Raw genomic sequence first — 115,343 nt, 5'->3', positions numbered from 1 at the left:
AATCGTGCCGGACTACTACTCGGTGAAGGAAGCGATCTTTCCCTTCGCCAAATTCCAGGGCGTCGATCCGATCCTGGGCCCGGAAATGCGTTCGACCGGCGAGGTCATGGGCGTCGGCCGCAGCTTCGGCGCGGCGTTCGCGCGCGCCCAGGAAGCCGCCGGGATCAAGGCGCCGCCGAAGGGCAAGGCCTTCATCTCCGTGCGCGATCCCGACAAGCAGCGCGTGCTGGCAGTGACGGACGAGCTGCTGCGCCGCGGCTACAGCCTCGTCGCCACCCGCGGCACCGCCGGCTGGCTGCAGTCGCAGGGCATCGCCTGCGAAATCGTCAACAAGGTCGCCGAGGGGCGTCCGCACATCGTCGATCGGATCAAGAACGGCGAGATCGTCTACATCGTCAATACCACCGAGGGCAAGCAGGCCATCGCGGATTCGTTCTCGATCCGCCGGGAAGCCCTGCAGCAGCGCGTGACCTACTCGACCACGATTGCGGGCGCGAAGGCCTTGCTGCATTCTCTCGATTTCCGCGACAGTGGCCCGGTGTGGGCGCTGCAGGAACTGCACAAGGAACTGGAAGCATGAGAGCTCCCCTGACCATGAAAGGCGCCCAGCGCCTGCGCGCCGAACTGGACCAGCTCAAGAGCGTGCAGCGGCCGGCGGTGATCAACGCCATCGCCGAGGCCCGCGCCCATGGCGACCTGAAGGAAAACGCCGAATACCACGCCGCGCGCGAGCAGCAGGGCTTCATCGAAGGGCGGATCAAGCAGCTCGAAGCCGAGCTGTCGCACGCCCAGGTCATCGACGTGTCCACGCTGAACGCCGGTTCGCGTGTGGTGTTCGGTGCGAACGTGACCCTCGCCGATGTCGAGAGCGACGAAGAGAAGCGCTACCAGATCGTGGGCGACCTCGAAGCCGACATCAAGCAGGGTCTGATCGCGATTTCCTCGCCGCTGGCGCGCGCGCTGATCGGCAAGCACGAAGGCGATGTGGTCGAGATCGATGCGCCTGCCGGCAAGCGCGAATACGAGCTGATCAAGGTCGCATACGAAGGCTGACCGGAGTCTGCCGCGGTGTCGCGTGCGCTGTTCCTGTTGCCGGCCTGGTCGACGTTCGGCCGGCAGTCGCTGATGGCCGAGGTCGCCAAGGCGTTCGGCCGCGCGGATCGCGTCGCCGATCGTGCGGTCGGCGGTGAGGCGCAACTGCGGCGCCATTTTTCCACGCTGCCCGCGCACTGGGCGCCGGCGGCGCTGACCCGCCAGGCCGATGCCGGCGACGCCGCGGGCGCGGCGTGGCTGCGCGCCGACCCCGCCCACGTACGGCCCGACATCAACGGCGCGCGCCTGCTCGGTCTCGGCGAACGGCTGTCGCTGTCGCAGGACGATGTCGATTCGCTGCTGCCGGCGCTGAAGCCGGTGTTCGGCGACAGCGGTTTCGCGCTCGATGCGCCGGTGCCCACACGCTGGTACCTGCGCCTGCCGCGCGAAGCGAAACTGCCGGCGTTCAGCGCGCCCGACGAGGCGCTCGGCGAGGATCTGTTCGAGCACCAGCCGGAGGGTCCGGAAGGCCGGCGCTGGCGCGCGCTGCTCAACGAGGTGCAGATCGTCCTGCACAACCATCCGTGGAACGCGCGCCGCGCCGAACGCGGTCTCGTGCCGATCAACGCGCTCTGGGTGTGGGGCGGCGGTGTGCTGCCGGATGCGGTGTCGAGCGCGGTGTCCTCCGCCGCCAGCGACGACGATCTCGTCCGCGCGCTCGCGACCGTCGCCGGTGTTGCGGCCACGCGCTTGCCGTCGGCGTTCGAAATCGGCGCGGACGCCGCGCTGTACGACCTGCGACGGACGCGCGATCTCGCCGCACTGCAACGTGACTGGCTGATGCCGGCGCTGCGCGCACTGTCGGACGGTACGTTGACCACGCTCGATATCGATGCGGCCGACGGCATGCGCCTGCGGCTCGCGCGCGGCCAGCGCTGGCGCTTCTGGCGCGGCGCCTGGGTGCCGCCGCAGCCGCCATCGGAACAAGGCGCATGAGCCGTTCCATCCGGCGTCGCGACATCGGCGCCGATGCACCCATGCTCGATGCACGCATGCCCGATGCGGACGTGCAGGCCGCCGACGGCGATTGGCCGGCGGAGGTGCCGCCACTGCTGCGCCGCATCTACGCCGCGCGCGGCGCCGCGACCCACGCGCTGGCGCAGCCGCGCCTCAACCGGCTGTTGCCGCCCGACGGGCTCGGCGCGGTCGATGCCGCCGCCGCGCTGCTGCAACAGGCGATGGCCACGGGTCGGCACATCGTCGTGGTCGGCGATTTCGATTGCGACGGCGCCACCGCCTGCGCGGTCGCGGTGCGCGGCCTGCGCATGCTCGGCGCGCAGCACGTGTCCTACGCGGTGCCGAACCGGATCGTGCACGGCTACGGGTTGTCGCCGGGGCTGGTCGACGATCTCGCCGCGCTCGCGCCCGATCTGCTGGTCACGGTCGATCACGGCATCGCCTGTCTGGCCGGGGTCGCGGCCGCGAAGGCGCGCGGCTGGCAGGTGCTGGTCACCGATCACCATCTGCCCGGCGAGCATCTGCCGCAGGCCGATGTCATCGTCGATCCGAATCTGCCCGGCGACGATTTCCCGTCGAAGGCGCTGGCCGGCGTCGGCGTGATGTTCTACGTGCTGCTGGCCTTGCGCAGACGATTGCGCGATGCGGGCTATTTTCCGGGCGAACCGCCGGACCTGTCGGTGCTGCTGGATCTGGTCGCGGTCGGCACCGTCGCCGATCTCGTCGCGCTCGACGCCAACAATCGCACCCTGGTCGCGGCCGGCCTGCGCCGCCTGCGCGCGGGTCGCGGCTGCGCGGGATTGCGCGCGCTGATCGAGGTATCGCGCCGTCAGCACGCCGCGCTCACCGCCGCGGACATCGGGTTCGCGCTGGCGCCGCGCATCAACGCCGCCGGTCGGCTGGAAGACATGGCGCTGGGCATCGAATGCCTGCTCTGCGACGATCCGCGACGCGCGCGCGAACTGGCGGAGATTCTCGACGGCATCAACGCCGAGCGTCGCGGCGTGCAGCAGCAGATGGTCGGCGATGCCGAGGATGCGATCGCGGCGCTGTCGTTCGAGGTCGACGGCGGACGCGCCACGATCTGCCTGTATCGCGAAGACTGGCACCCCGGCGTGGTCGGGCTGGTCGCCTCGAAGATCAAGGAGCGCGTGCATCGTCCGGCGATCGCGTTCGCGCCCAGCGATGCCGGCAGCGATCTGCTGCGCGGTTCCGCACGTTCGATCGCGGGTTTCCACATCCGCGACGCGCTGGCGATGGTGGATGCGCGCCATCCCGGGCTGATCGAGAAATTCGGTGGCCATGCGATGGCCGCGGGCCTCAGCCTGCGTCTCACCGCACTGCCGCGTTTCCAGGCCGCATTCGAACAGTGCGCGGCGGAGCTGCTGTCGCCCGAACTGCTGCAGGACGTGATTCTCAGCGATGGCGCGATCGCGCCCGGCGAGTGCGCCATCGGCACCGCGCTGGCGCTGCGCGACGGCGGGCCGTGGGGGCAGGGCTTTCCCGAGCCGGTGTTCGACGATGTGTTCGAGATCGTGAGCTGGAAGCCGGTGGGCGAACAGCATCTCAAACTCGAACTGTCCTGGCCGGGCGGCACGCGGCGCATCCCGGCGATCCATTTCGGCGGCTGGAACGGCGAGCCGCCGCCGCCGCGCGCGCGCATCGCCTACCGGCTGCAGCCCGACGATTGGCGCGGCGGCGATGCCGTGCAACTGGTGGTGGTGCATCGGGAATCCGTGGCCGGCTGAGTCCGGAACGTCGCGAGGGCGGTTAGCATGTCGCGAGTCTCGACCCCGTTCGTCCGCACGGTGCGTTGAGAAGACATCCTCCGCAGGGGCACCGCCATGTCACGCAGCTTCACCGGTTCCATCCTCCTGACGCTCGCCGCCGGCCTGATGCTCGGCCACGCCGCCGTCGCGCAGCGCGCACCGCGATCGATCGACCGCCCGCAACCCGAACCCGCGCTGATCGCGCCATCGCTGATCGTGTCGCCGGGTGCCGCCATTCCTGTCGGCCTGCGCTCGGCCTCGATCGACGTCGAAACCAACGGTGGGCTGGCGCGCAGCACCCTGCAACTGACCCTCTACAACCCGAACGACCGCTTGCTGGAAGGCACGCTGGAATTCCCGCTGCAGCCGGGCCAGCAGGTCAGCGCGTTCGCGCTGGATGTCGGCGGCGAACTGCGCGATGCGGTGCCGGTGCCGAAACAGAAGGCGCAGCAGGTGTTCGAGAGCATCGAGCGCCGCAATGTCGATCCGGGCCTGCTGGAACAGACCGCAGGCAATCATTTCCGGCTGCGCGTGTACCCGATCCCCGCTCGCGGCACCCGTGAGGTGCGGCTGGTGATCGACGAAGCGCTGCGCCGCGAGAACGGCGAGTGGCGGCTGGACGTGCCGGTGCAACTGCTGGCCACCGCCGATCGCCTCGCGCTGTCGATCCGTGCCCGCGGCCTGAGCGCGGCGCCGACGCAACTGGGCGGCTTCGCGACGCTGGACTTCGACCGCGTCCGCGGCGGCTATGCCGCGCGCTACGAATCCCTGCGCGAAACGCTGCCGGGTGCGCCGTCGCCGCGCAGACTGAAACCGCTGGGGCTGCAATTGCCCGCCGCGACCTCCGCGCAGGCCTATGTGCAGTTTTACGATGGCGATCGGTTCGCGCTCGTCGATGTGCCGCTGCCCGCGGCGCACGGGCGTCTTCGCACCGTGCCGTCGTCGGTCGGTCTGCTGTGGGACGCGTCCGGATCGGCGCGCAAACGCGATCGGCAGAGCGAGTTCGCGCTGCTCGACCGGTATTTCAAGGCGATGGGCGACGGCAGCGCGACGCTGCGCTTGCTGCGCGACGTGGGCGAGGATGGCGGTCGTTTCGAGATCCGCGGCGGCGACTGGAGCGCGCTGCGCAAGGCGCTGGAGACCACGATCTACGACGGCGCCAGCGATCTGGCCGACTGGACGCCGCAGGCCGGCATCGGCGAATACCTGCTGGTGAGCGATGGCCTGCGCAATTACGGCAGCGCCGCGTTCCCGACGCTGCGCGAAGGTCAGGCGCTGTATGCGCTGAGTTCGGCCGGTGCCGATGCCGACGCCACGCGCCTGTCCGCGTTGGCGACGGCGCGCGGCGGCCGGCTGGTGCAGTGGCAGGGCCGCGACGGCCTCGATGCCGCGACCGCGGCGCTGCTGCGCGATGCCACCCGTATCGTCGGACTGGAAGGCGAGGGCATCGAAGATCTGCAGCCGCAGGCTTGGGAGGTCGACGGTGGTTTGCTGCGCGTCGCCGGCCGCATGACCGAATCCACCTCCACCGTCCGCGTGCGTTTGCAGGAAGGCGGCAAGGCGCGAACCGTCGAAGTGCCGGTGTCCGCCGATGCGCCCGAGAGCGCACAGGTCGGGACGCTGTGGGCGAGCTGGCAGGTGGCCGCGCGTGCGTCCGAGCCGGAGCGGCATCGCGGTGCGATCACGCGCCTCGGCCAGCGCTTCGGCCTGGTCACGCCGGGCACGTCGCTGCTGGTGCTCGAAGCCGCCGCCGATTACGTGCGTTACGACATTCCCGCGCCGGCCGCGCTGCGCGCGGAAGTCGATGCGCTGCGGCGGACGCAACAGGCCGAGAAGACGCAGTCGCGCAGCCAGCGCCTGGAAGAAGTGGCGCTGCGCTTCGCCGAGCGCATCGAATGGTGGCAGCGCGATTTCCCGAAGGGCGCGCCGCCGAAGCCCGAAGCGCCAAAGGCCGGCGCGATGGCGGATGCGATGGCACCGGCCGGTGCGCCGCCGCCGCCGCCGGCGCCGGTCGCGGACATGGCCATGGCGCGGGAAGCGGTTGAGGCGGACGTCCTTGCGAGCAGCGCGCAGCGTGAGGAAGCCACCCGCGCCGCGCCCGCGCCCGCGCGTGCGCAGTTTCGCAGCCGTGCCGACGCCGCCGAGGAATCCGCGGCCGACGACGGTGCCGTGGGTGCGGGCGTGTCGATCCAACTGCAGGCCTGGGCCCCGGATTCGCCTTACGCCCGTCGCCTGCGCGATGCGAAGGCCGAGGATCTTTACGCCGTCTATCTCGACGAGCGCGACAGCTACGCCGACAGCACCGCGTTCTATCTCGACGTGGCCGATCTGCTGCTGAAGAAGGGCCGCCGCGCCGAAGCGCTGCGGGTGCTCTCGAATCTGGCCGAACTCGATCTGGAAAACCGCCACGTGCTGCGTGTGCTCGGCTACCGGCTGATGCAGGCGCAGGACTTCGCCCGCGCGGTCGACGTGTTCCGCGAGGTGCTGCGTCTTGCCGACGAAGAGCCGCAGAGCCATCGCGATCTTGGTCTGGCGCTCGCCGCGTCCGGACAGCGTCAGGAAGGCATCGAACGCCTGTACGAAGTCGCCGCGCGGCCGTGGGATGCGCGCTTCTCCGAAGTCGAACTGGTCGCGCTGAACGAAATGAACGCGATCATCGCCACCAGCCCGACGCCGCTCGACACCGCCTTCGTCGACCGCAGGCTGCTGAAGAACATGCCGCTGGACCTGCGCGTGGTGCTGTCCTGGGACAGCGACAACAGCGACATGGACCTGTGGGTGACCGATCCGAACGGCGAACGCTGCTACTACGGCAACCGGAATACCTACCAGGGCGGGCTGATCAGCGACGATTTCACCGGCGGCTACGGCCCCGAGGAATTCGTGCTGAAGAACGCCAAGCCGGGCAAGTACAAGGTCGAAGCCAACTTCTTCGGCGACCGCCAGCAGATCGTCACCGGCGCGACCACCCTCAACCTCGGTTTCAGCACGGGCTGGGGCACGAAACGCCACAAACAGGAATCCGTGACCCTGCGCCTGAATGGTCGCAGCGAGACGGTGTTCGTGGGCGAGTTCGAGGTGAAGTGAAGACTGCCCGGGAAATGTGTCGATGGTTATCGTCCTGGTGCGGGCTCCGGATCGTGGCGCTGGATCTGATCGGAGACCCGTAGGGCGGCGCACAGGAGGTGCGTCGTTTTTCGACGAGGCAGGGATGCCTCGTCGAAAAATCCCGGTCGCCATTCCGTCGGCAGATTTGAATTGGACCTGAGTGTTTCTTCGGTGACTTTCTTTGCGCCAAAGAAAGTCACTCGCGCCCCAGCGCGAAAAAGGTTCCAGGCCTTACCTGAAGACTCTCGGTCGCGGATGTGAAGTTGCCGTCCAGATTTCTTCTGCTGTTTCGATCAGCCGGAGCTTGGCTCGCTGGCGACCACTTCCCGGTCCGACAAACGATCAACGTTACCGCCATCCCGTTTCAATCCGAACAGCGGCCGCATCCACCGCACCCGCCGCACGATCTCGAACCCGAGAAAACACAGCCCGAACGTCGCCAGCACCAGCAGCGGCCCTTCGATCGCCGGCCGCAGGCCCAGCGGCTGCGCGTTGTGCGCCAGGATCACGATCACCGTCTGATGCAGGATGTAGACCGGGAACACGGCGTCGCGCAGGTAGCGCAGTGCGGGGCCGTCGCGGAAGGCGATGCCGCGGACGAGGCCGAGGATCGCGGCGATCGCGGTCCACTGGAACAGCGCCCAGACCGCGCGCTGCAGCATGCGCAGCGCGTCCGGCGGCGGGCGGTCGTCGCCGTAGCCGCTGCCGTAGAAGTACCAGACGATGAAGACGTACCCCGCGGCCGCGAGAGCGGCCGAGATCCAGCGCATGCGCTGCAGCGCGTCCCAGACGCCGGCGCGGGTCGCGACCAGCGCGCCGAGCAGGAAGATCGGCAGGTACTGCGCATGGTTGTACCAGTCGTCGACCAGGGCATGCGTCGACTCGAAGCGTTCGACCAGCAGGATCCGCGCGACCGCCAGCCACAGCACGGGCCAGAGCAGCACTCCGGGCCCCGACAACCGCCGTTCCAGCCAGTCGCCCATCGCCGCCATGGCCCGCGGCGCGAAGCGCAGCAGGGCCCAGATCGCGAGCGTATAGACCCAGAGGTAGGCCACGAACCACAGGTGGTTCCAGGTCGGCAGGTCCAGGCAGTCGCCATCGCGGCAGAACGTGCCATCGCCCTGCAGATAACGGCCCCAGAAAGCCAGGTAACCGTCGTGGTAGCCACCGGGCAGCTGCTCGACCACCTCGTAGTAGGCCTGCGGCGTCACCACCACCAGCATGCCGAAGATCAGCGGGACCAGCAGCCGCCAGGAGCGCTGGCCGACGAATCCGGCCGGTGTCCTGCGGAACAGGAAGGCGGTGGCGACCCCGGAGATCAGGAACAACAGCGACAGCCGCCAGGGCGCGCTCAGCAGCATGAGCGGTTCGAGGGTGTCGCCGGCGTACAGGCTTTTCACATGCCAGTCCCAGCTCACGTAGTACATGCCGGTGTGGTACAGCACCAGCAGGCAGAATGCGGCCACCCGCACCCAGTCCAGATCGTATCGGCGTCCCATCGTCGTCTCCATCCCGGAAGCGGGCGTCTCGGAAGTGGGCCCCAGTCTCGTCGCGGCCGATCCGCCCGCCAGCGCCAAGTGCCTGATCGCAGGAAAGAAGGGACGAGCCGTGACCGGGCAGGGATGGTCCGGGGACGGAATGCGCACCGGGCCGCCTAGAATGCGCGGATGTCCATCGCGCCCACGACCGCCCCCTCCGACGCCGCCGGCCTGGCCTGGCTGCGGCGTTGGCATCGTGCGATCGAGATCGGGTTCTGGATCGGGCTGACCGCGGTCAACGGCATCGCCAACAGCGTCACCGTGCTCATGGACATCCGCCGGGTGGGGCTGGACTTCGCGGACTGGGAGCCGGCGGTGTGGGAGTGGTCGAGCGGGATCGTGATCCTGCTGTTGATTCCCGGCGTCGCCTGGCTCACCCGGCGCTTCCCCCTGCATTGGGGTGTCCTGCGCCGCCATCTGGGCTGGCTGCTGCTGGGCAGCGTGGCCTTCTCGCTGCTGCACGTGGTCGGGATGGTCGCATTGCGCGAGCTGGCCTACGCCATGCAGGGCGGGAACTACGACTTCGGCCACTGGCCCAGCGAGCTGGTCTACGAATACCTGAAGGATGTCCGCGGCTACATCATGATCGTCTCGGTCATGGAGAGTTACCGCTTCATCGTCCGTCGCCTGCAGGGCGAGGCCAGCCTGCTTGGGCCACCGGACGAGGGCGAGCCGGTGGAATCGCTGGACCGTCCCGAACGCTTCCTGGTCCGCAAGCTGGGCCGCGAATTCCTGATCGCCGCCAACGACATCGAATGGCTGCAGGCCTCGGGGAATTACGTGAACCTGCGGGTCCGCGGCCACGACTACCCGCTGCGCAGCACCATCGCCGGGATCGAAGCCCGGCTGGACCCGGAGCGCTTCGTGCGGGTCCACCGCAGCTACATCGTCAATCTCGGCGGCGTCGCGTCGATCGAGCCGCTCGACAGCGGCGATGCCCGCATCCATCTGCGCGATGGCGCCGCGGTGCCCTGCAGCCGGACCTATCGCGACGCGCTGCGCGCCCGGGTCGGGGTGGCCTGAGGCGTTCCGGACCATCATCGCGCGACACCCTGCTAGAATCGCCGGTCTTTGCTGCAACCGCACATCACGCCATGATCGAACTCAACCCGATCCGCCAGCGCATCGCCGACCTCCGTGGTCGGCTCGATTCGCTGAGGGGGTATCTTTGACTACGACGCCAAGGTCGAGCGTCTGGAAGAAGTCAACCGCGAGCTGGAAAACCCCGATATCTGGAACGACTCCGAACGCGCGCAGGCCCTGGGCCGCGAGCGCTCGATGCTCGACAAGACCGTCAACGGCATCCGCGACCTGAAGGATGGCCTGGCCGGCGCCGAGGAACTCCTCGAACTGGTCGAGATGGAAGAGGACGACGACACCGCGCTCGCGATCCAGAACGACGTGGAGCGCTATGCCCGGGGCGTCGATCAGCTGGAGTTCCAGCGCATGTTCTCCGGCAAGATGGATTCGGCGAACGCCTACGTCGACATCCAGGCCGGCGCCGGCGGCACCGAGGCCCAGGACTGGGCGGAAATGCTGCTCCGCATGTATCTGCGCTGGGCCGAATCGCGCGGCTGGAAGACCGAGCTGATGGAAGCCAGCGCCGGCGACGTGGCCGGCATCAAGTCGGCGACGGTCCGGGTCGAGGGCGAATACGCCTACGGCTGGCTGAAGACCGAGATCGGCGTGCACCGGCTGGTGCGCAAGTCACCGTTCGATTCCGACAACCGCCGCCACACCTCGTTCACTTCGGTGTTCGTCTCGCCTGAAGTGGACGACGACATCGACATCGACATCAATCCCGCCGACCTCAGGACCGACGTGTACCGCTCGTCGGGCGCGGGCGGCCAGCACGTGAACAAGACCGAATCGGCGGTGCGTATCACCCACGTGCCCTCGGGGATCGTCGCTGCCTGCCAGAACGGCCGCAGCCAGCACCAGAACCGCGACACCGCGATGAAGATGCTGAAGGCGAAGCTGTATGAGATAGAGATCCAGAAGCGCAACGCCGAACGCGACGCCCTGGAAGCCACCAAGTCCGACATCGGCTGGGGCAGCCAGATCCGCAACTACGTGCTCGACCAGTCGCGGATCAAGGATCTGCGCACCGGCATCGAACGCAGCGACACCCAGAAGGTGCTCGATGGCGATCTCGACGAATTCGTCGAGGCCAGCCTGAAATCCGGCCTGGAGGCCGGCGCAAAACGCATCGACGCCGTCTGAATCCCTGCTCTTGTGGGAGCGGCGGGAGCCGCGACGGTCTGCGGATAGTCTTGCTGCGATCCGTCGCGGCTCCCGCCGCTCCCACAGGGGATATTCGATCTGTCCCGCTCCAATCCAGCCCCACACCGCGAAGACGACCATGACCGACGCCCAGACCCCGCCGCACGACGAGAACGCCCTGATCGCGGAGCGGCGCGCGAAACTCGCGGCGCTGCGCGCGCAGGGCACGGCCTATCCCAACGATTTCCGTCGCGAGGACTACGCCCGCGACCTCCAGGACGCCTACGAGGACGCCGACCGCTGGACCGGCGAAGCGCTGGAGGCCGAAGGCCGCCGGGTCGCGGTCGCCGGTCGGTTGATGGCCAAGCGGGTGATGGGCAAGGCCGCGTTCGCCCAGATCCAGGACATGAGCGGCGGCATCCAGCTGTTCCTGCAGTCGACCGCGCTGGGCGACGCCTATGATGCCTTCAAGCATTGGGACATCGGTGACATCGTCGGCGCCGAAGGCGCGCTGATGCGCACGAAGACCGGCGAGCTGTCGGTGAAGGTCGCCTCGCTGCGCCTGCTGACCAAGTCGCTGCGCCCGCTGCCGGACAAGTGGCATGGCCTGAGCGATGTCGAACAGCGCTACCGCCAGCGTTATGTCGACCTGATCGTCACCCCCGAGGCGCGCGAAGTCTTCCGCAAGCGTTCGATCATCGTTTCCGCGATCCGGCGCTGGCTCGACGACCGTCGTTTCCAGGAAGTGGAGACGCCGATGATGCATTACATCGCCGGCGGCGCCACCGCGCGGCCGTTCACGACCCATCACAACGCGCTCGATCTCGACCTGTATCTGCGCGTCGCGCCGGAGCTGTACCTGAAGCGCCTGGTCGTCGGCGGTTTCGAACGCGTGTACGAGATCAACCGCAACTTCCGCAACGAAGGCGTCAGCACCCGCCACAACCCCGAATTCACCATGCTCGAACTGTACGAGGCCTATGCCACGTACCACGAGGTGATGGATCTCACCGAAGGCCTGATCCGGCATGTCGCCAACGATACCCTCGGCATCGGCGAGGTCGAATGGGACGGCAACACCATCGGCCTGGACAAGCCGTTCCGTCGCTGGAAGCTGGAAGAGGCGGTGCGCGAACGCAATCCGGAGATCTCGGTCGCCGACTGCCGCGATCGCGAGGCGCTGGCCGCGCACTGCGCGCGCCTGAAGGTGCACGTGAAGCCGGGCTACGGCTGGGGCAAGCTGCTGCTGGAGATCTTCGAGAAGACGGTCGAAGCCGACCTGATCCAGCCGACCTTCATCACCCATTATCCGGTGGAGGTCTCGCCGCTGGCCCGCGAATCCGACAGCGAGCCGGGCATCACCGACCGCTTCGAGTTGTTCATCGGCGGCAAGGAAATGGCGAACGGATTCTCGGAGCTGAACGACTCGGAAGACCAGGCCGCCCGCTTCCGTGCTCAGGTCGAGGCGAAGGAGGGCGGCGACGACGAGGCCATGCATTACGACGCCGACTACATCCGCGCGCTGGAAGTCGGCCTGCCGCCGACCGGCGGCCTTGGCGTCGGCATCGATCGTTTGGTGATGCTGCTGACCGGGTCGACGTCGATCCGCGACGTGCTGCTCTTCCCCTATATGCGTCCCGAGCTTTGAGCACTGTCAGGACCGACAGGTCGGGCAGGGGCTCGCCATTCGGGGCCGCAGGGGCGACACTGTCCTGGCCCCGAGGTGCGCGGCGCGTTCTGCGCACCGCGTCTCCGACGGGTCATGCCGGGTGCGTCCGGATTGGCCTAGAATGGCTCCGGAGCAAGCGCATGCGAGACAAGGCACGGAAATTGCTTTAGATTCCGTGGCAGGAACGAATCCAATCCATACACCACGCACGCAAGGACGCACGGTATTCGCATGTGGGGCAACTCCGTGAAAATCGTCATCGTCGATGACCAGACATCCGCACGCACGATGCTGCGGCATATTCTCGAGGACATCAGTCCCGAGCTGGAGGTGTTCGACTTCGGCGACTCGGAAGAGGCGCTGCGCTGGTCCGAGAACAACCGCCCCGACCTGCTCCTGCTCGACTACCGCATGCCGGTCGTCGACGGTCTGGAGTTCGCGCGCCGCTTCCGCCGCTCGCTGAGCAACCGCGATGTCCCGATCGTGCTGGTCACCGTGGTCGGCGACGAACCCATCCGCCAGGCCGCGCTCGACGCCGGCGTCATCGATTTCCTGGTCAAGCCGGTCCGCCCGCGCGAGCTGCGCGCCCGCTGTCGCAACCTGCTGCAGCTCCGCCAGCAGTCCGAATCGATCAAGCAGCGCGCGCTGTCGCTGGAGCAGCGGCTGCTGTCGAGCATGCACGAGGTCGAGGAACGCGAGCGCGAGACCCTGTCGCGGCTCGCCCGCGCGATCGAGTATCGCGACATCGGCACCAGCGCCTACCTCGAACGCATGGCCCACATCGCCGGCCTGATCGCCGAAGGTCTGGGCATGTCCGAGGAAGAGGTGCGCCTGATCGAACTGGCGGCGCCGCTGCACGACATCGGCAAGATCGCGATCCCGGACGACGTGCTGCTCAAGCCCGGTCCGCTGGACGAACATCAGCTGAGCATCATGCGCCGTCACCCGCAGATCGGGCACGAACTGCTGAGCGGCAGCCAGAACCGTTTCATCCAGGCCGGCGCCGCGATCGCGCTGCGCCACCACGAGCGCTACGACGGCAGCGGTTATCCCGACGGTCTCAGCGGCGCGCATATCCCGATCGAGGCCCGCATCGTCGCCGTCGCCGACGTGTTCGACGCGCTGATCTCGCCGCGGCCCTACAAGGCGCCGTGGACCTTCGACAACGCCCTCGATTTCCTCCAGGAGCAGAGCGGCAAGCTGTTCGACCCGCAGTGCGTCCAGGCGCTGGTGCAGAACCGCGCTCGGTTGGAGGACATCTGCGAACGCTATTCCACCAGTTCGCAACGCCCGGGCTTCGAGTGACCCGGCTGCGCGCCCTGGCGGAACTGATGCATGCCCGGTTGCAGAATCGACCGGACAGCGAGCACGAGCAGGCCCTGATCCGCCTGGTGGCTCTTTCGGTGGTCCTCGTCTACATGGTCGCCCGTCGGGCGATCGGCATGGACAGCAGCGATCATTCGATCAACATCGTTTTCTTCCTGGTCGCCATCGGACTGGTGGTCGGTTCCGCCATCTTCGTCAGGATCGTGATGAATCCGGGCGTGTCGCACCGGCGCCGGCTGCTCGGCATCGTGTCCGACTACGGCCTGATGGGCGCGGCGATGACCGTGCTCAGCGAGCCGCTGGCGTGGGTGTACGTCCTGCTGATGTGGGTGACGGTCGGCAACGGTCTGCGCTTCGGCACCCTGTATCTGCGCGGCGGCGTATTGATGGCGATGTTCGCCTTCGGCAGCGTGATCCTGCTCAGCCCGTATTGGCAGCACAACCTCAGTTTTTCCATCGGCCTGCTGCTCGGGCTCGCCGCGATTCCGCTGTATCTCGCCGGATTGCTGCGCGCGCTGACCCGCGCGACCGAAGCGGCCAACAAGGCGAACGAAGCCAAGACCCGGTTCCTCGCGAACATGAGCCATGAGTTCCGGACCCCGCTGAACGGTCTGGCGGGCATGTCCGAACTGCTCGCGACCACCCGGCTGGATTCGGAGCAGCGGCAGTATCTGGGCACCATCCAGGCATCGACCCGGTCGCTGCTGTCGCTGGTGGAAGACGTTCTCGACATCTCGGCGATCGAGGCCGGCAAGCTCAAGCTGCACTCCGAGGATTTCCAGCTGTCGGAGATCATCGAGCACGTCGGCCTGATCGTCGGTCCGATGGCCCAGGGCAAGGGTCTGTCTTACCAGACCCGCGTCGGTGCCGACGTGCCCAAGTTCCTGCGCGGCGATGCTGCCCATCTGCGGCAGGTTCTGCTCAATCTTGCCAGCAACGCGGTCAAGTTCACCGATGCCGGTTACGTCAGGGTCGAGGTCGGACTCGTGCCCGAGGCCGAACCGAGCGAACTGCTGCGTCTGCGGTTCGTGGTCAGCGATTCCGGCGTCGGCATCCCGATGTCCGCCAAGACCAAGATCTTCGAAGCCTTCGAGCAGATCGACGCCAGTCTCTCGCGCCGTCATGGCGGCACCGGGCTGGGCACCACGATCGCCAAGGGATTGACCGAGGCGATGGGCGGGTCGATCGGATTCGAAAGCACCGAAGGCACCGGCACCCGGTTCTGGGTCGAACTGCCTTTCGAGAAAACCCAGATCGTTGCGGAATTCGTCGACGGCAGGGCCCTGTCGCCCGAGGCGACGGCCGGCACCGAGGCGACGGTCGACAACGTCATCGCCTTCAGCGACCCGTTCCTGCGGCATCGCGCCCGGGTGAAGACGCTGCGCATCCTGATCGCCGACGATCACGCGGCGAACCGGATGGTGCTGGAAAGCCTGCTCGGCAAGGCCGGGCATCGGGTCACGACCGTCGAGGACGGCGAGGCCGTGCTCGAACATCTCGCATGCGCCGACTTCGACGCCGTCGTGGTCGACCTGCACATGCCCGGCATCTCGGGCCTCGACATGCTGCATCAGTTGCGGGTCATGGAGTCCGGTTCGGCCAGGAAGACGCCGGTCATCGTGCTCAGCGCCGACGTCACGCCCGATTCCATTCGTCGTTGCGAAGAAGCCGGCGCCCGCGCGTTCATCGGAAAACCCGTGTCGGCGTCCCGCCTGCTGGACTGTCTGGCCGATATCGCCACCACCCAGAAAGGGGCGGGCGCGGCGATGGTTCAGACCGCGAAGATCGAAGCGCCTCTCACCGACATGATGTTCGACCCCTCGCTGCTGGACGAGTTGGTCTCGCTCGGCATGGGCAACGAGTTCATGGCCAAGTTCATCCGGCAATGTCTGCAGGATGCCGAAGGTTGCCTGTCCGAGCTGAACAAGGAAGGTTCGGCGGGTCGCTGGGACATGGTCCGCGAACAGGCGCACGCCCTCAAGGGCGTGGCCAGCAATCTCGGGCTCGTGAAGCTTCGGGACGCATGCGGCGAGATCATGCGCATTCCGGAATGGCAGTTGGTGAAAGAGTGGAACGGCCGTCTTTCCAGCGTCCGTGAATACGTCGCGGTCGGCCGTACCATTCTGGCCGCGCACGGTACGACGGACCGTGCGCGAGACAGCGGCCTCGACGGCATTTCCTGATCCGGTGAAGTGATCAGGCAGCCGCGTGGCGGGCGATCCGTTCCTGCGCCTTGACGATTCTTTCCATGGTCCGCAGCGATTTGTCGCCCAGCGCCAGTGCGGTGTCCACCCACACTTCCGTGATCCCCATCAGCTCGTCGTAACCGATCGGCTGCGCGATGTTGCGCACGGCGTTCAGCGCGAGGTGGGCGTGCGGGGTGCGCTGCTGTTTGCGGATCACTTCCTCGACCGCCGCTTCGCCTTCGCCCTTCGGAACCAGAACGTCGACGATGCCGAGCGCGTGCATCTCCTCGCTGCTGTAGATCCGGCCTTCGAGGATGATCTTTTCCGCGAGCTGCGGCGAGACGCGCTTGCACAGGAACGAGTAGGCGCCCATGCCCGGGAAGAGGCCGAACAGCACTTCCGGCAACCCCATGCCGACGCCTTCTTCGGCGACGATGGTGTGGCAGGCCAGGGCCAGTTCCAGACCGCCGCCGAGGGCATCACCCTGAAGCAGCGCGATGGTGCGGACATCGCCGCCCAGGCCGGTGTGAATGTGATAGACGCCATCAATGCAACGGCGGGCGTATTCGAGGAGCTTGTGGCGATTGTTCTCGCGGATCAGCTGCGCGAAGAGATTCAGGTCCCCGCCGAGGTTGAACGCTTCGGCGTCGGAGGCGATCACGACGTGGCGGAGTTCGCCGGGCTTGCGCTGACTTTCGCGCAGCGTGATCGAGGTGAGATACGCCCACATGTCTTCCATCAGGGCGGTGCGGAAGCAGGGCCGAACGCCCCACGGGGTATCGGCATGCATGTACATCCAGTGGGCATCGTTGCTCGGGGTGGTTTCGACGCGGATGGTGTTGAACAGAGAAGTGCGGATGAGCTTTTCGACGTTGGACATGGTGATTCCCCAGTTGGATGCGGCGTGCCGGCCGGGCGGTCCGGTACGCCGGACGATGTGAGATGAAGCCCGGTTGACGCCTGTATGCGCTGAAAATCGAGAACTTTCAAGTCGAACCAACCCGCAAAGAAAGACAGGTCCGCACGAACGACGGACGCTGTGATCGGCCCGTTTCGCGCCGAAATGCGAACTGGGTCGCTTTATTCGACCGGGCTCGATATCGGTGTCGACGGCATCGCGATCGCACCTGTCCGCGGCTCGGCCGCGCACTGCGGACGAGCGATGTTCTGCCGATGTTCGCCGGGCGTGGCGTTACCCGGAGAGGGAACGCGTTCCGTTTTCTGCAGGATCAATCGTTTGCAGTGCATCGGCGGATGCGGACCCGGATGCGGATCCGGATGCGTCCGACGGAATCCGCAGCGCGAGCGCGCGTGCGATGCCGTCCAAGGCTTCTCGATTTGCTCGCCTTCCGAACAGACCGAACGTACGTGCCAGCAATCGGAGGCCAAAACCGGCCATATCGCCCCGTTTCCGCGGAATGCAATGCAGATGCAGGTGCGGAATGTGCTGGTTTGCGGCGATGCCGTCGTTCAACAGCAGATTGCCTCCGCCGGCCGCATGCCCGCTGGTCTCCTGTGCACGCATGACAGCGTCGGCCAATGCGAACAGCCGCTGCTGCGCCGATGGTTCCAGTTCCGCGATCCTGCCGACATGCCGCTTCGGCACGATCAGCACGTGGCCGGTGCGGATCGGGTGAATGTCCATCACCGCCATCCAATGCGCATCGTCATGGACCACGCTCGAAGGCAGGTCGCCTGCGACGATGGCGCAGAAGATGCAGTCTGCAGCGGCCGTTTCGGTGCTCATCGCGCGTACTCCATTCCGTCTTCGATCGTTGCGTTGCGCTTCGCGCGCGGAACGCGCTCCGGCGGTCGCACGCGATCGGCCAGCGCCGGATAATCGATTTTGCCGTTGTTGTTGAGCGGAAGCGCGTCGACGCGATGGATCTCGGACGGCACCATGTACGCGGGCAGGCGCAGTTTCATCGCCGCCAGGGCGACGCGCGTATCGAGATCCGGGTCCACCACGAATGCCGCGATGCCGCTGGCGGCTTCGCCACTGCGAGCGGAGATCGCGACCACCGCCACCTCCACCGCACGATCCGCGCTCGAGCAGATTTCGCGCAGATGCGCTTCGACTTCCTGCAATTCGATGCGGTAGCCGCGCAGCTTGACCTGACGATCCGCACGGCCGCGGAAATGAGCGACGCCCGCGGAATCGATCGTGGCCAGGTCGCCGGTGCGATACCAGCGCGCAGAGACGAGGTCGTCGAAGCGCACGTCGACGAAACGCGCGGCGGTCTGGATCGGATCGCGCCAATATCCGAAGGCGAGCTGCGCGCCGCCGAGCCAGAGTTCGCCGACCTCGTCGGCGGCGCAACGCGTGCCGTCCTCGCGTACGACCGCGATGTCCATCGCCGGAAACGCTTCGCCGATCGGAATCACGGCGCGTTCGCGATCCTCTTCCTGGATGCGATATGCGGTGCATGCGATCGTGGCTTCGGTCGGACCGTAGAGATTCTCGCTGCGTGCGTTGGGCGCGGCCGCCATCCAGGCGGCCGCGAGCGGACCGGGCAGCGCTTCGCCGCAGAACAGCGCGAGCTTCACCGCGGTCAGCACGCCAGGGTTGAGCAGGCGATAACGCTGCAGCGTCGCGGCCATCGACGGCACCGAGAACCAGACCGTCAACCGGTGCTCGTTGACGAAATCCGTCGGCAGCAGCAATGCCGATCGCGGAACGGAATACAGGCAGGCGCCCACCGCCCAGGTCACGAACATGTCGTGCATGGAGAGATCGAAGGTCGGTTCGAAGAACTGCGAGCAGCGCTGGTGCTCGTCCAGTTCCGGATAGCGCGCAACGACGGCGTCGACATACGCGCGGAGCGCGGCGTGGCCGACGGCGACACCCTTGGGCGCGCCGGTGCTGCCCGAAGTGAACAGCAGATAGGCGATCCGCGCATCGTCCACGGCGAGCCCGGAACCCGCGTCGTCCGCATCGCCGACCGCCATCCTCTGTCGCGCTTCTGCGGCATCGGCCTTGGGCGATGCCGCAGCATCGAAATCTTCGGCATGGTCCGCGGATGCGCCCGCGGTCAGCACGACCAGCGGAAACCCGAGTCCCGCAATCAGGCCGGGGACGAGTGACAGGCCGTTTTCGTCGCAGATCAGCACCGAGGGCCGGGTGCGTTCGAGGATGCCGGCCATGCGCGCTTCGGGGAAACTCGTCCCCAGCGGAACATGGATCTTGCCCGCAAGCATGCACGCCAGTGGCGCGCAATACGCGGTCAGGCTGCGCTCGCCCAGGGTGGCGCACACGGCGCCGTCGACGGCGGCCAGCCGATCGGCGAGCCGCCGCGCATGCGATTCGAGCGCACGGTAGGAATACGTGCGCCCGTCGACCCACAGCGCAGGTCTGTCGGGAAAACGTCGGGCCGATTCCAGGAAGTATTCGACCGCGTTCGTGTCTTCCATGGCATCGCGTCCCGTCAGGCGGCCTTCTGTTGATCGGGGGCGAGATGCCGACGGATGAGATCCGCGACCCGCTGATCGTAATAGTGCGCGAAATGATCGCCATCCGCGTCCTGCTGCAGATGACCGTGGCGCAGGCCGTCGCAGAGCGCCCTGCCGATGTCCGGATGGGTGACGATGTCCTGGTCTCCGACGTAGACCAGCACCTGGTGGCTCACGTCGTGGGTCCAGGCGTCCGGCCGTTCGGCGAACAGCGTGCGCATCATGTTGGCGTAGCGGAACAACGATTCCGGCGTGCGGAAGGGCAGGCTGGTCATGTACAGCAGATAGGGGTCGGTGCTGGTCAGGATGTTGCTGAGCATCTTCTTGTCGCCGGCATCGGTGGACGCCGCACCGTAGATCAGTTCGCAGTACTTTTCCGCCATGCGATAGTTGCCCGCGATCTTGTCGAACAGCGAACGGATGCCGGATTCGAAACGGGTGACGCGGACGGTGTCGGACGGTCGGATCGACACGCCGGGATTCAGCAGCACGGCGGCCTGGACGCGATCCGGGAACGCGGCCATGGCGCGGAGCGCGACCTGGGCACCGCTGCTCCAGCCGACGACGCTCGCGGAGCCCAGACCCAACGCCTTCTGGATGTCGATCATGTCCTGCGCGTGCGCGATCGAGCCGCATGCGTCGGCGGTGAAGGGGTGCTCGATCGTCGGGACCCAGCGGCATTCCCAGGTGACGACGTGGAAATCGTCGCGCAGGCGCTGGGCGAGGGGCCACATGAATTCCGCGGGCATGCCGTAGGCGTTGGCCAGCATCAGCGGCGGCAGGGTGGGATTGCCGCAGGAGAACACATTGATGACGGCACCGTCGCGCGCGGTCACGGCCTGGGTGCGGAAACCGACGCCACCCGCTTCTTCCTGCTGCAATTCCAGCACGAACAACGTCAGATAGCGATCGACGTCGTTCCAGTCGAGCTGCGGCTGCGGCGGCGCGCTGCGTGCGAAATGCTTTTCCGCGTTGTAGTAACCGGCATAGAACTTCGTGCGTTTGTCGAACAGCTTCTGCAGCGGGCCGATGTCGTCGCCGCGGGTCGACACGAAGGCGAGACGATTGGCGCCGGTCTTGCTGTCGATCATCGCGATCAGCTTCGGCAGGCTGACGCCTTCGGGATTGCTCAGATGGAAGAAGCGCTGTTCGCCGAATCCCTGCAGGGACAGTCGCATCATGTCGTTGACGCATTCGTCGACCGGCGTCAGGTTGGCGGTCGCCCGTTCGTTGCCGAGCAGTTCCAGCGGATGCTTGAGCTTGGACAGCGTCTCGCGCAGTCGATGCACTTCCTTGGCCAGACCGTAAACGCCGAAGCGGGTCGTTCCGCTCTGGTGGCTCCTGCGCGGCCCCATCACGATCGTCGGACGCAGGATGCGGTAGCTCAGGCCGTGCGTTTCGCAGAAATCGATCACGCGGTTCTCCGCGAGATTCTTGCTCTCCTCGTAGGCGTTGTTGTATTCGCGCTCCGGCGAATGCCGGGTCTCTTCGATCAGGCCCTGCGCTTTGCCCACGCTGTATGCGGTCGAGATGTGCACGAACTCCGCAGGCTCGTCGCCCGCCGGGTCTGCGGACAATGTCCTGAACAGTTCGAGCATGTTGCCGGTGCCGCCGATGTTGTGTTCGAAGATCTCCTGGCGATGCCGATCCTCGAATTTCAGGCTCGCCGCGCAATGCCAGAACGCGCGCAGCCCGGCCTTGCGCAGGCGCGCCACCGTGTCCGCGTCCAGCCCGCAGTCGGCGCGGGTGATGTCGCCGGTCAGCACATGCAGCCTGCTGTCGAGCAGGGCCTTGGGCAGGCTCATGCCGTACGAGGCCGCGCACTCGGCCAGATGCGCGTAGAGCCGGGCACGGGCCTGGGTTTCCGAATCGCCACGGACGATGGCGTAGACGGCGCCCGGCGATTCGATCCTGCGCAGCAGGAAATGGCCACCGAGGAAGCCGGTCGCGCCGGTCAGCAGGATCGGATGGTGGCGCTCGACGGAAACGGGCGGATTCGGATCAGGGACTTCGGAACGCTGCACGGGGAACTCCTTGTAGGCGAGCGTGCGGCTGCCGACGATTCGCGGCAGACCGGACGTCGCGCGCCGGCATTGATCAGGATTGGGAGAGGAAGTTGTCGCGAACGCGGGCCAGCGTCGCCGTCCTGGAAATCAGGTCGGGGGTCACCGGGATTTCGCGATCGATCAGTTCTTCGATGATCAGGATGTACTCGACGAAGTTGATCGAGTCGATCAGCTTCTGTTCGAACAGATCGGTGTCGTCGTCGATGTGCGCGAGGTCCGGGTGTTTCTCCAGGACCCACTCGCGCAGGGTTTCGATGCCCGCCGTCTCGATGCTCATGACGGACTCCCGATCAGCGGGATGCCGATTCCGTTCATGAACTTCAGCGGCCTCGCCAGCACCGCCGAGACGTGATGCGCGCGTCTTGCGGGATGCGCGAGCAGGCTGCGCCGCAGCGCCACGCCGCCCTCGATGCCGCTGTCGCGGTACATCGCGGGTTGATACAGCGACTCGATCGAGATCCGCACGAAACGCTGCAGATGGGCGATGGCGGCTTCACGTTCGGACTCGCCGCTCGCGGCGAACGCGATGTCGCGGGTCTGCGCCAGCAGCGCGCGACCGAAGGTGATGTGTCTGGCCTCGTCGGCGTGATGGACCTGATGGATCAAGCGCACGAACGGCGAGACCCGGTCGTCGCCGCCGGCGACGACGTTGTAGTAACCGCCGATCTCCTCGAAGATGAAGATGCGCGCGAACAGCAGGAAAAATTCCATTTCCCTGCCGAAGCGTTCGTCGGCGATGCCGATCTTCTTGCTCGAATAGATCTTGCCGCCGTAGCGCCGGCAGAACTCGCCGAAGAACCAGAGATGTTTGTTCTCTTCGTCGATGAAGTGATGGATGTAGGTTTCGATGCCGGGCAGGTCGGGCGTGTACAACTGCGCGGAAAGCGCGCTGATCAGCTCGCGTTCGCCCTCGACGTTGAGGCTGAACGCGTTGATGCACTCCCATTTCGACAATCGTTTGAGCTGCTGTTCGGACAGCGCCTCCGCGTGCTCGGTGCCGTGGACGCTGAGCAGTTCCGGAGGCAGCCACCATTCGTCGTCGGGAATGGCGTCCACCCATTCGATCTGCGAGAAGCTGTTGACATGGCGTTCGCGCGACAGACGGATCAGTTGCTGGACGCGGGACGCGAAGACCGGATCGGTATCGATCCGCGTGAGCGATGGCGGCGATGCTGCAAGAGCGGCGTATGGTGGCATGTCCTGAGTCCTTTCCGCCATCGGAGAATCGATGGCGCCCTGTTCCTGGTGAGGCCGTCACTCCTGCTGTCGCATGGGCGGGGTTTCCTTCGATTTCCCCACGGATCGGCTTGGGCCGCAGAATACTTCAAACGTTTGATTGATCAAGCTGCGGTGCGGCATAGCCAATCAAGTGATTGATTTTCTCGGGAATATTGCATTCTGCACGATGACGTGCGGCTGCAGTCCGGTGCCGGGCGGATTCGAAACAGGGGGCGAAGCGCCGGAACGGCGGACACGGACACGGACACGCCGGCCACGAGACTCGGGCCGGGTAAGAAAGAGGGGTGCGCCGTCGGCGTGGGATCGACGGGCACTGCGTGCCGTTTCCCTCGGAAACGGCACGCAGTCCGTGGTGCGGTTACTGCGTCGCGGCGGCCTGATCCCGCAGTTCGCGGCGGAGGATCTTGCCCACGTTGGTCTTCGGCAGTTCGGTGCGGAATTCGACGAACTTCGGCTGCTTGTAGCCGGTGAGATTCTCGCGCGCGTGCGCACGGACCTGTTCGGCGGTGAGGTTGGGATCCTTCTTGACGATCACGACCTTGACCGCTTCGCCGGACTTGTCGTCGGGAACGCCGACGGCGGCGACTTCCAGCACCCCGGGCATCAGCGCAATGACATCCTCGACTTCGTTCGGATAGACGTTGAAGCCGGACACCAGGATCATGTCCTTCTTGCGGTCGACGATGTAGAAGAAGCCGTTGCCGTCCATCCGCGCCATGTCGCCTGTGTGCAGCCAGCCTTCCTCGTCGATGATCTTCGCGGTCTCGTCCGGCCGCTGCCAGTAGCCCTTCATCACCTGCGGTCCGCGGATGCACAGCTCGCCGATCTCGTCGACGCCGAGCTTGTTGTAGTTGTCATCCATCACGCAGGCGTCGGTGGAAGGAATCGGCAGGCCGATCGAGCCGTTGTATTCGGGCAGATCCAGCGGATTCATGCACGCGGCCGGCGAAGTTTCGGTCAGACCATAAGCCTCCACCAGCGTGCAGCCGGTGACCTGTTTCCAGCGCTCCGCGACCGCGCGCTGCACGGCCATGCCGCCGCCAAGCGTGAGGTGCAGATGGGAGAAGTCGATCTTGTCGAAGCCGGGCGTATTCAGCAGCCCGTTGAACAGCGTGTTCACGCCGGTGATGGCGGTGAACGGCACCTTGCTCAGCTCCTTGACGAAACCGGCCATGTCGCGCGGGTTGGTGATGAGATAGTTGTGCCCACCGAACTTCATGAACACCAGGCTGTTCGCGGTCAGCGCGAAGATGTGGTACAGCGGCAGCGCGGTGATGATGATCTCCTCGCCCATGCGCGCGTTGCGCCCGATCCACATCGAAGCCTGCTGCATGTTGGCCACGAGGTTCCGGTGGGTCAGCATCGCGCCCTTGGACACGCCGGTGGTGCCGCCGGTGTACTGCAGGAAGGCGATGTCTTCCGGAGCGATGTCGATCTCCGGCAGCGTGTGCATCTGGCCGAGAGTCAGGGCGTCGCGGAAGCGGATGGCGTTCGGAATGTCGTAATCCGGCACCATCTTCTTCACGTGTTTGAGGACGAAATTGACGATCATGCTCTTGGGGAAGGAGAGCATGTCGCCCAGGCCGGTGGTGATGACCTGCTTCACCGGCGTGTCGGCGATGACTTCCTGAACGGTCTTGCCGAAGTTGTCCATCACCAGGATCGCGCTCGCGCCCGAGTCGACCAGCTGGTGCTTGAGTTCGCGCGGGGTGTACATCGGATTGGTGTTCACCACTGTGAGGCCGGCGCGGAGCACACCGAAAATCGCGATCGGATATTGCAGACAGTTGGGCATCATGATCGCGACGCGATCGCCCTTCTTGAGTTTCAGCTCGCCGAGCAGGTAGGCCGCGAACTGCTTGCTGTAGCGGTCGACCTCATCGTAGGAGAGGGACTTGCCCATGTTCGAAAATGCGGTGCGATCGCGATACTTTTCCAGCGACGTCTGCAGTACGGACACGATCGAACGATATTCGTCGACATCGACTTCCTGCGGTACGGAAGCCGGATAACTCGCGATCCACGGGCGCTCTTGCATCATGTGTTCCCCTCCATCATCTTCGAGTGCGGCCGGTGTCCGGCCGTTCATTGTTGTCCCGTCGATTGGAGCATAGGCCCCCGGGGCCCGCAAGACGTTTCCGCGCCGATTTCGAGCGGGGATGCGGCGCCCTGCGGCATCCGCCGCGCCCGCAGGCACCGGCCCTCCGGGAGGCGGCGGTGCCCGCGATGGCGCCGATCGGCTGATCCGCTCGGCTCACTCGCGAATCGGCGATGTCGGACGGATGGGTCCGCGCGAATGGACTCAGGCCGAGGGGGCGGCCGCGAGTTGTCGCAGCACGTAGTGGAGAATGCCGCCGTGCCTGAAGTATTCGACTTCCTTGGGCGTGAGCAGCAGCACCCGCGCCTCGAATCGCGTTTCGCCGGCGGGCTTGCGGGCGACGATCGTCGCCGTCTTCGCGGCGCCATCGTCGAGACCGACGATATCGATGACTTCGGAACCATCGAGGCCGAGCGTCTGCGCGTTCTCGCCGTCGCGGAACTGCAGCGGCAGCACGCCCATGCCGACCAGATTGGAACGATGGATGCGTTCGAAGCTCTCGGCGATCACCGCCTTCACCCCGAGCAGGTTGGTGCCCTTGGCGGCCCAGTCGCGGCTGGAGCCGGTGCCGTATTCCTTGCCCGCCATCACCACCAGCGGCACGGCTTCGGCCTTGTAACGCATCGCCGCGTCGTAGATCGCGAGCTTTTCGCCTGAAGGCTGGTGCAGGGTGTTGCCGCCTTCCTCGCCGCCGAGCATGAGGTTCCTGATCCGGATGTTCGCGAACGTGCCGCGGACCATCACGTCGTCGTTGCCGCGGCGCGACCCGTAGCTGTTGAAGTCCGCGGGCTGCACGCCGCGCGACTGCAGGAAACGCCCGGCGGGCGAACTGGCCTTGATGTTGCCGGCAGGCGAAATGTGATCGGTGGTGATCGAATCGCCGAACAGACCGAGCACCCGCGCGCCGTGGATGTCGTCGATGGTGCCGACGCGCATGCTCATGCCTTCGAAATAGGGCGGGTGCTTGATGTAGGTCGACGCGTCGTCCCAGACGTAGGATTCGCCTTCCGGCGAGGCGATCGCGTTCCAGCGGCTGTCGCCCTTGAACACGTCGGCATAGTTCCGCGCGAACATCTCCGGCCCCACCGTCGCGGCGATCAGGTCGCCGATCTCCTTGTTGCTGGGCCACACGTCGCGCAGATAGACCGGACGACCATCGCGGCCGGTGCCGAGCGGATCGCGGGTGAGATCGATGTCGACCGTGCCGGCCAGCGCGTACGCCACGACCAGCGGCGGCGAGGCGAGGTAATTCATCTTCACCTCGGGATGCACGCGGCCTTCGAAGTTGCGGTTGCCGGACAGCACCGAGGCCACGACCAGATCGCCATCCGCGATGCCTTTCGAGACTTCGTCCGGCAGCGGGCCGGAGTTGCCGATGCAGGTGGTGCAGCCGTAGCCGACGACGTGGAAACCGAGCGCTTCCAGATCGTCGAGTACGCCGGCCTTCCTCAGATAATCGGTCACCACCAGCGAGCCCGGGCCGAGCGAGGTCTTGACCCACGGCATGGACTTCAGGCCCTTCGCCACGGCGTTGCGCGCCAGCAGGCCGGCGCCGAGCATCACCGCCGGGTTCGAGGTGTTGGTGCAGGAGGTGATCGCGGCGATCACCACCGAGCCGTCGGTCAGCTCGCAGTCCTGGTCGCGGATGCGGACCTTCGCCGCGGGCTTCGCCGCCAGATGCTCCGCCTGCGGCTGCGCGCCGCCTTCTTCGACGAATTCCGAAACCTGCGTCTTCTTCGCCGTGCGTTGCGCGGTCAGGCCGAGCAGGTTGGCATGGAAGTCGGCCTGGACGCCTTCCAGCAGCACGCGGTCCTGCGGACGTTTCGGGCCCGCGAGCGAAGGCCGTACGTCGCCGAGATCGAGTTCGAGCGTGGCGGAATAGGTCGCGGCCGGTGTGGTCGCGTCGTGCCATAGCCCCTGCGCCTTCGCATAGGTTTCGACCAGCGCGATCTGCGCCTCGCTGCGGCCGGAGAGCCGCAGATAAGTCAGCGATTCGGCGTCGATCGGGAAGATGCCGCAGGTCGCGCCGTACTCGGGCGCCATGTTGGCGATGGTGGCGCGGTCCGCGAGCGGCAGGTGCTGCAGGCCGTCGCCGAAGAATTCGACGAATTTGCCGACGACGCCGTGTTTGCGCAGCATCTGGGTCACGGTGAGCACCAGATCGGTCGCGGTGGCGCCTTCGGGCAGCCGGCCGGTAAGCCGGAAGCCGACCACCTGCGGAATCAGCATCGACGAGGGCTGGCCGAGCATCGCCGCTTCGGCCTCGATCCCGCCGACGCCCCAGCCGAGCACGCCGATGCCGTTGATCATGGTGGTGTGCGAATCGGTGCCGAACACGGTGTCCGGGAACGCATGGGATTCGCCGTCGATCTCGCGTTCCATCACCACCCGCGCCAGATGCTCCAGGTTCACCTGATGCACGATGCCGGTGTTGGGCGGCACCACCTTGAAGTTGTCGAACGCCTTCTGGCCCCAGCGCAGGAAGCCGTAGCGTTCGCGGTTGCGCGCGAATTCGATCTGGCCGTTGAGGTCCAGCGCCTCGGGCTTGCCGAAGACGTCGACCTGCACCGAATGGTCGATCACCAGTTCCGACGGAATCAGCGGATTGATCCGCTTCGCGTCGCCGCCCAGCTTCACGACCGCGTCGCGCATCGCCGCCAGATCGACCACGCAGGGTACGCCGGTGAAGTCCTGCAGCACCACGCGGGCGGGCATGAACGCGATCTCGGTGTCGGGTTCGCGGGTCGCGTCCCAGCGCGCCACCGCTTCGATGTGCTCGGGCAGCACGCTCACGCCGTCCTCGTGCCGCAGCAGATTCTCCAGCAGGATCTTCATCGAGTAGGGCAGGCGGGCAAGGCTGCCGAATCGGGCTTCGAGCCGCGGCAGGCTGAAGTAATGCAGGGAACGGCCGTCGACATCGAGGCGGCTGCGGGTGCCGAAGGTATCGCGCATGACTGGGCTCCGTTGGGGGATTCGGGGCGGATCTGTCGCCGATGCATGCCGCCGGGGCATGCCGGAGATCCGGCTGCGGGAACGACTGCAACATCATGCCCGCATCATGGGGCCGGATGATCGGCTTCCATGGAGTATGCATGGAAAAGTATGTATCATCTCGACATACCAGAACCGGGGCCCGCCCATGGAAGCGATCGTCGCCGAACGCGGCCAGATCACCCTGCCCAAAGCCGTCCGCGATGCGCTCGGCCTGACCAAGGGCAGTGTGCTGAAGGTCGAGCTGGAAGGCAGCCGGATCGTCCTGCGCAAGTCCGTGGACGACGCCATTTCCCGCGCCCGCGGCCGGTTCCGCCTCGACGGTTTCGAATCCAGCGACGCGGCGATCGAAGCCGTGCGCGGCCACGTCGCCGAAGCATCGGCAGGTGATGGCGAGAGCGACGCCGGCGCATGATCGCCATCGATTCTCCGGTCCTGATCGATCTTCTGGCCGACGGCCCGCATGCGGATGCCGCCGAAGCCTGTCTGCGCCAATGCCTCAGCGCCGGCCCGGTGGTGGTCTGCGACGTGGCCCTGGCCGAGGTCTGCGGCGCGCTCCGCGACGGCGCCGATGTGCTGGCCGTGCTGGAGGAGATGAGCATCCGCTACAGCCCGCTGGAGGCCAAATCGGCCCTGCGCGCCGGCGAGATGCAGCGACGCCATCGCCAGCGCGCCGGCCACGACCTGCGCGCGGCCCCCGATTTCCTGATCGGCGCCCATGCCCTACTACAGTGCAATGGACTGATCACCCGCGACGACCGATTCTTTCGCGACTACTTCAAGGGCCTCAAACTCATCGTTCCGACCGTGTCCGAACCGGTACGTTGAAGCCCATCGCCCCGCACCCCAATTCAACGCACGCCAGAGACCAGGAGTCACTCATGCTCGCCGCCTATCGCCAACATGCCGCCGAACGCGCCGCGCTCGGCATCCCGCCGCTGCCGCTCACCGCGCAGCAGACCGCCGATGTCATCGAACTGCTGAAGGCGCCGCCGGCCGGTGAGGAAAGCACGCTGGTCGATCTGATCGCGAACCGCGTGCCGGCCGGCGTCGACGACGCCGCGAAAGTGAAGGCGTCCTACCTGGCGGCCGTCGCCTTCGGCAACGAAGTCTGCCCGTTGATCTCCCGCGAGCGCGCCACCGAACTGCTCGGCACCATGCTCGGCGGCTACAACATCCACCCGTTGATCCAACTGCTGGACGACGATGCGGTCGGCGGCATCGCCGCGGACGCGCTGAAGCACACGTTGCTGATGTTCGACGCTTTCCACGACGTCGAGGAAAAGGCCCGGGCCGGCAACGCCAACGCGAAGGCCGTGCTGCAGAGCTGGGCCGACGCCGAATGGTTCACCAGCAAGCCGGAAGTCCCGCAGAGCCTCACCATCACCGTGTTCAAGGTGCCGGGCGAGACCAATACCGACGATCTCTCGCCCGCGCCCGATGCGACCACGCGTCCGGACATTCCGATGCACGCGCTGGCGATGCTGAAGAACACCCGCGAAGGCGCGCCGTTCAAGCCGGAGGAAGACGGCAAGCGCGGTCCGATCCAGCAGATCCTCGATCTCAAGGCCAAGGGCCATCTGGTCGCCTATGTCGGCGACGTGGTCGGCACCGGCTCCAGCCGCAAGTCCGCGACCAACTCGGTGCTGTGGTGGACCGGCGAGGACATTCCGTACATCCCGAACAAGCGCTTCGGCGGCGTCTGCCTGGGTTCGAAGATCGCGCCGATCTTCTACAACACGATGGAGGACGCCGGCGCGCTGCCGATCGAACTCGACGTGTCGAAGATGGAGATGGGCGATGTGGTCGAACTGCGCCCGTACGACGGCAAGGCGCTGAAGAACGGCGAAGTCATCGCTGAATTCCAGGTCAAGTCCGACGTGCTGTTCGACGAAGTGCGCGCCGGCGGCCGCATCCCGCTGATCGTCGGCCGCGGCCTGACCGCGAAGGCCCGCGAATCGTTGGGTCTGCCGGCGTCGACCCTGTTCCGCCTGCCGCAGCAGCCCGCCGACAGCGGCAAGGGCTTCTCGCTCGCGCAGAAGATGGTCGGCCGCGCCTGCGGTCTGCCTGAAGGTCAGGGCGTGCGTCCCGGCGCCTACTGCGAACCGAAGATGACCTCGGTGGGCTCGCAGGACACCACCGGTCCGATGACCCGCGACGAGCTGAAGGATCTGGCCTGCCTCGGCTTCTCCGCCGATCTGGTGATGCAGTCGTTCTGCCATACCGCGGCCTATCCGAAGCCGGTCGACGTGAAGACCCACCACACGCTGCCGGAATTCATTTCCACCCGCGGCGGCATCTCGCTGCGCCCGGGCGACGGCGTGATCCACAGCTGGCTCAACCGCATGCTGCTGCCCGACACCGTCGGCACCGGCGGCGACTCGCATACGCGCTTCCCGGTCGGCATTTCGTTCCCGGCCGGCTCGGGCCTGGTCGCGTTCGCCGCGGCCACCGGCGTGATGCCGCTGGACATGCCGGAATCGGTGCTGGTGCGCTTCAAGGGCCAGATGCAGCCGGGCGTGACCCTGCGCGATCTGGTCAACGCGATCCCGCTGTACGCGATCAAGCAGGGCCTGCTGACCGTCGCGAAGCAGGGCAAGAAGAACATCTTCTCCGGCCGCATCCTCGAAATCGAAGGCCTGCCGGATCTGAAGGTCGAACAGGCGTTCGAGCTGTCCGACGCGTCGGCCGAACGTTCCGCCGCCGGCTGCACCGTGCATCTCAACAAGGAACCGATCATCGAATACATCAACAGCAACATCACGCTGTTGAAGTGGATGATCGCCGAAGGTTACGCCGACGCGCGTTCGATCGCTCGCCGCATCCGCAAGATGGAAGCGTGGCTGGCCGACCCGCAGTTGCTGCAGGCCGATGCCGACGCCGAGTATGCGGCTGTCATCGAAATCGATCTGGCCGACGTGCACGAGCCGATCCTGGCCTGCCCGAACGATCCGGACGACGTGAAGACGCTGTCGGAAGTCGCCGGCGCCAAGATCGACGAAGTGTTCATCGGTTCGTGCATGACCAACATCGGTCACTTCCGCGCCGCCGCGAAGCTGCTGGAAGGCAAACGCGACATCCCGACCCGGCTGTGGGTCGCGCCGCCGACCAAGATGGACGCATCAGAACTGACGAAGGAAGGTCATTACGGCACCTTCGGCACTGCGGGCGCGCGCATGGAAATGTCCGGCTGCTCGCTGTGCATGGGCAACCAGGCGCAGGTGCGCGAGGGCGCGACCGTGTTCTCGACCAGCACCCGCAACTTCCCCAACCGTCTCGGCAAGAACTCGAACGTTTACCTGGGTTCGGCGGAACTCGCTGCGATCTGCTCGCGTCTCGGCCGCATTCCGACCAAGGCCGAATACATGGCCGACATCGGCGTCATCAACGAGCAGGGCGCCGAGATCTACCGCTACATGAACTTCGACCAGATCCAGGATTACAGGGATGTGGCGGATACGGTGGCGGCGTGACGCTTTGAGGTGGCGCGGCCTTCAGGCCGCGCTGTCGATGCGACATCGGCGCGGCAGGTTGCCTGAAACACGAAGCCCGGCGAAAGCCGGGCTTTTCGTTTCGAAGGAAATGACGATTGACCATCAGCGCGACGCGCCGTGGTAATCGGGGATGCGCAGCGCGACGCCGAGTCCGCGGCCGTCGAGGCCGTCGCCCATCGTCAGTTCGCCGCCGAGGACCTGCACGATGCGGTTGACGATGGCCAGCCCAAGGCCCGCACCGCCGCCCTGCGCGGCGTCGAGCCGCTGGAAGCGTTCCAGCGCGTCGGCGCGGCGCGACGCGGGAATGCCCGGGCCGTCGTCGCGGATGTCGAGCACGGTCGCCGCGCCATCGCGGACGGCCGTGACCTGCACGCGCACGCCTTCCGCGCCGTGGCGCAGCGCGTTTCCGATCAGGTTGCGCAGCAGGATCCGCAGCAGCACCGCGCCGCCCTCGATCCGCAGGTCGCCGGGCACGTCCAGCACGATCCGCGCCTGCATACGACGCACGTCCGTCGCGAGTTCGGCGACCACGTCTTCCGCGATCTCGCGCAGGTGCACGCTCCCGCCTGCGCTGTCCAGTACGCCGGCTTCCAGCCGCGACAGGGTCAGCAATTGTTCGGTGAGTCCGCTCATGCGGTCGCAGCCCGCGATCACGCCGGCCAGCGCGCGGCGACGCTCGTCTTCGTCGCGCGCACCCTGCGCCACCTGCGCCTGGGCACGGATCGCCGCGACCGGTGTGCGCAGTTCATGCGATGCATCGCCGATGAAGCGACGCTCGCGCTCGATGCTTTCGCCGGTGCGCGCGAACAGCGCGTTGAGGCGTTCCAGCAGCGGGCGGATCTCGTGCGGCGCATCGTCGCTCGGCAGCGGTGCGGTATCCAGCGGCACGCGCGCATCGACCGCCTGCGCGATGCGCTGCAGCGGCGACAGCCCGCGCCCGACGCCGATCCACAGTCCGAGCCCCAACAGCGGCAGGGCCAGCAGCATCGGCCACGCCTGCCGCGCGAGCGCTTCGTGCAGGATGTCGCGACGTGCGGATTCCGGCTCGCCGACCTGAACCCAGAAACCTTCACGGCTGCGCGTGACGTAGACGCGCCAGCCGACACCGGACGCGCGCACGTTGGCGAAGCCCTGGCGGAACGGTGCCAGCGGCGTGTCCGGCGCGTTCGCGCTGTGCACGCCCAGTTCGCCTCCGTGCCACACCTGCAACGCAAGCCGCTGGTGGTCGTCGCCGAGATCGGGCAGGTGCTCCAGCTCGATTTCCTCCAGCTCTTCCGAGGCCTGCGCCACCAGCAGCGCGGCCGACGTGGCGAGATGCGCGTCGAGTAGTTCGTCGAGTTCGCGGCGGGCCTGCACGTAGCTCGCCAGCGTCGCCGCCAGCCACACCGCGACGACCGTGGCCAGGGTCGCCGCCAGCAGCCGTGCGCGCAGCGAGAACGCGCCTGTCATCGGACGCGTCATCGGGCGTCCGCCGCATCGGCATCGGTCGCCGATGGCTGCGGCGATCGCAGCATGTACCCCACGCCGCGCTGGGTGACGATCAGCGCGGGATCGATCTTGCGGCGCAGATGGTGCACGTGCACCTCCAGCGCGTTCGATTCGACATCGTCGCCCCAGCCGTACAGACGCTCGGTCAATTGTTCCTTGCTCAACCAGCGGCCTGCGGCGCGGGCGAATTCCAGCAGCAGATCGAATTCGCGCGGCGACAGCGACACCGCGGTGCCATGCCATTCGACCAGGCGCGCCGCCGGATCGATGCGCAATGCCCCGATCTGCAGCAGCGGCCGCGGATCGCCGTCGCTGCGACGCACCAGCGCGCGCAGCCGGGCCGCCAGTTCATCCAGATCGACCGGCTTCACCACGTAATCGTCGGCGCCGGCATCCAGGCCGCGGATGCGTTCCTCCACCGCATCGCGGGCGGTGAGAATCAATATCGGTGTGCGGTCGTTGGCATCGCGACGCTGACGCAGCAGTTGCAGGCCGGACAGCCGCGGCAGCCCGAGATCGAGCACCACCGCCGAGAAGGCGCTGGTCTTGAGCGCGGTGTCGGCGGCGATGCCATCCCGGACCCAGTCGGCGGCGAAGCCGCGCTGGCGCATGCCGATGCCGAGCGCTTCGCCCAGCAAGGGATCGTCTTCCACCACCAGGATGCGCATCATCGGCCTCCGCAGGGACAGGGCATTGTCGGCGTCGCGGACAACGGCATCAATCGTCGTCGCCGTCTTCGTCCCGGTCTTCGCGACCTTCCGATTCTGCGCCTGCGGCGCGTTCGCCGTCGCGATGCTCGCCTTCGGCCGACGCGTCGCCGCCGGGCAGGCCCAGCGGCGGTCGCTTCAGCATCAGGCCTGCGGTCCAGAACGCCGCCAGCGCCGCCAACAGTGCCAATCCGACCACGAACGAGCGTTTCCGGATGCCGTCCTCCGCACGCAGCCCGCGCTTGCGGCCGGTGATCATGGCCTTCGGCAGATTCTCACGATGCAGCACGCTGCCGACGATCACGCCCAGCAGATGCAGGCCGACGACGACCAGCATCGCGGTGGCCAGGATTTCGTGCACCTCCTCCAGCGCTTCGCCGGCACCGGACATCATCGCGATGCCGACGCCCGCGGTCGCCAGACCGAGGCCCAGCAGCAACCAGATCGCCACCGCGCCGGCGGGATTGTGGCCGACGTGATGAGCGGGCCGCCCTCTGAGCATGCCCGCCAGATAGCGCCATGTCGTGACGGGGCCGTGCGCGAAACTGGCGAAACGTGCGTGGCGGCTGCCGACGAATCCCCAGACCACGCGGAACGCGATCAGGCCGAACAGGCTGTAGCCGAACAGCAGGTGCAGCAGATGCTGGCGCTCGCTGTCGGAGGTCAGCCAGGCGCCGGCGAAACAGATCGCGAGGCTCCAGTGAAACAGGCGCGTGGGCAGATCCCAGACCAGCGTGCCCGCATCGCGGGCGGCGGGGGCTGCGGCGGAAGAGGTCGTGGTGCTCATCGTTTCGCTCCGGCGGAAGAAGGTGGGGTGGCGACGCGCGGCATACGGACATCGCGTTCGGAAAAGGCGCCGCGGTCGGCGCCGCGATGGCAACCGCCGCAATTGGCGGCGGAGCCGATTTCTCGTGAACGCCAGATTGATGCCGGCACTTCGTCGTGTTCGTGCACGAACCATGCGGTGCGCGTGATCCGCAGCGGCGCGGACGGATTTGCGGCGCGGCGCCCGGCGTTCGCCAGCAGCCAATCGCGGACGACAGCGGTCTCTGCAGGCGCCAACGTGGCATCGCTGCCGAAATGGCGATCGAGCGTGGACATCAGCGTGCGCCAGGACGCGGCGGGCAGTCCCGACGCCGGATACGGCGCATGACAACCGCCGCATTCGTCGATGTAAACCGCGGGTGGCGGTGTGCGCCGGGCATCGATTTCGTCCCTGTCGTCGTCGGCGCGCACGGCCGCGAACGGCAGCGCGAGCACCAGCGCAAGCGCTGCATAAATCGAAGCCGTGGGCATCCGCGTCTCGTTCATCGCGCGCCTCCCGGGTGCAGGCCGTCGAGCCATGCGATCACATCAACCTTTTCCGCGGCGGTGCACTCGCGATCGAGCACGTCGCGACAATTGCGGCGGAACCATTTCTCGGCTTTCGCGGCATCGGCGAAGCGTGCGGGATTCGCGGACGGCGCCAGCGGCTGCAGCCTGCGACCGGTGACGGCATGCTTGCCGGTCGCGGTCGCATCGGGCGTGTGGCAACTGGCGCAGCTCCAGTCGCTGCCGTGCTTCGCCAGGAAGAATCGTCGGCCGCGTTCGCTGGAGGCGCCGCGATAGGCGCGATCCTCGCGCGCGGCCTGCGCGGCATACCGTGCCTGCAGCGTGGCAGCCGGCGATGCCGACAGGGCGGCCGGCGGAACGGACATCAGCGCCGATAGCGCGCAGAGGAACGGAAGCATTCGCATGGATGGTCTCGCGATGGATTCGGATGCGGTCACGATGCGCGCGCAGGATTAAGTGCGACTTACGATCCTGGAGGACATCGCGCATCGCATCGCCCTTCGTCGCCGGGGAATGCGCATGCGCGTGCCAACGCGAACGCCCCGCGGGCGACGTGCGACCGCGGGGATTTGGTGGGTGATCTGGATCTCAGCCGTCGGCGGGAAGTGGCGTGGTGTCCGCGCGTTCGGGCAATTCCGGATAGTCGATCTTCGGGATCGGCGCGGTGAGCGCGTGCAGGAACAGATGGATCTTCTCGGCTTCGTCGGGGGCCAGCGTCGCGCCGAGCTGAGCGTCGCCCATGATCGTCACCGCGTCCTGCAGTTTCCACACGTTGCCGGAATGGAAATACGGCGCGGTCGCGGCGATGTTCCGCAACGGCGCGGCGCGGAACACGTATTCATCGGCCTGCGACTTGGTGACGGCGAAACGACCGCGATCGCCGGCCGGGCGCACCGCATCCGCGGGCGCATGCACCACGCCGAACGGGAAATACGCCTGTCCGCCGAGGTTGATGCCGTTGTGGCAGCTCGCGCAGCCCTTGTCCATGAACAGTTTCAGCCCCGCCTGCTGATCCGCGGTGAGCGCGCGCGCATCGCCCTTCAGGAACGCGTCGAACGGCGCGCCGGGCGTGATCAGCGTGGTTTCGAAGGCTTCGATCGCCTTCGCCATGTTGTCGAAACTCACCGGCGATGTTTCCTGCGGGAACGCTGCCTGGAACGCCAGTACATAGCCGGGCATCGACTTGAGGGTGGTTTCCACCGTTTCCGGCGTGTTGTTCATTTCCACGCCGGCCTGCACAGGCCCCTTGGCCTGCGCCTTGAGGTCCTCGGCGCGGCCGTCCCAGAACTGGGCCACGTTGAACACCGCGTTGTAGACCGTCGGCGCGTTGCGCGGACCTTTCTGGAAGCCATGGCCGATCGACGTGGGCACGCCGTCGATCCCGCCCATGCCGACGTTGTGGCACGAATTGCAGCTGATGACGCCGCTGGAGGAGAGGCGGCCGTCGAAATACAGCATCTTGCCGAGCACGATCTTTTCCGCAGTCACCGGGTTGCCGGCCGGATCGGGCGCCTTGTCCGGGATCGGCTGGAACAGCGCTTTTGCCTGGGCCAGCAGTTCGGGCGATGCCGCGGGCCCAGCGGCGATGGAAGCGCCCGACGTGGTTGCCGGCGCGGTGGACGCAGCCGCGCTGTCTGTCGCGGGCGATTCGGTCCGGGGGCCGCATCCGGCGGTCAACAACGCGATCGCCAGGGCGCAGGCGAGGGTGGAGGTCTGCATCGTGAAGCTCCTGTCGACGAGAGTTCCACCGTCGGCTTCGAAGCTTAAATCGGCCTTAAGAAGCCGCGGAACGACCGCCTGTGGGTTTGGGCAATGTGTCGGTCGGGCGCAACAGAGTTCCGTTTCGACCGGGATTATCGGGACGTTGCGGATACGGTCGTGGTCTGATCGAAGCATGCGATGCAAGGGAAACGCCAGGCATTGCCGGACGTTTCGGTTCGGACTGCGCGCTGTTAGCATCGGCGAATGTCCGAGCACGACTCTCCCACCGGGTACTCGCAGAAATCCGCAGGCGGCATCGCGGAGACCACTTGTCCGCATTGCGGCTCATCGCAGGTCTCCCAGCACCCGGTCACGGGCGAGTGGACCTGTCTGTACTGCCGGGCACATTGGGCCGCCACCCGGACAGCCGTCGTTTCGGTTGGCGACGAAAACGCGCCGCGTGGCGCGGACATCGCCACCGGCCGGGTGTTCGTCTGCCCCAATTGCGGCGGAACCCAGCTCAAGCAGGACGGTTACACCGGCAAATGGCTGTGCCTGGACTGCCGCAACGAGTTCCTCGATGTCGATGCGAGGATGGTTGTCGTCGATGCGGCCGCCACCATCCGCAAGAACGACCTGGTCGTGGACACCGCGAACCTGCTGAGCGATGCGCAGGAGGCCGATTTGCTGGCGTATCTGCGCTCGATCGAATCGCAGTTGGTGGTTGCGGTGGAAACCGTCAACACGGTCACCGAGAACGTCGAATACTACGCACGCCGCCGCGCGCAGGAACTCGGCGTCGGCCGCGACGACATCGACAATGGCGTGTACATCGTGGTGGTGCTGAATCCACGGCGCATCCAGATCGTCGCCGGCAACGGCGTCGCGCCGAAGATCGATGCGACGCAGCTTAATCGCATTTCCAGCCAGATCATCGCGCCGAAATTCAAGGCGGGCGACTATGTGGCCGGGTTCAAGAGCGGTGTCGCGGAGATGCTGCGGTTGTATTCGTCTCCAGCCAACAGCGCCCAGGCGTCAGCAGCGAAGCCGAACGGCGGAGGAAAGATGGGGCGCGGGTGCCTGGCCGTGGTGCTTGCGGCCATCACGGCGATCATCGGAGGCTGCTTCGGCTTGGCGCATTGGCAGGCCCGGCAGCCGTACCACAGCTATACACGGATCAGCGCGGAAGGCGCGACCTGCTTCGACCACTACTACGTGTACGACAAGCAGGCGAAAACCCATCGTCTGGCATCAAAGATCGCAGTGCCCGTCGGCAATTGCATGAGCGAGAAAAAAACGGCCAGCTCATGCACACAGCAGGTTTACACCACGTTCGAATCGATCGATTGGCGCGATGTTGAAGTGAGCAGCCGGACCGTGAGCGGTGATTTCTGCAGCAGTTCCAGTCGAGATTCCGGCGGTAACAGCAGCAGTTCCTATGATGGGGGCGACTTCGATTCGGGATCCAGCGGCGGTTCCGATTGGTAGAGCGTCACATCAGATGCGCGTCGATCGCTGCCACCATCTGCCGGCGGCTGAATACGAAATCCCACAGCGAGCCGCCCATCTGGCGCCACAGCACCGCGGAGCGCAGCGCGGCGAGCAGCAGGGCGCGGATCTCGGCGACGACTTCGGGCTGCTGCAGGTAGTGCGGATTGCCCTGGACGATGACTTTCGGCCGCAGGTGACTGATGGTGTCGGCATAGAGCTGGCCGAGACGCGAAATCGCCTCCGGGTGGATGCTGCCCTGCCGTTCGGCGATGCCGCCGAGCGTGCGGATGCCCTCGAGGACGTGTTCGGTCATGCCTTCGTCGGCGACGAAACGGCGTTCGATCTCCAGGATCGCCTTCGCGAGTTTCGGCAGGGCGTCGTCGCCGCGGACGGTGCCGAGGTGGTCGCGGAGCAGCAGCAGGCCGCCGCGGACCGACGCGCTGCCGCCATAGACCGCTTCCACCGAATCGGCATCGATCCGGAACACGCTGTCCAGGGCGATGCGCTCGGCGGCGGCATCGGCGTGGCCGGTGTCGGCGATCTGGCGAACGAGTTTGAGCGCCTGCAGCAGGCCGGCGAGGGCAAGTACCCGGGAACTGAAATCCATCGTCATGCGCACAGGATAGCGGGGATGCGGCGCGCGGTCAGGTCTTCGTCGCGACGGCGTCGCGTTCCAGCGGCGCGTCGGTGGCAGCGATCACCGCGCCGCCGAGGCAGACCTCGCCGTCGTACAGCACCAGCGATTGCCCCGGCGTGACCGCGCGCTGCGGCCGTTCGAAGACCACCGACAGCGTGCCGTCGTCGTGGACTTCGACTTCGCAGGCCTCGTCCTGCTGGCGATAGCGGGTCTGCGCGCTGCATACGAAACGAATCGCCGGCGGCGAGCCCGCGATCCAGTGCGCGCGCTCGCTCCACAGTCGGCTCGAGAACAGATACGGCGAATCCGTGCCCTGGTCGACGATCAGGGTGTTGTCCGCCACGCGCTTGCCGACCACGAACCACGGCGCCGCCGCGAAGCCGCGGACGCCGCCGATGTGCAGGCCTTCGCGCTGGCCGAGGGTGAAATAGAACACGCCCGGGTGCTCGCCGACGCGGCGGCCGTCGGGCGTGACCATCGGACCGGGTTTCGCGGGCAGGTACTGCGACAGGAACTCGCGGAAATCGCGTTCGCCGATGAAGCAGATGCCGGTCGAATCCTTCTTCGCCGCGGTCGGCAGGCCGGCTTCGGCCGCCATCCGCCGCACGTCCGGCTTGATCAGGTCGCCCAGCGGGAACAAGGTTGCCGCCAATTGCGCCTGACCGAGCTGGTGCAGGAAATAGCTCTGATCCTTGTTGCGGTCGGCGGCGCGCAGCAGTTGCCAGACGCCATCGCGTTCGCGGACCCGGGCGTAGTGCCCGGTGGCGATGAAGTCGGCGCCGAGTTCGCGGGCGGCGTCGAGGAAATGCTTGAACTTGATCTCGCGGTTGCAGAGCACGTCCGGATTCGGCGTGCGCCCCGCGGCGTACTCGCCGAGGAAGTGCTCGAACACGCCCGCCCAGTATTCCTTCGAGAAATCGCGGAAATGGATCGGAAGGCCCAACCGGCCGCAGACCGCGACCGCGTCGCGGCGGTCGTCTTCGGCGCGGCAGTCGCCGCTGCCGTCGTCGGCCCAGTTGGTCATGAACAGTCCGGCGACGGATCGAGCGGGGTCGGTCAGCGCCTGGTCGCGCAGCAGCAGGGCGGCGACCGAGGAATCGACGCCGCCGGACATGCCGACGATGATGTGGGGCGCGCTCACGATCCGGACCGCTGCGTCAGGTCAGATGCTGCAGCAGGGTCAGCGGCGAGCGGTGCCCGGCGAGATGATCCGCGACCACCTGCCAGACCATCGGGCTGCGATGCCGATCGCGGGCATCGAGCAGTTCCTGCGGGCTGAGCCAGAGCGCCTGGACGATGCCCTCGTCGAGGGCGCGCGTGGGGTCGTGGCGTTCGGGCTCCGCAGCGAAGGCGAAGCGAAGGTAATGCCGTTCGGTTTCAGGGGCCTTCCACTGATAGGCCCCGAGAAACGCGGTGAGGCGCACGTCCCAGCCGGTCTCCTCGCGGGTCTCGCGAAGAGCGGCATCGGCCAGGCTTTCGTCGGGTTCGAGATGACCGGCCGGCTGGTTCAGCACCAGCCGGCCCTTGACGCGTTCCTCGACGCAGAGCAACCGGCCGTCGGCGACCACGACCGTGGCCACGGTGACGTCCGGTTGCCAGAAACGGCCTTCGCGGTAACTCATGCGATTCGCGCCGCAATCATCTGCGTCTGCGACGTGCCGGTCTGGAGCATGCTGGTCTGGACCATGTTCGTCCGGATCACAGGTCGTCGCGGTCGCCGCTGAACTCGATCTCCATGTCGTCGGCCGTTTCGGCGGCGATGTCCATGGCGGCTTCGAGTTGCTTGGCGCTGACGTTGTCGGGCAGCTTGATGACGAAATACAGCACGTCGCCGCCGATTTCCCAGCTGCCGAACTTGTTCTTGCGGCTTTCGGCGAGCATTTCCAGCGCCTTGGCGCCGTTGATGCCGTCCTTTTCCACCCGTGCGGCGGGAGAGAAGACTTCACGGATGGTGAAGCCGGCGACCGACTCGGTCTTGCCGCTCACGAAGACCAGCTGGGTGCGGCCTTCCTTGGAATAGTTGTAGGTGACCTTGTAATCGCCGTCCTGATCGACTTCGTACTTGATGCCCTGGCTATCAAGACGGGATTTGACCGAAGCGTCCTCCGCCTGTGCGGCGGGAGCGAAGGCGACGGCGGCGACGAGCAGCATGGAAGCGGACAGCGTGTTGCGGACGAACGATGACATGAGCGACTCCCCCGGAGTGGATGGCCGACATGGCCTTTCCCGTCGCCATTGTGTTCCGGAGAGCGGACCGCCGTCCACGGTCCGAAGGTCTCAGACACCCTTACGCCCCGATGCCTGCTTGCCGATCGCGTCGGATCGGCGTGCCGGCATTGCCGGGCCGCCCGCTGACCTTCCTCGATGCGATGCCGACGCCCAGGCTCCTTGCCGGGGGATCCAGGACCGTTTCCCGCAGGGGCGACGGATTTTCGTCAGGACATCAACGAGGAGCTACGCCATGAAGAACATCGGGATGCATGCGCTGTCTTCGACCCTCGGCCTCGCGCTGGCACTCGGCGCGGCCGCCGAAGTACAGGCCGCGGCCACCGCGAATTTCCAGGGGTTGTGCAACTGGAATGCGGGCTTCACCCAGTACACCTGCAGCTTCGACGCCCGGCGACCGGCCTCCAGCCCGTCCGCCTGCCCGGGGTCGTACGTCTGGAAGTACTTCTGGGATTTCGACGACGGGTCGACCCTCTTCACCGGGAGTCCGCTGGTCAGCCACACGTTCCCGGATCGCGCCGACCGCGTGGTTGGCCTGCGGGTGATCTGCTGGAACGGCGAGATCGCCGATCGCCTGCGCCACGTCTGCTCGACGGTCGGTACCCCCGGCTGCATCCAGATCAACGGCAACTGGAACTGAGGTCCGCATGCCGCCCCCCCGACGCGGGGTCGGGACGCGGCGTTGCGCCCCTGCCGCGGGCAGCGGCGGGGGCGCCCCCGTATAATTCGCGGATGGCCAACCACCACGAACACGATCACGAACACGGCGTCGCCGTCGAGACCAGCAAGCCCGAGCTGGCGCGACCGCCCCTGTACGCCGTCATGCTGTTGAACGACGACTACACGCCGATGGATTTCGTCGTCGAGGTGCTGACGCGCTTTTTCAGCATGAACCTCGAGAAGGCCACCCAGGTCATGTTGCATGTCCATACCCGCGGCCGCGGGGTCTGCGGCGTCTTCACCCGCGAGATCGCCGAATCGAAGGTCGCCCAGGTGAACGAATACGCACGGATGAATCAGCATCCGCTGTTGTGCACCATGGAAAAGGCCTGAGACGCCCCCACTGACCATCTGCGGATGCGCAGCGACCGGGTCATGGCCCGGATCTTGCGTCGATCCATTCGTCGTTTCGTCCATCCTGCATCGTGCAATCCGCGTCGTCGGCTTGCATCCGACCGTGCGATGAGCGCATTGTCATGTCGTACGGGTCCTCGCAGCGCACACGCAGGCGACGGAACCGGCAGGACGCGATGTTCACGACGGAGTGTTCCAAAACTCCGGTATTCCATGGCGGCGTGGGGGAACCCATGTCGTGCGAATCCCGGGCCCGGCAGGTCGGCGCGATGACGCAGCGCGGCAGACTTGGCCTCCATCGGCATAACTTCTTCGGAGGGCGGCAGCGACCATGTTCAGCAAAGACCTCGAATACGCCATCGGTCAGTGCTACAAGCATGCCCGCGAGGCGCGGCACGAATACATGACGGTCGAGCACCTGCTGCTCGCGCTGCTCGACAATCCATCGGCGGAAACCGTGCTCAAGGCCTGCGGCGCGGACTTTCCGCGACTGCGCGGCGACCTCGAACATGCGATCTCCACCTCGGTCGCCAGTCTCGCCGAGGAAGACGCCCGCGACACCCAGGCCACGCTCGGGTTCCAGCGCGTGCTGCAGCGTGCGGTCTATCACGTGCAGTCGTCGGGCAAGAGCGAAGTCACCGGCGCCAACGTGCTGGTCGCGATCTTCGGCGAGAAGGACTCCTACGCCGTCTACTATCTCAACCAGCAGGGCATCAGCCGGCTGGACGTGGTCAATTACCTGTCGCACGGGATCGCCAAAAGTGGCGATGCGCCGGAATCGCAGGGGCAGGAATCGTCCGAGCAGAACAGCGAGAGCGACAACGGCGACGGCAAGAACGATCCGCTGGCGGAGTTCACTTCCAACCTCAACGCCCAGGCGCGCGAAGGCCGTATCGACCCGCTGGTCGGGCGCGCGGACGAGATCGAGCGCACGATCCAGGTGCTCTGCCGTCGGCGCAAGAACAATCCGCTGTACGTGGGCGAGGCCGGCGTCGGCAAGACCGCGCTGGCCGAAGGCCTGGCGCGGCGCATCGTCGATGGCGAAGTGCCGGATGTGCTGGCCGGCGCCACGATCTTCTCCTTGGATCTCGGGGCGCTGGTCGCCGGCACCAAATACCGCGGCGATTTCGAGAAGCGGCTGAAGTCCGTGCTTTCGGCGTTGAAGAAGATTCCGCAGGCGGTGCTGTTCATCGATGAGATCCACACCATCATCGGCGCCGGTTCCGCCAGCGGTGGCACCATGGACGCGAGCAACCTGATCAAGCCGGCGCTGGCGTCGGGCGACCTGCGCTGCATCGGTTCCACCACTTTCCAGGAATACCGCGGCATCTTCGAGAAGGACCGCGCCCTGGCGCGTCGCTTCCAGAAGATCGACGTGGTCGAGCCGACCATCGGCGAGGCGGTCGAGATCCTGCGCGGCCTGCGTTCCAAGTACGAGGCCCACCACAACGTCACCTACGCCGACGACGCCATCCAGGCCGCCGTCGATCTGTCGGTGAAGCACATCAACGACCGCCTGCTGCCCGACAAGGCCATCGACGTGATCGACGAGGCCGGGGCGCGCCAGCAACTGTTGGCGCCCGAGCACCGCAAGTCGCGCATCGACGTCGAGGAAGTCGAGCTGATCGTCTCCAAGATGGCGCGGATCCCGGCCAAGCAGGTCAGCGCGTCCGACAAGGACGTGCTGCAGCACCTCGAACGCAATCTCAAGATGGTGATCTTCGGCCAGGATCCGGCGATCGAGACGCTGACGTCGGCGATCAAGCTCGCCCGCTCGGGGCTCGCCAACCCGGACAAGCCGATCGGCAGTTTCCTGTTCGCGGGGCCGACCGGTGTGGGCAAGACCGAAGTCACCCGGCAGCTCGCGCTGCAACTCGGCATCGAACTGGTCCGCTTCGACATGAGCGAATACATGGAGCCGCATTCGGTGAGCCGCCTCATCGGCGCGCCTCCGGGCTACGTGGGCTTCGACCAGGGCGGGCTGCTGACTGAGAAGATCGTGAAGACGCCGCACTGCGTGCTGCTGCTGGACGAAGTCGAGAAGGCGCATCCGGACATCTTCAACATCCTGCTGCAGGTGATGGACCGCGGCATCCTGACCGACACCAACGGCCGCGAGGCGAATTTCCGCAACGTCATCGTGGTCATGACCACCAATGCCGGCGCGGTCCAGGCGGCCCGTCGCTCGATCGGCTTCACCAAGCAGGATCACAGCACCGACGCGATGGAGATCATCCGCCGCAGCTTCAGTCCGGAGTTCCGCAATCGCCTCGATGCGGTGGTGCAATTCCAGGCGTTGGGCTTCGACCACATCCTGCGCGTGGTCGACAAGTTCCTGATCGAACTGGAAACCCTGCTGCACGAAAAGAACGTATCGCTGTCCGCGACCCCGGCGGCCCGGGACTGGCTGGCCGAGCACGGTTTCGACCCGCTGATGGGCGCGCGGCCGATGGCGCGTGTGATCCAGGATCGGGTCAAGCGCCAGCTCGCGGACGAACTGCTGTTCGGCAAGCTGCTCAACGGCGGGCGGGTGTCGATCGACGTCCGCGACGACGAACTGGTGGTCGAATCGCAGGCCGAGCCCGAGAAGCTGCTGCCGGCGACGGTCGAGTAGGACCGTCGCCCGTTCGGGCGAGGATTTCCCCGCAAACAGAAAAGGCGGCCGATGGCCGCCTTTTCTTTCAATTACTTGCGCGAATCACTTCATGCGATAGGTGATGCGCCCCTTGGTCAGGTCGTAAGGGGTCATTTCGACCTTGACCTTGTCCCCGGTGAGGATGCGGATGTAATTCTTCCGCATGCGCCCGGAGATGTGGGCGATGATCTCGTGGCCGTTCTCCAGCTTCACCCGGAACATGGTGTTCGGGAGCGTTTCGGAGACCGTACCTTCAAATTCGATGACGTCGTCTTTCGCCATGCGTCCTGGGCTGCCGTGAAAGCCGGGCCGATGGCCCGACGAAGCCGCGCATTCTGCCACGCCCGGGCATTAATCGCAAAAAAATCGTTATCGGCCCGCGATCCGCGATACCGGCAGGTCGCCGAATGCCGCGGTCCATGGCCCCGGGCTGCCGGATTCCCCCGCCTCGGATGCGTCGACCAGGGGCGCGATCGCCGCGAGGAAGCGGCTCCGCGGCAAGGATTCGGCGCCCATCCGCAGCAGGTGGTCGTTCTCGACCTGAGCGTCGATCAGCGGCCAGCCCCAGTCATGCAGGCGCCAGGCCAGCGCCGCCAGTGCCGCCTTGGAGCCGCCGCTTTCCAGACTGACCATGCTTTCGCCGAAGAACATCCGCCCGAGCGCCACGCCGTAGATGCCGCCGACCAGGCGCGCTCCCTCGAAGACTTCGATGCTGTGGGCGCGACCCAGCCGGTGCAGGACGCGATACGCGGCCTGCATATCGTGGGTGATCCAGGTGCCCGACTGTCCCGGACGCGATGCGGAGGCGCAGGCCTCGACGACCGCGGCGAAGGCGGTATCGGCGCGGGCGATCCAGCCGGTGCCGCGGAGGAAGCGCAGGTCGCGACGCGACAGGCGGACGCCGTCGGTGCGGAACACCGTGCGCGGGTCCGGCGACCACCAGAGGATCGGTTCGCCCTCGGAGAACCAGGGAAAGATGCCCTGGCGATACGCGTTGAGCAGGCGCAGCGGGTGCAGATCGCCGCCGGCGGCCAGCAGACCGTCTGGGTCGCGCAGGGCTGTGTGCGGCGGCGGGAAGGGCGCGGTCGGATCGGACGAGAGCCACGGCAGGCGAAGGCTCACGGCGGCGATGCCTCCGCGCGGAACGGGGAATGCGCCGCGAGCTGGGCCGCATAGCGACGCACCGCGACCGCTTCTTCCTCGCACCAGGATGCCAGTGCATGGGCGAATGCCGGTTCGGCGAGCCAGTGACGGCTTCGCACGAAGGCGGGCAGGAAACCGCGATCGATCTTGTGCTCGCCCTGTGCGCCGGGCTCGAAACGGGTCAATCCTTCGCGCAGGCAGTAGTCGATGCCCTGGTAATAGCAGGTCTCGAAATGCAGACCGGGCAGGACCTGCGAGGCGCCCCAGTAGCGACCGTACAGTGTGTCTCCGCCGCGCAGGCACAGCGCCCCGGCGATGGTCTCGCCCGCGCGATAGGCGAGGATCAGCACCAGTTGCCGCGGCATCGCGCGCGCGAGATGTTTCAGGAAATCGAGGGTCAGCGCCGGAGAATTGCCGTAGTCGGCGAAGGTCTGCAGGTAGAAGCCATGCATGGCGGCGAGATCGGCTTCGCTCGCCTCATCGCCGTGGACGATGCGGAAGTCCGTGCCGGCCCGTGCGACCTTCGCGCGCTCCTGGCGGATGTTCTTGCGGTGCTTGTGGTCCATCGCGGCGAGGAAATCCGCGAAGTCGCGCCAACCGGCGTCGTTGCGCCAGTGGTACTGCACATCGATGCGCTGCAGCCAGCCGGGTGCGTCCGCGAACGCGGCGTCGTCCTCGGCATCGAGGAAATTCACGTGCGCGGACGAGGCGCCGATCTCCGGTACGTGGTTCGCGATGGCATCGATCAACCGCCGCCGGGCGTCGGAATCCCGCGCCAGCAATCGTGGGCCGGTGACGGGCGAGTAAGGCACCGCGCACAACCACTTCGGGTAGTAATCGTGGCCGTAATGGGCATAGGCACGGGCCCAGGCATGGTCGAACACGAATTCGCCGTGCGAATTGTGTTTCATGTAGCCGGGCGCCGCGGCGATCAGCGCATCGCCGTCCCACAGCGTGAGGTGATGGGGTGTCCATCCCCAGTGCTCGCGCAGGCAGCCGTGGATTTCGAGGCCCGACAGGAAGGCGTGCGCGACGAAAGGGTTGCGGCCGTCGTGGAGCCCATCCCAGGCGGCGGCGGGGATGTCGCTCAGCGCGGGCAACCGCCGGATCGTCATCCGCGCGCTTTCTGTCGATAGACGTCCGGATCGTGCTTCTGCATGTGCCGCTCCGGCTGCGTCAGCGGCTCGAAACCGAATCCGGCGTACAACCGTTGCATGTCGCGCGTCACCAGATGCCAGCGGCGCAGGCCCTGCAGGCGCGGATCGGCCATCAACGCTTCCACGACGGCGCGACCGAAGCCCTTGCCGCGATGCTGCGGCAGCACGAACACGTCGGCGAGATAGGCGAAGGTGGCCTGATCGGTCACCGCGCGGGCGAAGGCGACCTGGCCGATGCCATCGAGGTGCCCGCTGCAGCAGACCGAATGCCGCAGCGCGCGTTCGAGCGTTTCCAGCGGAATGTCCGCGGCCCAGTACGACTCGCCTGACAGGAATCCGTGGACCAGCGCCAGATCGATGTCGTCGAAATCCGCGCTGGTCCGCAGCATCGATCAGCCTTCCTTGTCCAGGAACTTCTCGGCGTCCAGGGCCGCCATGCAGCCGAAGCCGGCCGAGGTGATGGCCTGGCGGTAGACCTGATCGGCGACATCGCCGGCGGCGAACACGCCGGGCACTGAGGTCTGGGTGGCGTTGCCGTCGAGGCCGGTCTGGATGGTCAGATAGCCGTTCTTCATCGCCAACTGGCCTTCGAACAGGGCGGTGTTCGGGGTGTGGCCGATGGCCACGAAGAACCCGTGGATGGCGATGTCGCGGCTACCGCCGTCCTGCACCGATTTGACCCGGATGCCGGTCACGCCGTTGTCGTCGCCCAGCACCTCGTCGACGGTGTGGTGCCAGACCGGCTCGATCTTGCCGGCCTGGATCTTCGCGAACAGTTTGTCCTGCATGATCTTCTCGGCGCGCAGGGTGTCGCGACGGTGCACGAGATAGACCTTGCGGGCGATGTTCGACAGGTACAGCGCTTCCTCGACCGCGGTGTTGCCGCCGCCGATCACCGCCACGTCCTGGTCCTTGTAGAAGAAGCCGTCGCATGTGGCGCAGGCGGACACGCCGCGGCCCTTGAACTTCTCTTCCGACTGGATGCCCAGGTATTTGGCGGTGGCGCCGGTCGCGATCACCAGCGCGTCGCAGGTGTATTCGCCGCTGTCGCCCTTCAGCCGGAACGGGCGCTGCGACAGGTCGGCGGTGTGGATCTGGTCGAACACCACCTCGGTCTCGAAGCGCTCGGCGTGCGCCTGCATGCGCGCCATCAGGTCCGGGCCCATCAGGCCGTGGGCATCGCCCGGCCAGTTGTCGACTTCGGTGGTGGTCATCAGCTGACCGCCCATCTGCAGGCCGGTGATGACCACGGGCTTGAGATTGGCGCGCGCGGCATAGACGGCGGCGGTCCAGCCGGCGGGACCGGAACCGAGGATGATCAGCTTGATGTGCCTGGAAGTACTCATGGGGGGCGGGGCTCGTGGGGGCAGGGCTCGAGGAAGCTCGCGACGGAGAAGGGAACGGCCCGGAAAGGCCGGGCCGGCAGACACGTATTGTAGACAACGGCGTCGGGATCAAGGCGTCGTGTCGCACCGGCGGCGGAACGCTGTATTACCGTGCGCAGCCGCCGTGCGTCGACCGTCCCGCGATGGCGCGGACGGGCGCTTACCAGTCCTGATGACTCGGCAGCAGGCCGCGCAGTTCGGCGTCGGTGAGGTTGCGCCACTGTCCGGGCTTGAGATGGCCCAGCTTGATGTTGCCGATGCGCACGCGCAGCAGCTGCTTCACCCGCATGCCGAAATGCGCGGCCATCAGCCGGATCTGCCGGTTGAGACCCTGGGTGAGCACGATCCGGAAGCCGAAGGGTCCCAGTTTCGATGTTCTGCAGGGCAGAGTGGTCTGGCCGTGCAGCGGTACGCCGCGGCTCATGCCGCGCAGGAATTCGTCGGTGACCCGATGGTTCACCGCGACCAGATATTCCTTCTCCAGTTTGTTCTCGGCGCGCAGGATCGCATTGACGATGTCGCCGTTGCTGGTCAGCAGGATCAGGCCTTCCGAATCCTTGTCGAGCCGGCCGATCGGAAAGATCCGCTGCTCGTGATCGACGAAGTCGACGATGTTGCCCTTCACGTCGGCCTCGGTGGTGCAGGTGATGCCCACCGGCTTGTTGAGCGCGATGTAGACGTGCCGGCGCTGGCCCTTGGCAGCGGTGCGCGTGCGCAGCGTCTCGCCATCGATCCGGACTTCATCGTCGTCGCCGATCTCGGCGCCGACGCGGGCGCGCTGGCCGTTGACCGTCACCCGGCCCTCGCCGATCAACCGGTCGGCCTCGCGGCGCGAGCAGTAACCAGTATCGCTGATGTGTTTGTTGAGGCGCATGGTCAGGTTGGGGAGGAAACAGCGGCACATCGTAGCCTGTAGACGGCCCGAAATCCCGGGGCGGCATCTCGTGCCGCCCCGGATATCCCTGTAAGATCAGCTCCCTAGACGAACTTCTTCAGGTGTCCGGACACGGTGGCACGCGAGCTTTCCGAACGCAGCAGCAAGGCCCGTCGCGCCCCCGTGGCCGAGACGCCCCGGATGAGTCCGGGCCGGCAGCGGCTGGTGCGCGACATCGCGCTGATCATGATCGCGCCGTTCCTGCTGTACCTGCTGGTCTGTCTCTTCACCTATTCCGCCTCCGATCCGGGCTGGTCGCATTCCGGCAGCGTCACCGCGCCGCTGCAGAACGCCGGCGGCCGCGTCGGCGCCTTTCTGGCGGACGTGCTGCTGTATCTCTGCGGCTACGTCGCGTTCGCACTGCCGCTGATTCTCGGCGCGATCGCTTGGATCGCGCTGTTCGGAATGGATGCGGACGGCGATGGCGATGCCGATCTCGGCCCCGCGCTGCGACTGGTCGGCATCGTCGGTTTCGTGGTCGCGGCCACCGGCCTGCTGAGCCTGAAGATCGGCGCGGTCGATGGCTTTTCGGCGGGCGCGGGCGGCATTCTCGGCAAACTGGTCGGCGATTCGCTGCTGCGCGGCTTCGGCATGGTCGGCGGCAACCTGTTCCTGATCGCGCTGCTGCTGATCTCGGTCACCCTCGCCACCGGGCTGTCGTGGCTGGCGGTGATGGACCGGATCGGCTTCTGGGCGATGAAACTGCCGCCGCTGCTGTCGCGGTTCATGCGCAAGGGCACCCAGCAGGCCAGCGAATGGCAGGCCGCCCGGGCCATGCGCGAGGAACGCGAGGAAGTGCGCAAGGTCGAGACCGAGAAGCGCGCCAAGCGCGAACCGGTGAAGATCGAACCCCCGGCGGCGCCGGTGGTCGAGAAGAGCGAGCGCGCCAAGCGCGAGCAGCAGATCCCGCTGTTCCATGTGTCCGACGGCTCCGGAATCCCGCCGCTGTCGCTGCTCGACGACCCCAAGCCTCAGCCCAAGGGCTACGACGAGAGCACGCTCGAAACCCTGTCGCGGCAGATCGAATTCAAGCTCAAGGATTTCCGCATCGACGCCCAGGTGGTCGGCGCCTATCCAGGTCCGGTCATCACCCGTTTCGAAATCGAACCGGCGCCGGGCATCAAGGTCAGTTCGATCAGCTCGCTCGACAAGGACATCGCACGCGGCCTCAGCGTGAAATCGGTGCGCGTGGTCGACGTGATCCCGGGCAAGTCGGTGATCGGCCTGGAAACCCCGAACACCCATCGCGAGATGATCTATCTCAGCGAACTGCTGCGTTCGAAGGAATACGACAAGTCCACCAGCCCGCTGACGCTGGCGCTGGGCAAGGACATCGCCGGCCGGCCGACGGTGGCCGACCTCGCGCGCATGCCGCATCTGCTGGTCGCCGGCACCACCGGTTCGGGCAAATCGGTCGCGGTCAACGCGATGGTGCTGTCGCTGCTGTACAAGGCCAGCGCCAAGGAACTGCGGATGCTGATGATCGACCCGAAGATGCTGGAACTCAGCGTTTATCAGGGCATTCCGCACCTGCTGGCGCCGGTCGTCACCGACATGAAGGAAGCCGCGAACGGCCTGCGCTGGTGCGTGGCCGAAATGGAGCGGCGCTACAAGCTGATGAGCGCGGTCGGCGTGCGCAACCTCGCCGGCTTCAACAAGAAGGTGAAGGACGCGCAGGACGCTGGCCAGCCGCTGCTGGACCCGCTGTTCCGCCCGAACCCGGATCTGCAGGAAGCGCCGCCGGCGCTGGAGCCGATGCCGTTCATCGTCATCTTCATCGACGAATTCGCCGACATGATGATGATCGTCGGCAAGAAAGTGGAGGAGCTCATCGCCCGGCTGGCGCAGAAGGCCCGCGCCGCCGGCATCCACCTGATCCTCGCGACCCAGCGGCCGTCGGTGGATGTGATCACCGGCCTGATCAAGGCCAACATCCCGACCCGCATCGCGTTCCAGGTCAGCTCGAAGATCGACTCGCGGACCATTCTCGACCAGTCCGGCGCGGAAACGCTGCTCGGCCACGGCGACATGCTGTATCTGCCGCCCGGCACCGCGATGCCCGAACGCGTCCACGGCGCCTTCGTCAGCGACGACGAGGTGCATCGCGTCGTCGAAAACCTCAAGCAGACCGGAGGCGCACCGGATTACATCGCCGGCGTGCTGGAAGAAGTGCAGACGATGGGCGACGGCGTGGTGGTCGGCCCGACCGGCCTGCCCGAATCCGGCGGCGGCGCGGGCGACGAAAGCGATCCGCTGTACGACGAAGCGGTGAAGATCGTCACCGAAAGCCGCCGCGCCTCGATCTCCGGGGTGCAGCGCCGGCTGAAGATCGGCTACAACCGCGCCGCGCGCCTGATCGAGGCGATGGAAGCGGCGGGGATCGTGTCGCCGCCGGAGCACAACGGCGACCGCACGGTGATCGCGCCGCCGCCGCCACGGTGACCGGTCGCGGCCAAACCACGTTCAGCTTGGGCCGTTCAGACTCCAACCGTCGCTTTGCCGAGTCGCCCACGATCATGATCCGACGTCTCTCCACCCTCGTCCTGCTGTTCGCCTGCGGTCTCGCCCATGCCGGCGGCCGCGAGTCTCTGGATACGTTCACCAAGGGCCTCAAGGGCCTCGAAGGCCAGTTCAGCCAGCAGGTCTTCGACAGCAAGGGCAAGCAAAAGGAAAGCGCGTCCGGCCGGGTGGCGCTGTCGGCGCCCCGCCTGTTCCGCTGGGAATACCTCAAGCCCTATCCGCAGTTGATCGTCGCCGATGGCGCCAAGGTCTGGGTCTACGATCCCGATCTGAAACAGGTCACCGTCCGGGCGCAGGGCGCCGAAGAACAGAACAGCCCGCTCGCGGCGCTGATCGACCCCCAGAAACTCGAACGCGATTTCGTCGCCCGCGATGGCGGCCGGCAGGGCGAGCTCGAATGGCTGGAACTCACGCCGAAACAGACCGAAGGCGCCAGTTTCCAGCGCGCCCGCCTCGGTTTCGACGGCCGTGGCCTGGCGCGGATGCAGATCTTCGACGCGCTCGGTCAGCGCACCGAAATCGGCTTCAGCGGCTGGAAGCGCAATCCGGCGTTCCCCGGCAAGACCTTCCGCTTCACCCCGCCCGCGGGTGTCGACATCGTCGGCGAGCGATGATGTCCGGTCGCCGACGTCCCCGCATGACCGCTTCCGCCGTTGATCGCAGCGTGAACCGTCCTTCGCCCCGTCTCCGTCGGCGCCGCCGCATCGCCGCCGCGCTGCTGTCCGCCGCGCTGAGTATCGGTGGTGGCGCGCACGCCGCTCCGCCCGGCAACGCACCGAGCGTCGCGGCGCGCAGCGCCATCGCGCAGGAGCGCGAAATCCTCGATGGTGTGGTCGCCGCTTCACTGGTTGGCGCGCTTTCGGAAGAACTGGGCGGACGCGCGGTGAAGATCCGGCTCGATCGCGTCGAGGTGCAGACCACCAGCCTCCGCGACCGTCTGGTGAGCGGGCAGGGCACGCTGCAGATCGAGAACGCCAGCGACTGGATCGGATTCCGCTTCAGCACGCTCTACGACGCCATCCTCGAAAGCGCCGGCTATCCCGAGCTGAGCATCGGCATGTCGGGGGCCGAGGGACGCGCGGTGCCCAACGATGCCGCCCTGATCCGCGAACTCGACGATCGCGTCGTGGGCATGCTGGGCGAGGAATTCGGCACCCAGCGGGTGCGGCTGCAACTGGACCGAATCTCGACCGTCGAAACCGGCGTCCGCTACCTGCGCATCGACGCCAACGGCATCGCCGATTTCGGCCTCGACGGCACCGCGCCGACGCGGGTCGAAGCGCTCTACGACCGCCAAGACAACGCCTGGCTGCGTGTGGCCTATGTGCTGGAAGGCACGCCGCCGGTGGTGACGCCCGCGCCGACCGGCGAAGGCTGATCGGGCCGGCCGCGGCCCGCGCCTGCTAAGGTAACGGCTGCACTCCGCATCCGTCCCCCGCATCCCGCATCACGTGGCCCGGCCAGGTACCCCAAGACCCGATTCCAGCCTGCTCGACGACAGCGATCTGCTCGCCGTCGATCGCGATGCGCTGCGTCCGCTCGCCGAACGCATGCGCCCGCGCACCCTCGACGAGATGGTCGGGCAGCGCCGGTTGCTGGCGCCGGGCACGGCCCTGCGCACCTCGATCGAATCCGGCCACGTGCATTCGATGGTGTTGTGGGGGCCGCCCGGCTGCGGCAAGACCACCCTCGCGCTGCTGCTGGCGAAGTACGCCGATGCCGATTTCCGCGCGATTTCGGCGGTGCTCTCCGGACTGCCCGATGTGCGGCAGGTGCTGGCCGAAGCCGGTCACCGTTTCGCCGAAGGCCGGCGCACCGTGCTGTTCGTGGACGAAGTGCATCGCTTCAACAAGGCGCAGCAGGACGCCTTCCTGCCGCACATCGAGCGCGGCACCATCCTGTTCGTCGGCGCCACCACCGAAAACCCCTCGTTCGAACTGAATTCGGCGCTGTTGTCGCGCTGCCGCGTGCATGTGATGGAAGCGGTGTCCGGCGACGACATCGCGGTCGCGCTGCAGCGTGCGCTCGACGACGAGACCCACGGCCTGGGCGGTCGCGGACTGCGCATCGCGCCGGAGCAACTGCAGGTCATCGCCAGCGCCGCGGATGGCGACGTGCGCCGCGGACTCACGCTGCTGGAAATCGCCGCGGAACTTGCGGGTGAAAGCGTTGCGGGCGAAACCGGCACGGGCGACGCCGAGGAAGGCGGCGGATCGCCGGGCACGATCACCGACGATATCCTGGCCCAGGTGCTGGCCGACCGCACGCGCCGTTTCGACAAGGGTGGCGAGCAGTTCTACGACCAGATCTCGGCGCTGCACAAATCCGTGCGCAGTTCGAATCCCGACGCGGCCCTGTACTGGCTGGCGCGGATGCTCGACGGCGGTTGCGACCCGATCTATCTCGCCCGGCGCATGACCCGGATGGCAGTGGAAGACATCGGCCTGGCCGATCCGCGTGCCCTGCAGATGGCGATCGATGCCTGGGACACGTACGACCGGCTCGGCAGCCCCGAAGGCGAACTGGCGCTCGCGCAACTGGTGATCTATCTCGCCAGCACCGCCAAGTCCAACGCCGCCTATACCGCCTTCAAGGCCGCCAAGCGGGATGTCGTCGAATACGGCACCCAGGAGGTGCCGCTGCACCTGCGCAACGCGCCGACGAAACTGATGAAATCGATCGGTTACGGCAAGGACTACCGCTACGACCACGATGCCGAAGGCGGCGTCGCGCTGGAACAGACCGGTTTTCCCGACGCCATGGGCGAACGCGTGTACTACCGGCCGGTGGAACGCGGCATGGAGCTCAAGCTCAAGGAAAAACTCGACCGCCTCCGCGCCGATCGCACGCGCGCGCAGCGCAAGCTGAAGGACGGCGAATGAGCCTATGGTGGCAGCAACTGCTGCTGGTGGCGGCGGGCGGCGCGCTGGGCGCGGTGGGGCGGTTCTGGCTCGGCGGACTGCTGCTGCGCCACATCGGCACCGGTTTCCCGTGGGGCACGCTCGCGGTGAATCTGATCGGTTCCTTCGCCGCCGGTTACATCGCCATCTGGCTGGAAGGCCGCGGCCCATCGGCATTGTATTGGCGCGCCTTCCTCATCGTCGGCGTGCTCGGCGCGCTCACCACCTATTCGGCGCTGATGCTGGAATGCCTGCTGTTCGCGAAGTCCGGGCGCGGCGGGCTGCTGCTGGGCTATCTCGCGATCACCCTTGTCGCCGGTCTCGCGCTGGTGTGGCTGGGTGCGCGCACCGCCGAGGCCTTCAGGGTTTCCTGACCCCGCATCGCGGCATACGCCGCATTGGACCAGGGCATTCCCCGACGGTGTCGCGCCGACGGGATATCGATCATGGCGGCACGCGCCATCCGGCGCCTGTCGGAGTCTTCCATGCATCTGTTCGGATCGTCGTTCGCAGCGCTCGCGCTGTCCTTCTTTCTCCTGCCGGCCGCGCATGCCGCCTCGCAGACCATCCACGTCTGCGTCGACGGCCGCGGCGCGAAAACCTATCAGGACGCGCCGTGCACCGGGCTGCAGCGCACGCTCGCGACCCGCGAATACGCCGTCGCCACGCCCGATCCCGCGCTGCTCAAGCGCAGCCGCGAGATCGAGGCCGAAATGGACCGGCGCAACCGCGGCGGTGGTGGTCGGGTCGCGGTCGTTCGCGGCGCGGCCCGCAAACCCGCAGGGCCATCGCCCTGCGAAGCCGCCAAGGCCAAACGCAAGGCGACGCTCGACCGGGTCGGGTTCAAGCGCAACTTCGACCTGCTCAGCCAGCTCGACAACGAGGTCTGGGCGGTGTGCAAGGGCTTCTGAGCCGCGGCGTGTCCATTGCCACGGCGGGCCGCAGAGGCTGTGGTCAGAAGCGATAGCTCACGGTCAGCGCGATGCTGTCGTGATCGATGCGCTGCGCCACGCGCTCGGCGAAAGCTTCCGGAGGCTGCACGGTGAACTGCCCCGATCGCGATACCGTCGTCAGCGTGTAGTCGGCGCTGTCGCCGCCACTGCTGCGGGTGTAGCGAAGGCCCGCGTCCCAGTGTTGCGCGAAGCGCCAGTCCACGCCGGCGCCCCAGACGAGACCGCGCGTGGTGATCGACGCGCTGCCGCGCTTGCCGAACGCGGAGTCGGTCAGCGGCACCGAATAGTCGAGCGTGGTGCGTACATCGGCGGAACTGGACGCATAGCCGGCGGTCGCGTACCACAGCATGCGACCGGTCGCGTAACCGACGCGGGAACGGATCGAATAGGCGCGGCCCAGTTCGACCGTGCTGGCTGCACGGATGCTGGATGGCGCGTCTTCGCCGCCGCCCGGATAGGCGGCCGTCCGGGTGACGGCGCTCTCCGCGCCAGCCTGGGTGTAGTCCACCGCCACGCCGACGACCCAGCGATCCGCAAGCTGGTGGTCGTAACCGAACTGGATGCCCGCGCCGCTGCCCGACAGCGAACCGTCGGCGTTCAACGCGTCGGCAGCCTGCGCGGCGCCGGGATAGCCGTTCCACTGGCCGCCCAGCGTGGCCTCGGTGTCGACATCGCCTCGCGTCTGCGCGACGCCGAGTCCTACGTGGAAGCCGTTCCAGTCCTGGTCCGCGGCCCGCGTGTCCGTTGCCGTGCAGGCCAAAGCGATCAGCGACAGTGCCGCCAGCGATATCGATGTGTTGCCCATGTGTGCATGCCTCGTCGGTCGGGGGCGGATGCCCCGTGTCGGCCAGCGAACGGGCATGGGAGGTGCGAAACGGACATGGATCCGGAAATTTTTTTCGCGCCCGCGCCGTCGGCCGGCGCGGTTCGCGGGGTTGTGGATCGCGAAGGCGTCAGACGGCCGTGCGTTCGGCCTCGATCCGCGCGATTTCGGCGTCCAGCAGTTCCGGATGCAGTGCGAACTGATCGCTCTGCAGCAGGGTGCGGCCGGCTTCGGTCACGCGGATGCGCTCCACCTGCAGCAGCGGACCGTCGCGGAACAGTTCGATGTAACTGTCCAGCACGCCGGTGAGCGTGCCCTGCGCAGTGTCGGGAGCGGCGAGGATCAGCTGCAGCCCGAGCGAACGCAGGTACTGGGTCGTCGCGCGCGCGTTCTGGGCGTCGATCTTGTCGCCGAACTCGTCGAGCATGATCAGGCCGAGCCCGCCGAGCTGTCCGTCGCGCTTGCCATAGGCCGCGGCCAGCGCCGCGCCCGCGATCACGTACATCGGCGCGCGGTGTTCGCCGCCGGAGCCCGAGCGCATGCGTTCGCTGAGCGTGCCGATCACGCGTCCGTCCTGCTGGATGTTGACCTCGAAGGCGAAGAACCGCCGGTAATCGTCGAGCGGCGAGGGCGTGCCGGCCTTGCCGCCGACCTTGTCTTCGATGATGTCGCGGAACGCGGCCGGCACATCGCCGGCGCTGCCGAACAGCGTGTCGGCCTCGCCCACGTCCGCGACCTTGAGAATGAAGCGGTGCAGGTCCTTGAACTCTGGCGCGACCTCGCAGCGGAACTGGTAGCGCTCGTTGTTCGAGAACGCCGGGCTGCCGAGCAGGGTGCGGTTGAGCGTGCGGATCTGCTGTTCGAGGCGCTTGAAGTTGTCGTACAGCGCCGACGCGACGTTGCTGCGGAAGGTCTCGACCGCGGTGGCGTAGGCCTCGTCGGCGCGGGTCTGGTGCTGGACCAGTTCGGTGCCCTTGAGATGCGCGATCTCGCCCTGCAGCAGGGTGCCCGCCTTGCGCCAGTCCTGCGGTTCGACGTCGATGGCCAGACCGTGGTCCTTGGCGTACTGCGCCAGCCCGGACCACGCCTCGGGCAGCACACCGTTGAGCGCGCGGTCGGCGTCGTCGGCGCGGCTCTGGCAGCGCGCGATGCGGTCGCCCAGCGCCGGATGCTTCTCGTCGAGATCGTCGCGGTGCTGTTCGACCAGATTCGGATCGACATCGACGTGACGGAACGCGTCGACCGCGGCGCGGGCGACACGCTCGCTTTCGGCTTCGAGCCGTTCGAGCGCGGTCTGCGCCTCGCCGACGCGGCCCTGCAGCACCGCATCTTCGCCGACCAGCCGTTCGACCAGCGCATCGAGTTCGCGGCTGCGCCGGTCCAGCGCCTGCGCCTGCTCGCTCAGGCGCATCAGATCGGGGTCGGCCAGCGCGGCGTGGTGCTCGCGCAGCGCGCGGTAGCGTGCGGCCGCTTCGCGGTGTTTCAGCAGCATGCCGTGTACCGCCTGCGCGGCGTGTTCGGGCGTGCCGATGCGCGCCCAGTCGGCGACGCGGGCGTCGAGCGCCTGCGAAGCGCCTTCCAGGCGACGGATGTCCTGCTCGGCGCGCTCCATCTCCTCGCGCAGCAGCTTGATGCGCTCGCGATTGTCGGAAGCGCCGATCTTCAGTTCCGCCGCCGCCGGCAGACGCAGGCGTTCGACGCCGCCGCCCTTGACCACCAGGCCGTCGCGGCTCAGTCCCTGCTTCGCGCGCACCACCTCGGCATCGGTCTCGATGCAGCGCAGTTCGCCGAGCTGGCGGCGCAGATAGGCCACGGCATCGGCATCGCCGCGGAGCAGGGCGGCGACCTGGCCTTCTGCCACGCGGCTGTCGCGCGCCTGTTTCGCCTGACCGCCGAGCGCGAGCTTGACGCCGTACACCGCGCGCCCGCCCTGAAGCGAGCGATAGAGTTTCACCGCGCGTTCTTCGTGTTCGGCCGGCACCAGCAGCGCTTCGACATGACTGCGCAGATAGGCTTCGATCGCGCCCTGCCACGACGGATCGGTCACCTGCACCAGATCGCAGACCGGGCGGGTGGGAATGCCTTCGTCCTCGAAGTAATGCATCAGTCGAATCACGTCGGCGCGTAGTTCGGCTTGGCCGGCGTGCAGTCGGGTCTGGTTCTGTCGCGCACTCTTGGCGCGGTGGCGGGCGCCGTCGAGTTCGCTGCGCAGTTCGTGCGCGCGCGCCGCCACCGCGGCCATCGCCGGCGCCGCGCGCGTGGTCGCTTCGAGCAACTGCGTGTGCAGCGCCTCGGGCGCGAATCCGATGTCCGCGTCCGGCGCCAGTTCCGACAGCGTGCGGTACAGCGCGCCCCACGGCGCGGCGGCGTGCGTCAGCGCATCGCGGTCGAGGCCGGCCAGATCGAGCCTGGCCACGGTCGCGAGCTGATCGCGCACGAAACCTGCGTTGCGCATCAGTTCGCGCTTGATCTGCGCGAGCTCCTCGCGGTCGCGTCCGGCGATCTCGTCGAACGATGCCTGTTCGTTGTAACCGCGCACGCCCTGCAGGCGACGCTGCGCGTCCTCGGCCTGCTGACGTGCGCTGCCGCGGTCGCTGCGCGCCTGATCGAGCGCACGCGCGGTGCGCTGGCGCGCGTCCTGCGTGGCTACGAGCGCTTCTTCGGCGGCATCGACCTGTTCGGCATGCGCATCGCGGCGATACTCCGCGGCGAGCGCGCGATACGAGGCCGCGCGCGTCGCCTGCGCGGCGACCTTGCGGTATTGCTGTTCCACCGTTTCCGCGGCTTCGATGCGCTTTGCGACCTGTTCGATCTTCTCCCGGATCAGCCGGAAGCCTTCGAGCAGCGCGCGGAAACGGCCGATCTCGGTCGGCCGCTCCTCGGCGACCAGGGTGCGCACGAACAGATCGACATCGGTCACGCGCTGCAGGTTCAGCGCGTTCTGGAACGCCTTGCGGTAGGCGACCGGATCGATCGGTGCATCGCCGGACGGGCGGAGTTGTTGCAGCAGATCGCGCAGGAAGCGGTCGCTGGTCGCATGCAGCTCGGCCTTGCTGCCGGCGGCCTTGCATCGCGCGGCGATGGCGGTGCGGAACTGCGTCCACGCCAGCGGCAGTTGCTCGCCCTTCACGACTTCGAGGTGATCGTCGAGCGTCAGCGCGACGCGCGGCAGCAGGTACAGGCCGTGGATGCGATGTTCGGGCTCGTTCGCCGCGGCGCCCATCGCGATGCCGGCGGTCAGCGTGTCGCCGCTGTCGGTATCCTCGAACACCAGGCTCAGGTACGTCGTCGCGGTGTCGCGCACGCGGCCGTCGTCGCCGGCGCGGTACACGCCGAGGCAGTAGTCGCGGATGCTGCGCGCGCGATGGCTGCCGCCGGCCTGGGCGTTGAAACGGATCTGGTTGCGGTCGGCGCCGAGCATCACGATCTGCAGGGCATCGAGCAGCGCGCTCTTGCCGGCGCCGTTCGGGGCGATGATCGCGGTGGTGGCGTCCAGTTCCAGGGTTTCGGCCTGGAACAGGAAGAACTGCACCAGATGGGCGCGCTTAAGCTGATACATCGGCGTTCACGCTCGTATGGTCTGCATCGGTGTCGGCATCGATGCCGGGGGAGGTCGCCTCGGAGCGATCGGGCGTCGCCGCATCGATGCCGTCGTCTGCTGTGTCGTCATTGCCTTCGTCGCCGCCGTCGGTGTCGTCCAGCGTGTGCTGGTCCAGACGCTGCAGCCACTGCGCGCCGACGATCTCCACGATCGCCGGCCGCACCACGATGCGGAAGGGCTGCGGGTCGTCGGGTTCGCAGTCGGCGATCCGGCACACCGACCAGCGACGCAGCGCGCGCAGGGCCTCGCGCAGCGCGCCGACGTCGGGCATCGGCCGCCCGGTCAGCGCCGGATAGGCTTCCTGCAGATCGGGCAGTTCCACCAGCACTTCGCCGAGATCCTCGATCTGCCCGAGCCGCATCGCCGCGTCGTAGCGCTGGCGCAGCACTAGGATCAACAGCGTCTGCTCCAGCGACACCGGCGTGCCGTCGCCGTGCGTGGGCAGCGCGACCACGTAGCGGTAGTGGGCGTTGCGTTCCAGGCGGATGCCCAGCGGTTCGAGCGCGGCCGCGAAATCGGCCAGATAGGTTTCGACGAGGTGATAGGCGTTGCGCGAATTGCGGTCGCCGCTGTAGAGCGCCTGTTCGGTGACGAGACGATACGCCGCCCGCTCGAAATCCTGCGGCACGTACATCCCGCCGGAAAGCTGACTCAGTGTGGCCCAGGAGCGTTTCATGCGGCGGTATGTGTCCTGTCGGAGTGTGTGCCGGTGCGCCGCAGCACGAAGCGCGGCGCATGCAGATAGGGATTGTCGGCGTCGCCTTCGATCAGTTCGATGCGGAAACCGCGGAGCAGCCGGTGCAGGGGGTCGTCCTTGCGCAGGCCGCCGGGACGGTGGCTGCGCAGGGCGAGGGTCACCAGCGTCTGATAGGCGCGGAAGTCGCCGATCGACGCGATTTCCAGGCTTTCGGACGTCAGCGTTTCCGACGCCAGCGCGTCGCGCGCCTGCCAATGACGATCGAGATAGCGCGCGAGATCTTCGGGCAGCACCAAGCGCACGCGCTTCATCTGCCGCAGCAGATTGAGCCGTGCGAGCTGTTCGGGTGTGGGCTCGGCGCGATCGTTGGCGGTGCGCGGGATCGGTCGCGGCCGCGCGCGCGGCGCGCGCAGGCGCTGTTCGTCCATCAGAGCGCCCGGGGCGACCGGCAGCCGCAGCGCGTCTTCCGGCGCGGCCAAGGCACCGCGGCAGGCGCGGCGGAGCAGGGCGTCGAGCTGGTCGGGCGCGCGCAACCGATAGTCGAGGAAGGCCAGCGCGCGACGATTGGCCTGACGGATGTCGTCGTCCAGCCGTCCCAGGTATTCGTCGATGCGGTCGATCTCGTGCAGCCGCCGCAGGCTTCGCTCCAGCCGGCGCTGGGCCAGCGCGGCGTCGCCCTCCGGCACGCGCTCGGCGTACCAGGCGAGCAGCGCAGCCCGCTGCGGCCCATGTTCGATCTCGCGCACCATGCCCAGGATCGAAGCGCGATGCGCCAGCGGATGATCGGCCTTGTGCAGTTCGGCGTAATCGCCGACGAACAGCTCGCCCACATACCGCTCGAACAACCGGCGCGCGAACTGCGCGGTGCTCTCGGCCCGGCTCAGCTCGGGCATGAGGTCGCGGATCTGCACGCTGATCGCCGACACGTTCGACAACAGCTGGCGGGCCTGATCGGCGGCTTCGTCGAGGGTGTCGCCCAGCGCCTTGGCTTCGACGATCTGACGGAGCTGCAGCTCGATCGAACGCATCTTCGCGCCGACGAAGGCCGGGCCGCGCTCGGCGAAATCGACCAGCAGGGTCAGCAGGCGCGATACGGCGTGGGTCATCGAGACCATGTCGCGGGCGCCGATCCGCTCCTGGCGGAGCCAGCCGGCCTGGCGGAAACGTTCGTAGACGGCGGCCGCGCGGACCGCCAGCGGACTGTCGGGCGCCTCGGCCTCGTCGCTGTCCCAGGGGTCGTCGGTCAGCAGATAGCGTTCGATCGCGGACACGATCTCGCGCCGCGGGAAGCCTGTACTGGGCGGTATCGGCGCGTCCGGGCCGAAGAATTCCTCGAACAGGCGGCACAGCAGCCGCCAGTAATGCCTGCGGTTGGGGGAGGCCAGGGGGCCGAACAGTCCCTCGGGAAGCACGGAGAACAATGCGCTCTCCGCTGGTGAAGCACTCAAATCGGGACACTCCCGGACGGTTGGGCCGCAATCTCGGCAGGGCAGGATTATCCCAAAAAAGCCGGGACGCCGGGCCCAGCCATCGCGGACGCGGCGCCACCGCCGCAGCGCCGGAATCACGGTGTCGAAAATCGCACGCACCATCCCGGATGGAGGGGGCTTCCGGCACGGTTTGGCGGCTCGGCGGCTCGTCTATACTCCCCCGGCTTCGTTCAGGACCGCCCATTTCGCGCCATCCGGCGCAAACCGACGCAAGGAACACGATGAGGCTGTTCGCGATCTCCGACATCCATATCGACTACCCCGACAACGCCCAGTGGGTCGAGCAGGTCTCGGATGCGGATTACCGCGACGACATTCTGATCCTGGCCGGCGACCTGACCGAAGACCGGCGACTGCTCGCCTGGTGCCTCGGCCGCTTCGCCGCGAAGTTCCGCCAGGTCCTGTTCGTGCCCGGCAACCATGATCTCTGGGTCCGCCACGAACCGGCCGACATGTGTTCGCTCCGCAAGTTCGAGCACGTCGTGGACATCGCCACCGAAGCCGGCGTCTCGATGTATACCTACCGGTACGGCAATACGGTGATCGTGCCGCTTCTGGGCTGGTACGACTATTCCTTCGGTACGCCGGACAGCGATCTTGGCAAACTCTGGATGGACTATCGCGCATGCCGTTGGCCGGAAGGTTTCGATCCGGCGCGGGTGACCGAGCATTTCCTGGACCTGAATCCGGAAACCGTCCCGCATCCGAGACCGGGCGAGCGGGTCGTGACCTTTTCGCATTTCCTGCCCAGGATCGATCTGATTCCGTTCTTCGTGCCGCGCGCCATGCGCCACCTCGATCCCGTCCTCGGCAGCACCGGAATCGAACGCCAGCTGCGCGCGCTCGGTTCTCATTTGCATATCTATGGCCACAGCCACATCAATCGCCGAGTCCGGCTCGACGGCGTGACCTACATCAACAATGCGTTCGGTTACCCGCAGGAAGGCGCCATCGCCGCCCGCCGGCTGATCGAGATCATCGACGAAACATGACACCGGTGTCGGCTGGGCGTGACGCCAGCGGATCGTCGAAGATCGCTGCGCGCAGCCTCAGTTTCAGCAGGCTTCGGAGCGCCTAAGGAAGGGCGTGATCACCGGCATTTCGTGGCTCAGGGGCGTGAATTTGCGCATCGAGATCGTCGGGGCGTCGTCCACGCAGCGTTCCGCGCAGATCGCCATCAGATAATCCGCGGTCGGGCGGCACTGCCAGAAACTCCAACGATCGGCCTGATCATGCAGGTCCGGGTCGATGCTGATGCTGACCGCGTTCTGATGCGGGAAACGGAAACTGAAACGGTTCAGCGGCAGCGACAGCCCCATGCCGCGCGCCTTGATGTACGACTCCTTGAAGGTCCAGTACTCGAAAAAGCGATCGTGCTGGCGATCCGGAGCGACGCGCGACAGTTCCGCGACTTCGGTCGGGGAGAAGAAATGTTCCGCCACGCCCAGCGAGACCGTGCGTGCGGTGATGTTCTCGACGTCGACGCCCAACTCGCGACCGCGGGTCACCGCGAGCGCGATCAGGCCTCGGGTATGCGAAAGATTGAAGGACAGGCCGCGCGCCTGGGCTTCGGCGTTCGCGATCGTATCCGCGATCACCGGACGACCATACGCATTCTTGGCGAAAGCCCAGTCTTCCGGCAAGATCGGCGCATAGCGTGAGAGCAGCATGCGGACCATCGCGCGGGTGACCAGATAGCGCTTGCGGTCGTCGGCGAAATAGAAGCGGCTTTCCTGCTCGACTTCCTCATCGCTCAGCAGCCGCCGCAATCTGGCGAGTTGGCGATCGTCGACGATCTCATCGTAGTAAGTGAGCCAGACGTCGATGTCCTGACGGTTGGTCGCGGGGGCCGCATGGGCCTTCGGCATGGGCTTGAGTGCAGACATTGCTTCCTGTCTCGTCGTTGCACGGGTTCTACTCGGAGGAAGCGATGGAAAAATCCATCATTTCCTTTCCTCCCAAATCACATCATACCTGCAATCACGATGAATGCGCGAGATTCCGGCCAAAAAAGGCGCATTGGACGCGGTTTGCGCGGTTTGTCCTCTCGCGCGTCATTGATGCGTTTTCCTTCGTGCGGATGTCATATGGGGCAGGCATGATCAGTGAATGCCTGCCCGGTCTCCGGGGATGAGATTCATTCGCGGCAGATTTGCTGAATAGGATTTCATTCGGCTTTTTCGCCGACATCCACTGTCGTTCGATCCCCTGAAAAGGTTTACATGCCATGGATGCCGGTGCCCGCGCGTTGACAATCTTCAGGACGGTCTGTTTAGATGATTGCGGGGGACCAGCGCCTGCGTGGCGCGGCAAACGATTGCATTCGCCAGTCGCTGCGACCGGCTTCCGGGAAGGAATCCCACATGCATGGAGTTGAGCGCGCGCCGTTTGCGCGGTTTTGTCACGTCTTGAAGGATCAAGCAATGGGCGACTATGTTTTCTGAAGTATCTCCCCGCCTCACCAGGATTTGCCAACCCGTTACTGATCGTCTTGCGCAGGCCGCGTCTGATGCTTCGGAAACAGATGTCGGCATGCAGTCCCATACGCGCGTCGTTGGAAACGCTTCCCGCGACAAGTTCGATGCCCCCGGCATCGCGATCGACACCGGATCGATCGGTTGCTTCGCCCCCCTCCGTTGGGTCGACCGCCTCCCGCAGACAGCCCGCCGCACTTCGGCGCACGCTCTGCCGCCCGGTCGTCAATGGCTGCGTCATGGGGCCGGCCGCGATTTCCATTTCCTGCACGGCGCCCTGATCGCCGCGACGCTGCCCGACGACTAGGCGCACGACATCGTGAGCGACGGCAAAAGTCTCGTCTTCAGGGATGCCCCGGTCGGGGCTCGCACGCGCAGCGCCGGGCGCGCATCGTCGCTTGCCGCTGCCCGAGGAGGTCCGCTGCTGCCCGGACCTGGATGCATCGAACGGATATTCCCGTGATGCGTTGACCGCATCATGAATTGAACGGACAGGACGCCAATGAACACGCACGACCCTTCGCAGTTCTCCGACTCCGCACTCGATGCCGCCCGGCTGCCGCAGGAGGCCGAGCGCCTCGCTACGGCGATCGTGGCGTCGCTGCTGCGCGGACTGTTCGCGGATGCGCAGGGCGCCTGCAACCCGGCCGATGCGATCGCGACCCTGCGTCCGTCGCATGGACGTTGGCTGGAAGCCACACTGCGTCATCTCGAACGTCATGGTCTGCTGTCCACCGATGCGCAGGCGCAGCGCAGCCGTTTCGCCGCGGTCGAGCCGGTCGAGACGCTCTGGCCGCGCTGGGAAGAGGCGATGCATGCCTGGGCCGGCAACGCCAACCATCGCGCGTACCTCGCGCTGATCGAGGCCTGCCTGCGCAAACTGCCGGAGGTCCTCACCGGCGCGGTGCCCGCCACCGACGTGATGTTCCCCGAATCGTCGATGCATCTGGTCGAAGGCATCTACAAGCACAATCTCATCGCCGATCACTTCAATCTCGTCCTCGGCGAAAGCCTGCGCGACGAACTCGCCGCGAAAGCGGCGCGCGGCGAAGGCGGCCTGCGCCTGCTGGAGATCGGCGCCGGCACCGGCGGCACCACCGCGGCGCTGCTGCCGACGCTGCGCGGGTTCAGCGACCGGATCGAGGAATATCGCTACACCGATCTTTCCAAGGCCTTCCTGCTGCACGCCGAAGAGGTCTACAAGCCGCAGTTCCCGGCGATCCGGACCGCGATCTTCGATGTCGGCAAGCCGCTCGCGCAGCAGTCGGTCGAAGGCAACCGCTACGATGCGGTGATCGCCACCAACGTGTTGCACGCGACCTCCAACATGCGCGAGACCGTGCGCAACGCCAAGGCGTTGCTCAAGCGCGGTGGCGTGCTGCTGGTCAACGAGCTCAGCGAATGGGCCTGGTATACCCATTTCACCTTCGGCCTGCTCGAAGGCTGGTGGCTGTACGAAGACGAGAGCCTGCGTCTGCCGGGCTGCCCGTGCCTGTCTCCGAAACAGTGGGAAAACCTGCTCAGGGCCGAACGTTTCCACGACATCCGCTTCCCGGCCAGCGCGCATCACGGGCTGGGCCAATTGGTGCTGGCGGCGAGGAGCGACGGTGTGGTCCGCCAGCGCCTGGTGCCGGCGGCCGCCGCGAAGACGCCCTTTGCCAACAAGGTCCCCGCCGCGGCAGCGATGCCCGCGGTGCCTGCGACCGCCGCAGCGGTCGCACCGGCCGCGCCCGCGGCCGCCACTTCGACCGCGACCGGCGACGCCTGGCTCGCGGACGCCTGCGCGTCGCTGTTCCGCGACATGATCGCGGCCGCCCTGCGTATGGACGTGCGCGAGATCGAGACCCGCCGGCCGCTGGAACAGTACGGACTGGACAGCATCCTCGTGGTGCAGCTGACCACGCATTTCCGCAAGCTGTTCCCTGGCGTGCGCAGCACCCTGTTCTTCGAAGTGCAGAGCATCGACGGCCTGGTCCGGCACTTCCTGGACAACGATCGCGCGACCGTGGAATCGGTGCTCGCCGCGCGCGGCATCGTCCCCGCGACGGCGGCCGCCGAGCCGCCGACCACCGCGCCCGCGTCGACCGTCGCGCCCGTGGCGGTCGCACCTCTCGCGACACCGGCATCCGCACCGCGCGCGCAGCGCGAGCGCCGGCGGTTCGCGCCGCGGCACGAGGCCGCGCCCGCAGCGCCGGCGTCCGCGTCGCCCGCTGCCCTGCCTGTCTCCGGCGACGCGGCGGCCGATCGCCCCGCGCGTTTCGACGTGGCCATCATCGGCATCAGCGGGCGTTACCCGCAGTCGCCCGATCTGGAACGTTTCTGGGACAACCTGTCCGCCGGCCGCAACTGCGCGGTCGAGGTGCCCGCCGATCGCTGGCACTGGCAGGATCACTACGACCCGGAGAAAGGCCCCGGCTTCACCCGCTGGGGCGGTTTCATCGACGACGTCGACAAGTTCGATCCGCTGTTCTTCCGCATCGCGCCGAAGGAAGCGAAGAAGATCGATCCGCAGGAACGCCTGTTCCTGGAAACCAGCTATCGCGCGATCGAGGACAGCGGTTACACGCCGGACACCCTCGCGCCGAACGGCAAGGTCGGCGTGTTCGTGGGCGTGATGAATTCGCGCTACACCCCGCAGCCGCTGTTCTACTCGATCGCGAACCGGATCTCGTTCCTGTTCGATTTTTCCGGCCCCTCGTTCGCGGTCGACAGCGCCTGCTCGGCGTCGCTCACCGCGATCCACGTCGCCCTCGACAGCCTCTACAGCGGCATGTGCGACGCCGCGATCGCCGGCGGCGTCAGCCTGATCCTCGATCCGCAGCACATGCTCGAACTCACCGCGCTCGGGATGCTGTCGGAGGGCGGGAAGTGCCGTTCCTTCGGCACCGATGCCGATGGCTTCCTCGACGCCGAAGGCGTCGGCGCGGTGATCCTGAAGCCGCTGGCGCACGCGCTGCGCGACGGCGACCACATCCATGCCGTGATCAAGGGCAGCGCCCTCAACGCCGGCGGCCGCACGCACGGTTACACCGTGCCGAATCCGGTCGCGCAGGCCGCGGTCGTCTCCGCCGCGCTGACCCGGGCCGACATCGATTCCGCCGACGTGAGCTATCTCGAAGCGCACGGTACCGGCACCGCGCTCGGCGATCCGATCGAAGTCGCCGGGCTCACCCGCGCCTTCCGCGCCAACCGTCGCGCCACCGACCGGGCGGCCGGGCAGCACTGCGCGATCGGCTCGCTCAAATCCAACATCGGCCACTGCGAATCCGCGGCCGGCATCGCTGCGTTGACCAAGGTGCTGCTGCAGCTGCGGCATCGCCAACTGGTGCCGACCCTGCACGCGGAGCGGGTCAACGAAGAGATCGATTTCTCGACCACGCCGTTCCGCCTGCAGCGCGAACTCGCCGCATGGCGGGCGCCGATCGACGGCGCCACGGGCCGCGAGCTGCCGCGCATCGCCGGCATTTCGTCGTTCGGGGCCGGCGGCGCCAACGCCCATCTCGTCGTGCAGGAAGCGCCGGCCTCCGTGCGTCCGCGCGCGGCCGAGACCGGCCCCCGCCTGGTCCCGCTGTCGGCGCGCAACGCCGAGCAGCTGCAGGACAAGATCCGGCAGTTGCTGGCCTATCTGCAGCGCGAGGGCGCGAGCGTCGATCTGCCGGCGCTGGCTTACACCCTGCAGGTCGGGCGCGAGGCGATGGACGAGCGGATCGCGCTGATCGTCGATTCCGCCGACGACCTGCGCCGCCAGTTGCAGGCGCTGGCCGACGGACAGCGTCCCGATCGCGAACCGCAGCGCGGCAATGTCCGCAAGAACCGCGAATTTCTCGCTGCGTGCCGTGCCGACCCCGATTTCGCCTCGCGCTGCGAGGCATGGACCGCGCAGCGCGATCTCGCGCGCATCGCCGAACACTGGGCGAAGGGTGTCGGCATCGACTGGGGGCAGCTGTATTCCGATGCCGGACCGGATGCACGGCCGGGACGCATCCCGCTGCCGACCTATCCGTTCGCGCGCGAACGCCACTGGATCGAACCGCAGCGTTCGCTCGGCCAGGGCCATGCCGCCGCTGCGAAACATCCGCTGCTCCAGCGCAACACCTCGACCCTGCGCTACCCGGCGTATGCCGTCGAACTGAAGGGCGACGAGCGCTTTCTCGGCAGCGATGCGGCGGGGCAGCGCCATCTGCCGGCGCTGCTCTGTCTCGAAATGGCGCGTGCCGCCGTCGCCGAGGCCTATCCCGACGACGTCGCCGCGCGGGAACTGCGTTTCGAAGACATCGCGCTGGACGACGGACAGCGCGTCGACGCCGGCTGCGAGCTGCAGATCGCGCTGCTGCCCGACAGCGACGACGCGCTGCGCTTCGAGATCCACAGCGCCCTCGGCGATGCGGAACGCGTGCATGCCCAGGGCCGTGCGCTGTTCGCCGCGCCCGTCGCCCCGGCGCAGGCCGATGTCGCGGCGTTCGCGGCGCGCCTCTCGCGCGGGATCGCCGCCGACGTCTTCCACGGCCGCTTCGCGACGCTGGGGCTCGCGGACGCCACCGAACATCGCGTCGTTCGTCGCATCGCGCGCTCGGCGCGCGAGCTGGTGCTCGAATATGCCGGCACCGAAGCGACGACGCCCGGTCCGTGGGGCCTGCCGCCCGACGTGCTGGCATCGGTGCTCCAGGGCGCCGCCTGGCTGCTGGGCGAACTCGGGCCGCTGCCGTCGACGCCGTTCGCCTGGCGCATTCCCGCCATCGAAGCGGTGCGCTTCCATGGTCGATGCGCGCAGCAGGGTTTCCTCGTCCTGCGCGGCGAAGACCAGACGGCGATCGACGCCGAGAGCACGCGCTGGGACGCGACCTGCTTCGACGCGCACGGTCATCCGACCCTCGACATCGTCGGCCTGCAGCTGACGCGGGTGTCGGTCGGGCAGGGCACTGCCCCCGTTGTCGCTGCGATCGCGAGCGCAACGCCGGCCGCAGCCACGCCCGTCGCCGCTGCGCGCGTCGTCGAAACCACCGCGACCGAAACGCGACTGCCGGCACCGGTGCTGCCGGAGGCCGGGCGCAGGCTCGCGTTCCTCCGCGCCTCGGCGCCGTCCGTCCGTGCACCGGTCGCCACCGACAGGCCGCATGCCAAGCCGCCCGCGCTGACCCTGCGCGCCGCTGCGGATGTGCCCGCCCCCGGTGCCGTGCCCGTCGCACGACCCACGATCGCGCTGGATCGCCCCGATGCCGACCGCCTGGTCGCGGTCGCCGACGCGGACGCCGCGGCGTCCTGCGTCGACCTGCGCGTGCTCGGCGATGGCGTGTATTCGCTGACCGTCGACGTGGATGCGCCCACCCCTGACGCCATCGATCAGCTGCTGCAGGCGCTGGCGTACGTGCGCGACCGCGCGGACGCGAAGGCCCTGCTGATCGCCGCGGGCGAGAACGCGTTCCGTCGCGGCGACGCCGCGGCGCTCGATGCCGCGATCGGCGCCGGGCTGTATCGCGCGCTGCTCGAATTCCCGCTGCCCACCATCGCCGCGCCGCAGGGCGACGCCGATGGCGCCGGTTTCCTGCTCGCCGCGCTCTGCGATTTCATGGTCTGCGCGCAGGAATCGCGCTACGGCTTTTCCGATCCCGTGCACGGATTCCATCCGACCCCCGCCGAAGCCGATCTGCTGGCCGCGCGTTTCGGCGCATCGCGCGCGAACGATCTGCTCTACGTCGGCGGTGCCCAGCGCGGACAGACGCTGGCGGCCAAAGGCTGGACCTGCACGGTCGTCGAACGCGCACGAACGCTGCCGACCGCGCTGGCGCTCGCCGCGTCGATCGCCGCCAAACCTCGGGAATCGCTCTCGCTGCTCAAGACGCACATGGCGGACGCGCTTGCGCCGCTGGTGGCGCGTCTGGGGGACGCGACGCGGCCGCAGTCCGGCGCGGTTGCGCCCTCGAAGGCGGCGGGCAAACCGCCGAAGACGCGCGCGGGCATCGCGATCGAAGCGTTGTCCGACACGGTGGTTTCGGTCCGCCTCCGCGCAGGCCATGCGACGCGCTCGGCCGCGCTGCGCGATCTGCGCGCGACCCTGGCCGATCTGGCGCAGCGCGGCGGCCATGCCGCGATCGTGCTGCGCAGCGATCTTCCCGACTTCCTGCCGGCGTCCGGCGATGACGATACGCAGGCATCCATCGCCGAATTGATCTCGCTGCAGGAGACGCTTTCGGGGCTTGCGGTGCCGGCGATCGTCGCATTCGACCACGACACCGATGGCGTCGGCTGGCTGCTGGGCCTGAGCGCCGATGCCTGCGTGTACGGCGAGCGCAGCCGCTGTTCGGCCGAGGCGCTGTGGCGCGATTCCGCGCTGCTGCGTCGGGCGATGCCGGTGTTCGCGCGTCGCCTCGGCGACAACCTCGCCCGACAGTGCCTGTTCGGCGCGACCGCGATCGACGCCGCCGCGCTGGCATCGGGCGCCGCCATCGTGGCCGCCGATGTTCCGGCGACGACGCTGGCCCTGCTCGACGCCACGCCGCTGCGTTCGCCCGAGGCGCTGCGCCAGTGGCGCCAGCGCAACCGCGCGGCGGACACCGCGCAGGAGATCGTGCCCACCGGCGAACGCCGCGCCGCGCCGCTGCCGTCGTCGCCCGCGATCGAAACCGAAGTGCGCGACAACGGCGTCCTCGTCGTGCGCATGGTCGACCGCGACGCGAAGAACATGTATTCGCCCGCGCTGATCCGCGGGCTGGAAGAAGTGTTCGCGCACATCGACGGCTGCGACGACTATCGCGCGGTCGTGCTGACCGGTTACGACACGTATTTCGCCTGCGGCGGCACTCGCGAAAGCCTGCTGGCGATCCAGCAGGGCGCCGCGAAGTTCACCGACGCCAAGGTCTACCAGTTGCCGATGAGCTGCCGGCTGCCGGTGATCGCCGCGATGCAGGGCCACGCCATCGGCGGCGGCTGGACGCTCGGCATGTTCGCCGACCTCTGCCTGTTCAGCGCGGAAAGCCGCTACATCAGCCCGTACATGCAGTACGGCTTCACCCCCGGCGCGGGTTCCACGCTCATCTTCCCGGCGCGGCTGGGTGCGGATCTGGCGAAGGAAACGCTGTTCACCGCGCACGAATACACCGGCAGCGAACTGCGCGCCAAGGGTCTGCCGCACGTCTGCGTGCCGCGCAGCGAAGTCCTGCCGCGCGCGCTCGCGCTGGCCGATGCGATCGCGTCGCGCCGCGTCGAGGACGCGCGTGCGCTGAAGAGACATTTCAGCGCCGTCGACCTCGCACAGGTCGAAGCGACCTACACGCGCGAACTGGCGATGCACGATCGCAGCTTCGTCGGCCAGAGCCATGCGCTGCAGGGCGTGATGCAGCATTTCCTGGACGAAGCCGACGCCGCTGCCGGTGCCGATGTCGTCCAGGTGCCGGCGCAGCCTGCGACTGCCGCGACTGCCGCGACTGTCGAAACAACGGCTGTCGACGCCGACGCCATCGCCGATTTCCTCAAGTCGCTGCTCGCGTTCGAGCTGCAGATGCGGGTCGACGATGTCGATGAGGACACCCAGTTCGTCGACCTCGGCCTGGATTCGATCACCGGCGTGACATGGGTGCGCAAGATCAACGCCGAATACGGCACGAAGATCGAAGCGACCAAGGTCTACAGCCATCCGACGCTGCGTCAGTTCCGCGACTTCGTCGTCGCCCTGATCGCCGCGCGGCAGGGCGGGCCCAAGCAGGCACCGTCCGCACCGCGCGCGGTCGCCGCGGTCGCCGCACCGGCCGTCGTGGCCGTCGCGGTCGCGCCGCAGGCCGCCGCGGACGAGACCCGCGACAGCGAAGCCGATCTGTGCGCCGCGCTCAAGCGCATGCTCGCGCAGGAACTGCACATGTCGGAGGACGATGTCGACGAACATCGTCAGTTCGTCGAGCTCGGCCTGGATTCGATCACCGGCGTGACCTGGGTGCGCAAGATCAACGCCGAATACGGCACGAAGATCGAAGCGACCAAGGTCTACAGCCATCCGACCCTGGTCGAATTCACCCGATTCCTCGGCAACCTGTTGCCCGCGCGTGCGGCCGCATCGGCCCCGGCGGTCGCACGCGTCGCGCCGACAACCGCGCCGACGCGTCCGGCCGATGCGCGCCCGGCGACGACCGCATTCGCGCGCACGCAATCGCTGACCTCCTGGCGCAAGAAGGGCGCGCGGCGCGCGTCGTCGACCGCCGGCGGCACAGACGCCATCGCCGTGATCGGCATCGCCGGACAATTCCCGCGCGCGAAGAACCTCGACGCGTTCTGGCGCAACATCGCCGGCGCGAAGGAATGCATCGACGCGGTGCCGGCGCAGCGTTTCGACATCGAGCGCTACTTCAACGAAGACATTTCGGTTCCGGGCACCACCAACTGCCGATGGATGGGCGTGCTCGAAGACAGCGACGTGTTCGATCCGCTGTTCTTCAACATCTCGCCGACCGAAGCCGAAAGCATGGACCCGCAGCAGCGGTTGATGCTGCAGAGCTGCTGGCACGCGATCGAGAACGCCGCGATCGACCCGCGCAGTCTCTCCGGCAGCCGCTGCGGCGTGTTCATCGGCTGCGGCGGAACCGACTACCACCAGCGCTCGCGCGAGCACCAGCTCAGCACCCAGGGTTTCACCGGTGCGGCGATGTCGATTCTCGCCGCGCGCATCGCGTACTTCCTGAATCTGCAGGGGCCGTGCCTGTCCATCGACACCGCCTGTTCTTCCTCGCTGGTGGCGATCGCCAATGCCTGCGACAGTCTGGTCGCGCAGAACTGCGACCTCGCGCTCGCCGGCGGCGTCGCGGTGATGGCAGGACCGGCGATGCATGTGAAGACCGGACAGTCCGGCATGCTCTCGGTCGACGGACGCTGCTTCGCGTTCGATCACCGCGCGAACGGTTTCGTGCCCGGCGAAGGCGTCGGCACGGTGATGTTGAAGCGTCTGGCCGACGCCGAGCGCGACGGCGACATCGTCCACGCCGTGATCCGGGCCTGGGGCGTCAATCAGGACGGCAAGACCAACGGCATCACCGCGCCGAACCCGGTGTCGCAGACACGGCTGATGCGCGCGATCTACGACAAGTTCGGGATCGATCCGGAAGACATCCAGCTGATCGAAGCGCACGGCACCGGTACCAAGCTCGGCGATCCGATCGAAGTGGAAGGCCTGACCCAGGCGTTCCGGCACTACACCGACAAGACCCAGTACTGCGTGCTCGGCTCGGTCAAGGGCAACATCGGCCACAGCCTGTACGCGGCCGGTGTGGCCGGCGTGCTCAAGCTGGTGCTCGCGCTGAAACACCGCCAGTTGCCGCCGGCGGCCAGCTTCGAACGGCTCAATCCGCACATCGATCTCTCCGACAGCCCGTTCCACGTCAGCACCGCGCTGCAGCCTTGGCCGGAGAACGCCCGTGGCGGACGTTCGGGCGTGGTCAGCTCCTTCGGCTTCAGCGGCACCAACGCGCATCTCGTGCTGGAAGCGGCGCCACCGCGCGCGCTCCCGACGACGGCCGATACCGGTCCATCGCGACCGGCGCTGATTCCGCTGTCGGCCAAGACCCCCGAACAACTGCGGCAGCGCGCCCGGGATCTGGCGGAATTCCTGGAAGCGTCCCTCGCGGAGGCCAACGCCGCGCCTTCGCTGCAGGACATCGCCTACACCCTGCAGGTCGGCAAGGAAGCGATGGAAGAACGCTGCGCGCTGGTCGTGCGCTCGCTGGCCGAGCTCGACGAGCGCCTGCGCACCTTCGCCGCCGGAGAAACCCCGAAGGGCATGCATGTCGGCAGCAGCCTCTCGCGCGCCGGCAAACTGGCCTTCATCGGCCAGGACCGCGATCTGCAGGCGGTGCTGATCCAGACCTGCCTGCGCGAAGGCAAGCTCGACAAACTCGCGGAGCTGTGGGTCGATGGCGTCGATCTGCCGTGGGACACGCTGCACATGGATGCGCGCGGCGCGCGACCGCGGCGCATCGAATTGCCGCTGTATCCCTTCGCCCGCGAGCATTACTGGCTGGAAGACGAGACCTCGGCGCTGCTTCTGAATGGCGCCGACGGCACCGCCGCTCTGCATCCGCTGCTGCATGCGAACGTCTCGACGCTGCGCCAGCAGCGTTACCGCACCACCTTCGATGGCACCGAGTTCTTCCTCCGCGATCACCGCGTGCGCTTCGGCGAGGGTCGCATCGAACACGTGCTGCCCGGTGTGGCCTATCTGGAAATGGCCGCTGCCGCCATCGCCGAAGCGCTGCCCGAGACCTTCGCCGATCCCGGTTCGCATGAGCGCCTGACCCTCGGCAACATCGCCTGGTGGCGACCGGTGGTCGTCGATGGTCCGACGACGGTCGAGATCGAACTCGGCATCGACGATGCCGGCGCGATCGTGTTCGAGATCGCCACCGGTTCGGGCGAGGGCCGCGTCCTGCATTGCCAGGGCGAAGCCGGCTTCGTCGATGCGGTCGGCGAGCGCACGGCCGACGCCGCGCTGCTGGCCGCCGCGCAGCGCGGCGAGCAGTGGAATGCCGACGACATCTACGCCGCCTTCGGCCCGATGGGCCTGCACTATGGCCCAGCCCATCGCGGAATCCGCAGGCTGTCGCGCATCGGCGGCAAGGTGGTGGCCGAGGTCGTCTTGCCCGCCGTCGCCGGCGTCGCTGATGCCTACCGCATGCATCCCAGCATCATGGACGCCGCGTTGCAGGCATGCGTCGGCTTCCAGCCTTCGCTGCAGACGCTGCCGCACGCGCCGTCGGTGCCGTTCGCGTTGCGCTCGCTGACCCTGCACGCGCCGTGCCCGGAAGAGGTCGTCGTCGTGCTGACGCCGGCGGGCACCGCCGGCGCCGGGGCCGGCGCCATCGAAAGCTGCGATGTCTCGATCTTCGATGCCGGCGGGGCGCTGTGCGTCGACATCCGCGGCTTCGTCTGGCGCGGGGTGGACAAGGCGAAGACCGCAGCGGCCGAAGCCGGCGGGGCGCGGCGTTCGGACGCCGCCCGTCATGTGGATGCGGCGAGCGCGTTCGATGCCCATGAATCGCCGGACGATGCGGGCGCGTTCGATGAAGCGTTCTATCGGGAGCTGCTCGACAGCATCTCCAGGAAGGAAATGTCGGCCGAAGAAGCCGCCGAACTCGGGTCACTGTCATGAAAGACACCTTGTTGTCCATCTACCGCGAGGTCGCGGAAGGCCATCTCACCCAGGCCGAAGCGCTGGTCCGGATCAGGACGCTGAAGCGGCAGGCGCTCGACGCGCCGCAGGGCGTTCTGCTCGCCACGCCCGAATGGGTCGCGGCACCGGCCGTGTCCGGCCCCGGGCAGGCGCCGCACAGGATCGTGCTGTGGGGCATCGATCGCGCCGCCGTCGCATCGCTGAAGTCGCAGTCCACCGCCGAGATCGTCGAGCTCGCCCGCGGGGATGCCGCCGCGGCGGATGAAGTCTTCGCCCACGCGACGCTGCAGGCGCTCGCCGCGATCCAGTCGATGCTCGCAGGCGCCGTGCAGGACGTGCGCGCGCTGCTGATCGTCGCCGATGCGCCGGACTCCGCGATCGCATCCGGTTTCGCGGCCATGTGCCGGGCGGCGATGGAGGAAAACCCGGCGCTGCACGCGCGCGTGGTCCAGGTGCCGGCCGATCTCGACGCCGACGCGTTGCGGCGCGTGGCGCACGATGAATCCGCGGCCGCCGCACCGCGCGGCGCGGACGTGCGTCATGTCCGCCGGGCCGGTGCGCTGTACCGCGAAATCCCGCGCTGGCGGGTGCTGGCGCAGACCGTCGACGGCGATCCGCCGTCCTCGGCGCCGGTGGTGTTCAAGGAAGGCGGCTGCTATCTGATCACCGGCGGCGCGGGCGGCATCGGCCTGCAGTTCGCGCGCGAGATCGTCGCCCAGACCGGCGCGGCGCGCATCGTGCTGGTCGGCCGTTCGACCCTCGCGCACGACGCGCGCAAGACGCTCGATGCGCTGGCGACGCCGACCCACCGGATCGAATACGTCGCGCTGGATGTGGCGCAGGCGGAAGCGGTCGATGCGCTGATCGCGCGGCTGCGTGCCGAAGGACAGCCGCCCAGCGCCATCCTGCATTGCGCGGGCATTCTTCGCGACGGCTTCATCCTGCGCAAATCGCCGACCGAATTCGCGTCGGTGCTGGCGCCGAAAGTCGCCGGCCTGGCCAATCTCGATCGCGCCACGCGCGACCTGTCGCTCGATTTCGTGCTGCTGTGCTCGTCGTTCTCCGCCTGCTGGGGCATCGTCGGCCAGGTCGACTACGCCGCGGCCAACGCCTTCATGGACGCCTTCGCCGCGCAGCGCAATCGACTGGCCGCGCAGGGCGAACGCTGCGGCCGCACGCTGTCGGTCAACTGGCCGCTGTGGCAGGACGGCGGCATGACCCTCGACACGCCGACCCGCGAACGGCTGGAGGACCACACCGGCATGCGGCCGCTGTCCACCGCCGCCGCGATGCAGGCGATGTACCGCGGCTTCGCCGCGCCCTGCGACCGCCTGCTGGTGATGGAAGGCGAACTGCCGGCGATGCAGGCGCTGCTGGACGCGGTCGATCCCCTGCGCGAATCCGCGCCCGCAAGGACGGCCTCGCCGAACGCCTCGACGCCCGCACCATCCGCCGACGCCAAGGCCGAAGCCACGGGCATGGACGATGCGCTGAGGGCCAAGGCGCTCGACTACATCTGCCAGCAATGCGCGATGGTGCTGAAGATCCCGGTCGCGCGGGTGCGGCCGCAGGCGCCGCTTGAGCAGTACGGGATCGATTCGATCCTGGCGATGAAGCTGGTGACCCATTTCGAAAAGATCTTCGGCAAGCTGCCGAAGACGCTCGCGTTCGAGTATCAGACGATCGCGCAGCTCAGCGATTACTTCTGCACTGCGCATGCGGAGCGCCTGATCGCGATCCTGGTGCCGAAGGCCGCACCGGCATCGGGCGCCGCCGAGCGCCCGGCCGCACCGGCCGTGCCGACCGCACCGGCGACAGCGAAGTCGCAGGTGCCCGGCAAACGCCTCGCCGCGACGCGCCCGTCGCCCGCCGCCGCGACCCAATCCTCCGTTCCGCCGAGCGCCGGGTCGACGACCGCGGAACTGCTGCCGCGGCGCGAGACCGACCGACGCAGCGAAGGCGACAGACGCAGCGAGACCGACAGGCGCAGCGCGAACGCGAGCGTTCCGCAGACGCCCGCCGCACAGACGTCGTTCACCAACGAACCCATCGCCATCGTCGGCCTCAGTGGCCGCTATCCCGAAGCCTGGGATCTCGACGCCTACTGGCGCAATCTGTCGCAGGGCGTGGACTGCATCCGCGAAATCCCCGCGGAACGCTGGCGCTGGCAGGCCTTCTATCGCGAGGTGACCGGCGGCGAAGCCCTCGGTGCCGGCGAACACAGCAGCAAGTGGGGCGGCTTCATCGAAGGCGCCGACGAGTTCGATCCGCGCTTCTTCAGCATCACCCCGCGCGACGCCGAACAGATCGATCCGCAGGAACGCATCTTCCTGCAGCACGCCTGGATGGCGCTGGAAGATGCAGGCTATACCCGCGCCGCGCTGCAGGCGTGCCGGGGCGGGCAGGTGGGCGTCTACGCCGGCGTGATGTACGGCGAGTACAACCGCTCGGGCAGCCTCGCCAGCATCGCCAACCGCCTGTCTTACGTGCTCAACGCGCACGGGCCGAGCATGACGCTCGACACCATGTGCTCGTCGTCGCTGACCGCGATCCATCTGGCCTGCCAGGACCTGCGCCTGGGCCGCACCGACATGGCGCTGGCCGGCGGCGTCAACCTCAGCATTCATCCCGGCAAATACGCCATGCTGAGCGCCGGCCAGTTCATCTCCAGCGACGGCCACTGCCAGAGTTTCGGTGAAGGCGGCGACGGCTACATCCCGGGCGAAGGCGTGGGCGTGGCCGTGCTCAAGCGCCTGTCCGACGCCGAACGCGACGGCGACGCGATCCACGCCATCATCCGCGGCAGCGCGCTGAACCACGGCGGCAAGACCAACGGCTACACCGTGCCCAATCCGCAGGCGCAGGCGGCGGTGATCGCCGATGCGTTGAAGGACGCCGGCGTCGACGCACGCCATGTGAGCTACATCGAAGCGCACGGCACCGGCACCAAGCTGGGCGATCCGATCGAGATCGCGGCGCTGGGCAAGGCCTTCCGCGAATACACCCAGGACACCGGGTTCTGCCTGATCGGTTCGGCGAAATCGAACATCGGCCACTGCGAATCGGCCGCGGGCATCGCAGGCCTGACCAAGGTCGTGCTGCAGATGCGGCATCGGCAGATCGTGCCCTCGCTGCACTCCAAACGCCTGAATCCGAACATCGATTTCGGCACCACGCCGTTCGAAGTCAACCAGCGCCTGCGCCCGTGGGATGCGCCGGTGATTGACGGCCGTGAGCTGCCGCTGATCGCCGGCATTTCCTCGTTCGGCGCCGGCGGCGGCAACGCTCATCTCGTCGTCGAGGCCTACACCGCCGGCGCCACGCACACGATTCACGACGAATCCGTGCCCTGCGTGGTGCTGCTGTCGGCGCGCACTCTGCCGCAACTGCGGCAGAAGGCCGAAGACCTCAGGGCCTTCGTCGAGCGCGATGCCGGCATCGATCTGCACAGTCTGGCCTACACCCTGCAGATCGGCCGCGAAGCGATGGAAGAGCGGCTCGGCCTGCGCGCGGATTCGCGCGCCGAACTGCTCGGCAAACTCGCGACGTTCCTCGCCGCCGACGAACTCGAGGACGGTGCGCTCGCGGACGATCTCTACTACGCGCAGTCCCGTCGCCATCGCGAGAGCATCGCGCTGTTCACGGTCGATCGGGATCTGCAGGCCAGCGTCGACGGCTGGTTCGTCGCCGGCAAGGTCTCGCGCCTGATCGACGTGTGGACCAAGGGCCTCGATCTCGACTGGCTGAAGCTGCATGGCGCGCCGTTGCCCGCGCGCATGCATCTGCCGGCGTACCCCTTCGCGCGCGAGCGCTACTGGCGCGAAGAGCCGCTGGGCACGCCCGGCGCCGCGACCGCTGCCGCGCAGCCGATGCATTCGCTGGTTCAACATTCACTCGTCCACCGCAACGCCTCGAAACCCGGCCGGCAGCGGTACCACAGCACATTCCGCCTCGACGATCCGCGGATCGCCGGCGTGAAGATCCAGGGCCATGCCGGCCTGCCGCAGGGCCTGCAGCTCGAAGCGGCCCGGGCCGCACTCGCCGACGCGCTGCCCGCGCTGCAGCAGGGCGGTGCATGGGAACTGCGCGACGTGCGTTTCGCCGCGCCGCGCGCGGTCGCCGGTCGCGATGGCACGCTCGAACTGGAGATCGCGGTGCTGCCGCCGGGGCAGGGCGCACGGCCCGAACTGCCGCAGGCCGCCTTCGAACTCGTCGACGCCGTCGATGGCCATGTGTTCTCGCAGGGCATCGTCGCAGCATGCTCCGATGCAGCAGGCTCCGATGCGGCGACGCCCACGCTCGACATCGCCGCGGCGACCCGCGGCGCGGCGCCGTTGTTCGCCGATCAGGCCGCGATTCTCGGCGCCCTGCGCGCGCTCGGCATTGACATCGATGTCCTGCATCAGGCCGCCGCCACGATCCAGCGCACCGCCGACGGCCTGTGGCTGACCTTCGCGTCGACCGATCCGTCGCCGGCGTTCGCGGACTGCGCGATCGATCCGTCCCTGATCGAAGCGGCGATGCTCGCCGCGCAGTGGCTGCATCCCGCGCACGACGGCCTGCATCTTGCCGCGGGCTTCGCGGGCATGCGCGTACATCCGGTAGGCGCGCGGCCGCGTCATGCCTGGATTCGCGTCAACAGCGGCTCGCGCCAGGACGGTGCGCTGGCCGTCGACGTCGCACTGTGCGCGGCGGATGGCGCCGTGTGCATCGAATTCAGCGCGCTGACGCTGCTGCCTGCGACGATGATGACGGCGACCGCCGCCGCGGTCGCGGCGACACCGGAGACCGATCGCGTTGCGCCGGTCGCAGCGGCGGTTCGCATGCCCGACCGCACGTTCCATGGTGGCGCGACCACGCTGGCCGCGGCGACGCCTGCCGCGCCCAGCGTCGATGGCGAAGCGTTCGCGCCGGCCGCAGCGCTGGCCAAGCCGAGCGCGATCGCATTGTCCTCGCCCGAGCAGTCCGCCGCCGAACCGCGGGCCCCGATCCTCGGCAAACCCTCGCTGTCGCTGACCATCCGCGGCGACGCGCCGGCCCCCGCAGCCGCGAGCGCGTCGCCCGCCTCGGTCGTGCTGCAAGAGGATGGCGACGGGATCTTCACCCTGCGTCTGCAGGCGCACGAGGGCCGACTCGACGCGACGCTGATCGATGCGCTGGACCAGGCGCTGACGCATGCGCGCGGGCTGTCGTCGCTCAAGGCGCTGCTGATCGAAAGCGATGCAGGCCTGTTCCTTCAGGATGACATCGTTCAGGGCGACTTGGCCTCGCTGCACGATGCGCGCGCACGGTCGCTGCTGCAGTCGCTGGCGTCGTTTCCCGCACCGACGGTCGCGGTGCTGTCCGGTGCCGCGCTCGGCGCCGGCTTCCGTCTCGCCAGCACCTGCGATCTGGCGCTGGCGATCGAAGATCAGCGCTACGGATTCGCGGCCGACGCCGGCGACCCATCCGGTCTCGATGCCGGCGACGCCGCATGGCTCGCCGCGCGTTTCGGCGAACCGCTGGCGCTGCGGTTGGTCACCGCCGGGCAAGCGCTCGACGGCCGCGCGCTGCAGGCCGCCGGCTGGGGCGCCACCGTGGTGCCGCGTGCGGCATTCGCCGCCGCGGCCGACGCGCTGCGCGCCAGTCTGGCCGACAAGTCGGTCGGCGCGCTGCGCCTGCTGAAAGCGCACCTGGCCCGCGAATTCGAATCCGCGGTCGCCTCGGGCGCAGAGGCCGTCGTGCATGGCGCGGTCGCCGCAGGCGCGACGCCGGCGGACGCGCTCGTCGCGCGCCTGCACGCGATCGGTCAATCCGGATCCGACATCGGATCGGCGTTTTCGCCGCATCTGCCGCGGCAATTCTCCGCGGACGAAACCATCGAAGTCGCCGCCGATGCCGCCGCGACCGCGGGCGAACTGCCGCTGACATCGACCGTCGTCCGCGCCAGCGTCGACGCCGACGGCGTCGTGGTCGTGCGCCTGGAGGATCGCGAAGAACGCAACATGTTCTCCGACGCGTTGATGGCCGGTCTGCAGGAAGTCTTCGACCGGATCGGGCAGTCGTCGGCGTACAAGGCGGTGGTGCTCACCGGCTACGACACGTACTTCGCCTCGGGCGGCACGCGCGAGGGCCTGAAGGCGATCCAGGAAGGCAAGGTCCGCTTCACCGACATCGATGTCTTCCAGTTGCCCATGCGCTGCCCGCTGCCGGTGATCGCGGCGATGCAGGGCCACGGCATCGGCGCCGGCTGGACCCTCGGCCTGTTCTGCGATGCGGTGCTGTTCAGCGCGGAAAGCCACTACGTCAGCCCGTACATGAATTTCGGCTTCACCCCGGGTGCGGGCGCGACCGGCATTCTGCCGACGCGGCTCGGTTTCGATCTCGCGCGCGACAGCCTGTTCACCGGCCGCGAGATCACCGGCCAGGAACTCGCACGACGCAATCCGCAGCTGATGGTGCTGCCGCGCGATCGCGTGCTGGCCGAAGCGCTGTCGCTCGCACGCGACATCGCCCATCGCCGCCGCAGCGATCTGATCGCATGGAAGGCCGCGCGCATCGCGCCGCGCTTCGATGCCTGGCAGGCCCTGCTCGCGCGCGAAGTCGAGATGCATGCATCGACGCTGGTGGGGCAGAGCGACGCGCTGAACCGCATCGAACAGCGTTTCGCGCCGGTGCAGCAGACCGCGGCCGACGCCTCGGCGAAACCTGTCGCCGCCACGACGCCCGCGCGGCATGCGCCCGCGACCGCCACGGCCGGCCACGAGATCCTGCCGGCCATCCGCCGCCTGCTCGCCGAAGAACTGCGCGTCGACGACAGCGAGATCGATCCTCGCGCCCAGTTCGTCGACCTGGGCCTGGATTCCATTTCCAGCGTGACCTGGATCCGCAGGATCAACGAGCACTTCGGCCTCGCGATCGAAGCGACCAAGGTCTACAACTACCCGAGCCTGCACAAGCTGGCGCAGCACATCGGCGAGCAGTTGGCATCCGATGCGAAGGACGCGAACGCGGCCGGCGCATCCGCCGGCAACCCTGCACCCGCCAATGCAGCCCCCGCGAAAACGGCACCCGCAGCAACCGCCTCCGTGCGCGCCGCAGCGCCGCCCGCACCGGCCCGACAGGCACCAGTGAGCGCTGCGCCCGCCGCCACGAGCGCAGCGCCACGCGCCCGCGTCGATCTCGGCGCGATCCGGCGCAGCTTGATCGATCTGATGGCGCAGGAACTGCGCCAGGAACCCGACAGCATCGACGCCGATCGCGGCTTCGTCGAACTCGGCCTCGATTCGATTTCCGGCGTCACCTGGGTCCGCGGCATCAATCAGATCTACGGGACCGCGATCGAAGCGACCCGTGTCTACACCTATCCGACCGTCGAACAGTTCGCGCGTTACGTGCGCGATCTGCTGGTGCAGCGGGCCGCCGACGAAGCGCCTGCCGGCGCCGAGTCCACGGCATCGGTCGACACCACCCACGCCGCGCATGCGGCACCGGCATCCGCCGTCTACGCGGCGACGGCGCTCTTCGACTGGCCGGTGCTGCAATCGTGGCGGACCGACGACGACGCGACGGCCGCATCGGCATCAGGGACGGCCGCGGGCGGCCCACGGTCCCGCGCGATGCACGCGACCGAGATCGCGGTCATCGGCATGGCCGGACGTTTCCCGATGGCCGAGGATCTCGACCGCTTCTGGGACAACATCACCCACGGCCGCAACTGCGTTAGCGAAATCCCGCGTTCGCGCTGGGACACCAGCACCTACTACGTGGAAGGCCACCCGGGTCTGGGGCAGAGCAACTCGAAGTGGATGGGCGTGCTCGAAGGCCACGATCGCTTCGACCCGCTGTTCTTCGGCCTGTCGCCGCTCGAAGCCGAAGCGATGGATCCGCAGCAGCGCGTCTTCCTGCAGTGCTGCTGGCACGGCATGGAGAACGCCGGTTACACGGCGGAACGGTTGTCGGGCACCCGATGCGGCGTATTCGTCGGCTGCGCCAACGGCGACTACAACCTGCTGTCGCGCGAACAGCAGATCAACGCGCTCGGGTTCACCGGCGGCGCGACCTCGATCCTGGCCGCGCGCGTGTCGTACTTCATGAACCTGCAGGGACCGTGCGTCTCCATCGATACCGCCTGCTCGTCGTCGCTGGTCGCGATTTCCTCGGCCTGCGACAGCCTGATCACCGGCGCGTCGGACATGGCGCTGGCCGGCGGCGTGTACGTCATGGCCAACGCCGACATGTTCCTGAAGACCGCGCACGCCGGCATGCTGTCGCCCGACGGCCGCTGCTACACCTTCGACCAGCGCGCGAACGGCTTCGTGCCGGGCGAGGGCGTCGGCGTGGTCATGCTCAAGCGCCTGGCCGATGCCGAACGCGACGGTGACCGCATCCTCGGCGTGATCCGCGGCTGGGGCGTCAACCAGGACGGCCGCACCAACGGCATCACCGCGCCGAACGCGGAATCGCAGCAGCGCCTGATCCGCGACGTCTACGACCGCTTCGATATCGATCCCGCCCGAATCGAGCTGATCGAGGCCCACGGCACCGGCACCAAACTCGGCGATCCGATCGAGATCGAGGGATTGAAGTCCGCGTTCCTGCCGGCGACCGACCGCAGACAGTACTGCGCCATCGGCTCGGTGAAGACCAACATCGGCCATTGCCTGACCGCGGCCGGCGTCTCCGGCTTCATCAAGCTGCTGCTGGCACTGCAGCACCGCCAGCTGCCGCCGAGCATCAACTACGAGACGCCGAACGAACATCTCCATCTCGACGGCAGCCCGTTCTTCGTCAACACCACCCTGCGCGACTGGGTCGCACCCGCGGGCGCCGCGCGTCACGCCGCGATCAGTTCCTTCGGCTTCAGCGGCACCAACGCGCATCTGGTGCTCGCGGAATACGTGCCCCCGCCGTCGCAGACCGTCGCACCGGCGGCGGTGCCCGCGGCCGGGGTTGTCGTGCCGCTGTCGGCGCGCACCGCCGACCAGCTGCTGCAGAAGGCCAAGGATCTGCGCGCCTTCATCCAGGCCGAGCCCGCGCTCGATCTGGTGGCGCTCGCCGGCAGCCTGCAACTGCATCGCGACGCGATGGACGAACGGCTGTGCTTCGTCGCGCACCGCGTCGCGGACGTGGTCGATGTCCTCACCGCCCACATCGATGCCGCGGGTTCGAACAAGCCGTTGCCGCACGGTACGTTCGCCGCGCACGTCAGCAAGGGCCGCGAGAGCGTGCGCCTGCTGAGCGAGGACTCGACGATGGCAATGTTGATCGTCGACCGCTGCATCGCCGACGGTCATCTGTCGAAACTCTGCGAGCTTTGGGTGAAGGGTCTGGCGCTGGATTGGCGGGCGCTGCACGGCGAGCGCAAACCGCCGATGCTGGCGCTGCCGCCGTATCCGTTCGCGGACGATGCCTACTGGATCGTGCCGGGCGACAGCGTCTACACGACCCAGCCGTCGCAGCGCAGCGGCACATCTCCGCACCAGCATCCGCTGCTGCAGGAGAAGATCGCCGACCTTCGCGAGCGGGGTTATCGTCCGACGGCCAGCGGGCAGGGCGCCGATGCGGAAGCCGCGCAGCGGACCGAACTGATCCATCTCCCGACCTACGCCTTCGCGCGGATGCATTGCTGGATTCCGTCGAAGGACGAGGTGCGGGGCAGCACCGGTCCGGCGTCAGGGGCGCCGCCGCTGCCGCGGGCGGGCGATTACCTGCCGAACCTGGACGCCATCGCCGAGCTGTTCGCGGAGTTGGAGGAAGACCGGCTCAGCACCAGCGAAGTGGCGGCGCGGGTGAAGCAACTGGCCTGAAGTATCTGGCCGGGACAATCGGCCAGGCCGGACGGCTCGATCTCCGGCCCCGCCGGTTGGCCTGAGTCGGCGGCAACAAGCGTCAGATAGGTGGCAATGGCAACGCATCGCGGCAATGAAGCCGCGATCCAGGAAACTTGAGAGAACGGATGTCATGGTGGATTTCGTCGAATACGTAGTGGCAGAGCTGAAAAGCAAGCGCCTTGGCAAGGCCAACGCGCTGGAGCTGATCAGGCAGTTTTCCGGGCGCCGGAGCGTGCCCGCGCAACTGCATCCGCTCGTGCATCTCAATGTCTCGACCCTCACCCAGCAGCGCTATCGCACGTGCCTGAACGGCGGCGAATTCTTCCTCCGCGACCATCGGGTGAAGATGCCGTCCGGCGCCGCGGTCGGCGTGCTGCCGGGCGTCGCCTATCTGGAAATGGCCCGTGCGGCGATCGTGGACGCGGTGCCCGAACTGGCGGCCGACTCGCTGCTCGCGTTCGAAAATGTCCTGTGGCTGTCGCCGTTCGCGGTCGAACGCGAGCGCGACATCCTGATCGACATCGACGCCGAGGACGATTTCCTCGAATTCCGCGTGTTCAGCGAAACCGAAAGCGGGCACCGCACCGAACACGCCTCCGGCCGCGTCCGTTTCTACGATTCTGCCGAAGCCGCGCCGCTGGACCTGGCCGAGGTGCGCGCCGCGATGGGGCGCGATCATTGGGATGCCGACACGGTCTACGCCACCTACGCCCAGGTCGGCATCGAATACGGCCCGGCGCACCGCGGCATCGTCCGGCTCGACAGCGGCGACGGCCAGGTGTTGGCCGACCTCGCGCTGCCCGAATCCCTGGCGGGCGAGGACAACGCCGCCTACGGGCTGCATCCGTCGCTGATCGACAGCGCGCTGCAGGCGGCGATCGGTCTCGGCGAGCGCGGCATCCTGCCGAGCGATCCGATGCTGCCGTTCGCGCTCGAATCGCTGTGCATCGTCGCCGATTGCGGGCCGCGCCCGCATGTGTTCGTTCGCCGCGCCGACGCCGAATCGACGGATACCGCCCAGCTCACGCTCGATCTGGACCTGTGCGACGAGCACGGCAACATCTGCGTGCAGATGCGCGGCTTCTGCGCGCGCCGTTTCGACGCCCGCAGCGCCGCCGCGCCCACGGCGGATGCGGTCGAAACGCTGGTCGCGGTGCCGGGATGGGGCGCGCTGCAGCCGCGCCAGGACCATGCATCGAATGCGCAGCCGACGCCGGCTGCGGCGTTCGCCCACGTCCGCGTGCTGCTTTGCGATCTGCCGGTCGCGGATGCGCTGGCATCGAAGCTGGCGGGCGTCACCGTCGAATCGCTGGTCGCGACTGCGGACGGCCATCCGGCGCAGCGCTACGAATCCGTCGCGCTGCAGCTGTTCGAACGCCTGCAGGACGTGCTGAAACGGCATTCCGCAGAGAAAACGCTGCTCCAGTGCGCGATCGCGGACAGCGCCGAAGGTCGTCTGCTGGCCGGTCTCGGCGGCATGCTGCGGACCGCCGCGCTGGAAAATCCGTCGCTGACGGTCCAGTTGATCATCGTCGATGCGACGACCACGGCCGAACGGCTCGCGGCCGATCTGGCCGACGCCGCCACCCGCCCGCATCTGTCGCTGCTGCATTGCGCCGACGCGGGCTGGCGCACGCAGGCGTGGACGCTGCTGCCGCCGGCGAACGATGCCCCCGGCGAATCGCCGTATCGCGAAGATGGCGTCTATCTCATCACCGGCGGCCTCGGCGGCCTCGGCGTCCTGTTCGCGCGCGACATCCTCGCGCAAGCGCGGGGTGCGCAGGTCGTGCTCACCGGCCGTGCGGCCGACGACGACGCGCTCCGTGCGCGCCTCGGCGCCGCGTTCGAGAACAACGCTTTCGAAAGCAGCGATGCCCGCGACCGCGTGCATTACCGCCGGCTCGACCTCGACGACGCCGCGCAGTGCGCGCAGGTCGTCGACGCGATCGGCCGCGACATCGGCGCGATCCGCGGCGTGCTGCACTGCGCCGGCGCGCGCAGCGACGAGGTCATCCTCAAGAAGACCGTGCAGGACGTAGCCGCGGTACTGGCGCCCAAGGTCCGCGGCACCTGGCATCTCGACGACGCGACCCGCGGCCTCGATCTCGACTTTTTCGCGCTGTTCTCGTCCGGCGTCTCGGCGTTCGGCAATGTCGGCCAGGCCGATTACGCCGCCGCGAACGGGTTCCTCGACGCCTTCGCCGCGTTCCGCGACGCCCGGGTGACGGCGGGCGAGCGCAGCGGTCGCACCGTGGCGATCGACTGGCCGCTGTGGGACGAAGGCGGCATGCGTCCCGATGCCGAGGCCGTGCGTTGGCTGCAGGCGCAGACCGGCATGGTGCCGATGCGCAGCGCGTCGGGCCTCGCGGTGTTCCGTCGGGCGCTCGCGTCCCCGCACGCCCAAGTGTTCGCGATCGAAGGCGAAGGCCGCCGGCTGCGCCGGCTGTTCGATGCGCCGACGCCGCCCGCGCCGGCACGTCGCGCCGAAACGCCGGCACCGACGCCCGCACGCACCGCAGCGCCGGAGACCGCCGCGGCCGCGCCGGCCGGCGACGCGTTCGCCGGCGATCTGTCGACGCGTGCCCGCGACTTCCTGCGCCGCGAATTCGCGCCGGTGCTGAAGATCGCCGCCAACCAGATCGACGTCCAGGAAGCGCTCGAGAATTACGGCATCAATTCGATCCTGGCGATGAATCTCACCGCCCAGCTCGAAAAGCATTTCGGTCCGCTGCCGAAGACCCTGTTCTTCGAATACCAGACGATCGCGGCGCTCAGCGAACATCTGGTGCAGGCGCATGCCGAGCGCCTGCAGGCGCTGGTGGCGCCGGCCGCAGGCACGGCGACCGCCGCTGCGGTCGCACCGCGTCCGGCACCGGCGGCACCCGCGCCGGGCACCTCGCGTCCGGCCCTCAAGCCTGCGCTGCGCGGCAAGGCCGCCGCGCCGGGCGCGTTGGTCCGCCGCGGTCCCTCCGGCCCGTCGATGACCTCCGAACCGATCGCGATCGTCGGCCTCAGCGGCCGCTATCCGGAAGCGGAAACCCTGCGCGAGTTCTGGCGCAATCTGCACGACGGCAAGGACTGCATCGTCGAGATTCCGGCCGAGCGCTGGCGCTGGCAGGACTACTACACCAGCGATCGCGAGCAGCCCGGCCATTACAGCAAGTGGGGCGGCTTCATCCGCGGCGTCGACGAATTCGACCCGCAGTTCTTCAACATCTCGCCGCGCGAAGCGCCGTACATCGACCCGCAGGAGCGCATGTTCCTGCAGCACGCCTGGATGGCGATCGAAGACGCCGGCTATTCGCGCAAGAGCCTCCGCTTGCCGCGCGCGAACGGGCTGCCGGGACAGGTCGGCGTCTACGCCGGCGTGATGTACGGCGAATACAACCGCTCGGGCAGCCTCGCCAGCATCGCCAACCGCGTGTCCTATGCGCTGAACCTGCATGGGCCGAGCATGACGCTCGACACCATGTGTTCGTCGTCGCTGACGGCGATTCATCTCGCCTGCCAGGATCTGCGTCTGGGCCGCACCGACATGGCGCTGGCCGGCGGCGTCAACCTCAGCATCCATCCCGACAAGTACAGCATGCTGAGCGCCGGACAGTTCATCTCCGGCACCGGCCATTGCCAGAGCTTCGGCGAAGGCGGCGACGGCTACATCCCGGGCGAAGGCGTGGGCGTGGCCGTGCTCAAGCGCCTCTCCGACGCCGAACGCGACGGCGACGCGATCCACGCGATCATCCGCGGCAGCGCGCTGAACCACGGCGGCAAGACCAACGGCTACACCGTGCCGAATCCGCAGGCGCAGGCGGCGGTGATCGCCGACGCGCTGCGCGACGCCGGCGTCGACGCGCGCCACGTCAGCTACATCGAAGCGCACGGCACCGGCACCAAGCTGGGCGATCCGATCGAGATCGCGGCGCTGGGCAAGGCCTTCCGCGAATACACCCAGGACACCGGGTTCTGCCTGATCGGCTCGGCGAAATCGAACATCGGCCACTGCGAATCGGCGGCGGGCATCGCCGGCCTGAGCAAGGTCGTGCTGCAGCTGCGCCACCGCAAGATCGTGCCCTCGCTGCATTCGCAGCGGCTGAACCCGAACATCGACTTCGGCACCACGCCGTTCGAGGTCAACCAGCAGCTGCGCGACTGGGAGCCGCCGCTCGTCGACGGCAAGCGCGTGCCGCGCATCGCCGGGCTGTCGTCGTTCGGCGCCGGCGGCGCGAACGCGCATTTCGTGATCGAGGAATACATCGCGCCCGCCGCGGACGCGGTCGACGGCCTGCCGGTCATCGTGCCGCTGTCGGCGCGCACGCCCGAGCAGTTGATGCAGAAGGTGCGCGATCTGCTGTTCATGCTGCAGGACGCGTCGGATGCGGATCAGCGCATCGATCACGTCGCGCTGGCCTACACGCTGCAGGTCGGTCGCGAAGCGATGGAAGAGCGGCTGGCGTTCGTCGTCGATTCGACGAGGCAGTTGCAGGACGCGCTCAGCGCGCACATCGACGGCGACGCCGACGGCGGTCATCGCGGGCAGGTCAGGGCGAACAAGGAGATGCTGGCCCTGTTCGTCACCGACGACGATTACGAGGAAGTGCTCGACAAGTGGATCGCGCAGCGCAAGCTGCCGAAGCTCGCGGAACTGTGGTCCAAGGGCCTCGATCTGGACTGGCGCAAGTTCCACGGCAAGCACGGCCCGCGCCGCCTTCATCTGCCGACCTATCCGTTCGCGAGGGAAAAATACTGGATCGACCCGACCGTGGGTCTGTTCTCGCACATCGGGCCGCAGGCCGCGACGCAGCGCGCCTCCGCGCTGCATCCGCTGCTGCACGAGAACACGTCCGATCTCGATCAGCTGCGGTTCTCTTCGATCCTGCCGGCGACGGCAGGCGACGGCGCGCTGTCGTCCTCGCTGCTGCTCGAAATGGCGCGTGCGGCCCTGGCCTGCGCCCGCCGCGAAGCGCCCGCCACCACCGCGGTCGAACTCGGCGCGCTGCGTTTCGCGGCGCCCTTCGTCGCCGACGGCGCACGGCCGCTGCACATCGCGCTGTATCCCGCCACCACCGGCGGCATCGACTTCGACATCTACAGCGGCGACGCCGACGAATGCGTGCATGCGCAGGGCTCCGGCGAAGTCGCGTCCTCGTCCGCGGCCACCGCGCTCGATCTCGCCGCGATCGCGGCGCGGATGGCGGAAACGGCGTGGCCGGGCGATCGCGCACCGGCCGCCTGGCGACTGTGGCGCGGGGCAGGGGAACTGCTGATCGCCGCCGGCGACGAACGTCCCGCGCCGTCGCCCGGCACGATGCTCGATCCGGCGTTCGCGGATCACGTGTTCGACGCCATCGCCCCGGTGCTGGGGCTCGATCGTCTGGCACCACACGAGCTCGCCTCGCTCGGGGTGTTCTCCGCCTGCGGCTCGCCGATGTGGATCTGGGCGCGCTGGAACGAAGGCGATACGCCCGTACTCGACATGGACTGGTGCGACGCCCACGGCGTCGTCGGTCTGCGCTGGCGCGGATTCGTCCCGGCCGGTGCGAGCGATGCCGCGACGCATGCGGCCGCCGTCATGCCGCTCGCCGTGTTCACCGATGCGCCGCGGTTGGGCAAGCCCAATGCGATCGCGCTGGCCGAACCGGTCGCCGTGCCCTCGATCGTCGGCGGCCATCGGCCGAAGCCGAACGCATCGCGCCTCGCCGCGCTGGACGCGACGACGGCGATGCCGGCCTCAATCGTGTCGATCCCGACGCCGCTGCCGGCACCGGTGGCGGCCGCCACGCCCGTCATGGGGACGCCGGCACCGGTCGCCGCCGACGCGGAGGCGCGCGTCGACGTACGCGGCTTCCTCAAGCGCTCGCTCGCCCAGGCGCTGTATCTCGACGAAGCGAACATCGACGACGATCGCCCGTTCGTCGATCTCGGCCTGGATTCCATCGTCGGCGTCGAGTGGGTGAAGAACATCAACAAGGGCCTCGGTCTCGAGATCGGCGCCACTCGCGTCTACGACTACGCGAACCTCGCGGCGCTGAGCGTCTACGTCGAAAGCCAGTTGCCGCAGGCATCGGCGAAACCGGCAGCCGCGAATCCGGCGCCTTCGACGCCCGCGCCTGCACCCGCGCCCACCAAACCGGTGCCCGCCGCGGCGTCGGTGCCGAGCGTGGTGCTCGATCTGCCGACCTTCGATCCGCCCGCGGCCACCGTGCCGGTGGCACCGGCACCGGCCGCGCAGGCCGGCCGCCACACCGTGGAATCGCTGAAGCCGGAACTGCGCGCCAGCCTCGCGCAGGCGCTGTATCTCGACGAAGCGGCGATCGATTACGACCAGTCGTTCGTCGATCTCGGCCTGGATTCGATCGTCGGCGTCGAATGGGTGAAGACGATCAACAAGGCCTACGGGCTCGACATCTCCGCGACCCGCGTCTACGACTATTCCAACCTGCATGCGCTCGCGCGCTTCGTGCATGAGGAATTGGCGAAGCTGCCGCCGGATCGTCTGCCGCAGCCCCTGGCGACGCAAACCGCGACGCCCGCGGTTGCGGTGCCGCCGGCAGCGACACCGGCGACGGCGGCGACCCCCGCAAACGTGCCGTCGAAGGCCGCGCCGCCGCCGTCCTTCACGCCGGTCGCGCCGCTTGCGCAGAACGCGCTGCGTCGCCGTTCGCGCGGCGCGCCTGCCGCGGCCGCGGTCGAAACCGCCGCAGCCGCGCAGCCGGTGCGCAATGCCGAAAAGATCGCCATCGTTGGCATGTCCGGGCGTTATCCAGGCGCCGAGAATCTCGAACAGTACTGGCGCAATCTCGTCGAGGGCCGCAATTCGATCCGCGAAATCCCGCCGGAGCGCTGGGATGTCGCCGCGTACTACGACCCCACGCCGGGCAAGCCCGGCAAGGTCTACTGCAAGTGGCTCGGCATGCTCGACGGCGCCGACGAATTCGACCCGATGTTCTTCCAGATCTCGCCGTCCGAAGCCGAGATCATGGACCCGCAGCATCGCCTGTTCATGCAGGAAAGCTATCGCTCGTTCCAGGACGCGGGCTATTCCAGCGCGGCGCTGAGCAACCGCAAGTGCGGCGTCTACCTCGGCATCATGAGCAGCGAGTACTCGCTGCTGCTCGCCAAGGGCAATCCGCTGACCGTCGAAACCACCGGCAACAGTTTCGCCATCGGCGCGGCCCGCATCGCCTATCACCTGAATCTGAAGGGTCCGGCGATCCCGATCGATACCGCCTGTTCCTCGTCGCTGGTGGCGATCCATCTGGCCTGCCAGGCGCTGCTCAATCACGAGATCGACATGGGTCTGGCCGGCGGCGTCAGCCTGTACCTGATCCCCGAGTCGTATCTCGGCATGTGCCGCGCGGGCATGCTCTCGCGCGACGGCCAGTGCAAGACCTTCGACAACGGCGCGGACGGCTTCGTGCCGGGCGAGGGCGTCGGTGCGGTAGTGCTGAAGCGTCTCTCCGACGCCGAACGCGACGGCGACGAGATCTACGGCGTGATCATCGGTTCCGGCATCAACCAGGACGGCAAGACCAACGGCATCACCGCGCCCAGCGTCAACAGCCAGATCGAACTGCTGCGCGACGTCTATCGCCGCCACGACATCGACGCGACCACGATCAACTACGTCGAGACCCATGGCACCGGCACCAAGCTCGGCGATCCGATCGAACTCGAAGCGCTGTCCACCGTGTTCAAGGAACACGGCGGCAAGCGCAACGGCTGCGCCCTCGGCGCGGTCAAGACCAACCTCGGCCACACCTCCGGCGCCGCCGGCGTGGCCGGCGTGCACAAGGTGCTGCTCAGCCTGCGCAACGGCATGGTGGCGCCGAACGTCAATCTGAAACAGGAAAACGCGCTGTTCGATTTCGGCGCGTCGCCGTTCTACGTCAGCCGCAGCGCCCACGACTGGACGCCCGCATCAGGCCGCAAGCGCCGCGCCGCGGTCAGCGCCTTCGGTTTCAGCGGCACCAACGCGCACGTGGTGATCGAGGAATACCTGCCGACGCTGCGTCCGCAGCCGGCGCAGCCGCAACCCTGCATCGTGCCGCTGTCTGCGCGCAGCGCCGAGCAGGTGCGGACCATGGCGCAGGAACTGCTGCAGTTCCTCGAAAACGACGGTTCCGGCGTGACGCTGCAGGACCTGGCCTACACCCTGCAGGTCGGTCGCGATGCGATGCGCGAACGCGCCGCGTGGGTGGCCGCCTCCCTTCCGGAGCTGCAGTCGCAGCTGCGCGATTTCCTGTCCGGCAAGCCCGTCGGCCATCGCGGCACCGTGACCCGCGCCCACGAGGCGGCGATTCCGACCGAAGAGGCCGCCGCGCTGCGGCAGCGCGAAGGCGCCGTGCAGTCCGCGGCGCTGGCCGCACTGTGGGTGCAGGGCGCCGACATCGACTGGACCGCCTATCACGTCGGTGACCAGCCGCGCCGCTTGCATCGGGTGCCGGGTTATCCGTTCGCGAAGGAACGCTATTGGCCGCAGCCGGTGGCCGCCGCGCAGACCGTCGCGACGCCTGCCGCCATCGTGGCGCCTGCGCCTGCGCCGGTGCAGGCCGCCGCGCCGGTCGCGGCGATCGAACCCAGGCACGCGACGTACTACGCGCCGGCCTGGCGCGCCGCCGCGCTGCCCGCGCAGCGCGTCGCGTTCGGCGCCGACGACACCCTGCTGATCGTCGACAGCGACGATCTGCTGTTCGAACAGATCAAGGCCCGGCTGCACCCCGCGTCGCCGCTGAAAGCCATCGTGCTCGTGCGTCTGGGCCAGGCCGATGGTTTCGTGCAGGACGCGGGCGACCGCTTCACGCTCGATGCGTCGCAGCCGCGGCATTTCGAAGCGCTGCTGGACGCGCTGCGCGGCCAGGGACGCCTGCCGACCCACGTGATCCACAACGCCAACGCCGCGCGCCTCCCGGCAGGCAGCGACGCCACCGCGGCCGAACGCGCGCTGCAGGTCGGCGTCGACGCGCTGTTCGGGCTGTGCAAGGCGCTCGCCACCGCGAGACACGCGCCGTGCGCCTTCGTGTCGCACTTCGACGCCGACGCCGGCGCGAACACCGCGGCCTGCGAAGCGCTGGCCGCGTTCTACCGGTCGCTCGCGCTCGAGAACAACCGCTACCACGGCCGCGTGCTCACGCTCGAACACGATGCCGGTGCGGATCCCGCGAACCGCGTCATCGACACCGTCACCGCGATCATCGATGAGCTGCAGGCACCGCCGCAGCGCGAAACCGAGGTCCGCTACCGGACGGACGGCGGCGCCCAGGCGCAGCGCTCCGTGCGCGTCCTGACCGAACGGACGCCGGCGTCCGCGGCGGTCGGCGACATGCCGCTCAAACACGGCGGCGTGTATCTGATCACCGGCGGTCTGGGCGGCCTGGGCTTCCTGTTCGCGCGTCATCTGGCCGAGCATTACCGCGCCAGGCTGGTGCTCAGCGGCCGTTCGGCGCTCGACGCCGCCGGCGAGAAGAAGCTGGAACAGCTGCACGCGCTCGGCGCGGAAGCGACCTATCTGCAGGCCGACGTCGCCGACGCCGACCGCGCGCACGATCTGGTGATCGGCGCGAAGGCGCGCTTCGGCGCGCTCAACGGCGTGATCCACAGCGCCGGGGTCAACGACGATGCGCTGCTGATCCGCAAGGATCATGCGCAGTTCCGCCGGGTGCTGGCGCCGAAGGTGCAGGGCACCCTGCATCTGGACCGGCTCACCGCCGACGAACCGCTGGACCTGTTCGTGCTGTTCTCCTCCGGCGCCGGCAGCTTCGGCAACGTCGGCCAGACCGACTACGCCTACGCCAACGCGTTCATGGATGCGTTCGCCGAACACCGCGAACAGGCGCGCGCCCGTCGCGAGCGCTTCGGCAAGACCCTGTCCATCGGCTGGCCGTACTGGCTGGCCGGCGGCATGCAGTTGTCGGCCGCCGATCTGCAGCGCACCGAAGAACGCACCGGCCTCTGCGCGCTGCCGACCGACATCGGCATCGGCTACTGGGACACGCTGCTGCGTTCCGATCTGTCGCGCGCGCTGGCGCTGTACGGCCATCCGGCGAAGATCGCGGCGCATTGCGATCCCTCGTCGGCGATTACGTCGCCCGCGCGGGCCGTGGCGACGGTCGCGACCGTCGCCGCACCCGCCGCCGACGGCGAACTGCTGGCGCAGGCCCAGCGCTATCTGTGCGAACTGGTCCACGCCGAAACCCGGATCCCGGTCGCCCAGATCGACATCGACGAACGCTTCGAGGCCTTCGGCTTCGACTCGATCATGATCGGCCGCCTCAACGCGACCCTCGAACAGGATCTCGGCGATCTGCCGAAGACCCTGATGTACGAATACGAGACCGTCGCCGAGCTCGCGGCCTACCTGACCGGACACGCGGCCGCGGCGCTGTCGCGCCGGCTCGCCGTCAACGCGACGGTCGCACCCGCGGCCGCGACGCCGGCGATCGCCGCCGATGCCCCGGCTGAAGCCGCACCCGCAGTCGTGGCGCCGGTCGCCGCGCAGCCGGTGCAGGTCGCGGAGCCGGTCGGCGCGCACGCCGAACCGATCGCGATCATCGGCGTGCACGCGTCGTTCCCGCAGGCCGACGATCTCGACACGTTCTGGGAACACCTGCGTTCCGGCACCGATCTCATCCAGCTCGTGCCCGAAAACCGCTGGAACTACGCCGATTTCTACGACGCCGACCCCGCGCAGTCGGACAACGGCAAGATCTACTGCAAGTGGGGCGGGTTCCTCGAAGACTTCGACAAGTTCGACGCCGGCTTCTTCAACATCGCCGATGCCGAAGCGAACATCATCGATCCGCAGGAGCGTCGTTTCCTGCAGTCCGCCTGGTCGGCGATCGAGGATGCCGGCTACACCCGCGAACGCCTGAAACAGTGCTATCCGAAGGGCAAGAGCGCCGATGTCGGCGTGTTCGTGGGCGTCACCACCAACTCGTATCAGCTGCTCGCGCCGGAAGCCTGGCAGCGCGGCCGGATGGTCACGCCCAGCGCGATGCCCTGGTCGATCGCGAACCGGGTCTCGTACGCGCTGGATCTGCAGGGCCCGAGCATGCCGGTCGACACCGCATGCTCGTCGTCGCTGGTCGCGGTGCATCTGGCCTGCGAAAGCCTGCGCCGCCGCGAATGCCAGGTCGCGCTGGCCGGCGGCGTCAACCTGTACCTGCATCCCGCCAAGTACCAGTCGTTCTGCCACCGCCGGATGCTCGCGGTCGGCGACCAGTGCCGCAGCTACGGCGCCGGCGACGACGGCTTCATCCCCGGCGAAGGCGTCGGCACGCTGGTGCTCAAACCGTTGCGCCTCGCCGAACGCGACGGCGACAGGATCTACGGCGTGATCCGCGGCAGCGCCTACGATCACAGCGGCCGCTCCAACGGCTATGCCACGCCGAATCCGAACTCGCAGGCGCACGTGATCGCGCAGGCGCTGGCGCAGGCCGACGTGCCGGCGCGTTCGATCGGCTTCATCGAAGGCCACGGCACCGGGACGCAGATGGGCGACAGCCTCGAAGTCGCGGCGATCACCCAGGCCTTCGCGCAGCAGACCGCCGACACCGGGTTCTGCGCGCTGGCGTCGCTGAAGGCGAACATCGGCCACGCCGAGTCGGCGACCAGCATCGCCGGCATCGCCAAGATCCTGATGCAGTTCCGGCACCGGCAGATCGCGCCGAGCATCCATTCGGAGGTCGTCAATCCCGATATCGATTTCGGGCGGGCGCCGTGCTATCTGCAGACCGGCCTGAGCGCATGGGAATCGCCCGCGGGCGTGCCGCGTCGCGCGCTCATCAACGCCTTCGGCGCCGGCGGCGTCAACGCCTGCGCGGTGCTCGAAGAGTACGTGCCGGCCGCGGCCGCCGTCCCCGCCACCGCGGGCGGCGACGCGCTGTTCGTGCTGTCGGCGATGAACGCCGAACGCCTGCGCGAGTACGCCTGGCGTCACGTCGATTTCCTCGCGCTCAATCCCGACTGCGATGTCGCGGCCCTGTGCCGCACCCTGCAGATCGGCCGCGAAGCGATGCCCGAGCGGCTGGCGTTGATCGTCGGCAGCGCCCAGCAGCTGCGGCAGACGCTGCAGCGCTGGCTCGATGCCGATCCCACGCTTGTCGCAGGCGCGCTCGTCGCCGGCCAGAACCATCTGTGGCAGGGCCGCATCGATCCGCGCGCCGGCGCCGGCTACGCCACGCGCGAACAGCGCGAGCGCATGCAGGCGCTGTGCGCATCGCGCGATCTCGCCGGACTGGCCGCATTCTGGACCGAAGGCGGCAAGGTCGAATGGGCGCGGTTGGACGACGCCCCGCTGCGGCCCGTCGTCGGCGCTCCGGTGTATCCGTTCGCGCGCGAACGGCATTGGGCGGTCGAATTCGCGACCGCGGAAGCGGTGCCGGCCGCGGCAGCGATGCCGTCGCGCCTGCATCCGCTGATTTCGCACAATGCCTCGACCCTGGATCAGGTCCGCTTCGATGCCGCGCTCGACGGCAACCGCTACTACGCCCGCGATCACCGGATCCAGGGCCAGGCGGTGTTCCCGGGCGCGGGCTTCATCGAAATGGCCTGCGTCGCCGCCAGCATCGCCGGCCAGCGGCGCGTGCGCAGCCTGCGCGACATCTACTGGGTGCAGCCGCTGTCGCTGACCGACCCGCAGCAGGACCTGAAGATCGGCCTGCGCAGCGCGAACGGCGCCGGCGGCAACGCCGCGGAATTCGCGATCACCACCGTCGACGTCGACCAGGAGACCGTGGTGCACTGCGAAGGCCGCGCGCTGTTCGACGATGGCCGCGACGCCGAATCCGCGTCGCAGCCGTCGCTGGCGGAATGGCGGCAGCGCTGCGGCGAACGCCACGACGGCGAGCGCTATTACCGGATCTTCCAGACCCTCGGCTTCGACTACGGTCCGACCTTCCGGGTCATCCAGGAGGTCGCGATCGGCGAGGGCTGCGCGCTGGCCAGACTCGCGCTGGATCCGTCGCTGTCGAAGGATTTCGAGCAGTACATCCTGCATCCGACCCTGATCGACGGCGCCCTGCAGACGGTTGTCGCGCTGCTGGCGGCCGACGAAGGCGGTGTGCCGCATCTGCCGTTCGCGATCGACGAGATCGAGATCCTCGGCAGCCTGACGCCGCACTGCCACGTGCTGGTCGAGCGCTCCGGCGATGCCGGCGCCGCAGGCACCGGCATCCTCCAGTTCAACATCCACATCCTCAGCGAAAGCGGCGAGACGCTCGTGAAGATCAGCAATTTCTACGTGCGCGCCCTGGTGCCGCCGCCGTCGCAGGGCGCTGCGGACGGCGAACAGGCACGGCGTTCCCTGGCGATGAATCCATGAAGACTTCCGCATCGATGGACACGAACAGCGATTACCCGATCGGCGAATTCCGCGCCGTCTACGACGGCAGCGAACCGTTTCTCGCCGATCACATCATCCAGGGCCAGAAGATCCTCCCCGGCATGGCGTATCTGGAGATCGCCCGCGCCGCGGTCGCGGCCTCGGCGCCTCCGGGCGACGACGCGATGCTGGTGCTCAGCGACAGCGTGTTCGTGAACGCGCTCACCGTGAAGGACAAGCGCACGGTCACCGTGCGCGTGTACCCGGGCGGCGCCGGCCAGTTCGGCGTGGAAGTCAGCACCGACCAGGGCGTGCATTTCCAGAGCCGGGTCTCGGTGCAGAAGACCGCCGAATACCTGGCCGCCCGGGGCTACGAGCGGACCGTGGACCTGGACGCGCTGCGCGCGATCAGCCACCGGCCCGGCCCGTCGAAGGCCGCGTTCTACCAGACCTACCGCAACCGCGGCGTCGAGCTGGGGCCGTCCCATCGCGGCGTCGAAGAGATTTTCATGTCGGAGGACCGCAGCGAAGGCGTCATGAAGATCCGCCTGCCGGGTTCGTCCGCGCGCGGCATGGCGATGGATGCGGGTGCGCTCGACAGCATCATCCAGAGCGGCCTCGCCCTGGTCGACAACCCGGAAGCGAACGTGGTGCCGTTCGCGGTGACGAGCACGCTGGTCGTCGATGCGCTGGTCGACACGATGTTCGTGCATGCGCGCAAGCGCGCCGACGGTTTCCATTACACCGCCACCGACGAACACGGCCGGGTGCTGGTGATCATCGAGGGCTTCCAGACCCGCGAGATCGATCTCAACGCGAAGCAGGACCGCCTGAGCTTCCATCGGCCGGTCTGGAAAACCGTGGCGCCGCCGACGGCGGACGACCGACCGGTACGCGTGGTGGAGGCGGGCGACGATTACGTCGCAACCACCAGGGCACTGCTGGCGGCGGCGCAGTCGCTGGCCCGGGACAAGGACACCCGTTCGGTGCTCGAACTGCGCACCGCCGCGAACGATCGCCTCGCGCGCGGCCTGTGGCCGGCGCTGAAGACGGTGTCGATGGAGCATTCGCAGATCGAGATCCGGCTGAAGTCCGGCGACGACTACGTGGCGCCGGAGTATCAGGACGCCGATGCCGACATCGGCGCCGAATTCGCGTGGCGGGACGGCTGCACCGCGCTGATCACCGGTGGCCTCGGCGCGCTGGGTCTGCTGGTCGCGCAGGACATCGCAGCGCGCAGCAAGGGCAGCACCCTGATCCTGCTCGGCCGGCGCACGCCTGACGCCGCGGAGACCGCGCGCATCGAAGCCCTGCAGGCCACCGGCGCGACCGTGGTCCTGCGTCGCTGCGACATCGCCAGACGCGACGAGATCGAAAAGATCGTCGCCGAATTCCCGGGCATCGATGTCGTGGTGCATGCGGCGGGCCTGCTCGATGACGCGCTGCTGGTCCACAAGACCGCCGAATCGATGGACCGGGTGCTGGCGCCGAAAGTGCAGGGCATCGAAAACCTCGATCGCGCCACCGCCGGCTGTCCGCTCGATGCGTTCGTCGCGTTCTCGTCGGTCGCCGGTGCCCTCGGCAACGCCGGCCAGTTCGATTACGCGGCCGGCAACGGTTACATGGACGCCTACGTCGAAGCGCGCGCCGCACGGGTGCGCGCGCAGCAGGCGCGCGGCATCTCGATCTCGATCAACTGGCCGCTGTGGGAAGAAGGCGCGATGCAGCTCGACGACGCCAGTCGCGAGACCCTCGCCCGCACCTATGCGATCAAGCCGCTGCCCAGCGCGGAAGGCCTGAAGGCGATGCGCCTGGCCATCGCCTCGCCGCACGCCAACCTGCTGCCGCTGTTCGGGCAGAAGAACGCGCACGCGGCGCTGTTCGCACCGCCGAAACCGGTCGCGGCCGCCGCGGCCGCGCCGCAGGCGCAGCAGTCGTCGGCCGAACTCGACAAGCTGCAGCGCGAGATCCTGCAGGAAATGCGCCTGCAGGCCGCGCAGCACCTGAAGATGAAACCGAACCAGATCAGCGACACCGAAGACTGGACCAATTTCGGCTTCGACTCGATCCTGATCTCGAGCTTCGTGTCGCACCTCAACCACGTCTACGACCTGAACCTGATGCCGACGGCGATGTTCGAGGCCTCGAACCTGCTGCGTTTCAGCCAGTTCCTCGCCGACAACCACGCCGCGGAGATGACGAAGAAGCTTGCGGTGAGCGGTGGCAAGGCCGCGAAACCGGCGGCGAATGCCGCCGCGGGCGCCGCCGCGGCCAAGCCCGCCGCGCGCGCGCCGGCCGCCGGCGACGCCTCGGTCTCGCAGTTCGCGCGCCGGTTCCGCGAGGCGTATCGCAACCGCGCCAGCTATCGCGACCAGGATGTCGCCGTGGTCGGCATGAGCTGCCGCATCGCCGGCGCGAACAACCCCGACGAATTCTGGCGGATGCTCGAAGGCGAGCGCGACATGATCAGCGAGATCCCGGCGGACCGCTGGGACTGGCGCGATTATCCGGGCGTCAGCCGCTGGGGATCCTTCATCGAAGGCATGAAGGAATTCGATCCGCTGTTCTTCGGCATATCGCCGGCGGAAGCGACGTACATGAGCCCGGAACAGCGGCTGATGATGCAGTCGGTGTGGGAATGCCTGGAGGACGCGGGCTACGGCGGCGACAGCCTCAAGGGCACCAACACCGCCATCTACATGGGCTGCGGTCCCACCAGCTACATCAGCCTGATGGCGCACCTGCCGGTCGAGGCGTATTCGGTCACCGGCAGCGTGTCCTCGGTCGGGCCGAACCGCATCAGCTATTACATGGACTGGCACGGCCCCAGCAATCCGATCGACACCGCCTGCAGCAGTTCGCTGGTCGCGGTGTACCGCGCCATCGAGGCGATCCGCGGCGGCCACTGCGACGTCGCGATCATCGGCGGCGTCAACGCGCTGCTGGCGCCGGACGTGTACATCAGCTTCGCCAAGTCGGGCATGCTCTGCGAGGACGGTCGCTGCAAGACCTTCTCCGACAAGGCCAACGGCTACGTGCGCGGCGAAGGCGTCGCCATGCTGATGCTCAAATCGCTGCGCGCCGCGCAGCGCGACGGCGACGACATCTACGCCGTGATCAAGGGCGCCGCCGAGAACCACGGCGGGCGCACGACTTCGCTCACGGCGCCGAACCCGAACGCGCAGGCCGCGGTGATCCGGCGCGCGATCCAGGACGCCGGCATCGACTTTCAGCGCGTCGGCTACATCGAATGCCACGGCACCGGCACCGAACTGGGCGATCCAGTCGAAATCACCGGCCTGAAGACCGTCGCCAGGGAATTGCTGGACGCCGATGCTGCCGCGGAGAAACAGGACAACTATCCCTGCTGGCTGGGCAGCATCAAATCCAACATCGGCCACCTCGAGTACGGCGCCGGCGTCGTCGGCCTGATCAAGGTCATCCTGCAGATCCGCAACAGGAAGATCGCGCGGAGCCTGCATTGCGACACGATCAGCCCGCTGATCGACCTGCGCCGCACGCCGTACAGGATCGCGCAGCAGGCGATCGACTGGGAGGTTCCGGCCGGGCAAACGCGCATCGGCGGGGTCAGCAGTTTCGGATTCGGCGGCGTCAACGCGCACGTGGTCATCGAGGAATACGTCGATCGCAGCGCCGGCCATGGCCAGGACGACGCCGACGACGCGCAGCTGCTGGTGTTCTCGGCGCGCAATGCGGACACCCTGCACGCCACGCTGCAGGCCTATCCGGCGTTCCTCGCGAAGACCGACCGCAGCGCCGACACTCTGCGCCGGATCGCCTACACCCTGCAGACCGGCAGGACCGAGATGCAGGAACGCGTCGCCTTCGTCGTCCGCTCGGTCGACGAATTCGACGAACTGCTCGACGGTTTCCTGAAGGAGAAGGACAACTTCTACCACCGCAAGGTCTTCCGCGGATCGGTCAGGGCCGGCGCCGGCGACAAGCTCGACATCGGCGACACCCAGGCCGGGCAGGAATTCATCCGCCGGCTGGTCGAGACCGGCGAGACCGAGAAGATCGCGGAATTGTGGGTGCGGGGCGCGAAGCTGGATTGGCGGGAATTGCTCCACGACAACGGGCGTCCCTGACCCCCGCCGTCGCGGACACGACAGGAATCAACACTTTTTTGGTTTGGAGAAACAGGATGAAAGCAGTTGGCATCGAAGCAATGAACGTGTTCGCCGGAACGGCATTCCTGGACGTCAGGAAGCTGTCCGAGCACCGGAAACTCGACACCACCCGGTTCGAGAATCTGCTGATGAAGGAAAAGACGGTCGCGCTGCCGTACGAAGACCCGATCACCTTCGCGGTGAACGCCGCCAAGCCCATCATCGACGCGCTCAGCCCGGAAGAGCGCGACCGGATCGAGCTGGTGATTACCTGCACCGAATCCGGTTTCGACTTCGGCAAGTCGATGAGCACCTACTGCCATTCGCTGCTGGGCCTGAACCGCAATTGCCGGCTGTTCGAGATCAAGAACGCCTGCTACTCCGGCGCCGCCGGCATCCAGATGGCGGTGAACTTCATCCTGTCGCAGGCCTCCCCGGGCGCGAAGGCGCTGGTGCTCGCCACCGACATTTCCCGTTTCATGGTCGAGGACGGCGGCGACGCGCTCACCGCCGACTGGTCGTTCGCCGAACCCAGCAACGGCTCGGGCGCGGTCGCGATGCTGATCAGCGAACAGCCGTACATCTTCCAGGTCGACGTCGGCGCCAACGGCTACTACGGCTACGAGGTGATGGACACCTGCCGCCCGACCGCCGACGGCGACGCCGGCGACTCGGACCTGTCGCTGCTGTCGTATCTCGACTGCTGCGAGAACAGCTTCCTGGAATACCGCAAGCGCGTACCCGACGCCGACTTCGCGAAGACCTTCTCCTACATCGCCTATCACTGTCCGTTCGGCGGCATGGTCAAGGGCGCGCACCGCAACATGATGCGCAAGATGGTCCGCGCCAAGCCGCAGGAGATCGAGGAGGATTTCGAGCGGCGCGTCCTGCCCGGCATGGCCTATTGCCAGCGCATCGCCAACATCATGGGCGCGACCATGTCGCTGGCGATCCTCAGCACCATCGAGCACGGCGATTTCGAAACGCCGAAGCGCATCGGCGCCTTCTCCTACGGTTCGGGCTGCTGCTCCGAGTTCTTCAGCGGCGTCGCCCGCAAGGAAGGCCAGGAGCGCCTGCGCCGGATGGGCGTCAAGGAACACCTCGACCGTCGCATCGAGCTGACGATGGAGGAATACGATCGCCTGCTGGTCGGCAGCAACGCCGTCAAGTTCGGCACCCGCAACGTCGTGCTCGACGGCAACTTCATTCCGCGCGCCCGCTCCGCGATGGGCAAGCCGGTGCTGTTCCTGAAGGAAATCAAGGAATTCCACCGCGAATACGAGTGGGTCGGCTGATGGATTTCAGTGCCTTCACCACGCTGCGGGTCCGTTTCGACGACGACATCGCCTATCTGCAGATCCACCGCCCCGAAGCGAACAACGCGATCAACGACCGGCTGATCGCGGAATTCGTTGCGGCGATCGACGTCTGCGAAGAACGCGCCAAGATCGTCGTGCTCGAAGGCCTGCCCGAGGTCTTCTGCTTCGGCGCGGATTTCGCCGAACTGCAGAAGAGCTTCGATGGCGACGGCGTGCCGGAACAGAATCCGAAGCCGATGTACGACCTGTGGTGCCGGCTCGCCAACGGCCCGTTCGTTTCGATCGCGCACGTCCGCGGCAAGGCCAACGCCGGCGGCATCGGCTTCGTCGCGGCCTGCGACATCGTGCTCGCGGATTCGGCGGCGGTGTTCAGCCTGTCGGAACTGCTGTTCGGGCTGATGCCGGCCTGCGTCCTGCCGTTCCTGGTCCGCCGGATCGGCTATGCCAGGGCCAACTACATGACCCTGTCGACCCAGCCGGTGACGGTGCAGACCGCACAGGCCTGGGGCCTCGTCGATGCCTACGAGGACAACAGCGAGAACCTGCTGCGCAAGAACCTGCTGCGCCTGCGCCGGCTCAACAAGAAGAGCGTGGCGCGCTACAAGCGCTACATGGGCGCGATCGAGGCCTCGGTCGAAACCGCCGAAGCGAAGGCGCTGGCCGCCAATCGCGACGTGTTCTCCGATGTCGAGAATCTGCAGCGGATCTCGCGCTACGTGAAGACCGGCCAGTTCCCGTGGGAGGGCGCGACGTGAGCGCGGAGAAAGCCGTCGACCTGCAGTTCGTCGCGCCGCACGTCCTGCAGATCCGGATGCAGGACCGGGTCAGCAAGAACACCTTCTCCGAAGGCATCACCGAAGGCCTGATGGAGGCGTTCGCGGAGGTGGAGCGCCAGCCGGACTGCAAGGTCGTGATCCTCACCGGTTACGACAATTACTTCGCCAGCGGCGGCACCCAGGAACAGTTGATGAACCTGTCCGACGGGCGCGGTGCCTTCACCGATCGCGCCCTGTACAGCCTGCCGCTGCAGTGCCCGGTGCCGGTGATCTCGGCGATGCAGGGGCACGGCATCGGCGGCGGATTCGTGCTCGGGATGTTCGCCGACCTGGTCGTGCTCGGCCGCGAGAACATCTACACCACCAATTTCATGCGCTACGGCTTCACGCCGGGGATGGGGGCGACCTTCATCCTGCCGCAGAAGCTCGGGCTGGCCCTGGCGACGGAAATGATGCTGTCCGCGAACAACTACCGCGGCGAGGAACTGCAGCAGCGCGGCATCCCGTTCCCGGTCGTCCCGCGCGACAAGGTCATGGCGCATGCGCTGGAACTCGCGCAGACGCTGGCCGAGAAGCCGCGCGTGTCGCTGGTCGCGCTGAAGGACCATCTCAGCGCGTCGCTGCGCGAGGCGCTGCCGGCCACCATCGCGCAGGAAGTCGCCATGCATGCGGTGACCTTCGCGCAACCCGAGGTGAAATCGAAGATCGCCACCCTGTTCGGCGCATGACCATGCGCAGGACATCCGCAACCCGACGCACGCCTGCGTCTTCGTACGCAGGCCGCGAACCCATCGCCCATTTCCAGCAGAAGGATTCACCATGAACGTGCAAGACGTCTTCGACATCATCGTCGGCCATACCCGCGAGATCGTGCCCGGTCTCGAAGACCATCCGTTCCAGCCTACGGATTCGCTGCGCGCGCTCGGCGCCAATTCCATCGACCGTTCCGAGATCCTGATGATGACGCTCGAATCGCTGTCGCTGAAAATCCCGATGATCGATCTCGCCAAGGCCGAAAACATCGGCGAGCTCGCGGGACTGATGCACGCCAGGCTCTGAACATGCGCGGTTTGGGCACGCACGGTACAGGCACGCACGGTCCGGGCATGCACGGTTCGGAGCCGGCGCGCATCGTTGTCGATGGCATCGGCATCACCGCGTCGATCGGCCAGGGCCGCGACGCGTTCGCCGACGCGCTGCTCGCCGGCGAGCACCGGTTCGCGACGATGCGTCGCCCCGGCCGCCAGCGGCCGGGCGCGGGCGACGATGTTGCGCCGTTCATCGGCGCCGAAATCGCCGACCTGCGGATCCCCGCATCGATCCCGGCGGCGAAGCTGCGCAACGCGTCGTGGTCCGCGCAGGTCGCGGTGGCGACCCTGCACGAAGCCTGGCACGACGCCGGCCTGGACGATGTCGATCCGACACGCATCGGTCTGATCGTCGGCGGTTCGAACTTCCAGCAGCGCGAGCTGGTGCAGAACCAGCTCAAGTACCAGGACCGGGTCGAATTCCTGCGGCCGACCCACGCGATGTCGTTCATGGACACCGACCTGTGCGGCCTGTGCAGCGAAACCTTCGGCATCCGCGGATCGGCCTTCACCGTCGGCGGCGCATCCGCCAGCGGTCAGCTCGCCGCGATCCAGGCCGCCGAAGCCGTGCGTTCGGGGCAGGTGGATGTCTGCATCGCGCTCGGCGCGCTGATGGATCTGTCGTTCTTCGAATGCCAGGCGTTCCGCTCGCTCGGTGCGATGGGCTCGGATCGTTTCGCCCGCCAGCCCGAACTGGCGTGCCGGCCGTTCGATCGCGATCGCGACGGTTTCATCTTCGGCGAAGCCTGCGGCGCGATCGTGCTGCGCAGGGCAGGGCAGGACACGTCCGGCAGGCCCGACGGGACGCCGCCGTACGCCGAGCTGAAAGGCTGGGCGATGGCCTGGGACGCCAACCGCAATCCGAATCCCTCGCTCGACGGCGAGACCACGGTGATCCGCCGCGCGCTGGCGATGGCGGGGCTGGACGCCGACGCGATCGACTACGTCAACCCGCACGGCACCGCCTCGATGGTCGGCGACGAAACCGAACTCGCGGCGCTGCGCGCCTGCGGCCTCGATCGTGCGTGGATCAACGCGACGAAGTCGCTGGTCGGGCACGGACTGAGCGCCGCCGGCATGGTCGAGCTGATCGCGATCATGCTGCAGATGCGGGCGGGCAGGCTGCATCCGTCGCGCAATCTGGAGAACCCGATCGACGCGGGCTTCCGCTGGGTGGGCGCCAACGCCGTCGATCACACCGTCGAGCGCGCGCTCAACATGAGCATGGGCTTCGGCGGCATCAACACGGCGGTCTGCCTGCAGCGCTGCTGACCGCGCTGCGAACGACCGCCAGCATTCGCAATACACACGTTTCATTCAGGAGAATTCGATGAAAACCTACATGTTTCCGGGACAGGGCTCGCAGGCGCGCGGAATGGGCGGCAGCCTGTTCGACGCATTTCCGGAGCTGACCGCGAAGGCCGACGAAGTGCTGGGCTACTCCATCAAGGAGCTGTGCCTGGAAGACCCGCGCCGCGAACTGAACAAGACCCAGTTCACCCAGCCGGCGCTGTTCGTGGTCAACGCGCTGTCGTACTACAAGCGCGTCAAGGAGAGCGGTGCGCCGGATTTCCTGGCCGGTCACAGCCTCGGCGAATTCAATGCGCTGCTGGCGGCCGAATGCTTCGACTTCGAAACCGGCCTGAAGCTGGTCAAGAAGCGCGGCGAGCTGATGAGCCAGACCACCGAAGGCGCGATGGCGGCGATCGTCAACGCCAGCCGCGAGCAGATCGAGACCCTGCTCAAGGAGAAGGGTCTGGTCAACGTGGACATCGCCAACTGCAACACGCCGCTGCAGACCGTGATTTCCGGGCCGACCGCCGACATCGCCGCGTGCCAGGACATCTTCAACTTCGACAAGGTGATGTACGTCCCGCTGAACACCAGCGGCGCGTTCCATTCCCGGCTGATGATCCCGGCGGCGCAGAAGTTCGAAGCCTTCCTGAAGAAGCGAAAGTTCTCCAAGCCGAAGATTCCGGTGATCGCCAACCTCACCGCGCAGCCCTATCCGGACAACGCCGTCGTCGAGTACCTGTCGAAGCAGATCCACAGCTCGGTGCTGTGGAGCGACACCATCCATCATCTGATGTCGCTGTCCCCCGACATGGAATTCACCGAGATCGGCCACGGCGACGTGCTGGCGAAGATGATCCTCAAGATCAAGCAGATCGCCGCGAAGGCCGCCGCTCCCGGGAAGGCACCGCCCGCGCCGGCACCGGCGCCCGCTGCAGCGCCCGCGGAAAACAACGTGGCCGCCGCCGCACCGGTCGCGGCACCGGCCACGAAGGCCGCCGATGTCGCAGGCGCCGGGACCGACCGTTTCGCGATCGCCGAACGCAAGGTCGCCGACTGGAACAGCCGTCACCCCGTCGGCACCCGGGTCAAGTCGAAGGTGACGGATCAGGATGCGCTCACCACGCGCACCCCGGCCATCGTCCTGTTCGGCCATCGCGCCGCGGTCTACATGGAGGGGTTCAACGGTTACTTCGACCTCGACGAACTTTCGGCGGCCTGATCGCACATGCGCCTTCCTGTCGTCTTCATGTTTTCCGGCCAGAGCTCGCAATACCATCAGATGGGGCGGGAGCTTTACGACCAGCATCCGCGTTTCCGGATGTGGATGGACTATTGCGACGAAATCGCGCAGCCGCTGATCGGCGGCTCGCTGTGCGACGTGCTCTACCGGGACGGCGACAAGAGCCGGCCGTTCGATCGGCTGCTGCACACCAACCCTGCGCTGGTCGCCTTCGAGTACAGCCTCTCGCGCGTGCTGATGGAGGCCGGCGCCGAACCGGCCTACCTGCTCGGTTACAGTCTGGGCGAACTCGGCGCGGCGATCGTGGGCGGCGCGCTGACGCTGGAACAGGGGCTGGTGTTCGCGATCGATTACGCGAAGCTGATCGAGGCCGAAAGCCCGCCCGCCACCATGCTGGCGGTGATCGACGTCCCCGATATCGAGCGCCGTTACGCCGAGCTGTTCGAGAACTGCTGGATCACCGCGCGGAATTTCGACCAGCATCTGGTCGTCACCGGTCCGGTCGCGTCGATCCAGCCGCTTCGCGAAGCGCTGGCGCGCGACGGCGTGCTGCATCAGGTGCTGGCGGTCAACTACGGCTTCCATACCGAGATGCAGCAGCCGCTGGAATCGCGGATGCTGGAACTCGCGCGGAAGCTCGACTTCAAGCCGCTGCGCATTCCGTTCGTGTCGTGCTGCGACGGCGCCGTGTACGACCGCGACACCGACCCCGCGGTGTGGCCGCAGCATCTATGGTCCGCGTTCAGGCATCCGGTCGCGTTCGACGCCACGGTGCGCGGGCTGCTGGGCCGCGGCGACTTCCATTTCGTGGATGTTGGCCCCAGCGGCACGCTGGCGACGTTTGTCAAATACCTGCTCCCCACCGGAAGCGCGTCGCTGTTCGGCGACACGATCAATCCCTTCGGACGGGATCTGCAGACCTTCGGCAATGCGGTCCGGCGGATGGGCCTGAACGACGCTGGCCGTCATTAATTCAAGGGAAGGAAACCGGTTGGTGAATGGATTTTTCGAAATGGGTCAGCAGGTGCTCGTCTCGCAGCCGTTCAGTCGGCTGCTGGGTACCGAACTGTGCGAGCTGTCCGAAGGCTATGCCGAGCTGTCGCTGCGGATCCGCGAGGATTTCAAGCAGAGCTACGGCTTCGTCCACGGCGGCGTGGTCAGCTATCTGGCCGACAATTGCCTGACCTTCGCCGGCGCGACCGTGCTCGGCAACTGCGTGACCTCCGAGTTCAAGATCAACTACGTGATGCCGACCATCGGCGAGACCCTCGTCGCCAAGGCGACGGTGCTGGCGTTCGCCCTGCGCCAGGCGGTCTGCGAATGCAAGCTCTACGTCGTGCGCGGCGGAGAATCGATGCTGGTGGCGGTCGCGCAGGGCACGATCGTCAAGATCGAAACCGACGTCAGGGGCGGCGTATGAAGGCCGCCGTCTACCGGCGATACGGCTCGCCAGATCGCGTGCGGATCGAGGACGTGCCCACGCCCGAACCGGGGCCGGGCGAAATCCGCATCCGCATGCGCGCGGCCTCGGTCAATCCGGCCGACGCCTACATGCTTCGCGGCTGGCCGTACGTGTTGCGGCTGCAGACCGGGCTGCGGCGTCCGAAGAACATCGGCCTCGGGCTCGATTTCGCCGGCGTGATCGACCGGGTGGGCGAAACCGCGACCGATCTGCGTCCCGGCGATGCCGTCTTCGGCGAAATGTCCACGCCCTTCACGGGGCTCACGCGCAGCTTCGCGGAGTATCTGTGCGTCCCCGCCGAGCAGGCGGGGAAGATCCCGCCCGGCCTCTCGTTCGAGGAGGCCGCGTCGCTGCCGCTGACCGGCTCCACGGCGCTGTATGCGGTGCGCGATTTCGGCGAACTGCGTCCGGGGCAACAGGTGCTGATCAACGGCGCGGGCGGCGGCATCGGCGTGCATGCGGTGCAGCTCGCGAAGCATTTCGGCGCCATCGTCACCGCCGTGTGCAGCGAGGAGAAGGCCTCGATGGTGCGCGAACTCGGCGCGGATCGGGTCATCGACTACCGGAAAATCGACTTCACCGCGGAAGACATCCGCTACGACGTCATCATCGATCTGGTCAGCAGCCACAGCGCCAAACGCTGCGGGCGGGTGCTCGCGCCAGAAGGCCGGTTCGTCTGGGTCGGCGCCGTCGACTCGGTCCCGGTGTTCGGCCCGCTGCGACCGGCGCTGGCCGTCATGCGGATGTCGCTGTCCGCGCGCGGGCAACGCTGGAGCTGCCTTTCGAGAAAGACCACGACTGCGGACCTGGCGACGCTCGCCGGGCTCTTCGCCGAAGGCGCATTGCGCCCGGTCATCGGTCGGCGCTATCCGCTGGAGGAGGTCGCCGATGCCATCCGTTATCTGGAGAAAGGCCATGCAAGCGGCAAAGTTGTCATCACGATTTGACCCATGCCCTGGCACCATGGGCACGTCGGGCCGCGGGCAGGCAGCACGGCGCGGCGGTTTTTACATCGATTCACGCTTGAATATCGTGAATACCATTGCATTTTCGCCAAACAAGTTGTTGCGGGAACGGCGAATCACTATGATCGAAGGCGGTGTCGGGCGCTTCCCGCACCAGGATTGGACCGCAAGGATTGCTGAACGATGATGGACCACGACACCCTGCAGGAACGCACCGAAAACTACCTGAAGTCGCTGATCTGCGAAGCGGCGGATGCGGCGCTCGTCTTCGATGCCGAAACGCCGTTCGGCGAACTCGGCGTCAATTCGTTCCTCGTTCTCAAGATCCTCAAACGCCTCGAACAGGATTTCGGCACGCTGCCGAAGACGCTCCTGTTCGAAAATTTCAACGTGCGCGATCTCGCGCGCTATTTCGTGAAGTCGCATGCGGACACGTTGATGCGCAAGTTCGGCGACGGATCCGCAGCGCCGCCGGCGCCTGCCGCCGCACCGAATCCCGCACCGGTCGCCGCGCCGTCGGCACAGCCCGCGCCATCCGCGCCTGCCGCAGCGGTCGCCGTCGCCCCGGTCGCCGTGGTCGAACGCGCGCCGCCGTTGGTCGCGATCCGCCATCTCGACCGCTACCCGCAGCTCAAGCAGCGCCGGCTCGAGATTTTCCACCAGTACAAGAACGAATCCTCGGTCTCGCGCGGTACCGCGACGATCGCGCCGCTGCTGTTCTTCGGCGAAGCGCAGCGCGGTTATTTCAATTGCGGCAAGGGCAAGGGCATCCTGCTGGCCTACGGCTATACCGGCCCCGAAGCGGATTTCCTGCCGCTGGCCGAAGAGCTGTACCGGTACTGCGACGCCAACGGCCTGCAGTTCAACCTGTTCGTCGAAGACCGCCTGCCGCCGCTCTGCGGCAAGGCCTTCTCCGCGACCCCGTTCGGGGTGATGCAGCGGGTGCTCGATCTGCCGTCGTTCACGCTCGAAGGCCAGAAGATGCGTCGCCTGCGCTATCTGGTCTCCAAATTCTCGAATTCCGGCGCCTGCCGCACCGAAGAATACCTCTGCGGCAGCGACCCGAAGACCGCCGAAGCGGTCGCGGCGATCATCGACCAGTGGTGCGCATCGCGCACGATGGTCAATCCGCTGATCCACGTCGTGAAGGACGAAATCCTCGCCGGCACCCTGGATCGCGAACACCGGCTGTTCCTCACCTACATCGACGACGTGCTGCAGAACGCGATCCTGGTGTCGCCGATGGCCGCCGGCGCCGGATACCTGATGGATCTCGAATTCTACGGGCCGGACATGCCGCTCGGCGGCCTCGAATTCGCCATCGTCAACATCATCCAGACGCTGCGCGACGAGGGCTGCCAGGTCTTCAGTCTCGGCGGCACCTACGGCTGCAAGCTCGGCGATTCGCCCGACGCGGACCCCGCGATCGAAAGCATCCTCGAAGACCTGCGCCAGCAGAACATCTTCAACGACGCGGGCAATCTGCAGTTCAAGAACAAGTTCCGCCCCGAGAGCAAGGACATCTTCCTGTGCCGCGCGGTCGACGCCGGCCGCGCGGACAACGTGCTCGACATCATCCTGATGATCGCCGACCCGTCGACCAACCAGATCGACGAACCCGTCGACCTGCCGCCTGCCGAGACGGCGCCGGTCGCGATGCCCGCCGCCGCCGCGGTGCAGGCGCCCCAGGCCGCTCCCGCGCAGACGGTCGCCATCGCCGACAGCCCGCGCTGGCGCGCGCTGGAAGCGGCCGGCTTCAACCCGATGAACCTCGCCGCCGGCCAGGTCGATTTCGATCTGAAGACCGACTCCTGGGCGCAGCTGACGCTGCCCGCCATCGACAAACAGATGGCGAACCTGTTCGCGCAGATCCAGCGCCCGGTCGACGTGAACGCCAGCCTGCGCCGGGTGTTCCCGTTCGCCCATTTCACGCTCACCGCCTCCGGCCGCGCCGCCGAAGACCTGTTCTGCCAGGCCTGGGACAAGAAGGGCCGGGTACCGCAGAACATCCTGTTCCCGAGCACCATCTACCACCAGATCGACAAGGGATTCTCGCCGCGGGAAATGCCCGATGCGAAGGTCTTCGACCTGCAGTCGGCCGCGCCCTTCCGCGGCAACATCGATCTGGCGGCGCTGAAGGTCGAGATCGACGCGCATGGCGCCGACATCGGCTACGTCTGCATCGAACTGACCGACAACGCCGCCGGCGGCGGCGCGGTGTCGCTGGCGCACCTGAAGGACGTGAAGGCGCTGCTCGACAAGTACCGCGACACGCACGGCATCCGGCTGGTGCTCGACGCCACCCGCATCATCGAGAATGCGCTGGTCGTCATCGAACATGAGCCCGAGTGGCGCGACGCCACGCCGTGGCAGGTCGCCGAGGCGCTGCTGTCGCAGGCCGACACGGTGGTCGCCAGCCTGGCCAAGGATTTCTGCGTCAACAAGGGCGGCCTGATCGCCACCAACGATCAGGCGCTGCACGACCGGTTGCAGGCGCTGCAGCAGCGCGGCGGCAAGGCGCTGGACGTGATCGACCGCAAGTGCATCGCCGCGTCGCTGCAGAACCGCGGCTTCATCGAAACCCAGGTGCGCCGCCGCGTCGACGCCGTGCGCGCGCTGGGGCAGCGTCTCGCCGACCATGGCCTGCCGGTCGTGCGTCCCTCGCTGGCGCACTGCGTGCTGATCGACGTCAAGCGCATTCCGGAATTCAGCGGTCTCGCCGCACCGGTGGCGTCGTTCTGCGCCTGGCTGTATCTCGCGACCGGCGTCCGCGCCGGCGCGCACAGCGTCGGGATGCAGCAGAAGTCCACGCTCAATCAGCTGGTGCGGCTGGCCATTCCGGTCGGCCTCAAGAGCGACGAGGTGCGCAGGCTCGGCGATCTGCTGATCGAAGCCTTCGCCAGGAAGGTCAACATTCCCGACCTCGGCGTCGCCGATGGCGCCGGCGACCTGCACGCGAAGCATCGGCTCGACCGGCTGCTGGCACCCGCCGCCGTCGCTTCCGTATCCGCCGGCACGGTCGACACCGCCGCGTCGACGCAAATCGCAGCCCCGGCCGCAGCCGCGCCCACCGCCGCGCAGCCGGCCCCGAGCGCGCCGGCGCCGCGCAACGCGCACCGCGACGAGGACATGGAGATCGCGATCGTCGGCATGGCCGCCCGCCTCCCGAAGGCCCGGAACGCCGAGGAACTCTGGGAGAACCTGGTCGGCGGACGCGACTGCATCGGCGAAATTCCGCAGTCCCGCTACGCGCGCCGACGCAACCGCGACGCGCTCGGCCGCTACCGCGGCGGCTTCATCGACGACCTCGACCGCTTCGATTCGCTGTTCTTCAATATTTCGCCGCGCGAAGCGGAGACCCTGGATCCGCAGGAACGCCTGTTCCTCGAAGTCTCTTGGGAAGCGCTGGAAGACGCCGGCTACTACCCCGAAGCCTTCCAGAGCGAGGAGCTCGGCGGGCGCCAGATCGGCGTGTACGTCGGCGCGGTCTGGGCGATGTACCAGATGGTCGGCGCCGAAGAGCGCCTGGCCGGCAACAAGGTGGTCGCGAATTCGTTCCTGTGGAGCATCGCGAACCGCGTTTCCTATTTCATGAACTTCACCGGCCCCAGCATCGCGGTGGATACCGCGTGCTCGGCCAGCCTCACCGCGATCCATCTCGCCTGCGACGCGATCCAGCGCGGCGAGTGCGCCGCCGCGCTCGTCGGCGGCGTCAATCTCGACGTGCACCAGTGCAAGCAGGAAATCACCGTCGCCGGCGGGCTGCTGTCCGAAGACGGCCTGTGCCGCGCGTTCGGCCGCGGCGCCAGCGGCTATGTGCCGGGCGAGGGCGTCGGCGCGCTGCTGCTGAAGCCGCTGGCCCAGGCCAGGCGCGATCGCGACAACATCTACGCGGTGATCAAGGGCTCCGCGATCAGCCACGGCGGCCGCAACAGCGGCTTCTCGGTGCCGAACTCGAAGGCGCAGTGCGACGTCATCACCACGGCGCTGAAGAAGGCCGATATCGATGCACGCAGCATCGGCTACATCGAAGCCCACGGCACCGGCACCGAACTCGGCGATCCGATCGAGATTTCCGGGCTGAACCAGACTTTCGAACGCTACGATGTGCCGCTGCACAGCTGCGCCATCGGTTCGATCAAGACCAACATCGGCCATCTGGAGGCCGCCGCCGGCATCGCCGGCGTGTGCAAGACCCTGCTGCAGATGCGCCACCG

At 67.6% G+C, this 115,343-nt stretch carries 69 protein-coding genes (2 of these 69 cut by a window edge); 39 read left to right on the top strand and 30 right to left on the bottom strand.

Annotated elements, in window-relative coordinates:
• From carB to ABD974_RS12790, 5 genes are all read left to right on the top strand, one after another.
• Positions 1-580: the end of a carbamoyl-phosphate synthase large subunit gene (gene carB, locus ABD974_RS12810; protein WP_345303728.1), read on the top strand. 2,663 nt of this gene lie to the left of the window's left edge; the window shows 580 of its 3,243 coding nt (coding positions 2,664-3,243); its start codon lies off the left edge, out of view; it ends in the stop codon at positions 578-580.
• Positions 577-1,053 (top strand): transcription elongation factor GreA, encoded by a 477-nt coding sequence (gene greA, locus ABD974_RS12805; RefSeq protein ID WP_345303727.1) that lies wholly within the window; start codon positions 577-579, stop codon positions 1,051-1,053. The genes carB and greA overlap by 4 nt, the downstream gene beginning before the upstream one ends.
• Positions 1,054-1,068: 15 nt before the next feature.
• Positions 1,069-2,028: a phosphoglycerate mutase gene (locus tag ABD974_RS12800; RefSeq protein ID WP_345303726.1), complete on the top strand. Its 960-nt coding sequence runs from the start codon at positions 1,069-1,071 to the stop codon at positions 2,026-2,028.
• The gene (gene recJ / locus ABD974_RS12795) at positions 2,025-3,797 is read left to right on the top strand and encodes a single-stranded-DNA-specific exonuclease RecJ (RefSeq protein ID WP_425562686.1); all 1,773 of its coding nucleotides are present in this window, start codon (positions 2,025-2,027) and stop codon (positions 3,795-3,797) included. Before ABD974_RS12800 ends, recJ begins: the two co-directional genes overlap by 4 nt.
• A gap of 96 nt (positions 3,798-3,893) precedes the next feature.
• Entirely contained in the window at positions 3,894-6,905 is a 3,012-nt protein-coding gene (locus ABD974_RS12790; protein ID WP_345303725.1) for a VIT domain-containing protein, read from the top strand.
• Positions 6,906-7,219: 314 nt separating this feature from the next.
• On the opposite strand, the gene ABD974_RS12785 is transcribed toward ABD974_RS12790, so the two are convergent.
• On the bottom strand, positions 7,220-8,425 hold the full coding sequence (locus tag ABD974_RS12785) for an acyltransferase (protein WP_345303724.1): 1,206 nt from the start codon (positions 8,423-8,425) through the stop codon (positions 7,220-7,222).
• Positions 8,426-8,593: 168 nt separating this feature from the next.
• On the opposite strand from ABD974_RS12785, the gene ABD974_RS12780 reads away from it, so the two are divergent.
• The 5 genes from ABD974_RS12780 (at position 8,594) to ABD974_RS12760 (ending at position 15,865) form a co-directional block, all read left to right on the top strand.
• Entirely contained in the window at positions 8,594-9,487 is an 894-nt protein-coding gene (locus ABD974_RS12780) for a LytTR family DNA-binding domain-containing protein (RefSeq protein ID WP_345303723.1), read from the top strand.
• Positions 9,488-9,558: 71 nt separating this feature from the next.
• A protein-coding gene (gene prfB, locus ABD974_RS12775) for a peptide chain release factor 2 (RefSeq protein ID WP_345303722.1) occupies positions 9,559-10,687 on the top strand; the annotation gives its coding sequence in 2 pieces (ribosomal slippage) (positions 9,559-9,633 and positions 9,635-10,687; 1,128 coding nt in all).
• Positions 10,688-10,826: 139 nt separating this feature from the next.
• Positions 10,827-12,335 carry a lysine--tRNA ligase gene (lysS, locus tag ABD974_RS12770; protein ID WP_345303721.1) on the top strand — a complete coding sequence of 503 codons (1,509 nt, stop codon included), beginning with the start codon at positions 10,827-10,829 and terminating at the stop codon, positions 12,333-12,335.
• Between the two features lie 252 nt (positions 12,336-12,587).
• Positions 12,588-13,661: an HD-GYP domain-containing protein gene (locus tag ABD974_RS12765; protein WP_345303720.1), complete on the top strand. Its 1,074-nt coding sequence runs from the start codon at positions 12,588-12,590 to the stop codon at positions 13,659-13,661.
• Complete coding sequence (locus ABD974_RS12760; protein ID WP_345303719.1) at positions 13,658-15,865, top strand: ATP-binding protein; 2,208 nt, start codon at positions 13,658-13,660, stop codon at positions 15,863-15,865. Before ABD974_RS12765 ends, ABD974_RS12760 begins: the two co-directional genes overlap by 4 nt.
• 13 nt (positions 15,866-15,878) lie before the next feature.
• Here the strand turns inward: ABD974_RS12760 and ABD974_RS12755 are convergent, their stop codons facing one another.
• The 8 genes from ABD974_RS12755 to acnA all read right to left on the bottom strand — a co-directional run bounded on the left by ABD974_RS12755 (position 15,879) and on the right by acnA (position 27,673).
• On the bottom strand, positions 15,879-16,748 hold the full coding sequence (locus ABD974_RS12755; protein WP_345303718.1) for a crotonase/enoyl-CoA hydratase family protein: 870 nt from the start codon (positions 16,746-16,748) through the stop codon (positions 15,879-15,881).
• A 312-nt stretch (positions 16,749-17,060) separates the two neighbouring features.
• Positions 17,061-17,615 (bottom strand): HIT family protein, encoded by a 555-nt coding sequence (locus ABD974_RS12750; RefSeq protein WP_345303717.1) that lies wholly within the window; start codon positions 17,613-17,615, stop codon positions 17,061-17,063.
• Entirely contained in the window at positions 17,612-19,279 is a 1,668-nt protein-coding gene (locus tag ABD974_RS12745) for an amino acid adenylation domain-containing protein (protein WP_345303716.1), read from the bottom strand. The genes ABD974_RS12750 and ABD974_RS12745 overlap by 4 nt, the downstream gene beginning before the upstream one ends.
• Before the next feature lie 14 nt (positions 19,280-19,293).
• Complete coding sequence (locus ABD974_RS12740; RefSeq protein WP_345303715.1) at positions 19,294-21,342, bottom strand: alpha/beta fold hydrolase; 2,049 nt, start codon at positions 21,340-21,342, stop codon at positions 19,294-19,296.
• A gap of 73 nt (positions 21,343-21,415) precedes the next feature.
• A complete protein-coding gene (locus ABD974_RS12735; RefSeq protein ID WP_345303714.1) occupies positions 21,416-21,661 on the bottom strand; it encodes a hypothetical protein in 246 nt (81 codons plus the stop codon).
• A complete protein-coding gene (locus tag ABD974_RS12730; protein WP_345303713.1) occupies positions 21,658-22,581 on the bottom strand; it encodes a diiron oxygenase in 924 nt (307 codons plus the stop codon). Before ABD974_RS12730 ends, ABD974_RS12735 begins: the two co-directional genes overlap by 4 nt.
• Before the next feature lie 400 nt (positions 22,582-22,981).
• Complete coding sequence (locus tag ABD974_RS12725) at positions 22,982-24,664, bottom strand: long-chain fatty acid--CoA ligase (RefSeq protein ID WP_345303712.1); 1,683 nt, start codon at positions 24,662-24,664, stop codon at positions 22,982-22,984.
• A 261-nt stretch (positions 24,665-24,925) separates the two neighbouring features.
• Positions 24,926-27,673, bottom strand: a complete 2,748-nt coding sequence (acnA, locus tag ABD974_RS12720; protein WP_345303711.1) for an aconitate hydratase AcnA — start codon at positions 27,671-27,673, stop codon at positions 24,926-24,928.
• Positions 27,674-27,860: 187 nt separating this feature from the next.
• Here acnA and ABD974_RS12715 point away from each other — a divergent pair, with 187 nt between their 5' ends.
• From ABD974_RS12715 to ABD974_RS12705, 3 genes are read left to right on the top strand one after another with little or no spacing between them, the layout of a single operon-like run.
• The gene (locus ABD974_RS12715) at positions 27,861-28,127 is read left to right on the top strand and encodes an AbrB/MazE/SpoVT family DNA-binding domain-containing protein (protein ID WP_345303985.1); all 267 of its coding nucleotides are present in this window, start codon (positions 27,861-27,863) and stop codon (positions 28,125-28,127) included.
• Complete coding sequence (locus ABD974_RS12710) at positions 28,124-28,540, top strand: type II toxin-antitoxin system VapC family toxin (RefSeq protein WP_345303710.1); 417 nt, start codon at positions 28,124-28,126, stop codon at positions 28,538-28,540. Before ABD974_RS12715 ends, ABD974_RS12710 begins: the two co-directional genes overlap by 4 nt.
• Before the next feature lie 53 nt (positions 28,541-28,593).
• On the top strand, positions 28,594-31,185 hold the full coding sequence (locus tag ABD974_RS12705; RefSeq protein ID WP_345303709.1) for a bifunctional aconitate hydratase 2/2-methylisocitrate dehydratase: 2,592 nt from the start codon (positions 28,594-28,596) through the stop codon (positions 31,183-31,185).
• 123 nt (positions 31,186-31,308) lie between these two features.
• Here the strand turns inward: ABD974_RS12705 and ABD974_RS12700 are convergent, their stop codons facing one another.
• The 6 genes from ABD974_RS12700 to ABD974_RS12675 form a co-directional block, all read right to left on the bottom strand.
• Positions 31,309-32,667 (bottom strand): ATP-binding protein, encoded by a 1,359-nt coding sequence (locus ABD974_RS12700; protein WP_345303708.1) that lies wholly within the window; start codon positions 32,665-32,667, stop codon positions 31,309-31,311.
• Positions 32,664-33,365 (bottom strand): response regulator, encoded by a 702-nt coding sequence (locus ABD974_RS12695; RefSeq protein ID WP_345303707.1) that lies wholly within the window; start codon positions 33,363-33,365, stop codon positions 32,664-32,666. Before ABD974_RS12695 ends, ABD974_RS12700 begins: the two co-directional genes overlap by 4 nt.
• A 46-nt stretch (positions 33,366-33,411) precedes the next feature.
• Positions 33,412-34,188: a cytochrome b/b6 domain-containing protein gene (locus tag ABD974_RS12690; protein WP_345303706.1), complete on the bottom strand. Its 777-nt coding sequence runs from the start codon at positions 34,186-34,188 to the stop codon at positions 33,412-33,414.
• Complete coding sequence (locus ABD974_RS12685; RefSeq protein WP_345303705.1) at positions 34,185-34,697, bottom strand: cytochrome C; 513 nt, start codon at positions 34,695-34,697, stop codon at positions 34,185-34,187. Before ABD974_RS12685 ends, ABD974_RS12690 begins: the two co-directional genes overlap by 4 nt.
• 11 nt (positions 34,698-34,708) lie before the next feature.
• Positions 34,709-35,137 carry a DUF1924 domain-containing protein gene (locus tag ABD974_RS12680; RefSeq protein WP_345303704.1) on the bottom strand — a complete coding sequence of 143 codons (429 nt, stop codon included), beginning with the start codon at positions 35,135-35,137 and terminating at the stop codon, positions 34,709-34,711.
• 184 nt (positions 35,138-35,321) lie between these two features.
• Entirely contained in the window at positions 35,322-36,452 is a 1,131-nt protein-coding gene (locus ABD974_RS12675; protein WP_345303703.1) for a cytochrome-c peroxidase, read from the bottom strand.
• Positions 36,453-36,698: 246 nt separating this feature from the next.
• Here ABD974_RS12675 and ABD974_RS12670 point away from each other — a divergent pair, with 246 nt between their 5' ends.
• A complete protein-coding gene (locus ABD974_RS12670; RefSeq protein ID WP_345303702.1) occupies positions 36,699-37,922 on the top strand; it encodes a TPM domain-containing protein in 1,224 nt (407 codons plus the stop codon).
• Positions 37,923-37,926: 4 nt separating this feature from the next.
• Here ABD974_RS12670 and hflD read toward each other — a convergent pair whose 3' ends face one another.
• The 4 genes from hflD to ABD974_RS12650 form a co-directional block, all read right to left on the bottom strand.
• Positions 37,927-38,538 carry a high frequency lysogenization protein HflD gene (gene hflD, locus ABD974_RS12665; protein WP_425562685.1) on the bottom strand — a complete coding sequence of 204 codons (612 nt, stop codon included), beginning with the start codon at positions 38,536-38,538 and terminating at the stop codon, positions 37,927-37,929.
• A gap of 31 nt (positions 38,539-38,569) precedes the next feature.
• On the bottom strand, positions 38,570-39,703 hold the full coding sequence (gene mnmA / locus ABD974_RS12660) for a tRNA 2-thiouridine(34) synthase MnmA (RefSeq protein WP_345303700.1): 1,134 nt from the start codon (positions 39,701-39,703) through the stop codon (positions 38,570-38,572).
• 16 nt (positions 39,704-39,719) lie between these two features.
• Positions 39,720-40,184 (bottom strand): NUDIX hydrolase, encoded by a 465-nt coding sequence (locus ABD974_RS12655; RefSeq protein WP_345303699.1) that lies wholly within the window; start codon positions 40,182-40,184, stop codon positions 39,720-39,722.
• 76 nt (positions 40,185-40,260) lie between these two features.
• The gene (locus ABD974_RS12650) at positions 40,261-40,749 is read right to left on the bottom strand and encodes a hypothetical protein (protein WP_345303698.1); all 489 of its coding nucleotides are present in this window, start codon (positions 40,747-40,749) and stop codon (positions 40,261-40,263) included.
• Positions 40,750-41,023: 274 nt separating this feature from the next.
• On the opposite strand from ABD974_RS12650, the gene ABD974_RS12645 reads away from it, so the two are divergent.
• From ABD974_RS12645 to clpA, 3 genes are all read left to right on the top strand, one after another.
• The gene (locus ABD974_RS12645; RefSeq protein ID WP_345303697.1) at positions 41,024-41,428 is read left to right on the top strand and encodes a hypothetical protein; all 405 of its coding nucleotides are present in this window, start codon (positions 41,024-41,026) and stop codon (positions 41,426-41,428) included.
• A 92-nt stretch (positions 41,429-41,520) separates the two neighbouring features.
• Positions 41,521-41,841 carry an ATP-dependent Clp protease adapter ClpS gene (gene clpS, locus ABD974_RS12640; protein ID WP_345303696.1) on the top strand — a complete coding sequence of 107 codons (321 nt, stop codon included), beginning with the start codon at positions 41,521-41,523 and terminating at the stop codon, positions 41,839-41,841.
• A 352-nt stretch (positions 41,842-42,193) separates the two neighbouring features.
• Positions 42,194-44,476 carry an ATP-dependent Clp protease ATP-binding subunit ClpA gene (gene clpA / locus ABD974_RS12635; protein WP_345303695.1) on the top strand — a complete coding sequence of 761 codons (2,283 nt, stop codon included), beginning with the start codon at positions 42,194-42,196 and terminating at the stop codon, positions 44,474-44,476.
• A gap of 84 nt (positions 44,477-44,560) precedes the next feature.
• On the opposite strand, the gene infA is transcribed toward clpA, so the two are convergent.
• From infA to ABD974_RS12605, 6 genes are all read right to left on the bottom strand, one after another.
• The gene (infA, locus tag ABD974_RS12630; protein ID WP_117202246.1) at positions 44,561-44,779 is read right to left on the bottom strand and encodes a translation initiation factor IF-1; all 219 of its coding nucleotides are present in this window, start codon (positions 44,777-44,779) and stop codon (positions 44,561-44,563) included.
• 87 nt (positions 44,780-44,866) lie between these two features.
• Positions 44,867-45,619, bottom strand: a complete 753-nt coding sequence (aat, locus tag ABD974_RS12625) for a leucyl/phenylalanyl-tRNA--protein transferase (protein WP_345303694.1) — start codon at positions 45,617-45,619, stop codon at positions 44,867-44,869.
• Complete coding sequence (locus ABD974_RS12620) at positions 45,616-46,755, bottom strand: GNAT family N-acetyltransferase (protein WP_345303693.1); 1,140 nt, start codon at positions 46,753-46,755, stop codon at positions 45,616-45,618. Before ABD974_RS12620 ends, aat begins: the two co-directional genes overlap by 4 nt.
• On the bottom strand, positions 46,752-47,186 hold the full coding sequence (locus tag ABD974_RS12615) for a GNAT family N-acetyltransferase (RefSeq protein ID WP_345303692.1): 435 nt from the start codon (positions 47,184-47,186) through the stop codon (positions 46,752-46,754). The genes ABD974_RS12620 and ABD974_RS12615 overlap by 4 nt, the downstream gene beginning before the upstream one ends.
• Positions 47,187-47,189: 3 nt before the next feature.
• Positions 47,190-48,143, bottom strand: a complete 954-nt coding sequence (gene trxB, locus ABD974_RS12610; RefSeq protein WP_345303691.1) for a thioredoxin-disulfide reductase — start codon at positions 48,141-48,143, stop codon at positions 47,190-47,192.
• Positions 48,144-48,342: 199 nt separating this feature from the next.
• Positions 48,343-49,086 carry a pseudouridine synthase gene (locus ABD974_RS12605; protein ID WP_345303690.1) on the bottom strand — a complete coding sequence of 248 codons (744 nt, stop codon included), beginning with the start codon at positions 49,084-49,086 and terminating at the stop codon, positions 48,343-48,345.
• A gap of 105 nt (positions 49,087-49,191) precedes the next feature.
• On the opposite strand from ABD974_RS12605, the gene ABD974_RS12600 reads away from it, so the two are divergent.
• From ABD974_RS12600 to ABD974_RS12575, 6 genes are all read left to right on the top strand, one after another.
• Positions 49,192-51,558 (top strand): DNA translocase FtsK, encoded by a 2,367-nt coding sequence (locus ABD974_RS12600; RefSeq protein ID WP_345303689.1) that lies wholly within the window; start codon positions 49,192-49,194, stop codon positions 51,556-51,558.
• Between the two features lie 74 nt (positions 51,559-51,632).
• Positions 51,633-52,250 (top strand): outer membrane lipoprotein periplasmic chaperone LolA, encoded by a 618-nt coding sequence (gene lolA / locus ABD974_RS12595; RefSeq protein WP_345303688.1) that lies wholly within the window; start codon positions 51,633-51,635, stop codon positions 52,248-52,250.
• A gap of 23 nt (positions 52,251-52,273) precedes the next feature.
• Positions 52,274-53,014 (top strand): hypothetical protein, encoded by a 741-nt coding sequence (locus ABD974_RS12590; protein WP_345303687.1) that lies wholly within the window; start codon positions 52,274-52,276, stop codon positions 53,012-53,014.
• 172 nt (positions 53,015-53,186) lie between these two features.
• Complete coding sequence (locus tag ABD974_RS12585; RefSeq protein WP_345303984.1) at positions 53,187-54,518, top strand: replication-associated recombination protein A; 1,332 nt, start codon at positions 53,187-53,189, stop codon at positions 54,516-54,518.
• Positions 54,515-54,910 carry a fluoride efflux transporter CrcB gene (crcB, locus tag ABD974_RS12580; protein ID WP_345303686.1) on the top strand — a complete coding sequence of 132 codons (396 nt, stop codon included), beginning with the start codon at positions 54,515-54,517 and terminating at the stop codon, positions 54,908-54,910. The genes ABD974_RS12585 and crcB overlap by 4 nt, the downstream gene beginning before the upstream one ends.
• A gap of 111 nt (positions 54,911-55,021) precedes the next feature.
• Positions 55,022-55,447: a hypothetical protein gene (locus ABD974_RS12575; protein ID WP_345303685.1), complete on the top strand. Its 426-nt coding sequence runs from the start codon at positions 55,022-55,024 to the stop codon at positions 55,445-55,447.
• Between the two features lie 43 nt (positions 55,448-55,490).
• Here ABD974_RS12575 and ABD974_RS12570 read toward each other — a convergent pair whose 3' ends face one another.
• The 4 genes from ABD974_RS12570 to ABD974_RS12555 form a co-directional block, all read right to left on the bottom strand.
• Positions 55,491-56,294, bottom strand: a complete 804-nt coding sequence (locus ABD974_RS12570; RefSeq protein ID WP_345303684.1) for an outer membrane protein — start codon at positions 56,292-56,294, stop codon at positions 55,491-55,493.
• Positions 56,295-56,442: 148 nt separating this feature from the next.
• Positions 56,443-59,871 carry an SbcC/MukB-like Walker B domain-containing protein gene (locus ABD974_RS12565; protein ID WP_345303683.1) on the bottom strand — a complete coding sequence of 1,143 codons (3,429 nt, stop codon included), beginning with the start codon at positions 59,869-59,871 and terminating at the stop codon, positions 56,443-56,445.
• Positions 59,858-60,589 carry a DUF4194 domain-containing protein gene (locus tag ABD974_RS12560; protein ID WP_345303682.1) on the bottom strand — a complete coding sequence of 244 codons (732 nt, stop codon included), beginning with the start codon at positions 60,587-60,589 and terminating at the stop codon, positions 59,858-59,860. The genes ABD974_RS12565 and ABD974_RS12560 overlap by 14 nt, the downstream gene beginning before the upstream one ends.
• On the bottom strand, positions 60,586-62,022 hold the full coding sequence (locus ABD974_RS12555; RefSeq protein WP_345303983.1) for a Wadjet anti-phage system protein JetA family protein: 1,437 nt from the start codon (positions 62,020-62,022) through the stop codon (positions 60,586-60,588). The genes ABD974_RS12560 and ABD974_RS12555 overlap by 4 nt, the downstream gene beginning before the upstream one ends.
• A 56-nt stretch (positions 62,023-62,078) precedes the next feature.
• Here ABD974_RS12555 and ABD974_RS12550 point away from each other — a divergent pair, with 56 nt between their 5' ends.
• Entirely contained in the window at positions 62,079-63,092 is a 1,014-nt protein-coding gene (locus tag ABD974_RS12550) for a metallophosphoesterase (RefSeq protein WP_345303681.1), read from the top strand.
• A 63-nt stretch (positions 63,093-63,155) separates the two neighbouring features.
• Here the strand turns inward: ABD974_RS12550 and ABD974_RS12545 are convergent, their stop codons facing one another.
• A complete protein-coding gene (locus ABD974_RS12545) occupies positions 63,156-63,986 on the bottom strand; it encodes a 4'-phosphopantetheinyl transferase family protein (RefSeq protein WP_345303680.1) in 831 nt (276 codons plus the stop codon).
• 547 nt (positions 63,987-64,533) lie between these two features.
• Here ABD974_RS12545 and ABD974_RS12540 point away from each other — a divergent pair.
• The 15 genes from ABD974_RS12540 to ABD974_RS12470 all read left to right on the top strand — a co-directional run.
• Positions 64,534-64,881, top strand: a complete 348-nt coding sequence (locus tag ABD974_RS12540) for a hypothetical protein (RefSeq protein ID WP_345303679.1) — start codon at positions 64,534-64,536, stop codon at positions 64,879-64,881.
• Positions 64,882-65,076: 195 nt separating this feature from the next.
• Entirely contained in the window at positions 65,077-75,699 is a 10,623-nt protein-coding gene (locus tag ABD974_RS12535; protein ID WP_345303678.1) for a beta-ketoacyl synthase N-terminal-like domain-containing protein, read from the top strand.
• A complete protein-coding gene (locus ABD974_RS12530) occupies positions 75,696-85,508 on the top strand; it encodes an SDR family NAD(P)-dependent oxidoreductase (RefSeq protein ID WP_345303677.1) in 9,813 nt (3,270 codons plus the stop codon). Before ABD974_RS12535 ends, ABD974_RS12530 begins: the two co-directional genes overlap by 4 nt.
• A gap of 178 nt (positions 85,509-85,686) precedes the next feature.
• A complete protein-coding gene (locus ABD974_RS12525; RefSeq protein WP_345303676.1) occupies positions 85,687-98,850 on the top strand; it encodes an SDR family NAD(P)-dependent oxidoreductase in 13,164 nt (4,387 codons plus the stop codon).
• Positions 98,847-102,959 carry an SDR family NAD(P)-dependent oxidoreductase gene (locus ABD974_RS12520; protein ID WP_345303675.1) on the top strand — a complete coding sequence of 1,371 codons (4,113 nt, stop codon included), beginning with the start codon at positions 98,847-98,849 and terminating at the stop codon, positions 102,957-102,959. Before ABD974_RS12525 ends, ABD974_RS12520 begins: the two co-directional genes overlap by 4 nt.
• A gap of 56 nt (positions 102,960-103,015) precedes the next feature.
• Positions 103,016-104,275, top strand: coding sequence for a hydroxymethylglutaryl-CoA synthase family protein (locus ABD974_RS12515; protein ID WP_345303674.1), 1,260 nt, complete (start codon positions 103,016-103,018; stop codon positions 104,273-104,275).
• Positions 104,275-105,054 carry an enoyl-CoA hydratase/isomerase gene (locus tag ABD974_RS12510; RefSeq protein WP_345303673.1) on the top strand — a complete coding sequence of 260 codons (780 nt, stop codon included), beginning with the start codon at positions 104,275-104,277 and terminating at the stop codon, positions 105,052-105,054. Before ABD974_RS12515 ends, ABD974_RS12510 begins: the two co-directional genes overlap by 1 nt.
• Entirely contained in the window at positions 105,051-105,803 is a 753-nt protein-coding gene (locus ABD974_RS12505) for a polyketide synthase (protein WP_345303672.1), read from the top strand. Before ABD974_RS12510 ends, ABD974_RS12505 begins: the two co-directional genes overlap by 4 nt.
• A gap of 91 nt (positions 105,804-105,894) precedes the next feature.
• A complete protein-coding gene (locus ABD974_RS12500) occupies positions 105,895-106,134 on the top strand; it encodes an acyl carrier protein (RefSeq protein ID WP_345303671.1) in 240 nt (79 codons plus the stop codon).
• Between the two features lie 47 nt (positions 106,135-106,181).
• Entirely contained in the window at positions 106,182-107,435 is a 1,254-nt protein-coding gene (locus tag ABD974_RS12495) for a beta-ketoacyl synthase N-terminal-like domain-containing protein (RefSeq protein WP_345303670.1), read from the top strand.
• A gap of 58 nt (positions 107,436-107,493) precedes the next feature.
• Positions 107,494-108,678 carry an ACP S-malonyltransferase gene (fabD, locus tag ABD974_RS12490; RefSeq protein WP_345303669.1) on the top strand — a complete coding sequence of 395 codons (1,185 nt, stop codon included), beginning with the start codon at positions 107,494-107,496 and terminating at the stop codon, positions 108,676-108,678.
• Positions 108,679-108,684: 6 nt separating this feature from the next.
• Complete coding sequence (locus ABD974_RS12485; protein WP_345303668.1) at positions 108,685-109,671, top strand: acyltransferase domain-containing protein; 987 nt, start codon at positions 108,685-108,687, stop codon at positions 109,669-109,671.
• 22 nt (positions 109,672-109,693) lie between these two features.
• The gene (locus ABD974_RS12480) at positions 109,694-110,119 is read left to right on the top strand and encodes a PaaI family thioesterase (protein ID WP_345303667.1); all 426 of its coding nucleotides are present in this window, start codon (positions 109,694-109,696) and stop codon (positions 110,117-110,119) included.
• Positions 110,116-111,108: an NAD(P)-dependent alcohol dehydrogenase gene (locus tag ABD974_RS12475; protein WP_345303666.1), complete on the top strand. Its 993-nt coding sequence runs from the start codon at positions 110,116-110,118 to the stop codon at positions 111,106-111,108. Before ABD974_RS12480 ends, ABD974_RS12475 begins: the two co-directional genes overlap by 4 nt.
• A gap of 201 nt (positions 111,109-111,309) precedes the next feature.
• Positions 111,310-115,343 carry the beginning of an SDR family NAD(P)-dependent oxidoreductase gene (locus ABD974_RS12470; protein WP_345303665.1) on the top strand. 6,511 nt of this gene lie beyond the right edge of the window, so 4,034 of the gene's 10,545 nt are visible here — the first part of the coding sequence; it begins with the start codon at positions 111,310-111,312; its stop codon lies off the right edge, out of view.

Origin of the sequence: Lysobacter hankyongensis (assembly GCF_039543145.1) — a bacterium.
GTDB lineage: Bacteria > Pseudomonadota > Gammaproteobacteria > Xanthomonadales > Xanthomonadaceae > Lysobacter_I > Lysobacter_I hankyongensis.
This window is presented reverse-complemented; position numbering and strand designations above follow the sequence as displayed.

Excerpts from the sequence above, each read along its gene's own strand:
- greA (WP_345303727.1), top strand. The coding sequence starts at position 577 with ATGAGAGCTCCCCTGACCATGAAAGGCGCCCAGCGCCTGCGCGCCGAA.
- recJ (WP_425562686.1), top strand. The coding sequence starts at position 2,025 with ATGAGCCGTTCCATCCGGCGTCGCGACATCGGCGCCGATGCACCCATG.
- ABD974_RS12790 (WP_345303725.1), top strand. The coding sequence starts at position 3,894 with ATGTCACGCAGCTTCACCGGTTCCATCCTCCTGACGCTCGCCGCCGGC.
- ABD974_RS12785 (WP_345303724.1), bottom strand. The coding sequence starts at position 8,425 with ATGGGACGCCGATACGATCTGGACTGGGTGCGGGTGGCCGCATTCTGC.
- ABD974_RS12780 (WP_345303723.1), top strand. The coding sequence starts at position 8,594 with ATGTCCATCGCGCCCACGACCGCCCCCTCCGACGCCGCCGGCCTGGCC.
- lysS (WP_345303721.1), top strand. The coding sequence starts at position 10,827 with ATGACCGACGCCCAGACCCCGCCGCACGACGAGAACGCCCTGATCGCG.
- ABD974_RS12765 (WP_345303720.1), top strand. The coding sequence starts at position 12,588 with ATGTGGGGCAACTCCGTGAAAATCGTCATCGTCGATGACCAGACATCC.
- ABD974_RS12755 (WP_345303718.1), bottom strand. The coding sequence starts at position 16,748 with ATGTCCAACGTCGAAAAGCTCATCCGCACTTCTCTGTTCAACACCATC.
- ABD974_RS12750 (WP_345303717.1), bottom strand. The coding sequence starts at position 17,615 with ATGAGCACCGAAACGGCCGCTGCAGACTGCATCTTCTGCGCCATCGTC.
- ABD974_RS12745 (WP_345303716.1), bottom strand. The coding sequence starts at position 19,279 with ATGGAAGACACGAACGCGGTCGAATACTTCCTGGAATCGGCCCGACGT.
- ABD974_RS12735 (WP_345303714.1), bottom strand. The coding sequence starts at position 21,661 with ATGAGCATCGAGACGGCGGGCATCGAAACCCTGCGCGAGTGGGTCCTG.
- ABD974_RS12730 (WP_345303713.1), bottom strand. The coding sequence starts at position 22,581 with ATGCCACCATACGCCGCTCTTGCAGCATCGCCGCCATCGCTCACGCGG.
- ABD974_RS12725 (WP_345303712.1), bottom strand. The coding sequence starts at position 24,664 with ATGATGCAAGAGCGCCCGTGGATCGCGAGTTATCCGGCTTCCGTACCG.
- acnA (WP_345303711.1), bottom strand. The coding sequence starts at position 27,673 with ATGCGCGATACCTTCGGCACCCGCAGCCGCCTCGATGTCGACGGCCGT.
- ABD974_RS12715 (WP_345303985.1), top strand. The coding sequence starts at position 27,861 with ATGGAAGCGATCGTCGCCGAACGCGGCCAGATCACCCTGCCCAAAGCC.
- ABD974_RS12710 (WP_345303710.1), top strand. The coding sequence starts at position 28,124 with ATGATCGCCATCGATTCTCCGGTCCTGATCGATCTTCTGGCCGACGGC.
- ABD974_RS12705 (WP_345303709.1), top strand. The coding sequence starts at position 28,594 with ATGCTCGCCGCCTATCGCCAACATGCCGCCGAACGCGCCGCGCTCGGC.
- ABD974_RS12700 (WP_345303708.1), bottom strand. The coding sequence starts at position 32,667 with ATGACGCGTCCGATGACAGGCGCGTTCTCGCTGCGCGCACGGCTGCTG.
- ABD974_RS12695 (WP_345303707.1), bottom strand. The coding sequence starts at position 33,365 with ATGATGCGCATCCTGGTGGTGGAAGACGATCCCTTGCTGGGCGAAGCG.
- ABD974_RS12690 (WP_345303706.1), bottom strand. The coding sequence starts at position 34,188 with ATGAGCACCACGACCTCTTCCGCCGCAGCCCCCGCCGCCCGCGATGCG.
- ABD974_RS12685 (WP_345303705.1), bottom strand. The coding sequence starts at position 34,697 with ATGCCCACGGCTTCGATTTATGCAGCGCTTGCGCTGGTGCTCGCGCTG.
- ABD974_RS12680 (WP_345303704.1), bottom strand. The coding sequence starts at position 35,137 with ATGCGAATGCTTCCGTTCCTCTGCGCGCTATCGGCGCTGATGTCCGTT.
- ABD974_RS12675 (WP_345303703.1), bottom strand. The coding sequence starts at position 36,452 with ATGCAGACCTCCACCCTCGCCTGCGCCCTGGCGATCGCGTTGTTGACC.
- ABD974_RS12670 (WP_345303702.1), top strand. The coding sequence starts at position 36,699 with ATGTCCGAGCACGACTCTCCCACCGGGTACTCGCAGAAATCCGCAGGC.
- hflD (WP_425562685.1), bottom strand. The coding sequence starts at position 38,538 with ATGACGATGGATTTCAGTTCCCGGGTACTTGCCCTCGCCGGCCTGCTG.
- ABD974_RS12655 (WP_345303699.1), bottom strand. The coding sequence starts at position 40,184 with ATGAGTTACCGCGAAGGCCGTTTCTGGCAACCGGACGTCACCGTGGCC.
- ABD974_RS12650 (WP_345303698.1), bottom strand. The coding sequence starts at position 40,749 with ATGTCATCGTTCGTCCGCAACACGCTGTCCGCTTCCATGCTGCTCGTC.
- ABD974_RS12645 (WP_345303697.1), top strand. The coding sequence starts at position 41,024 with ATGAAGAACATCGGGATGCATGCGCTGTCTTCGACCCTCGGCCTCGCG.
- clpS (WP_345303696.1), top strand. The coding sequence starts at position 41,521 with ATGGCCAACCACCACGAACACGATCACGAACACGGCGTCGCCGTCGAG.
- clpA (WP_345303695.1), top strand. The coding sequence starts at position 42,194 with ATGTTCAGCAAAGACCTCGAATACGCCATCGGTCAGTGCTACAAGCAT.
- infA (WP_117202246.1), bottom strand. The coding sequence starts at position 44,779 with ATGGCGAAAGACGACGTCATCGAATTTGAAGGTACGGTCTCCGAAACG.
- ABD974_RS12620 (WP_345303693.1), bottom strand. The coding sequence starts at position 46,755 with ATGACGATCCGGCGGTTGCCCGCGCTGAGCGACATCCCCGCCGCCGCC.
- ABD974_RS12615 (WP_345303692.1), bottom strand. The coding sequence starts at position 47,186 with ATGCTGCGGACCAGCGCGGATTTCGACGACATCGATCTGGCGCTGGTC.
- trxB (WP_345303691.1), bottom strand. The coding sequence starts at position 48,143 with ATGAGTACTTCCAGGCACATCAAGCTGATCATCCTCGGTTCCGGTCCC.
- ABD974_RS12605 (WP_345303690.1), bottom strand. The coding sequence starts at position 49,086 with ATGTGCCGCTGTTTCCTCCCCAACCTGACCATGCGCCTCAACAAACAC.
- lolA (WP_345303688.1), top strand. The coding sequence starts at position 51,633 with ATGATCCGACGTCTCTCCACCCTCGTCCTGCTGTTCGCCTGCGGTCTC.
- ABD974_RS12590 (WP_345303687.1), top strand. The coding sequence starts at position 52,274 with ATGACCGCTTCCGCCGTTGATCGCAGCGTGAACCGTCCTTCGCCCCGT.
- ABD974_RS12585 (WP_345303984.1), top strand. The coding sequence starts at position 53,187 with ATGCGCCCGCGCACCCTCGACGAGATGGTCGGGCAGCGCCGGTTGCTG.
- crcB (WP_345303686.1), top strand. The coding sequence starts at position 54,515 with ATGAGCCTATGGTGGCAGCAACTGCTGCTGGTGGCGGCGGGCGGCGCG.
- ABD974_RS12575 (WP_345303685.1), top strand. The coding sequence starts at position 55,022 with ATGCATCTGTTCGGATCGTCGTTCGCAGCGCTCGCGCTGTCCTTCTTT.
- ABD974_RS12570 (WP_345303684.1), bottom strand. The coding sequence starts at position 56,294 with ATGGGCAACACATCGATATCGCTGGCGGCACTGTCGCTGATCGCTTTG.
- ABD974_RS12565 (WP_345303683.1), bottom strand. The coding sequence starts at position 59,871 with ATGTATCAGCTTAAGCGCGCCCATCTGGTGCAGTTCTTCCTGTTCCAG.
- ABD974_RS12560 (WP_345303682.1), bottom strand. The coding sequence starts at position 60,589 with ATGAAACGCTCCTGGGCCACACTGAGTCAGCTTTCCGGCGGGATGTAC.
- ABD974_RS12545 (WP_345303680.1), bottom strand. The coding sequence starts at position 63,986 with ATGTCTGCACTCAAGCCCATGCCGAAGGCCCATGCGGCCCCCGCGACC.
- ABD974_RS12540 (WP_345303679.1), top strand. The coding sequence starts at position 64,534 with ATGTTTTCTGAAGTATCTCCCCGCCTCACCAGGATTTGCCAACCCGTT.
- ABD974_RS12535 (WP_345303678.1), top strand. The coding sequence starts at position 65,077 with ATGAACACGCACGACCCTTCGCAGTTCTCCGACTCCGCACTCGATGCC.
- ABD974_RS12530 (WP_345303677.1), top strand. The coding sequence starts at position 75,696 with ATGAAAGACACCTTGTTGTCCATCTACCGCGAGGTCGCGGAAGGCCAT.
- ABD974_RS12520 (WP_345303675.1), top strand. The coding sequence starts at position 98,847 with ATGAAGACTTCCGCATCGATGGACACGAACAGCGATTACCCGATCGGC.
- ABD974_RS12515 (WP_345303674.1), top strand. The coding sequence starts at position 103,016 with ATGAAAGCAGTTGGCATCGAAGCAATGAACGTGTTCGCCGGAACGGCA.
- ABD974_RS12510 (WP_345303673.1), top strand. The coding sequence starts at position 104,275 with ATGGATTTCAGTGCCTTCACCACGCTGCGGGTCCGTTTCGACGACGAC.
- ABD974_RS12500 (WP_345303671.1), top strand. The coding sequence starts at position 105,895 with ATGAACGTGCAAGACGTCTTCGACATCATCGTCGGCCATACCCGCGAG.
- ABD974_RS12495 (WP_345303670.1), top strand. The coding sequence starts at position 106,182 with ATGCACGGTTCGGAGCCGGCGCGCATCGTTGTCGATGGCATCGGCATC.
- fabD (WP_345303669.1), top strand. The coding sequence starts at position 107,494 with ATGAAAACCTACATGTTTCCGGGACAGGGCTCGCAGGCGCGCGGAATG.
- ABD974_RS12485 (WP_345303668.1), top strand. The coding sequence starts at position 108,685 with ATGCGCCTTCCTGTCGTCTTCATGTTTTCCGGCCAGAGCTCGCAATAC.
- ABD974_RS12475 (WP_345303666.1), top strand. The coding sequence starts at position 110,116 with ATGAAGGCCGCCGTCTACCGGCGATACGGCTCGCCAGATCGCGTGCGG.